This window comes from Halomonas cibimaris, from assembly GCF_039537045.1.
GTDB classification, from domain to species: Bacteria; Pseudomonadota; Gammaproteobacteria; order Pseudomonadales; family Halomonadaceae; genus Vreelandella; species Vreelandella cibimaris.
Window position 1 is genome coordinate 1 of the sequence record NZ_BAAAZT010000009.1, and the last position, 94,634, is coordinate 94,634.

General features: G+C 64.1%; 81 protein-coding genes, 2 tRNA genes and 1 rRNA gene. 28 read left to right on the top strand and 56 right to left on the bottom strand.

All coding sequences use genetic code 11. The features are described 5' to 3' along the window. Positions 1 to 362 (bottom strand): 16S ribosomal RNA (locus tag ABD654_RS00610); the annotation flags it as partial. A gap of 227 nt (positions 363 to 589) precedes the next feature. Next, entirely contained in the window at positions 590 to 1,561 is a 972-nt protein-coding gene (locus tag ABD654_RS00615; RefSeq protein ID WP_344701247.1) for a calcium/sodium antiporter, read from the bottom strand. A gap of 202 nt (positions 1,562 to 1,763) precedes the next feature. Between ABD654_RS00615 and ABD654_RS00620 the strand changes: the two genes are divergently transcribed. The 6 genes from ABD654_RS00620 (at position 1,764) to ABD654_RS00645 (ending at position 8,513) form a co-directional block, all read left to right on the top strand. Beyond that, the gene (locus ABD654_RS00620; protein ID WP_344701403.1) at positions 1,764 to 3,116 is read left to right on the top strand and encodes a PqiA/YebS family transporter subunit; all 1,353 of its coding nucleotides are present in this window, start codon (positions 1,764 to 1,766) and stop codon (positions 3,114 to 3,116) included. After that, positions 3,109 to 4,806 carry an intermembrane transport protein PqiB gene (gene pqiB / locus ABD654_RS00625; RefSeq protein WP_344701249.1) on the top strand — a complete coding sequence of 566 codons (1,698 nt, stop codon included), beginning with the start codon at positions 3,109 to 3,111 and terminating at the stop codon, positions 4,804 to 4,806. Before ABD654_RS00620 ends, pqiB begins: the two co-directional genes overlap by 8 nt. A gap of 45 nt (positions 4,807 to 4,851) precedes the next feature. Beyond that, on the top strand, positions 4,852 to 5,436 hold the full coding sequence (locus tag ABD654_RS00630; protein ID WP_344701251.1) for a PqiC family protein: 585 nt from the start codon (positions 4,852 to 4,854) through the stop codon (positions 5,434 to 5,436). 104 nt (positions 5,437 to 5,540) lie between these two features. Continuing rightward, positions 5,541 to 6,809: a DEAD/DEAH box helicase gene (locus ABD654_RS00635; protein ID WP_344701253.1), complete on the top strand. Its 1,269-nt coding sequence runs from the start codon at positions 5,541 to 5,543 to the stop codon at positions 6,807 to 6,809. A 57-nt stretch (positions 6,810 to 6,866) separates the two neighbouring features. Beyond that, the gene (locus tag ABD654_RS00640; RefSeq protein WP_344701255.1) at positions 6,867 to 7,367 is read left to right on the top strand and encodes a hypothetical protein; all 501 of its coding nucleotides are present in this window, start codon (positions 6,867 to 6,869) and stop codon (positions 7,365 to 7,367) included. Positions 7,368 to 7,406: 39 nt separating this feature from the next. Next, positions 7,407 to 8,513 (top strand): asparaginase, encoded by a 1,107-nt coding sequence (locus ABD654_RS00645; protein ID WP_344701257.1) that lies wholly within the window; start codon positions 7,407 to 7,409, stop codon positions 8,511 to 8,513. Here the strand turns inward: ABD654_RS00645 and ABD654_RS00650 are convergent. Both ABD654_RS00650 and trhP read right to left on the bottom strand, forming a co-directional pair. Further along, a complete protein-coding gene (locus tag ABD654_RS00650; protein ID WP_344701259.1) occupies positions 8,510 to 8,935 on the bottom strand; it encodes an SRPBCC family protein in 426 nt (141 codons plus the stop codon). The genes ABD654_RS00645 and ABD654_RS00650 overlap by 4 nt on opposite strands. A gap of 111 nt (positions 8,936 to 9,046) precedes the next feature. Next, positions 9,047 to 10,447, bottom strand: coding sequence for a prephenate-dependent tRNA uridine(34) hydroxylase TrhP (gene trhP / locus ABD654_RS00655; protein WP_344701261.1), 1,401 nt, complete (start codon positions 10,445 to 10,447; stop codon positions 9,047 to 9,049). 173 nt (positions 10,448 to 10,620) lie between these two features. Here trhP and queC point away from each other — a divergent pair, with 173 nt between their 5' ends. Further along, a complete protein-coding gene (gene queC / locus ABD654_RS00660) occupies positions 10,621 to 11,322 on the top strand; it encodes a 7-cyano-7-deazaguanine synthase QueC (RefSeq protein WP_344701263.1) in 702 nt (233 codons plus the stop codon). Positions 11,323 to 11,331: 9 nt separating this feature from the next. Beyond that, positions 11,332 to 11,658, top strand: a complete 327-nt coding sequence (locus ABD654_RS00665; protein WP_344701265.1) for a YkgJ family cysteine cluster protein — start codon at positions 11,332 to 11,334, stop codon at positions 11,656 to 11,658. A gap of 9 nt (positions 11,659 to 11,667) precedes the next feature. On the opposite strand, the gene ABD654_RS00670 is transcribed toward ABD654_RS00665, so the two are convergent. Continuing rightward, positions 11,668 to 15,552, bottom strand: coding sequence for an ATP-binding protein (locus tag ABD654_RS00670; RefSeq protein ID WP_344701267.1), 3,885 nt, complete (start codon positions 15,550 to 15,552; stop codon positions 11,668 to 11,670). 27 nt (positions 15,553 to 15,579) lie between these two features. Then, on the bottom strand, positions 15,580 to 16,215 hold the full coding sequence (locus tag ABD654_RS00675; RefSeq protein WP_344701269.1) for a MiaE family protein: 636 nt from the start codon (positions 16,213 to 16,215) through the stop codon (positions 15,580 to 15,582). A 511-nt stretch (positions 16,216 to 16,726) separates the two neighbouring features. On the opposite strand from ABD654_RS00675, the gene acnB reads away from it, so the two are divergent. The 3 genes from acnB to ABD654_RS00690 all read left to right on the top strand — a co-directional run bounded on the left by acnB (position 16,727) and on the right by ABD654_RS00690 (position 21,923). After that, positions 16,727 to 19,330: a bifunctional aconitate hydratase 2/2-methylisocitrate dehydratase gene (gene acnB, locus ABD654_RS00680; protein ID WP_344701271.1), complete on the top strand. Its 2,604-nt coding sequence runs from the start codon at positions 16,727 to 16,729 to the stop codon at positions 19,328 to 19,330. Between the two features lie 160 nt (positions 19,331 to 19,490). Beyond that, positions 19,491 to 19,976 carry a ribonuclease E activity regulator RraA gene (gene rraA / locus ABD654_RS00685; RefSeq protein WP_344701273.1) on the top strand — a complete coding sequence of 162 codons (486 nt, stop codon included), beginning with the start codon at positions 19,491 to 19,493 and terminating at the stop codon, positions 19,974 to 19,976. A gap of 39 nt (positions 19,977 to 20,015) precedes the next feature. Next, positions 20,016 to 21,923: a glycerophosphodiester phosphodiesterase family protein gene (locus tag ABD654_RS00690; RefSeq protein ID WP_344701275.1), complete on the top strand. Its 1,908-nt coding sequence runs from the start codon at positions 20,016 to 20,018 to the stop codon at positions 21,921 to 21,923. A gap of 6 nt (positions 21,924 to 21,929) precedes the next feature. Here the strand turns inward: ABD654_RS00690 and ggt are convergent, their stop codons facing one another. Next, positions 21,930 to 23,756, bottom strand: coding sequence for a gamma-glutamyltransferase (gene ggt, locus ABD654_RS00695; protein ID WP_344701277.1), 1,827 nt, complete (start codon positions 23,754 to 23,756; stop codon positions 21,930 to 21,932). Between the two features lie 71 nt (positions 23,757 to 23,827). Beyond that, positions 23,828 to 26,200 (bottom strand): phosphoenolpyruvate synthase, encoded by a 2,373-nt coding sequence (ppsA, locus tag ABD654_RS00700; RefSeq protein ID WP_344701279.1) that lies wholly within the window; start codon positions 26,198 to 26,200, stop codon positions 23,828 to 23,830. Between the two features lie 335 nt (positions 26,201 to 26,535). On the opposite strand from ppsA, the gene ppsR reads away from it, so the two are divergent. Beyond that, positions 26,536 to 27,369, top strand: coding sequence for a posphoenolpyruvate synthetase regulatory kinase/phosphorylase PpsR (gene ppsR / locus ABD654_RS00705; RefSeq protein ID WP_344701281.1), 834 nt, complete (start codon positions 26,536 to 26,538; stop codon positions 27,367 to 27,369). A gap of 39 nt (positions 27,370 to 27,408) precedes the next feature. Here ppsR and ABD654_RS00710 read toward each other — a convergent pair whose 3' ends face one another. From ABD654_RS00710 to ABD654_RS00725, 4 genes are all read right to left on the bottom strand, one after another. Continuing rightward, positions 27,409 to 27,987 carry a hypoxanthine-guanine phosphoribosyltransferase gene (locus ABD654_RS00710; RefSeq protein ID WP_344701405.1) on the bottom strand — a complete coding sequence of 193 codons (579 nt, stop codon included), beginning with the start codon at positions 27,985 to 27,987 and terminating at the stop codon, positions 27,409 to 27,411. Positions 27,988 to 28,030: 43 nt separating this feature from the next. Then, positions 28,031 to 29,059, bottom strand: coding sequence for a beta-N-acetylhexosaminidase (gene nagZ, locus ABD654_RS00715; RefSeq protein ID WP_344701283.1), 1,029 nt, complete (start codon positions 29,057 to 29,059; stop codon positions 28,031 to 28,033). A 90-nt stretch (positions 29,060 to 29,149) separates the two neighbouring features. Next, positions 29,150 to 29,677, bottom strand: a complete 528-nt coding sequence (locus ABD654_RS00720; RefSeq protein ID WP_344701285.1) for a L,D-transpeptidase family protein — start codon at positions 29,675 to 29,677, stop codon at positions 29,150 to 29,152. Between the two features lie 27 nt (positions 29,678 to 29,704). Further along, positions 29,705 to 30,355 (bottom strand): TetR/AcrR family transcriptional regulator, encoded by a 651-nt coding sequence (locus tag ABD654_RS00725; RefSeq protein WP_344701287.1) that lies wholly within the window; start codon positions 30,353 to 30,355, stop codon positions 29,705 to 29,707. A gap of 236 nt (positions 30,356 to 30,591) precedes the next feature. On the opposite strand from ABD654_RS00725, the gene lexA reads away from it, so the two are divergent. Next, positions 30,592 to 31,245 carry a transcriptional repressor LexA gene (gene lexA / locus ABD654_RS00730; RefSeq protein WP_344701289.1) on the top strand — a complete coding sequence of 218 codons (654 nt, stop codon included), beginning with the start codon at positions 30,592 to 30,594 and terminating at the stop codon, positions 31,243 to 31,245. Positions 31,246 to 31,265: 20 nt separating this feature from the next. Here the strand turns inward: lexA and ABD654_RS00735 are convergent, their stop codons facing one another. Further along, entirely contained in the window at positions 31,266 to 31,937 is a 672-nt protein-coding gene (locus tag ABD654_RS00735) for an energy-coupling factor ABC transporter permease (RefSeq protein ID WP_344701291.1), read from the bottom strand. A gap of 270 nt (positions 31,938 to 32,207) precedes the next feature. Here ABD654_RS00735 and ABD654_RS00740 point away from each other — a divergent pair, with 270 nt between their 5' ends. Next, positions 32,208 to 33,794 carry a ribonuclease J gene (locus ABD654_RS00740; RefSeq protein WP_344701407.1) on the top strand — a complete coding sequence of 529 codons (1,587 nt, stop codon included), beginning with the start codon at positions 32,208 to 32,210 and terminating at the stop codon, positions 33,792 to 33,794. Positions 33,795 to 33,797: 3 nt separating this feature from the next. Here ABD654_RS00740 and moaE read toward each other — a convergent pair whose 3' ends face one another. The 10 genes from moaE to ABD654_RS00790 form a co-directional block, all read right to left on the bottom strand. After that, complete coding sequence (gene moaE / locus ABD654_RS00745; protein ID WP_344701293.1) at positions 33,798 to 34,274, bottom strand: molybdopterin synthase catalytic subunit MoaE; 477 nt, start codon at positions 34,272 to 34,274, stop codon at positions 33,798 to 33,800. A 2-nt stretch (positions 34,275 to 34,276) separates the two neighbouring features. Continuing rightward, entirely contained in the window at positions 34,277 to 35,080 is an 804-nt protein-coding gene (gene moaC / locus ABD654_RS00750) for a cyclic pyranopterin monophosphate synthase MoaC (RefSeq protein ID WP_344701295.1), read from the bottom strand. Further along, positions 35,071 to 35,679 (bottom strand): molybdopterin-guanine dinucleotide biosynthesis protein B, encoded by a 609-nt coding sequence (mobB, locus tag ABD654_RS00755; RefSeq protein ID WP_344701297.1) that lies wholly within the window; start codon positions 35,677 to 35,679, stop codon positions 35,071 to 35,073. Before mobB ends, moaC begins: the two co-directional genes overlap by 10 nt. Before the next feature lie 25 nt (positions 35,680 to 35,704). Beyond that, positions 35,705 to 36,934: a uracil-xanthine permease family protein gene (locus ABD654_RS00760; protein WP_344701299.1), complete on the bottom strand. Its 1,230-nt coding sequence runs from the start codon at positions 36,932 to 36,934 to the stop codon at positions 35,705 to 35,707. Positions 36,935 to 37,035: 101 nt separating this feature from the next. After that, positions 37,036 to 37,665, bottom strand: coding sequence for a uracil phosphoribosyltransferase (gene upp, locus ABD654_RS00765; protein WP_344701301.1), 630 nt, complete (start codon positions 37,663 to 37,665; stop codon positions 37,036 to 37,038). A gap of 166 nt (positions 37,666 to 37,831) precedes the next feature. Then, positions 37,832 to 38,515 (bottom strand): uracil-DNA glycosylase, encoded by a 684-nt coding sequence (ung, locus tag ABD654_RS00770; protein WP_344701303.1) that lies wholly within the window; start codon positions 38,513 to 38,515, stop codon positions 37,832 to 37,834. A 42-nt stretch (positions 38,516 to 38,557) separates the two neighbouring features. Beyond that, the gene (gene gpt / locus ABD654_RS00775; RefSeq protein ID WP_344701306.1) at positions 38,558 to 39,037 is read right to left on the bottom strand and encodes a xanthine phosphoribosyltransferase; all 480 of its coding nucleotides are present in this window, start codon (positions 39,035 to 39,037) and stop codon (positions 38,558 to 38,560) included. A 6-nt stretch (positions 39,038 to 39,043) separates the two neighbouring features. Beyond that, positions 39,044 to 39,589, bottom strand: a complete 546-nt coding sequence (locus ABD654_RS00780) for an adenine phosphoribosyltransferase (protein ID WP_344701308.1) — start codon at positions 39,587 to 39,589, stop codon at positions 39,044 to 39,046. 86 nt (positions 39,590 to 39,675) lie between these two features. Further along, positions 39,676 to 40,971 (bottom strand): NCS2 family permease, encoded by a 1,296-nt coding sequence (locus tag ABD654_RS00785; protein ID WP_344701310.1) that lies wholly within the window; start codon positions 40,969 to 40,971, stop codon positions 39,676 to 39,678. Between the two features lie 109 nt (positions 40,972 to 41,080). Then, on the bottom strand, positions 41,081 to 41,713 hold the full coding sequence (locus tag ABD654_RS00790) for a riboflavin synthase subunit alpha (RefSeq protein ID WP_344701312.1): 633 nt from the start codon (positions 41,711 to 41,713) through the stop codon (positions 41,081 to 41,083). Between the two features lie 558 nt (positions 41,714 to 42,271). Here ABD654_RS00790 and ABD654_RS00795 point away from each other — a divergent pair. From ABD654_RS00795 to ABD654_RS00810, 4 genes are all read left to right on the top strand, one after another. Further along, complete coding sequence (locus tag ABD654_RS00795) at positions 42,272 to 43,315, top strand: methionine ABC transporter ATP-binding protein (protein WP_344701314.1); 1,044 nt, start codon at positions 42,272 to 42,274, stop codon at positions 43,313 to 43,315. Next, entirely contained in the window at positions 43,296 to 43,949 is a 654-nt protein-coding gene (locus tag ABD654_RS00800; protein WP_344701317.1) for a methionine ABC transporter permease, read from the top strand. The genes ABD654_RS00795 and ABD654_RS00800 overlap by 20 nt, the downstream gene beginning before the upstream one ends. Positions 43,950 to 44,061: 112 nt before the next feature. Continuing rightward, the gene (locus ABD654_RS00805; protein WP_344701319.1) at positions 44,062 to 44,847 is read left to right on the top strand and encodes a MetQ/NlpA family ABC transporter substrate-binding protein; all 786 of its coding nucleotides are present in this window, start codon (positions 44,062 to 44,064) and stop codon (positions 44,845 to 44,847) included. A gap of 135 nt (positions 44,848 to 44,982) precedes the next feature. Further along, positions 44,983 to 45,474 (top strand): GAF domain-containing protein, encoded by a 492-nt coding sequence (locus ABD654_RS00810; protein ID WP_344701321.1) that lies wholly within the window; start codon positions 44,983 to 44,985, stop codon positions 45,472 to 45,474. Positions 45,475 to 45,588: 114 nt separating this feature from the next. On the opposite strand, the gene ABD654_RS00815 is transcribed toward ABD654_RS00810, so the two are convergent. From ABD654_RS00815 to ABD654_RS00835, 5 genes are all read right to left on the bottom strand, one after another. Continuing rightward, positions 45,589 to 45,665: transfer RNA gene (locus ABD654_RS00815), tRNA-Val, on the bottom strand. Between the two features lie 45 nt (positions 45,666 to 45,710). After that, positions 45,711 to 45,787, bottom strand: a tRNA-Val gene (locus ABD654_RS00820). Between the two features lie 90 nt (positions 45,788 to 45,877). Further along, the gene (locus ABD654_RS00825) at positions 45,878 to 47,269 is read right to left on the bottom strand and encodes a class II fumarate hydratase (protein ID WP_344701323.1); all 1,392 of its coding nucleotides are present in this window, start codon (positions 47,267 to 47,269) and stop codon (positions 45,878 to 45,880) included. Between the two features lie 55 nt (positions 47,270 to 47,324). Further along, positions 47,325 to 48,029: a DnaA regulatory inactivator Hda gene (gene hda / locus ABD654_RS00830; protein WP_344701325.1), complete on the bottom strand. Its 705-nt coding sequence runs from the start codon at positions 48,027 to 48,029 to the stop codon at positions 47,325 to 47,327. Continuing rightward, positions 48,026 to 49,150 carry an AI-2E family transporter gene (locus tag ABD654_RS00835; protein ID WP_344701327.1) on the bottom strand — a complete coding sequence of 375 codons (1,125 nt, stop codon included), beginning with the start codon at positions 49,148 to 49,150 and terminating at the stop codon, positions 48,026 to 48,028. Before ABD654_RS00835 ends, hda begins: the two co-directional genes overlap by 4 nt. Positions 49,151 to 49,338: 188 nt before the next feature. On the opposite strand from ABD654_RS00835, the gene purM reads away from it, so the two are divergent. Continuing rightward, positions 49,339 to 50,430 (top strand): phosphoribosylformylglycinamidine cyclo-ligase, encoded by a 1,092-nt coding sequence (gene purM / locus ABD654_RS00840; RefSeq protein WP_344701329.1) that lies wholly within the window; start codon positions 49,339 to 49,341, stop codon positions 50,428 to 50,430. Next, entirely contained in the window at positions 50,427 to 51,182 is a 756-nt protein-coding gene (gene purN / locus ABD654_RS00845; protein WP_344701331.1) for a phosphoribosylglycinamide formyltransferase, read from the top strand. The genes purM and purN overlap by 4 nt, the downstream gene beginning before the upstream one ends. An 89-nt stretch (positions 51,183 to 51,271) precedes the next feature. On the opposite strand, the gene dcd is transcribed toward purN, so the two are convergent. The 5 genes from dcd to ABD654_RS00870 all read right to left on the bottom strand — a co-directional run bounded on the left by dcd (position 51,272) and on the right by ABD654_RS00870 (position 56,651). Next, positions 51,272 to 51,838, bottom strand: coding sequence for a dCTP deaminase (dcd, locus tag ABD654_RS00850; RefSeq protein WP_344701333.1), 567 nt, complete (start codon positions 51,836 to 51,838; stop codon positions 51,272 to 51,274). A 49-nt stretch (positions 51,839 to 51,887) separates the two neighbouring features. Then, positions 51,888 to 52,688 carry an iron-sulfur cluster carrier protein ApbC gene (apbC, locus tag ABD654_RS00855; protein ID WP_344701335.1) on the bottom strand — a complete coding sequence of 267 codons (801 nt, stop codon included), beginning with the start codon at positions 52,686 to 52,688 and terminating at the stop codon, positions 51,888 to 51,890. A 91-nt stretch (positions 52,689 to 52,779) separates the two neighbouring features. Continuing rightward, positions 52,780 to 53,610, bottom strand: a complete 831-nt coding sequence (locus ABD654_RS00860; protein ID WP_344701337.1) for an enoyl-CoA hydratase-related protein — start codon at positions 53,608 to 53,610, stop codon at positions 52,780 to 52,782. After that, positions 53,607 to 55,781, bottom strand: coding sequence for an acetate--CoA ligase family protein (locus ABD654_RS00865; protein ID WP_344701339.1), 2,175 nt, complete (start codon positions 55,779 to 55,781; stop codon positions 53,607 to 53,609). The genes ABD654_RS00860 and ABD654_RS00865 overlap by 4 nt, the downstream gene beginning before the upstream one ends. Before the next feature lie 54 nt (positions 55,782 to 55,835). Then, positions 55,836 to 56,651 carry an enoyl-CoA hydratase/isomerase family protein gene (locus ABD654_RS00870; RefSeq protein WP_344701341.1) on the bottom strand — a complete coding sequence of 272 codons (816 nt, stop codon included), beginning with the start codon at positions 56,649 to 56,651 and terminating at the stop codon, positions 55,836 to 55,838. Between the two features lie 173 nt (positions 56,652 to 56,824). On the opposite strand from ABD654_RS00870, the gene ABD654_RS00875 reads away from it, so the two are divergent. The 3 genes from ABD654_RS00875 to ABD654_RS00885 all read left to right on the top strand — a co-directional run bounded on the left by ABD654_RS00875 (position 56,825) and on the right by ABD654_RS00885 (position 60,327). Beyond that, positions 56,825 to 57,715, top strand: a complete 891-nt coding sequence (locus ABD654_RS00875) for a MurR/RpiR family transcriptional regulator (protein ID WP_344701343.1) — start codon at positions 56,825 to 56,827, stop codon at positions 57,713 to 57,715. Then, positions 57,712 to 58,464 carry a glycerophosphodiester phosphodiesterase family protein gene (locus ABD654_RS00880; RefSeq protein ID WP_344701345.1) on the top strand — a complete coding sequence of 251 codons (753 nt, stop codon included), beginning with the start codon at positions 57,712 to 57,714 and terminating at the stop codon, positions 58,462 to 58,464. Before ABD654_RS00875 ends, ABD654_RS00880 begins: the two co-directional genes overlap by 4 nt. A 144-nt stretch (positions 58,465 to 58,608) precedes the next feature. Further along, a complete protein-coding gene (locus tag ABD654_RS00885) occupies positions 58,609 to 60,327 on the top strand; it encodes a proline--tRNA ligase (protein ID WP_344701347.1) in 1,719 nt (572 codons plus the stop codon). 306 nt (positions 60,328 to 60,633) lie between these two features. Here the strand turns inward: ABD654_RS00885 and ccoM are convergent, their stop codons facing one another. Both ccoM and ABD654_RS00895 read right to left on the bottom strand, forming a co-directional pair. Continuing rightward, entirely contained in the window at positions 60,634 to 60,750 is a 117-nt protein-coding gene (gene ccoM, locus ABD654_RS00890; RefSeq protein WP_344701349.1) for a cytochrome c oxidase subunit CcoM, read from the bottom strand. A gap of 167 nt (positions 60,751 to 60,917) precedes the next feature. Further along, positions 60,918 to 61,442 carry an FKBP-type peptidyl-prolyl cis-trans isomerase gene (locus ABD654_RS00895; RefSeq protein WP_344701351.1) on the bottom strand — a complete coding sequence of 175 codons (525 nt, stop codon included), beginning with the start codon at positions 61,440 to 61,442 and terminating at the stop codon, positions 60,918 to 60,920. Between the two features lie 107 nt (positions 61,443 to 61,549). Here ABD654_RS00895 and ABD654_RS00900 point away from each other — a divergent pair, with 107 nt between their 5' ends. Continuing rightward, positions 61,550 to 62,914: an AmpG family muropeptide MFS transporter gene (locus ABD654_RS00900; RefSeq protein WP_344701353.1), complete on the top strand. Its 1,365-nt coding sequence runs from the start codon at positions 61,550 to 61,552 to the stop codon at positions 62,912 to 62,914. Here the strand turns inward: ABD654_RS00900 and ABD654_RS00905 are convergent. Continuing rightward, positions 62,898 to 64,715 carry an SEC-C metal-binding domain-containing protein gene (locus tag ABD654_RS00905; RefSeq protein WP_344701355.1) on the bottom strand — a complete coding sequence of 606 codons (1,818 nt, stop codon included), beginning with the start codon at positions 64,713 to 64,715 and terminating at the stop codon, positions 62,898 to 62,900. The two genes, ABD654_RS00900 and ABD654_RS00905, sit on opposite strands and share 17 nt — an antisense overlap. A 130-nt stretch (positions 64,716 to 64,845) precedes the next feature. Beyond that, positions 64,846 to 65,952 carry an ABC1 kinase family protein gene (locus ABD654_RS00910; protein ID WP_344701357.1) on the bottom strand — a complete coding sequence of 369 codons (1,107 nt, stop codon included), beginning with the start codon at positions 65,950 to 65,952 and terminating at the stop codon, positions 64,846 to 64,848. A gap of 147 nt (positions 65,953 to 66,099) precedes the next feature. Here ABD654_RS00910 and ABD654_RS00915 point away from each other — a divergent pair, with 147 nt between their 5' ends. From ABD654_RS00915 to ABD654_RS00925, 3 genes are all read left to right on the top strand, one after another. Beyond that, the gene (locus ABD654_RS00915; protein WP_344701359.1) at positions 66,100 to 68,013 is read left to right on the top strand and encodes a DNA topoisomerase III; all 1,914 of its coding nucleotides are present in this window, start codon (positions 66,100 to 66,102) and stop codon (positions 68,011 to 68,013) included. 153 nt (positions 68,014 to 68,166) lie between these two features. Next, a complete protein-coding gene (locus tag ABD654_RS00920) occupies positions 68,167 to 68,682 on the top strand; it encodes an invasion associated locus B family protein (protein WP_344701361.1) in 516 nt (171 codons plus the stop codon). An 18-nt stretch (positions 68,683 to 68,700) separates the two neighbouring features. Next, positions 68,701 to 69,621 (top strand): ketopantoate reductase family protein, encoded by a 921-nt coding sequence (locus ABD654_RS00925; RefSeq protein WP_344701363.1) that lies wholly within the window; start codon positions 68,701 to 68,703, stop codon positions 69,619 to 69,621. 39 nt (positions 69,622 to 69,660) lie between these two features. Here ABD654_RS00925 and ABD654_RS00930 read toward each other — a convergent pair whose 3' ends face one another. The 17 genes from ABD654_RS00930 to rpoE all read right to left on the bottom strand — a co-directional run bounded on the left by ABD654_RS00930 (position 69,661) and on the right by rpoE (position 89,590). Beyond that, positions 69,661 to 70,812, bottom strand: a complete 1,152-nt coding sequence (locus ABD654_RS00930) for an enoyl-CoA hydratase/isomerase family protein (protein ID WP_344701365.1) — start codon at positions 70,810 to 70,812, stop codon at positions 69,661 to 69,663. Between the two features lie 52 nt (positions 70,813 to 70,864). After that, on the bottom strand, positions 70,865 to 73,513 hold the full coding sequence (gene ppc, locus ABD654_RS00935) for a phosphoenolpyruvate carboxylase (protein WP_344701367.1): 2,649 nt from the start codon (positions 73,511 to 73,513) through the stop codon (positions 70,865 to 70,867). Between the two features lie 52 nt (positions 73,514 to 73,565). Continuing rightward, positions 73,566 to 74,378 carry a nucleoside triphosphate pyrophosphohydrolase gene (mazG, locus tag ABD654_RS00940; protein WP_344701369.1) on the bottom strand — a complete coding sequence of 271 codons (813 nt, stop codon included), beginning with the start codon at positions 74,376 to 74,378 and terminating at the stop codon, positions 73,566 to 73,568. Positions 74,379 to 74,381: 3 nt separating this feature from the next. Beyond that, positions 74,382 to 76,646, bottom strand: a complete 2,265-nt coding sequence (relA, locus tag ABD654_RS00945) for a GTP diphosphokinase (RefSeq protein WP_344701371.1) — start codon at positions 76,644 to 76,646, stop codon at positions 74,382 to 74,384. A 5-nt stretch (positions 76,647 to 76,651) separates the two neighbouring features. Beyond that, entirely contained in the window at positions 76,652 to 78,094 is a 1,443-nt protein-coding gene (locus tag ABD654_RS00950; RefSeq protein WP_344701373.1) for a TRAM domain-containing protein, read from the bottom strand. Further along, complete coding sequence (cysM, locus tag ABD654_RS00955) at positions 78,095 to 78,991, bottom strand: cysteine synthase CysM (RefSeq protein WP_344701375.1); 897 nt, start codon at positions 78,989 to 78,991, stop codon at positions 78,095 to 78,097. It lies immediately after the preceding gene. An 80-nt stretch (positions 78,992 to 79,071) separates the two neighbouring features. Next, positions 79,072 to 79,449, bottom strand: a complete 378-nt coding sequence (gene acpS, locus ABD654_RS00960) for a holo-ACP synthase (protein ID WP_344701377.1) — start codon at positions 79,447 to 79,449, stop codon at positions 79,072 to 79,074. Between the two features lie 3 nt (positions 79,450 to 79,452). After that, positions 79,453 to 80,253 (bottom strand): pyridoxine 5'-phosphate synthase, encoded by an 801-nt coding sequence (gene pdxJ / locus ABD654_RS00965; protein WP_344701379.1) that lies wholly within the window; start codon positions 80,251 to 80,253, stop codon positions 79,453 to 79,455. Between the two features lie 33 nt (positions 80,254 to 80,286). Continuing rightward, positions 80,287 to 80,991: a DNA repair protein RecO gene (gene recO, locus ABD654_RS00970; protein WP_344701409.1), complete on the bottom strand. Its 705-nt coding sequence runs from the start codon at positions 80,989 to 80,991 to the stop codon at positions 80,287 to 80,289. 19 nt (positions 80,992 to 81,010) lie between these two features. Then, positions 81,011 to 81,910: a GTPase Era gene (gene era / locus ABD654_RS00975; protein ID WP_344701381.1), complete on the bottom strand. Its 900-nt coding sequence runs from the start codon at positions 81,908 to 81,910 to the stop codon at positions 81,011 to 81,013. Continuing rightward, entirely contained in the window at positions 81,907 to 82,599 is a 693-nt protein-coding gene (gene rnc, locus ABD654_RS00980; protein WP_344701383.1) for a ribonuclease III, read from the bottom strand. The genes era and rnc overlap by 4 nt, the downstream gene beginning before the upstream one ends. A gap of 93 nt (positions 82,600 to 82,692) precedes the next feature. Beyond that, positions 82,693 to 83,496 (bottom strand): signal peptidase I, encoded by an 804-nt coding sequence (gene lepB, locus ABD654_RS00985; protein WP_344701385.1) that lies wholly within the window; start codon positions 83,494 to 83,496, stop codon positions 82,693 to 82,695. A 10-nt stretch (positions 83,497 to 83,506) separates the two neighbouring features. Then, positions 83,507 to 85,324 (bottom strand): translation elongation factor 4, encoded by a 1,818-nt coding sequence (lepA, locus tag ABD654_RS00990; protein WP_344701387.1) that lies wholly within the window; start codon positions 85,322 to 85,324, stop codon positions 83,507 to 83,509. A 173-nt stretch (positions 85,325 to 85,497) separates the two neighbouring features. After that, positions 85,498 to 86,916: a DegQ family serine endoprotease gene (locus ABD654_RS00995; RefSeq protein ID WP_344701389.1), complete on the bottom strand. Its 1,419-nt coding sequence runs from the start codon at positions 86,914 to 86,916 to the stop codon at positions 85,498 to 85,500. 121 nt (positions 86,917 to 87,037) lie between these two features. Beyond that, positions 87,038 to 88,078: a MucB/RseB C-terminal domain-containing protein gene (locus tag ABD654_RS01000; RefSeq protein ID WP_344701391.1), complete on the bottom strand. Its 1,041-nt coding sequence runs from the start codon at positions 88,076 to 88,078 to the stop codon at positions 87,038 to 87,040. A 6-nt stretch (positions 88,079 to 88,084) separates the two neighbouring features. After that, positions 88,085 to 88,813 carry a sigma-E factor negative regulatory protein gene (locus ABD654_RS01005; RefSeq protein WP_344701393.1) on the bottom strand — a complete coding sequence of 243 codons (729 nt, stop codon included), beginning with the start codon at positions 88,811 to 88,813 and terminating at the stop codon, positions 88,085 to 88,087. A 177-nt stretch (positions 88,814 to 88,990) separates the two neighbouring features. After that, a complete protein-coding gene (gene rpoE, locus ABD654_RS01010) occupies positions 88,991 to 89,590 on the bottom strand; it encodes an RNA polymerase sigma factor RpoE (RefSeq protein WP_344701395.1) in 600 nt (199 codons plus the stop codon). A gap of 511 nt (positions 89,591 to 90,101) precedes the next feature. On the opposite strand from rpoE, the gene ABD654_RS01015 reads away from it, so the two are divergent. Further along, positions 90,102 to 91,178, top strand: a complete 1,077-nt coding sequence (locus ABD654_RS01015; protein ID WP_344701397.1) for a 3-deoxy-7-phosphoheptulonate synthase — start codon at positions 90,102 to 90,104, stop codon at positions 91,176 to 91,178. 63 nt (positions 91,179 to 91,241) lie between these two features. Here the strand turns inward: ABD654_RS01015 and dinG are convergent, their stop codons facing one another. Together dinG and ABD654_RS01025 are read right to left on the bottom strand one after the other, a co-directional pair. Then, positions 91,242 to 93,368: an ATP-dependent DNA helicase DinG gene (dinG, locus tag ABD654_RS01020; protein ID WP_344701399.1), complete on the bottom strand. Its 2,127-nt coding sequence runs from the start codon at positions 93,366 to 93,368 to the stop codon at positions 91,242 to 91,244. 5 nt (positions 93,369 to 93,373) lie between these two features. Next, positions 93,374 to 94,543: a DEAD/DEAH box helicase gene (locus ABD654_RS01025; protein WP_344701401.1), complete on the bottom strand. Its 1,170-nt coding sequence runs from the start codon at positions 94,541 to 94,543 to the stop codon at positions 93,374 to 93,376. Between the last annotated feature and the right edge of the window lie 91 nt (positions 94,544 to 94,634).

A 94,634-nucleotide genomic window follows, 5' to 3' on the forward strand; every position in this document is an offset into this window, starting at 1 on the left:
TGTCCAATATTCCCCACTGCTGCCTCCCGTAGGAGTTCGGGCCGTGTCTCAGTCCCGATGTGGCTGATCATCCTCTCAAACCAGCTACGGATCGTTGCCTTGGTAGGCCGTTACCCCACCAACCAGCTAATCCGACATAGGCTCATCCGATCGCGGGAGCCTGAGCCCCCTTTCTCCCGTAGGACGTATGCGGTATTAGCCTGAGTTTCCCCAGGTTATCCCCCACGACCGGGCAGATTCCTATGCGTTACTCACCCGTCCGCCGCTCGACGCCTGAAGTGCAAGCACTCCATCGTTTCCGCTCGACTTGCATGTGTTANCAAAACCCGAAGGTTTTTGACGAGACACTTGCCTTGATAATAGGTGATTTGTCACCCACTCAGGCAAGCGCCCACATGAATTACCTGATCAACTTGTTAAAGAGCGCCGGAGCGAGGCATTACCTCTCTTCCCGATAGACACGCATCATACCAGCGTTTTGGGCCGCGTCAATTGTTTGGCTTATTTTTTTATGACTACAGCGTGTTTTTCGGATTTACGGGGCCATTGCGCCCGGGGTGCGTCCGGTCGGGTTGAACGTCGCCTCGCATCACGCAATAACGACAGATACCATATAGGCCGTATATGCCATGAAAATAGCAAGCAAGATACCGCCTTCGAGACGATTGATCTTGCGCGGCCGGCCCCGCCAGGAAAACGCAAAGACAATCATCAATACGGTCATCAACGTCATGACCATCCAGTCCCGAGCGAGCACTTCCGGTCCGGCGTCAATCGGCGTAATCACTCCTGCAAGCCCGACCACACCGAGCGTGTTGAACAGGTTGGAACCCACAACATTGCCCAGCACCATATCGTGCTCTTTACGACGAAGCGCGCTCACCGAAGAGGCAAGCTCAGGCAGCGATGTGCCAATCGCCACGACCGTCAGGCCTACAACCAGTTCACTGACGCCAAAAGCCGTCGCAATTTCCACCGCTCCCCATACCAACAGACGCGAGCTGCCGATCAGCACAATCAGGCCGATAAGCGTCCAGCCCAGCGCGACGCCGCCCGACATGGACTGGCTATTGAGTGTGTCGCTGACTTCAGCCACAAGGGCATCGCTTTTCTGCGCTCGCGACTGCAGGATGCTAAGCCCCATAAAGCCGCCAAGAATCAGCAAGGCCAAGATCGCCTCCCAGCGGGCGACAACGCCATCCAGCAGAACAGCGCCGGTAAGCAGCGTCACTGCCAGCAAGACCGGCATTTCCTTGCGAATAACGCTGGAGTGCACGGCAAGCGGCGCCAGCAAACCCACCAGCCCCAACACCAGGCCTATGTTAGCGATATTGGAGCCGTAAGCGTTGCCCACAGCAAGCCCGGGGCTTCCCTGGAGCGCGGCCAGAACCGAGACCATCATTTCCGGTGCCGATGTGCCAAAGCCAATCACCAGCATACCGATCAGCAGCGGCGACAATCCTAGCCAGCGTGAAATGGCCGCCGCCCCGTCAATGAACTTGTCGGCACTCCATATCAGCAGGATCAGACCGGCAATAACGGCCAAGACGGGAAGCAGCATAACGTTTCCTTCGTAAGTTTATCTGGGTAGTATCGCGCTGCATCGTTATGGAAGCGAAGGGGTGGGTCAAGCATTGATCATCATCAACGCCTAGGCATGTCGCAAACGCCCGGCGTATTGCCCCCGGCGCTCAGACAGTGCCTTCCAGCTCAGCTATGGAAGATGACCGTACGCAAAAGGAGAAGAATTGATTCGTCATCGCATGCTCAAGCGACCCGCGATCCCTCATCGCGCTCCGTATGTCGACCGCTCTCCGCCTGAAGTACACACCCGAAGGCGGCGGCTGCGCGCCTGCTACGAATGCGACTGGCTTTGTGCCTTGCCGCCGCTGACGGCCGGCGAGAAGGCCACCTGCCCGAGATGTCACCATACGCTGGCAAGACGGCACCACCATCCGGCGCAGCGCAGCATGGCACTGGCCATGGCAGCGCTTGTCGCGCTGATGGTTGCCGTGTCCTTTCCCTTTATCAGCTTCAGCGTCAGCGGTGTAAGCAACTCCATTGAGCTGCCCCAAACGGCCACAGCACTGATCAGCTTTCATCAGCCGGTCGTGGCGGTCGTGGTTATCCTGACCATCGTAGTGCTGCCCGCCTGCTACCTGCTGGCCGTCATGTGGCTGCAGCTGGGCCTTATGCGCTATCGTCCGCTGCCGTTTAGCCGCGACATTGCGCGTGCGCTTGCCCATCTGACCCCCTGGATGATGGCCGACGTTTTTATCATTGGCGCTCTGGTCAGCCTGATCAAAATTGCCGGACTGGCGCAGGTGTCGCTGGGCTTATCCTTTTGGGCATTTTGCGCTTTTGCCTTTTTGCTGCTGCTGACCAGCCAATCACTGGACGCCGACTGGCTGTGGTTTTCCCTCGACCATGAACCCTTGGCACCACAAGGCGCTCAAACCGGGGCTCCCGCAGCTGCCCAGCAGCTTACCGGCTGCCCCACCTGCGGTCTGGTCAACCGCTTGGCAAAAACGCAAAAGACGCGCTGTCGCCGCTGCGGCGAACATCTGCATGCTCGCCGGCCGCATAGTCTGCAGCGCACCTGGGCGCTTCTCGCAGCGGCGGCGGTCATGTATATTCCGGCCAATTTTTATCCCATCATGAACGTAACCAATCTGGGGGAAACGTCCTCCTCCACCATTATCAGCGGCGTGGTGGAGCTATACCAGTCAGGCTCGTGGCCTGTTGCGCTGGTTATTTTTATCGCCAGTGTTATCGTCCCGGTGGGCAAACTCTTCGCCCTTGGCTGGCTGTGCCTTGTCGCCCGCCGCAGCCACCGGTTAAACGCCCACAGCCGCACCGTGCTGTATCGGGTCACCGAATTTATCGGCCGCTGGTCCATGGTTGACGTCTTTGTCGTGGCGATTCTCGTCGCGCTTATCCGGGCCGGCACGCTGATGTCGATTACCCCCGGACCCGCTGAACTTGCGTTTGGCGCTGTGGTTGTGCTCACCATGCTGGCGGCGATGTCATTTGATCCGCGCCTGATCTGGGACGCGCCCTTGCCCCGGAAAGTGCCCTCACACACCAAAGCCTCTCAGGGAAGCGCCGATGGCTAACGAACCCTCTCACGCCCAGCGTACGCCACACGACTCCGCGCCGGCCTCCGGCCCGGATCGCGCCAAGGCATCGCCGCAGGCCAGGCTGTCGCCGATCTGGATCATCCCGCTAATCGCCGTCGCCATCGGTATGTGGCTGGTATACGATAACTACACCAGCCGCGGCACCCAGATTACCCTCACCATGGACAATGCCGAGGGCATCGAAGCCGGCAAAACGTTGATCCGCACCCGCAACGTTGAAGTCGGTCAGGTGCAAAGCGTGCGCCTTTCTGACGATCTGTCTCATGCCGTTATCGGCGCCCGCATTCATCCCGAAGCCGACGGCATGCTCACCGAAGACAGCCGCTTCTGGGTGGTCAAGCCGCGCATCGGCCGCGAGGGCATCAGCGGGCTCAATACCGTACTGTCCGGCGCCTACATACAGCTCGAACCCGGCAGCTCAGACGATTTTCAGCGCGAATTCAAGGTCAGCGACGTGCCGCCGGTCGCCCCGGCAGGCGTCGCCGGGCTGCAGCTCAAGCTGGAAAGCCAGCTGGGCAACTCGTTAAAAGTCGGGGACCCGGTGTCCTATCAAGGGTATACCGTCGGTCGCGTGGAAGAGGTTAATTTCAATCCCGATAAGCGCCGCGTATCCAACCACATCTTTATTGAAAAGCCTTATACCGGCCTGGTGACCGACAACACCCGCTTTTGGAATACCAGCGGCATCGATTTTCGCCTGAACGCTGACGGCATACGCATCAACCTTGAGTCCCTCGAAGCTCTGCTGGGCGGCGGCGTGAGCTTTGGCGTGCCCGCCGACCTGCCCACGGGAAAACAAGTCAGTGCCGACACCCGCTTTAGCCTCTATGCCGATGAAGAAAGCGCGCGCCAGGGCACCTTTGATCGCTACATCGAATACGTGCTGCTGGTCGACGACACCGTTCGCGGGCTGACGAAAGACGCGCCGGTCGAGTTTCGCGGCGTTCGCGTGGGTACCGTAGCCGCAGTCCCCTGGAACTTCGATGCCCCCCAGCCGGATTCACGCTCCAGTTTTGCCATTCCCGTGCTGATTCGGATTGAACCCCAGCGCCTGGGCATGGCCGAGGGCGGCATTGAGCTTGACGAGTGGCGAACACGCTTTGAACGACTGTTCGACATAGGCCTGCGTGCTACGCTCAAAAACGGCAACCTGCTCACCGGCGCGCTGTTCGTCGACCTGAACTTCCAGGACGCGCCGAGCGATCCCTATAGCGCCGAAACCTTCGCGGACGTGCGCGTCTTTCCTACAACCACCGGCGGGTTTGACCAGATACAGGCCCAGATCACAGCGCTGCTGGAAAAGCTCAACGCCTTGAATATCGAGCCGCTGATCAGCGGTCTGGATCGCAACATGCAGGCGGCCGAAGCCACGCTCAACGAAGTGCAGAACGTTTCCCGGTCGCTGAACAAGCTGCTCGACAGCCCGGAAACCCAAGACATCGGCGGCAACCTCAATGCAACGCTCAAGGAACTTCGCACGACGCTGGAAGGCGTATCTCCGGGGTCGCCGGTCTATCAAGACATACGCTCGACTATGGAGCGTATCGAACGCTCGCTGCGCGACCTGCAGCCGCTGACCAAGACGTTAAATGAAAATCCCCGGGCGCTGCTGTTCGATAACCTGGAAACAAAAGATCCCGTGCCGCGCGCACCGTCCGCTCCTTGACATGAGCCCGGCACGTACCGGCCAATGCCACCAGAAGGAAACGCCATGCTCGCCTTTCCGCGTCCGCTGCTGCTGATCGCGCTGCTGCTAAGCCTCGGGCTTGGCGGCTGCGCCGGCAAAGTGACGCCGTCCGCACGCTATGTGCTCCCGGCCACCACACCCGAGATACCCAACGCCGCTGAGGCCACGCTGGCACTTGGCCGGCTACGCCTGGCGCACTATCTGGACGTTGAAGGTATCGTCATGCAGCTCGACGATATCGAGCTGCGCGAAGCCCGCGACCACCGCTGGGCCGAAGGCCTGGACCAGCAGCTGAGACGCAACCTCCAGGCGCATCTCTCGCAAGACCTGCCCGCCTGGCGGGTCGTTCAGGGCAGCGCCGGCGACACCGACGCCTACACGCTGCGTATCAGCATTGACCAGTTTCAAGGGCGCTACGACGGCTATGCCCTCGCCGGCGGCCAGTGGCAGCTGCGTAGCGCCGGCGGCAAGCTTGTGCACATGGCCAGCTTCACAACCCGCACCGCGCTTGAGCAGGACGGCTACCCCGCACTGGTGCGCGCCCTTGGCCAGAGCCTTGAGCAGGCCGCCGGCGAGATTGCCACCGGCATCCGGCGCGCCGTGTTATAGTGCGCGGCTGCGTTTATCACATAACGCTTTATTACTGTTGACGGCCGGGCAACGCGGCCGGCGTTTTAACACGGCGCTTATGTCCAACGCCGTGCGGAGATACTATGGATTTTTCTGACCTTGGCTTAGCGGCCGAACTGCTTGAGGCGATCAACGCTGAAGGCTACACCACGCCTACGCCCATTCAGGCCCAGGCAATACCTGCCGTACTCAACGGCGACGACCTTTTGGCCAGCGCCCAGACCGGCACCGGCAAAACAGCCGGCTTTGGCCTGCCCATGCTGCAGCGCCTGAACCACGGCAAACCCGCCAAAAGCCGGCAGGTACGCTCGCTGGTACTGGCGCCGACCCGAGAGCTGGCCGCACAGGTCGGCAAAAACATTGCCGCCTACGGCGCCGGGCTGAAGCTGCGCACCCAGGTCATTTTTGGCGGCGTGGGCCAGAACCCTCAGGTAGAAGCGCTCAAGCGCGGCGTGGATATCCTCATCGCCACGCCCGGCCGGCTGCTGGACCTGCACCAGCAAGGGCACGTTGATCTGTCAAGCCTGGAAATTCTTGTGCTTGACGAAGCCGACCGCATGCTCGATATGGGCTTTATCCACGACATCAAGCGGCTTTTGCGGCTGATGCCGCCCAAACGGCAGAACCTATTGTTCTCCGCTACCTTCTCCAACGACATTCAGGCGCTGGCCAAACAGCTGCTGCACAACCCTCAGCAAATCGACGTGGCGCCGCGCAACACCACCGCCGACAAGATCGAGCAGGTGGTTTATCAGGTCGATCGCGAGCAAAAGCGCGAGCTGCTGGCACATTTGATCGACACGCAAAAGTGGTATCAGGTGCTGGTGTTTACCCGCACCAAGCACGGCGCCAACCGCCTGGCGGAGCAGCTGTCCAAGCGCTCAATCCCGGCCATGGCGATCCACGGCAACAAAAGCCAGGGCGCCCGCACCCGGGCACTCGGCGCCTTCAAAAGCGGTGATTTGCAGGTATTGGTTGCCACCGACATTGCCGCACGCGGGCTGGACATTCACCAGCTGCCCTACGTGGTCAATTTTGACCTGCCCAACGTTGCCGAAGACTACGTGCATCGCATCGGGCGTACCGGCCGTGCCGGCCGCCAGGGGGAAGCCGTATCGCTGGTATGCGTCGACGAAGCCCAGCTGCTGAAAAACATCGAGCGGCTGATCAAAAAACCCCTGGAGCGCCGCGTGGAACCAGGGTTTGAACCGGACCCCAACGCCGTGCCCCAGCCGATCGAAAACGGCCGTCGCTCCGGGAAACCGCGCAATGCCAAGCGCACGCCCGGTGCCGACCGCGAACAAAAGCCGCGGCGCTCACGCAATCGCCAGCGCAGCTCCCAAAGCCGCTAGTCTCGTCGCTTGCTCGCACCTTTTATCGCTTTTTGTTGACCCATCGTTGGAGTGACCATGGCCTCGTCCGATCTGATTGCCGATTATCGCCGCTGGCTCACCTTTCAGCATCAGGAACAGCTGAGCCGCGAACACGCCGGCATCGTTCAGCGTCTGGAAGAGGCACGCGCTTCGTCCGGGCCTGTGGTGCAGGCCTATCGCAGCATGGCCGAAAAAGCCGCAGCCGAAGGAGCCTGCTACCGCACGCTGTTTTTACGCACCCGTGAAGGCGGCGAAGCGCTGGTGTGCGAAGGCTGGCTGTTTATTCGCCGCCTGCTCAGCGAAGGCCAGCAGGCGCGGGTGCGCGCCACCCTGGTAGAAACCTTCACCCTGGAAGACGGCATCATGGCGCCCGGGGACAAGCCCGCGCGCAAAATCACGCTGGAAATTTTCGATCAGGTACACATCGACAAAGGCATGCGCACCAGTGTCCGGGTGGACTGCGTGGATAACGGCAACGACGCGCACTTCGTTACGCTGCTGGATGCCGTACGCGGCGACTTGCGCCCGCATCTCTAGTCGTTCATGCCAACACGCCGCCCGGCCAAGGAGATAGACATGCACGCTAGATCAGCCGGCGATACGACCCTGCCGATACGGGTGATCTACACCGGCGGCACCGTCGGTATGCTGCCCGGCAGCGACGGCCTGGCCCCGGGCGGTCATTTCGCCGCCCGGCTACAGCGCGCTCTGGCGACGCTGCCCGCCGAAAAACACCGGGCGCTGCCCGGATGGGAAGTGCACAGCTATTCGCGACTGATCGACTCCAGCGCGGTGACGCCGCTGGACTGGCAGGTGCTGGCCGATGACATTCGCGCCCATCAGGCCGCCTACGCCGGCGTGGTGGTGGTGCACGGCACCGATACACTGAGCTGGACCGCTGCAAGCCTGGCCTTCCAGCTGCGCCGTCCGGGTTTTCCGGTTATCGTAACCGGCGCCATGCAGCCGCTGGAAACGCCGGGCAGCGACGCGCTGGACAACCTCTACGGCGCGCTGCGCTTTGCCGCAAAGCCGGCGCTTGACGGCGTCGCGGTCTATTTTGCCGGGCGCCTGCTCCACGGCGCTCGGGCCACCAAGCAGCACGCCTCGGCCGCAGACGCGTTCGCCAGCCCCAACGCCCCCGCACTGGGCGAATACCGCGACACACCGCGGCTTTTTTCCCATGCCCTGCCCCCGGCCACTGCCGCAGCCGATACCGCTTATAACGCCACGCCGGCCGACTATCAGCGGGTCAATCAAGACTATCAGCGGGTCAATCAAGGCGAAGTCGTTCGTATCGCCCTGTGGCCCGGCATGGCCGCCTGGCAGCTCAGCGCCTGGCTGGAGGATTCGCGGGTTAAAGGAGCGCTGCTGGAGCTGTGGGGCGCCGGCAATATCGCCGACGATCCGGCACTGCTGGAGGTCATACGGCGAAGCAGCGCTCGGGGCACGCTGATGGCCGCGGTCAGCCAGTGCCCCCAAGGCAGCGTGGCCATGGGCGCCTATGCCGCCGGCAGCGGGCTTTACCGGGCCGACGTACTAAGCGGTGGCGACATGACGCCGGAAGCCGCCTACGGCAAACTCGTTCACCTGCTGGCGCTGGGGCTTGGCGACGACGCTCGCCGCCGTGCTTTCCTTACCCCTTGCATCGGGGAGCGCCGCGACGGCAAGCCTTCTGCGCACTAGCGATCGCCGGCGCGAAGCCGGGCTTCTACCCGTTCAAGAATTTGTCGGCTGACCTTACCGACCAGCGGCGTCGCTGCGCGGTTGACGGCCTTTTCCATCAGCCGGCTGCCGATTTCGTAGCTCAGAGTCAGCGTCACTCGAGTGCCTTCGGGCACGCGTTCAAGATAGTAGCGCCCCTGGTTTTTCACCCCGCTCAGCGATTCCCAGGCCAGCGTATGAGGCGAACGTGCCTCTACCACGGCCACATCAAAGGTCCAGTCCATTTTCACAGCATGGACATACCAGCGATAGCGCTGCTCGCCCAGCGGCTCGATACGCTCAATCAGATCGGAATAGTCGGCAAACTCCTCGACCCGGCGCAGCAGGGCAAAAACGCGCTCTGGCGGGGCGTTGACGATTTCGCTGTGTTCGATGGTGGCCATGTCGGATACTCGCAATAAGCAATCGCTAGCTGGGGGATGATCCCGAAAAATAATGGCAGGCCCGCGCAGGGCGCGGTGAGCGCCTAGCCTAACACGGCAAACGCCGACGGCTCACAGATCTCGCATCAGCAGCGCAAACTCGGCGTCGTCCGGCGATATGGCTTCTCCGGGAACGGGAATGCTGACCACATGGCCGGACCCCGGGGCCACGCTGACCGCCTCGCCGCGCTTGTTTTCTATTCGCGAAAGCGTAAAGCGCCGGTTGCCGCCGGGCAGCATCAGCTCCACGCTGTCACCCACGGCAAAGCGGTTTTTGACGTTGACGGTCAGCCGGCCGCGAGCCGCATCCACGTCGATAACATCGCCGACAAACTGCTGGTGGACGCCGATGGAATGGCCGCGCTCATAGTTCTGGTACTCGTCGTGCACGTGGCGACGGTAAAAGCCTTCCGTATAGCCGCGGTTGGCCAGGTTATCCAGCTCGTCCATCAGCGCCTTATCGAACGGGCGGCCCGCCACGGCATCGTCAATGGCCCGTCGATACACCTGGGCAGTGCGGGCTACGTAGTACGGCGATTTGGTACGGCCTTCAATTTTCAGCGAGCTTACGCCCAGCCGCGTAAGCTCCGGCACGTGCTGCACTGCGCGCAGATCCTTGGAGTTCATGATGTAGCTGCCGTGCTCGTCTTCAAAGATCGGCATCAGCTCGCCGGGGCGGCTGCGATCTTCGATAAGCGCGGAGAGCTCATCGGGGCGTTGAGCACCGGCAGCGGGGCCGCCACTTTCGCTGCCGTTACCGCTGGCAATGACCCCCTGCCCCGGCGCCCACTCGCCGCTTGCAGCATGCGCCAGGGCGGAATTGGCCGGCACCAGATCACCGGTGGCATCCTTGGCCGCGGCCACGGTGCGGTACTGCCAGCGGCACGCGTTGGTGCAGGTGCCCTGGTTGGGGTCGCGATGATTGAAATACCCCGACAGCAAACAGCGCCCGGAATAGGCAATGCACAGCGCGCCGTGGACGAAGGTTTCGATTTCAAGCCCCGGGCACTCGGCGCGAATCTGGCCGATTTCGCCAAGCGAGAGCTCCCGGGAAAGAATGATCCGGCTGATGCCCTGGCGCTGCCAGAAGCGTGCCGCGGCGTAGTTGACCACGTTGGCCTGCACCGACAGATGAATCGGCTGCTCCGGCCAGCGCTCGCGGATCATCATGATCAGGCCCGGATCGGACATGATCAGCGCATCCGGGCCGGCCTCGATCACCGGCTCCATATCGCGTAGATAGGTTTTCAGCTTGGCGTTGTGCGGGGCGATGTTCGACGCCACGTAAAACTGCTTGCCGCGCGCGTGGGCGTAGGCAATTCCCTTGTGCAGGTTGGCGACGTTGAAGTCGTTATTGCGCACCCGCAGCGAATAGCGCGGCTGGCCGGCATACACCGCATCGGCGCCGTAGGCAAAGGCGTAGCGCATGTTTTCAAAGGTACCGGCGGGCGAAAGTAGCTCGGGGGCAAACATGAAAGGCTCCGTGGCATAGGGCATGTGGCAGGAAAGCGGCGAGACTAGCAGACCGGCACGGCGCCTCACTTGACCTGCGTCGGGTTGAACGCCTTTTATGGCCGCGCCCGCTGGCGTACACTGCCGGCGCGCCGGACCGCCTCCACACCACGCTTCGCCAAGAGACACGCTCTATGCCTGACACGCCTACCGCGCACGCCTCCCACCGCCCTGCCACCGTGGTGATTTACTCCGGCGGCATGGATTCTTTCACCGTGCTGCACCGCGCCCTGCGCGAAGGCCGCGAGGTGCACGCGCTGTCGTTTGACTACGGCCAGCGCCACGTCCGCGAGCTGGACACCGCCCGCCGGGTGTGCGAAGCGCTGGATATTCCTCATCAGGTGGTGGATATCCGCGCCATTCACGGGCTGATCGACAACTCGGCGCTGACCGACGCCTCCCGCGCCGTGCCCGGCGGCGACTACGCCGAAGACAACCTGGCCGCCACGGCAGTGCCCAATCGCAACATGATGCTTTTATCGCTTGCCATTGCCAAGGCGGTAAATATCGGCGCCGATCGCGTCGATTACGGCGCCCACGGCGGCGACCACGTGCTCTACCCTGACTGTCGTCCCGAATTTGTCGAGGCCATGCGCCACGCCGCGGGCCTTGCCAACCTAGAGCCCGTGGACGTCCACGCGCCCTACCTGCACCGCAGCAAAGCCGAGATTCTGGCAGACGGGCTGGCCATGGGGCTTGACTACGCCGACACCTGGACGTGCTACCAGGGAGAAACGCTTGCCTGCGGCGAATGCGCCAGCTGTCGCGAACGTCTGGATGCGTTTGCCGCCAACGGCGTCAGCGACCCGCTGGCCTATGCCCAGACACCGGCCTGACGCGCGCCCATGCATCGTGATCGACCCCAACGCGAAAACAGCGCCGTCTTTTTCGCCGCACAGGCCGCAGAGACGCCGCCTGCAGACGGCTGCCGCCCGGGCTGCGGGGCCTGCTGTATTGCGCCGTCCATCAGCTCGCCGATTCCCGGCATGCCTGACGGCAAACCCGCCGGCGTGCGCTGCGCCCAGCTGGATGACGCGAACCTTTGCCGGCTGTTCGACGACCCCCGCCGCCCGGCCGTATGCCAGCGGTTCAGCTACGATCGCGCGCTCTGCGGCGAGCATCGTGAACAGGCGCTGGAGACGCTGGCCGCGCTGGAAGTCCTGACCGCGTGAAACGAACGATCACGGCGCCCCGGAAACCGCCAAGCGCCGCTCGGCAAGACGCGTCCAGCGCAGCAGTACCGGCGCATCGCTGTGGCGCACGCGGCCCAGCAGGCGCCGAAAGCTGATCAGCGCGGCAGGATCGTCCGGGGCAATATGGGTCAGCCACAGTTCCAGAGCCGCCAGCTCCTGATGGCGATTGCCCTGCTTGCGCGCCTGGCGCAGCGCCAGCTCCGCCAGCGCCTGCACGTCTTGCCCCCGGCGCGCACGCACGTACGCCAGCTGCATGGCAAGTTCGGGCAAAAACAGCGTATCGCGCTCCAGGGCGATGCTCAGGCACTGGTCGAGATACCCTTCTACCGCACCTAGCTGATCCATCGCCAGGCAGGCATCGGTGTACCAGAGCACCGGGCGTAGATAGCGCTCAAAGCCGGTCAGTTCGGCCATTTGCGCCAGGCACTGCTCAAGTTCAGCAAGCCCACCGGCATCGCCGCCCAAGGCACGCTGCCAGCCCAGCACCCCTCGGGCGGAAAGCTGCCACAGGGCCAGATCCGGCGTATCGGACAGGGCAGCGGCCTGCTCGGCATGGCGGCTGGCCATGTGCACGTGCCCCAGCTGGCGGTACAGCGCCGAGCCAACCAGATGCGCCATGGCCAGCGTACCGGGATGATTGATCTGCTGGGCCAGCCGTATGGCACTTTCCACCTGGCGCTCGGCACGCGCATAGTCACCGTGCAGGCACAGCGCCCAGCTGTGAAAACAGGCAGCGCTGACCTGAGGGTGATCAGAAAACGGCAGCCATTCAATCATCATCGGCGTATTGAGCGGGTCCAGCGCCTCCAGCTGACGATGCGCCTCGCCTACGTTGCCTGACCAATAGGCACAGTGGGCCCGGGCGTAGTCGGCCAGCCGGCGGTAGCGCGGCTCTTTGAGCTGCGCGGCAAGCCCTGCCAGGCCGGCCACCAGGGTACGGGCCTCGTTATGGTCATAGCGCTGGCTGCGTGCCACCCAAAGGCCCCATTTGACCAAAAATACCGCGCCCGAATCCGCGGGCGTATCATCGTCCTGCGGCGTTTGTCGCAGCATTTCACGGGCACGTTCAAAGCTTTCCAGCGCAGCAGGCGAGCCGTGACCTTCAAGCGCAAACGCCGCCTGGCCGCGCACCGTCAGCAGGCTGATGGCGCGCGCCGGCTCATGAGCCACACGTTCCAGACTTTCCAGCCCGGCATCCGCCATACGCAGCGCCGTACGATTGGCGCTGACCTTGAGCGCTTGCTGAGCGGCAAGCTCGAAGTAGCGTGCGCTACGGGCATCGTGGCCGCTGCCGCTCAGGTGCATGGCGAAATCGCCCGGATGGCGACTGATCCAGACCGGAAAGCGCTCTTCAATCAGCGTGACAACCAGCTGATGCAGCCGCTGACGCACGTCCCGCGGGCACGACAGGCAGGCCGCTTCCTGCAAAAGCTGGTGGCTGAACTGGTAGGTTTGAACGCCCCCTTGCGCTTCACCTGCCGGCTCGATGATCTCTCGTCTGCGCATGTGTTCCAGCGCGCGATCAAGCGCCTGGGGCTCCCAGCTACTGCACGCCGCCAGAAAGTCCAGGCGAAAACGGCGGCCCAGCATGGCGGCCACGTGGGCTACGTGACGATCGCCGTCCAGCTGATCAATACGGCTGGCCAGCAGTCCGAAAAGGCCGTTGGGCAGCGTATCCAGCTGCACCTTTCGCCCTTCGCGCCGGTCAATGTCCAGCCGCCGACAGAGCTCCTGCAGATACAGCGGCACCCCGTCACAGCGCTCGATGATCTGCGTGCGCAGCCGGGGACTCAAGTGCAGCCGGTAGCGCCGGGCAAGCAAGGCCAGCAGTCGCGATGACTGCTCGCCATCCAGCGGCCCCAGCGCTACCTGCTGATCCCAGTACAGTTTGCCCGGCAGCGCCTCACGGCCGTGCTGGCTGGCGACCAGCATGAACGCTGTATGGATGGGCAGACGCGCCTGAAGAGCCGCAAGCACCTTGAACGAAGGCTCGTCGGCCCACTGCAGGTCATCAATCATCAGCACCACGGGGCGATTGCCGGCCAGATGCTCAATCAGCCGCTGCACCAGCGCCACGACCAGCTCAGTGGCTTCTGCAGTGCACGTCAGCCGCGCTATATCGGCCTGCTCGCACGCCCCCAGCGCTTCTTCCAGCAGCCGCTGGCGGCCGGCCTCAAGCTCAGGCATCTTTAGCCGGCGTTGCAGCGCGCGCAGGTCCGACGCCCCGGGGTGCGCCCGGCCGTGCCAGGCCACCAGGCGGCGGGCAACGGCGTACGGCTCCAGCACCGACAGCCGCGTCATTGGCTGCCAGCAAATCGCCGCGCCGCGGCTTAGCTCAAGCTGGCGAAACCTCACCATCAGAGCCGATTTACCCATGCCGGCCGTCCCGCTCACCATCACGCTCTGGCGCAGCCCGATACCGGCCCGGGCCAGCCCGTCGTGCAGCTGACGAAGCGCGGTTTCCCGCCCGATCAAACTTGGCGGCACGGCATCCCCGCCGCTGTCATGGCGGCCCAGCGCCAGCGCTTTCAGGCGCACTTGGCCATCGCTTGCGACAAGCCGCGAAGTCAGCCGCGGCTGCAAATCCAGCGCCGGCGGCATGTGCTGGCTTGCCTGGCGGGAGATCACCAGCTCGCTGTCTTCCGCTGCGTTCATCAATTCAAGGGAGGTCTGGGTGACCTGGCCCAGCGGATCGGCCAGCTGCCGCTCGGGCAGATAGACCGCCCGGCCGCTGTGCAGCCCGGCCGCCAGAGTGAAGTGCGGCGGCGCGCCGTCTCCTTGCCAGCAGCGCGCGGCTTGCTGGGGCAGCGCATGGCGGCAGTGTTCGTACAGCGCGACCAGCTCGGCCAGCTGATGCGCCGGCCCGTGGGTGCCAAAACAGGCAAGCCCCAGCCCGCCGGTGGCGCCGGGCAGCCAGAAGCCGCCCAGATGGTGACACTGCTGCTCCAGCCAGCGCAGCAGCGCTAGCTGCAGCGTCAAACAGTGCTGCAGCGCACCACGCTCCTGCCACTCGCCCTCAAGCCTCAGGCGAATCGCCATCACTGACAGCTGGCGCAGCTCGATTTCGTCTTCACGCAGCGCCGCGCTGTCAGCGGCCAGCGCGCGCGAATAGGCGCCCTGGGGCGACATGCCCCGCGGCGGCGTCTCGCCGTCCGACCAGTAGCGCGCCAGCCGCAAAAATGCCGGCTCCGGCTGCTGGCCGGACAGCGCCAGCAGCTGCAGATAGGCGCTGTATGCTTCGTGGGCTGCGGCTCGCTGCCCCTGCTCGGCCAGCTGTTTGACCCGGCGCTGATGAAACGGCCCGTAACCGGAAAAGCGATGGGTCAACGTCGCCAGCACGCTGTCCGGCACCGAATCATGCGCCTCAAGCACTTGCTCGATAAAACGTATAACGCGCTGCCGCCATTCGCTGCGCACCTGAACCAGCCAGCGCTGGAAGGCCGCGCAGCTGGCCAGCTCGAGCTCTTCGACCAGGTCTCCTTGATAGCACGCCAGCACCGCCTCAAGGCCCGCCAGGTCTCGCGGGCCGTCGAGCAGCGTTTCCAGTTGTTTAAGATCGACCTGCCAGTCGTCCGGCAGGGTCAGAGCCATCGCCTGGCGCGATACGCTCAGCAGGTCATCCCCGCGCGACCCCAGCGACTGGCGCAGGCAGTGCAGCGCGTGGCGCAGATTGGTGCGCCCGGTTGACACGGCTTGATCCGGCCATAAAAGCTCGGCAAGCGTCGTGCGGCTCACCGGCTGACGATGGAGCAGCAGATAAACCAGCAGTGCCTTGACCTTGTCGTAGCTAAAGCGGGTCAGCACGTCCCGATCCCGCGTGAGCGAAAAATGCCCCAGAAGGACAAGCTGGTCAGACTCGCAAGCATCGCGCATGGGCAAAGTTCCTGGCTCAGCGGCTGGCTAGGCAGGCACGCCGCTATGAAAACGAAAATCCGTATCGGGTGCGCTGATCAACTCGGCTTCGCAGGCAACGAAAAACGCAATGCGCTCGTCCAGCGGCGCCTGGGTCTGCCGGCCGGCCAGCAGCAGGTAGTCTTCGTAGTGGCGGCCTTCCGATTTCACCAGCGTGCGATAAAACTGCGCCAGCTCTTCATCCAGATAGGGAATCAGCCGCGCGAAGCGCTCGCAGCTGCGCGCTTCGATCAGCGCACCGATGATCAAAATATCGATCAAACGCTCAGGGTCGTTGGGCCGCACATGGCGGCGCAGCCCTTCGGCGTAGCGTGAAGCGCTCAGATGATGATAGGCCACGCCCCGCTTTTCCATCAGCTTGATCACCTGCTCAAAGTGCAAAAGCTCCTCGCGCGCCAGCTGAGACATTTTGCTCAGCAATAGCGGCTGATCCACATAGCGGTAAAGCAGGTTCATGGCCGTGGAGGCGGCCTTTTTTTCGCACTGGGCATGATCGATCAAAAGCGTCTGCGGATGCGCCATGGCCCATTCCAGCCAGGCGTGCGGCGTGGCGCAGGCGAGAAAATCCAGCAGGCTCGCGGGCAGCAGATGCTCAGCGCTGATGCCGTGACCGGCAGGCGGCAAGACGCGGTTCGCCGCGGTAGCGCGGGAAGAAGCGTCCGCATCGGCACCGGAAGAAAGGGAGCGGTGAGGGGAAGATATAGAAGACGATTCAAAATGAGTCATGGCAAAGTACCCAAGCAGCCGATGTCCGACGCGCGCTGCTGTCGGGCATGAACAGTATCGAGCTTAAAAATATCCGACATGAAAGTGTCGAGCGTAGAAATATCGGGCATAAAACAGCGAAGGCGTATGGTAACGCGGCGACGCGGCAATCACACCTGCCCGGGTAGCTGCACTACCGTAATGCGCCGCCGAGCGCGCCGCAGGCGTCATTTTACGCCATCGGCTGCGGCCAAAGTGTCATGTGGCCGCCACGCCATTCGCTTAACATTGTCAACGGTTTAACGTACTATTGCGCCATTCCGCTGCGCCGCCCTATCGCGTATGCCGGCCTTCCGGCTGCGCCCGAACTGTGCTGTGTCTGTCGACACAGCCGGCAGCCGCGCCTTCCCAGCCAACCCGAGGGTCCACCGTGCTCGAAGCCTACCGCCAACATGTTACCCAACGCGCCGAGGCAGGCGTTCCGCCCAAACCGCTTAACGCCGAGCAGGCCGCCGCCCTGGTGGAGCTTTTGAAAAACCCGCCGGCGGGCGAAGAAGAGTTCCTTCTGGAGCTGATTACCCAGCGCATTCCGCCGGGCGTGGACGAGGCCGCCTACGTCAAGGCCGGCTTTCTCACCGCCATTGCCAAAGGCGAAGCCGAGTCTCCGCTGATCGACAAGGTCCACGCGGTAAAGCTTTTGGGCACCATGCAGGGCGGCTACAACATTGCCTCGCTGACCGAGCTGCTCGACGATGACGCGCTGGCCAAAGAGGCCGGCGAGCAGCTCAAGCACACCCTTTTGATGTTTGACGCCTTCCACGACGTGGAAGAGCGCGCCCGCGCGGGCAACGCCGTCGCCCAGGACGTACTGACATCCTGGGCCGAGGCCGAGTGGTTTCTGTCCCAGCCGGCGCTTGCCGAAAAGATCACCCTGACCGTGTTCAAGGTGCCCGGCGAAACCAACACCGACGACCTGTCCCCCGCGCCGGACGCCTGGTCGCGCCCGGACATTCCGCTGCACGCCAACGCCATGCTGAAAAACCCGCGTGACGGCATCGAGCCGGAAGAGCCGGGCGTCAAGGGCCCGCTCAAGCAGATCGAGGCGGTCAAGGCCAAGGGCCACCCGGTGGTGTACGTGGGTGACGTGGTGGGCACCGGTTCATCGCGCAAGTCCGCGACCAACTCGGTACTCTGGTTCTTCGGCGACAACATTCCCTACGCGCCCAACAAACGCGCCGGCGGCTTCTGCTTCGGCGGCAATATCGCCCCGATATTTTTCAACACCATGGAAGATTCCGGTGCGCTGCCCATCGAGATGGACGTCGACAACCTCAACATGGGCGATGTGATCGACGTCTACCCCTACGCCGGCAAAGTCTGCCGCCACGGTACCAACGAGGTGATCACCACCTTTGCGCTGAAAACCGAGCTGCTGCTCGACGAAGTGCGCGCCGGCGGCCGCATTCCGCTGATCATCGGCCGCGGCCTGACCGCCAAGGCGCGGGCATCGCTGAACCTGCCCGCCTCCGATATTTTCCGCCTGCCCGAGCAGCCGGCGGACACCGGCCGCGGCTTCACCCTGGCCCAGAAGATGGTCGGCCGCGCCTGCGGTATGGACGGCGTGCGCCCGGGCATGTACTGCGAGCCGAAAATGACCACCGTGGGCTCGCAAGACACCACCGGCCCCATGACCCGGGACGAGCTGAAAGACCTCGCCTGCCTGGGCTTCCAGGCGGACCTGGTGATGCAGTCGTTCTGCCACACCAGCGCCTACCCCAAGCCGGTGGACGTGGATACCCACCACACCCTGCCGGACTTCATCATGAACCGCGGCGGCGTGTCCCTACGCCCGGGCGACGGCATCATCCACTCCTGGCTCAACCGCATGCTGCTGCCCGACACCGTGGGCACCGGCGGCGACTCCCACACCCGCTTCCCCATGGGCATTTCCTTCCCCGCGGGCTCGGGGCTGGTGGCCTTTGCCGCCGCCACCGGGGTGATGCCGCTGGACATGCCGGAGTCCGTGCTGGTGCGCTTCAAGGGCAAGCGCCAGCCCGGCGTGACCCTGCGCGACCTGGTCCACGCCATCCCCTACTACGCCATTCAGCAGGGGCTGTTGACCGTCGAAAAGTCGGGCAAGAAAAACGCCTTCTCCGGCCGGGTTCTGGAGATCGAGGGCCTGGAAGACCTGACCGCCGAGCAGGCCTTCGAGCTGTCCGACGCCTCCGCCGAGCGCTCCGCGGCGGGCTGCACCATTACGCTTTCCGAAGACAGCGTGACCGAGTACCTGACCTCCAACATCACCCTGCTCAAGTGGATGCTGGCCCAGGGCTACGGCGATGCCCGCACCATCGAGCGGCGCATCAAGGGCATGCAGGCCTGGCTTGACGATCCCAGCCTGCTGCGCGCCGACGCCGACGCCGAGTACGCCGAAGTCATCGAAATCGATCTGGACCAACTCACCGAGCCGGTGCTGTGCGCGCCCAACGACCCCGACGACGCCCGCCTGCTGTCCGAGGTCGCCGGCGAGACCATCGACGAGGTCTTCATCGGCTCGTGCATGACCAACATCGGCCACTTCCGCGCCGCGGGTAAACTGCTGGAAAAACAGCCCGCCGGCAGCCTGAAAACCCGCCTGTGGCTCGCCCCGCCGACCAAGATGGACCAGCACCAGCTCACCGAAGAGGGCTACTACGGCATCTTCGGCCGCGCCGGCGCGCGCATGGAAATGCCTGGCTGCTCGCTGTGCATGGGCAACCAGGCCCGGGTCGCGGCCAAAAGCACCGTGGTCTCCACCTCCACGCGCAACTTCCCCAACCGCCTGGGCGACGGCGCGGATGTGTACCTGGCCTCGGCCGAGCTTGCCGCCGTGGCCGCGGTGGAAGGCCGCCTGCCCACGGTGAGCGAGTACCGCCGCTACATGAGCGAGTTTGACGCCATGGCCGGCGAGATCTACCGCTACATGAACTTCCACGAGATCGAGGAATACCAGAACGTAGCGTCCGACTACATTCCCCTCGCCGAAGAAGCCTAAGCCGTAGCTGCATCCGCTTGTCTGCCGGCCTGAGCCTTCTCAGGCCGGCTTTTTCATGGTGAATCAGCCGGCTATTCAAGGCTGTTTTTTAAACCAAGACTGTTTTCAAGACCATCTTTTCAAGACCGTTTTCAAGACCGTTTCAAGGGAGACACCCGCCATGAGCGATAACATCGTGACCCCGGATATCTGCGACGCCCACCCGGAAGTGGAAGCCATCGTCGCGCCGTTCACAAACTTCGGCGGCGTCAGCGCCTTTTACGGCCCGGTGCGCACCGTCAGCTGCTTTGAAGACAACTCCCGGGTGCGCGAAGCGGTGAGCGAGCCCGGCAACGGCGCGGTGCTGGTGGTGGACGGCGGCGGCTCGCACCGCTGCGCGATGCTTGGCGACATGCTCGCCGAAAAGGCCCACGCCAACGGCTGGGCGGGGATTATCATGTTTGGCTGCGTGCGCGACGTCGACGTGCTGGCCACCACGCCCATCGGCATTCAGGCGCTGGGCAGCCACCCGCGCAAAAGCCACAAGCGCGGCGAAGGCACCCGGGACATTGCAGTGGACATCGCCGGCACCCGAGTCGCCCCCGGCCAGTGGCTGTACGCCGACAACAACGGTATTTTGATTGCCGAGCAGGCGCTGCCCCTCTAGACCGCACACCTTTTTCCGCGAGCTGAAGGTTGCCTATCCATGTCGCTTTCTGCCTCCCGCGCTGCACCGCTACGCCGGCTGGCCGCATCGCTGTGGCGCGTATTTCGCAGCCGGCTGCGCGCGCTCGTCGCGTTTCATCTGCTGTTTACCTTACTGGCCTCGTTTCTCGCGCTGCCGGCTATTGCCTGGGTCAGCCGTGCGCTGTATGCCCGGCTCGGGGCCGACATCGTCACCCTTGACCGGCTGATCGCCCTGCTGTTCACCCCGGCCGGTATCAGCGGCGCCCTGGCGATTCAGGGGCTGGCCTTCGGGCTTTTGTACTGGCAGCAGGCGGGCATGCTGTATATCGCCACCAGCCGGCACGGTACAAGCCACTCCCGGCTGGCGCTGGAAGCGCTGTGGCACGGCACTCGCCGACTGCCGGCGCTGATGGGGCTGGTGGTCGTGCAGGTCGGCAGCCACCTTTTACTGGTGGCGCCTTTTATGGTGGCCATGACCTGGCTTTACGACGCCTGGCTTGGCGGGATGGAACTTTACTATCTGCAAAAAATTCGGCCGCCGGCGCTGTGGTATTTCGTTGCCTGCGCGCTGCCCGTGCTGGGCCTGTGGGCCTGGCTTGCCGGGCGGCTGTACCTGCGCTGGCTGCTGGCGCTGCCGCTGGTGGCGCTGGACAACGCCGCCCCCGTTACCGCCCTCAAGCGCAGCGTCGCGCTGACCCAGGGGTGGCGCCGCTCGATTGCGGCGGCGGTAATGCTGGTGCTGATCGGCGTAGTGGCGCTGCCGATACTTGCCACCCTTGCCTTTGACACCCTGTTCACCCCGCTTCTGGACGGGCTGCCCGAGCATCACGCCGTGCTGCTGCCGGCCATGCTTGTCTATCTCACCGCCTACGTGCTGCTGACCCTGGCGCTGACGTTTGCCGGTATCGCGCTCAACGCGCTTCTTTCTGCCTGCCTGTATCTTCAGCTCGCGCTTGGCAGGCGGCATCAAAAACGCGCTGCTACCCCGCACGCCGGGCGGTTTGCCTGGGCGATAGAGCTTGGGGTGATCGTGCTGGCGGCTCTGCAGGCCTGGTGGATCGTAGGCAGCTTTGCGCTCGACGACGACGTCGAGATCATCGCCCACCGGGGCAGCTCCATGCGCGCCCCGGAAAACACCCTGCCGGCCTTTCGTCAGGCGGCCAAGGAAGGCGCAGACGCGGTGGAGCTGGACGTTCAGCTAAGCGCCGATGGCGCGGTGATGGTCTACCACGACCGCACGCTTGCACGGCTTGCCGGCGACGCCCGGGCGCTGGGCACATTGAGCCGGGAAGAACTTGCCAACGTGGACGTCGGCAGCTGGTTCGGCCACGACTTTCGCGGCGAGCGCATTCCTACGCTTGAACAGGTGCTTGAGACCCTGCGCGGCCGGGCCGGCATCATGATCGAGCTCAAGCCCTCGCCGGGCCGCGGGCGCGACCTGGCGCTCGGAGTGCTCGCCGAGCTGAATCAGGAGACGGACACCCGCTACGCCTGCTGGGCAAAGGCCGAATCGGCTATCGCCGCCTACGGCCGCTGCGGCTATCCGGATGCCCGGCGCGAAATGCGCCTGGCGTCCATGTCCCCCGCGCTTGTGGCCACGCTTGCCGAGCTGGCCCCCGAAATGCGCCTGACGCTGCTTGCCCAGCTGGTGATTCCCGGCACGCTGGACCGCCGCGGCTTCGATGCGCTGGGCCTGCGCCACAACCGCATTACCGCAGACGAAATGCGCCTGGCCGCCACCTACGACTACGACGTTCACGCCTGGACGGTCAACAACGCCGAGCGTATGGCGACGCTGATCGACATGGGCGTGGATGCCATTATTACCGACTACCCAGATCGCCTGGCCGCTCTGCTCGGCGAACGCCGCCGGCTAAGCGATGCCGGTTTGCTGCTGCTCAAGCTTCACAGCTGGCTGAAGCGATAACGACGCTTACTCAGCCTCATCTCCCATGACCACGCCTTCTCGACGCGGATCGGCACCGCCGAATAAAGAACCGTCTTCACGGCGCACGATGACCCCCAGCCCGCTGGTCAGCTCGCGGTCGCTGAGCGTATGGCCCAGCTCGTCGAGCGCGGCTCGGGTGTCCGCTGGCAGCCGATCTTTTTCTACGTAAACGCTGTCGCCCAGGGTCAGCACGTGCGGCAGCGACAGCGCCTGCTGGGCATCAAGGCCCCAGTCGCGCAGTGCCACCAGCGTCTGGGCCACGTAGGGGATAATCGCGGCCCCGCCGGGGCTGCCAAGGGTTGCCACCAGCGGGCCTATAGCGGCTGCCTGCGCATCGTCATCAGCGCGCTTGAACACCAGCGTAGGGCTCATGCTGGAGCGCGGGCGCTTGCCCGGCTGCACGCGGTTGGCAACGGGCTTGCCGTCCACCTCCGGGGTGAAGGAAAAATCCGTCAGCTGATTGTTCAACAGGTAGCCGCCGGCAAGCCCGGTGGCGCCGTCGGCGAGAATACGCGAGCCGAACGCTTGCTCAATGGAGGTGGTCATGGCCACCGCATGGCCGTCGGCATCGATCACGCTCACATGGCTGGTGCCGTATTCCGGCTGACGCGGTGGCGTCGCCCAGCTGATCTCAAGTGCGCCGGGCCGGCCGGGTGCCACGTCTTCTCCCAGGCTCTGCTCAGCGCCGATCAGCCCGGCCCGACGCTTCAGGTAGGCCGGCGCCAGCAGGGTGCGCCAGTCACCGCCGGGCGCATCGACAAACGCCGGATCGGCGATGTAGCGGTTGCGATCGGCAAAGGCCAGCCGCGACGCCTCAAGAAAACGATGCAGCCAGTCATCGCTCGGCGCGCCGCCGTCCAGCGGCGCCTTGGCCATGGGTTCGTTATCCAATATGCCAAGAATCTGCATAACGGTCAGATGCCCCGATGACGGCGGCGGAAATCCGCATACCGTCCACTGCTGCCAGGGAGTGCAGATGGCGTCGCGCTCCTGGACCTCGTAGTTTTCAAGGTCGTCAACGTCAAGGCTGCCGGGCATCTTTTGTGCCTGCACCCGTGCGGCCAGATCTTTTGCCACCTTGCCCTGATAGAACGCCTTGCTGCCGCGCTCGGCAATCTTTTCAAAAATGGCGGCAAGTGCCGGGTTTTGGAGCGTCTCGCCCACGGCCAGCGCAGCGCCGTCATCGTGATAGTACAAGGCGCGAGCGGCCGGATTTTGCCGCAGGGCGTCGTCGTTTGCCAGGCTCTGATGCAGCCTTTCACTGACGGCAAAGCCGTTTTTGGCCAGCGTTATCGCTGGGGCAAACAGCGATGCCCAGTCAAGCTTGCCGTGTTTTTTGTGGGCTTTTTCCAGCATCTTGACGATACCCGGCACGCCTACGGACCGCCCGCTGGTAACGGCGTCCATAAACGCCAGCGGCTCGCCCTGGGCGTTGAGAAAAAGCGTCTCATCAACGCCTGCCGGCGCGGTTTCCCGGCCGTCAAAGGCACGCACTTCGCTGCCGTCAAAGTGCAGCAAAAACCCGCCGCCGCCGATGCCGCTTGACTGCGGCTCCACCAGCGCCAGCACCATCTGCACGGCAATCGTTGCATCAATCGCACTGCCGCCGGCCTGTAGAATCTGCCGGCCGGCATCTGCCGCCAGCGGATTGGCCGCTACCACGGCAAACGACTGCGTAGCCCAGCCCGGCTTTTGGGTAAAGCCCGAAGCGGTCTCGGGGCTCAGCGCCGGCGTCTGATAGTCAAACCCCGACGCCGCCAGCGGCATCAGCAGCAGCCCCAAGGGAATAAGGCAGTGTTTCCAACCCAGCATGATGGTTCTCCTCCACAACAGCAAAACGCCCGGCACATGGCCGGGCGTATGTTCCGCCTTACAGACGTTGGCTAGCGCTGCGTCTGCCCGGCCAGCATCAGCCAGGTGTCCAGCACCGCATCCGGGTTGAGCGACACCGAGTCGATGCCTTGCTCCATGAGCCACTTGGCAAAGTCCGGATAGTCCGACGGCCCCTGGCCGCAAATGCCTACGTACTTGCCCTGATCTTTACAGGCTTTAATCGCCATCGCCAGCAGTTTCTTCACCGCGGCGTTACGCTCATCAAACAGGTGCGCGACGATGCCGGAATCGCGATCCAGCCCCAGCGTCAGCTGGGTCAGGTCGTTGGAGCCGATGGAGAAGCCGTCAAAGTGCTCAAGAAATTCATCGGCCAGCAGCGCGTTGGCCGGCAGCTCACACATCATGATGATCTTGAGGCCGCGAGCGCCGCGCTTGAGCCCGTTGGCGTCAAGCAGGTCCACCACTTCCTTGGCTTCGTCAGGGGTGCGCACAAACGGCACCATGACTTCAACGTTATCCAGGCCCATTTCGTCGCGTACCCGCGCAAGCGCCCGGCACTCCAGCTCAAAACAGGGACGGAAAGCGTCAGATACGTAGCGCGAGGCCCCGCGAAAGCCGAGCATGGGGTTTTCTTCGCCGGGCTCGTAGAGCTTGCCGCCGATGAGGTTTTCATACTCGTTGGACTTGAAATCCGACAGCCGCACGATCACGCGTTTGGGATAAAACGCCGCCGCCAGCGTCGAGATGCCTTCGGTGAGCTTGTCAACGTAAAAGCTCACCGGGTCGTCGTAGCCGGCGGTGCGCAAATCAATAATCTGCTGCAGATCGGCAGGCAGCGTGGCGTAGTCCAGCAGCGCTTTGGGATGCACGCCGATCATGCGGTTGATGATGAACTCCAGCCGCGCCAGGCCCACGCCGGCACCGGGCAGCCCGGCAAAGTTGAAGGCGCGATCGGGGTTGCCCACGTTCATCATGATGTTAAACGGCAGCGCAGGCATGGCATCAATGCTTGACACCTTGCGATCAAAGGCAAGAAGGCCCTCGTAGACCTGGCCGGTATCGCCCTCGGCGCAGGAGACGGTGACGTCCATGCCTTCGCGCAGCTGCTCGGTGGCATCGGTGCAGCCCACCACGGCCGGAATGCCCAGCTCCCGGGCGATGATCGCAGCATGGCAGGTACGCCCGCCGCGGTTGGTGACAATGGCCGAGGCGCGCTTCATCACCGGCTCCCAGTCCGGATCGGTCATGTCGGTCACCAGCACATCGCCGGTGTGCACCTTGTCCATGTCGTCCGGGCTTGCCATCACCTTGACGGTGCCGCTGCCGATGCGCTGGCCGATGGCCCGGCCTGTGATGACCGTGCGGCCCTTTTCTTTCAGGGTGAAACGCTCAAGGCGGCCGCCTTCCTGCTGGGAAACAACGGTTTCCGGACGCGCCTGAACGATATACAGCGCGTTATCGTCGCCGTCCAGCGCCCACTCGATGTCCATGGGCCGCTGATAGTGCTCCTCGATGGTCACCGCCTGGCGGGCCAGCGCCATGACCTGCTCATCGTCCAAACAAAAGCGATTGCGATCGGCGTGGGAGACGTCCACCGTTTCCACTGACTTCCCGGCGCTGACCTCTTCGCCGTACACCATCTTGATACGCTTGGAGCCCAGATTACGGCGCAGCACCGCCGGCTTGCCGGCGGCCAGGGTAGGCTTGTGCACGTAGAATTCATCAGGGTTGACCGCGCCCTGAACAACGGTTTCCCCAAGCCCCCAGGAGGCCGTAACAAACACTGCATCGCGATAGCCGGATTCGGTATCCAGCGTGAACATCACGCCCGAAGCGCCGGTTTCCGAGCGCACCATTTTCTGAATGCCGGCCGAAAGCGCCACGTTTTCATGCGCGTAGCCGCGGTGTACGCGGTAGGAAATCGCCCGGTCGTTGAACAGCGAGGCGAAAACCTCGTGCACCGCCCGCTTGATGTTGGCAAGGCCTTCGATGTTGAGGAAGGTTTCCTGCTGGCCGGCAAAAGAAGCGTCCGGCAGGTCTTCGGCCGTAGCGGAGCTGCGCACGGCGGCCTTGAGATTGGGGTGGCGCTTGAGCAGCGCGTCGTAGGCCTGTTCCAGCGCGCTTTCAAAGGCCGGCGGCAGCGGCGTGTCAATGATCCACTGGCGGATATCACGCCCGGCTTGGGTCAGCGCCTTGACGTCGTCGACATCCAGCCGCCTGAGCCGTTCGTTGATACGCTCGTTTAGCCCCTTGTGAGAGAGAAACTCACGGTAGGCATGGGCGGTCGTGGCAAACCCGCCAGGTACGGTGACCCCCACTTCCGACAGGTTCGAAATCATTTCGCCGAGCGAGGCGTTTTTGCCGCCTACGCGTTCGACATCGGCCATGCCCAGTTCATCGAACCACAGAATGTAGTTTTCCACGCAATCCCCTCGCTTGTCATTGCAGCTGTATGTGCCACCGCTTTTGCCACGGCGCCTGCCGGCAGCGCTGCCGCCGACGACATCTGGCAGTTTACGCTGCCACCCTAGCAGCTGCATCATATCTTAACCATTGGTCGAATCGCTAACGCGATGGAGAAGATTTACAACAACAGCGCCGCCAGGCCGTTTCTTGTAGTCAGCGCCCCGCCGGGGCCGTGCTACGCCGGTTTTTCACGTCCCCCTTCCCCCTATGATCGCGCCCTTTTACCGGCACCCTTTATCGTTATCCTTTATCATCACCTTGTTCTTTTTTCTTTCATCTTCAGGATTTTGATATGACTCGTACCGCCTTTTTCATTTCCGACGGCACCGGCATCACCGCCGAAAGCCTGGGACGCAGCCTGCTGGCCCAGTTCAGCGGTGTCGCCATCACCATGCTGACTAAGCCCTACATTGATACCGTGGAAAAGGCCCGCGAGCTTGCCGGCGTCATCGACGCAACCGCCGGACGCGACGGTGTCCAACCGATCGTGATCGACACCATCGTCAACGAGGATATTCGCGAGGTGATCCGCACCGCGACCTGCTTTAAGATCGACGTGTTTTCCACCTTTCTGGCGCCGCTGGAAGAAGAACTTGCCACGCATTCGTCGTACAGCGTGGGGCGCACCCACGCCATTGGCAGCGACGACGTCTATATGGACCGCATCCACTCGGTACACTTTGCCCTGGACAACGATGACGGCGCGCGCACCTACCAATATGATGAAGCCGATATCATTCTGATCGGCGTATCGCGCTGCGGCAAAACGCCGACGTCTTTGTATCTGGCGCTGCAGTTCGGTATCCGCGCGGCGAACTATCCGCTAACAGAAGATGACCAGGACGAAGACGGCGTGCTTCGTCTGCCGCAGTTTCTCGCCAAGCACCACCACAAGCTGTTTGGCTTGACCATCGATGCCCGCCGGCTGGCCGCCATCCGCCACGAGCGGCGGCCCAACAGCCGCTACAGCTCCATGGATCAGTGCCTGCAGGAGGTCGAGCAGGTGGAGGCGCTGTACCGTTCGCTGCACATTCCAAGCATCGACACTACCCGCTTTTCGGTCGAAGAGATTTCCACTCGCATGATTGCCGAAACCGGGCTGGTGCGGCGCTTCTCACCACGTTAGCCACCGCACAGAGCACGGCATGCGCCGCGGAAAGGAGACTCAAAGCCCCTTGGGAGCAAAAATCCCCGGCGCGTTGCGCCAGTAGCCCTTGTAGTCCATGCCGTAGCCGAAGACGTAGCGATCGGCTACGGCAAGCCCGCAGTAGTCCGCTTTAAGGCCGGGTGCGGCCTTGCGGTCGTGCTGTTTGTCCACCAGCACAGCGGTGGTCACGCTGGCCGCCCCGGCCTCCCGGCAGTAGGCGAGAATGGCCGCAAGCGTTGACCCTTCATCGAGAATATCGTCGACGATGACCACGTGGCGGCCGGCCATGGGAATCTCCGGCGATACCCGCCAGAACAGCTCACCGCCGGAAAGCCGGTTGCGATAGCGCGTCGCGTGGAGATAGTCCACTTCCAGAGGAAAGCCCAGCCGAGTCAGCAGGTGGCCGGTGGTAATCAGCCCGCCGTTCATTACGCAGTAAAACACCGGCAGCTTATCGCCCAGGTGGTCGGTGATGGCCTCGGCCATACGGTCCAGGGCCTGCTCCACCTGCACCTGGGTGATCAGACAGTCGGCATCATCCATCAGCGCGCGCATTGAGTCGCGAGATTCGAGCGCTTGTTTATCCAGCTTGGGCATGTAGGGGTCCTGCATGTGGGTTCCGGGGATGTAAAAAAAGGCGTCATACCGCCTTGGGGCGCGGATCACTCAGCGCCTCAAGGCGCGCATGGGTGCGACGCCAGCGGTTAAGCGCCGGTAGCGCGTCAAGTTCAGGGCGTGCCCGGCCGTAGCGCAGCTTGCCCGGGCGGCGCGTTTGGCGCCCGCTGCAGGCGGCAGCCACTTCGCTGGCGGCCTCGGGGTCGTTGCATACCAGCAGCATATCGCAGCCGGCGCTGAGTGCCGCTTCGCTACGCGCCGCCGGGCCGCCGGCTTCGCTTGCGCCGGCCATGCTCAGGTCATCGGAGAAAATGCAGCCTTTAAACCCCAGCGATTCGCGCAGCATGCCAAGCCAGCCGGGAGAAAACCCCGCCGGGCGCCGGTCAAAGGTGCTGTATACCACATGGGCCGGCATAACGCCGTCCAGCGTTCCGGCCAGCCGAGTAAAGGGCACCAGGTCCCGGGCTTTCAACTCGGCCAGAGAGCGCGTATCGACCGGCAGCTCTCGGTGTGAGTCGGCAACGACGCCGCCATGGCCGGGAAAATGCTTGCCCACCGCGGCCATGCCCGCCTCGTGCAGCCCGATAATAAACGCCTCGCCCAGCGCGGCGACAGCGTGCGGATCGCTGGCAAAGCTGCGATCGCCAATGACGCTGGAAAGGCCGATATCGACATCCAGCACCGGGGCAAAGGTCATATCCAGCCCGCAGGCGGCCATTTCCATGCCCAAAAGCCAGCCGACATCGCGGGTCAGCGCCAGCCCTTCCGGCGGGGCCGCTGCAAAATACTCGCCCAGCTTTGCCATGGGCGGCAGGCGCGTCACGCCTTGGCGAATGCGCTGCACCCGACCGCCCTCTTGGTCGACAGCGATCAAAAGCTCAGGGCGCTGGCGGCGGATAGCGCTGCACAGCCGACTCACCTGGTCGGCGCTTTCCACGTTACGGGCAAATAAAATCACCCCGCCTACGGCCGGATCGCGCAGCCGGCGGACTTCGCCGGCGCCAAGGGAGGGGCCTTCAAGGTCAAGCATGACCGGGCCGAGAGGTTGCGTCATGGTAAGCGTCCTGCAAAAGGGTGCGTAATTCTAGCCGATCACTACCGGCTGTCAAAAACGCAGCGCCGGCGCGCGGAAAGCCACGGCGTCTCAGTCGCTGCCGCTATGCAGCCACACCGGCGTACCCGCCGGCGCCTGGGCAAACACCGCCAGCAAATCGTCAAGGTGAAGGCGCACGCAGCCGTGGGATTTAGCCACGCCCACAGGCTCGCTCGGCGGGGTGCCATGCAGGTAAATATAGCGACGCTGAGTGTCGACATCGCCGCCGCGATTGCGCCCCGGTTCCAGCCCGCAAAGCCACAAGATGCGCCCGAGAATCCAGTCGCGCTCCGGGTGCTGCTGCGCAAGCGCTGCCGTATAGCGCTCTCCGGTCCGGCGACGGCCGCGAAATACCGCCGTATCAGGCGCATGGTGGCCTATCGCTGCGCGAACGTAGTGCCAGCCCAGCGGCGTTTGTCCGCTGCCATTGCGCTGGCCGGCGCCGGCTGCACCGGTAGAAACCCCAACGGTTTTGCCCGGCGTATCGCCGTGCCAGATAACAAGCTGCTGACAGGCCAGATCGATCTCAAGCCAGACCGCATCGGCCGGCGGAAGCGAGCTGAGTATCGGTGTATGCATACAACTCCTGTGGTACGTCTTTGACGATCAAGTCCTGGCCGCATCGGGCAGCGGCGCGTTCATCGCCGCGACCACCACCGGGCGCAGGCGCCTGACCAGATCACGCACGCTGACCTGCTGGGCATAGTCCTGCTCGGCGATATCCTTGAGGGCATCAAGCCCTGACAGGGTAAAAATCGCCGTACCCAGCACAAAGTGCAGCCTCCAGAAACGCTCGGCGTCGGGCAGATCCGGCGTTGCCCGGCGCACCAGCCCGGTAAAGCGGGTGAAAACGTCGCCGTAGTGCTGCTGAATATGGCGACGCAGATGGCCCTGTGCCTGGCTATACGCCAGCCCCAGCAAACGCATGAATACCTTGAGGCTATTGCGCTCGGCAGGTACTGCCAGCGCCGTTTCCGCCACGCTTTCCAAAAGCGCCTCAAGAGGCACGGTGCGCCCGTGGTAGCGGGCTTCCAGAGCATCCAGCGCTTCGTGAAAGCGCGCTGTGAAAGGGTCCAGATAGCGTGAAAACACGGCCTGGATCAGCGCTTTTTTGGAGCCGAAATGATAGTTCACCGCGGCCAGGTTAACCCCGGCCTTGCCGGTAATGGTGCGCAGCGACGTTTCGGCAAAGCCTCGCTCGGCAAACAGCACCTCGGCGGTGTCCAGAATGCGCGTGGTTGTATCCACTTCAGCCATGCAACACTCCCTAAACGGCTGTTTAAAACGTGCCACAATATTACGTCAACAGCTCGCAGCTCAATTCATGGCCCGGCGCTGAAAAAATACTGGACGTAGAATCAGTCTGTATACTTGACCACATGATAGGCACATGTTTTATCCTGTCAGCCAAGCAGCGTCTGCCATACTCTGTTATCGCCCTCAGACAAGTTATGGCCTTTATACAAGCCACCGCCTTTACACAGGAGTTTTCCATGACCCAGCGTTTGACCGCTCGCCAGCAAAACGTCTATGCGTTTATCGTCAAGACCATCAACGACCACGGCTACCCGCCGACCCGTGCCGAAATCGCCCAGGCGCTGGGCTTTCGCTCCCCTAACGCGGCGGAGGAGCACCTGCGCGCGCTGGAACGCAAGGGCGCTATTCGCATTGTCCGTAATACCTCTCGCGGTATCCGGCTGCCGCTAAAAGCGTCGCGCGATGATGCCCAGACACCCCACAATCCCGTCCAGGGGCTGCCGATTATCGGCGAAGTCGCCGCCGGCAGCCCGATGCTTGCCGCCGAACACATTGATCGCTACTGCCCGCTGCCCCCTGAATACTTTACGCCCAGGGCAGACTATCTGCTGCGCGTACACGGCGTATCGATGAAAGACGCCGGCATTCTTGAAGGAGACCTGCTTGCGGTACACCGTACCGAGCACGTCCGCGACGGGCAGATCATCGTCGCCCGGCTGGACGACGACGTCACCGTCAAGCGCTTCTCCCGCCAGGGCAATCGGGTACAGCTGCTGGCAGAAAACAGTGATTTTGCCCCCATCGATATCGACCTGCGCACGCAGACGCTGGATATCGAAGGCGTCGGCGTCGGCGTGATTCGCGGCGGCAACGGCCAGGCGCTGGGCTAGCCGGCGCCCGGCGGCGGCAGCTACTGCATGTCGATGTAGCGATGATCGTTGAAGGTGGCGACCCAGTCCGGGTGATACACCATCAAAATAATCAGCAGCATGCCGGTGATAAACGCCTCAGACGGCATCAGCAGCGGCAAAAACATCGCGTATTCCTTGGCCAGCAGCACCGCCTGGGCATCCTGACTGCCGATGAGAATCAAACCCACCGCCGCCAGCCCGCCGGCAAGGGTGGCCATCGCCGCGCCAAAAAAGCCGCAGATAAACATGAAAAGCGCAACGTTATCCGGCAGCTTACGGTCTACAAAGCGCCATACAAGCCCTACCACAATAGCCGGCACAATCCCGGTTACCAGCACATTGACGCCCAGCAGCGCCCACTCATTGCGTCCGATGGCGACCATCGCCACGTTGATCATGACGTTGCTTACAAGCGCCAGCGGCGCCTTGAAAAGCAGCAGCAGCAGCGTGGTAAACACCAGATGCAGCGTCAGCCAGTCCACCGCCTGAGCCCGCAGCTGCCACAGCAGCATTACACCAAGCGTAGCGGCCAGCCAGCGATGCTGCAGTGCGGGATTGTCCACTAGCGCCTGCCAAGGTCTGAGCGTGACCATCCAGGCCAGCACGCCGCTGCTGACCACGGCACACAGCACCAGCAGCCAGGGGGTCAGCACACTTTGGGCAAACGACATGGCAACCTCTTATGCGTGATTGAACTTTTATGCCTTATGGAAAAGGAGCGTGCAGGCCCGGCACCGCGCATGGCGCCGGCGCGCAGTGTAACGGATCACAACGTACCGCGCAGCGGACCGGGCGATTGAGCCGGCCCCCCACCATCCCGTATAGTAAAGCCCCACTTTCAAGGCATTTTATACCTGATGGATCCCATACGCGTTACCGTTCGTCCTCGATATCGCTCTCCCGTGCGCCTGCTGCCGCTTGGCGGCTGCGGCGAGATCGGTATGAACCTGACGCTATACGGCTACGCCGATGAATGGATCGCCGTAGATTGCGGCATGATGATTCGTCAGGACCTGCCGGGCACGCCGCTTCAGGTACCCAACCTGGAAACGCCCAAAGCCCTTGGCATCATCCCGCGGGCGCTGCTGATCACCCACGGGCACGAAGACCACATCGGCGCGGCGGCCTGGCTGTGGCCGCACTGGCAGTGTCCGATTTACGCCACGCCTCTGGCCGCCGGCCTTTTACGCTTGAAATTCGCCGAACACGGTCTGAGCACCGAGGTCATTCAGATAGTAGAGCCCGGAGAAGCCCTACAAACCGGGCCCTTTTCTCTGCGCTACTTGGCCTTGCCGCATTCTATTCCCGAAAGCTGCGCGCTGCTCATCACCGCCGGGCGCTATCGTCTGTTGCACACCGGTGACTGGAAGCTGGACCCGGAGCCGCTGGTGGGCCCCGCGCTTGATCCCGAACGCTTCCGCGCGCTGGCGCCGATAGATCTTCTCGTCGGCGACTCCACCAACGCCCCCGTCCCCGGGCATTCGGCAAGCGAAGGCGATGTGGCCCGCGCGCTTGCCACAACGCTTGCTGAGTGCCCCGGCCGAGTGGTCGTGTCATGTTTTGCCAGCAACGTCGCGCGCATCGTGGCCGTTGCCCGGGCGGCACGCCAAACCGGCCGGCGCATCAGCCTGATGGGCCGGTCCATGGAGCGCATGGTCGGCGTAGCCCGAGGGCTTGGCTATCTGGAAGAGCTGCCGCCGCTGGTGCCTATTCACGATCTGGGCTATCTGCCCCCGGAAGAAGTCGTGGTCATCGCCACCGGTAGCCAGGGCGAGCCACGCGCGGCGCTGACGCGGCTGGCCCAGGGGCGCCACCCCCACATGGAGCTTGCCGAGGGCGACAGCGTCATTTTTTCAGCCAAGGCCATTCCCGGCAACGAGCGGCCAATCAAGCGGCTGAAGACGCGGCTGCGCCAGCTTGGCGTTGCGCTGTACGACGAATTCAACCGGCCGTCGCTGCACGCCACCGGCCACCCTGCTCAAGAAGAGCTGGCAACGCTTTATCGCTGGCTCAAGCCGCGTCATCTGCTGCCCGTTCACGGCGAAACGCTGCACCAGCAGGCGCACCGCGAGCTTGCCGAAGCGCTGGACATCCGCGCGCCGCTGGCGCCGCTTAACGGTGATATGCTGCGCTTTGATGCCCGGGGGCTAACGCGCGAGGCGCGCCACCCGCAGCCGCCCTGCATCGTCAGCCAGAACGCCGTAGTCGCCCACCCCGGGCTGGATGACGCCGCCGACCCGCGCGCTCGTCGGGGCCGTCTTTACCTGGCGCTGCCGGTTACCGCCACCGACACCGGCTGGACGCGCATCGGCCGGCTGATGCTGGAAAACACCGGCGCCAGCGCGCTGGACGAGGACAGCTTCAGCGACTGGCTGGACGAAACGCTTGATACCATTGCCGCCGACACCCTGGCTGAGCTGCGCCAGCGGCTCAAACCTCGCCTGCTGGCCTGGCTGGGTGAACGCCTGCAGCACCTGCCCGAGGTACACCTGCAGATCATGGCAGCCGAGATGCCGACGTATGGCTGAACGCTAGCGGTCGCGGCCCCAGCGGTCGGCATCGGCATAGTCGGAGTCCCGCTCACGCACCCAGTAATCCCCGCTGCGGGCGTGCTCTTTTTTCCAAAACGGCGCCTGCGTCTTGAGAAAATCCATGATGAAATCGCAGGCCTCAAAGGCATCCCGACGGTGGGCACTGGCCACGCTGACTCGCACAATGCCGTCGCCCGGGGCCATATAGCCGACTCGGTGGACGATGCGTATCGCCTGCAGCGACCAGCGCTCCCAGGCCTGCCGGCCAATATCTTCCAGGGTGCGCTCGGTCATGCCCGGATAGTGCTCAAGGGTCAGGCCGGTCACATCCGGCGACTCGTTGAAATCCCGCACCAGGCCGGTAAAGCTCACCACCGCGCCGATATCCTTGCGCCCCCGGCAGATTTCGCGGCTGTCGTCTGTCATGCCAAAAGGCTCGCGCTGAACGCGCACGCGAATGTTTTCACCAACGCCCATGCCTAGCCTCCGGTGACCGGCGGAAAAAACGCCACTTCGTCTTCGTCGGTGATGCGCGCGCTGTCGTTGGCCATGACCTGATTGATAGCGCACAGCACCCGACGCTCGGCCAGCGCCTTGAACGCCGGATCCCGGTCGGCAAGCGCGGCCTTGAGGCCGGCCACGTCGCAGTTTTCCAGCTGTTCCAGCTCGACCAGGGCTTCGCTTTCGCCCACGCGCTCGCGCAGCTCGGCGAGAAACTTGACCCGCACGCTCTGAGCGCTGCTACGCGCGCCCAGCGATATTTCGCGAGCCGCGCTGTCGCCGGTGACGATGGGCGTTTCCATGTCGCTGCCCGGACGCTGGTAGTCGCCGCTGTCTCCGCCGCTTTTCTGCTCCAGCTGCACCGCCTCGATACGCATGTCTTTATCCACGGCCTTGCACATGTCGTAAAGCGTCAGGCAGGCCACCGATACCGCCGTCAAAGCCTCCATTTCCACGCCGGTGCGGCCGGTCAGCCGGCAGCGCGCCTCCACGTTGACGCAGCTCAAGGCGGTATCCAGCTCAAACGATAGCTCCACCTTGGTCAGCGCCAGGGCATGGCACAGCGGGATCAGCTCGTGGGTACGCTTGGCCGCCTGAATGCCGGCAATGCGCGCCGTGGCAATCACATCTCCCTTGGGCAGCGCGCCGTCGGCGAGCAGCGCCAGGGTTTCAGGCGCCATCACGATCCGCCCGGAGGCAATGGCCTGCCGGCGGCTTTCCTCCTTGTTGCCCACGTCTACCATGCTGGCTTCGCCGCGGGCGTTAAGATGCGTCAACTGCATGTTCTGTCACCTTCACTGTTGCTGTGCTCCACTGTCGGCTCGACGGCCGGCTGCTCGGCCACCCACTGTGCTATCCAGCGGGCCACTGCGGCCACGTCGTCCAAATCCAGCCGGGTCGCGCTGCGTTTCGGGCTGTGCCGCTCAAGGGCGTCGCGCTCGTCGCGTTTGCAGGCCACGGCGCATACCCAGGCGTCCTGAAAAATGGCCGGATCGCCCACGCCGTCGCGATACAGCACCAGCTTGGGCAGCGGCCAGGCCTTGAACCCTTCAGCAATCACCAGATCCGGCCTGTGGGGCACCATCAGTTCAACCAGCCGCTCAAGGTCCGGCTCTTGCTGGCCGGGGGTGTCCTGCATCAGTGCAAAGCGCTCTCGCGATGCCACCAGCATGGGGGCGGCACCGGCGCTGCGCAGCCGATAGCTGTCCTTGCCCGGCTTATCCACGTCAAAAGCGTGGTGGGCGTGCTTGATGACCCCCACATTCAAGCCGTAGCCACGCAGCATCGGCAATAGCTGCTCGAGCAGCGTGGTTTTACCCGTGCCGCTCCATGCGGCCACGGCAAGCACCGGAAACGGCGCCTCAAGGTTGGATGCCGACATGCTGTCTCCTGATCAAAACCTGCGGCTATTCATCATCATCGGCGCGGGGAAGCACCCAGTTAAGCACAATCCCCACCACGGCGGCCAGGCTCACCCCCTGCAAGGTAAACTGGCCGTTGCCGAATTGCATACCGCCGATGCCAAATACCAGTATCAGCGACGCTACCACCAGGTTGCGCGGTGCGGTAAGCGCCTGGCCGGCGCGCACCAGCGTGTTCATGCCCACCACCGCGATGGAGCCAAACAAAAGCGTCATGATCCCGCCCATGACCGGGCCGGGAATGGTTTGCAAAAACGCTCCGAGCTTGGCGACAAAGGCCAGAACAATAGCGGTCACGGCCGCTACGAGCATGTATTTGGGATTGAACGCCCGGGTCAGCGTCACCGCGCCGGTAACCTCGGAATAGGTGGTGTTGGGCGGGCCGCCAAACAGTGCTGCAGCCATGGTCGCCAGGCCGTCACCCAGCAAAGTGCGATGCAGACCGGGCTTTTCCAGGTAGTTTTGTCGCGTCACCGAGCCGATGGCTACCATGTCACCAATGTGCTCCACCGCCGGGGCTATGGCAACCGGCACCATAAACAGCATCGCCGCCCAATGAAAGGTCGGCAGGGTGAAATCCGGCACGGCAATCCAGGCGCTTTCGCGCATGGGCGCAAAATCCACCGCGCCCATCGCCAGCGCCAGCGCATAGCCGGTGGCAATGCCGCCCATGATCGGTACCAGGCGCAAAAGCCCCCGGCCGAACACCGCCAGCACCAGGGTGACCGTCAGGCTTGCCATGGACAGCGTAATCGCCCGGCCGTAGCCGATGTGGTCACTGGTTTCGCCGGTGGCCATGTCCACCGCCACCGGCGCCAGCGCCAGGCCGATCACCATGATAATGGGCCCCACCACAATCGGCGGCAGCAGCCGGTGCAGCCAGGCGGTGCCCTTGATGCGCACGGCCTGGGACACGGCCACGTAGGCCAGCCCCGCCGCCATCAGCCCGCCGAGGGTAGCGGGCACGCCGAAACTGGCCACCGAGCCTTGAATGGGCGCGATAAAGGCAAACGACGAGGCGAGAAAAACCGGCACGCTTGAACGCGTCACCGCATGAAATATCAGCGTGCCTGCGCCGGCTGTAAACAGTGCCACGCTGGGCGACAGGCCGGTTAAAAGCGGCACCAGCACCAGCGAGCCGAAAGCAACGAACAGCATCTGCACGCCGGTAAGCAACAGCCGGAGCCAGGACTCGGCCGGGGCGGGGGAACTCACTGCAGGGCACTCCTTGGATAATCGGCACGGGTCAGTGCCGTGCAAGTGACGAAAAAATGCCCCGGGCCGATGCGCAAGGGGCAGAGCGCGGCAGATACGGCCTAGCGCGTTCCGAAAATCTTGTCGCCGGCGTCGCCCAGACCGGGCACGATATAGCCGTTCTCGTCGAGCCGCTCATCCACAGAGGCGGTGTAGATCTCCACGTCGGGATGCGCTTTTTCCACCCGGGCAATGCCTTCCGGCGCTGCGACCAGCACGATCACCTTCATGCGCCGGCAGCCACGCTCACGCAGCATGTCAAGCGTGGCGATCATGGAGCCGCCGGTGGCAAGCATCGGGTCGATGACAATCGCCAGGCGCTCTTGAATGTCGTTGGCGAACTTGTCGAAATACGGCACCGGCTCAAGGGTTTCTTCGTTGCGATAAAGCCCCACCACGCTGATGCGCGCGCTGGGCAACAGATCGGTCACCCCTTCCAGCATGCCAAGCCCGGCGCGCAGGATCGGCACCACGGTGACCTTTTTGCCCTTGAGCCGCCGGGTGGCGATGGGCTCGCCGTTCCAGCCGCGAATCTCGTGATCCTCAAGCATCAGCCCCTGGGTGGCTTCGTAGGTTAAAAGCTTGGCCACTTCGCCGGCCAGTTCGCGAAAACTTTTGGTACTCAGGTGGGCATCGCGCAACAGTCCGAGCTTGTGCTGCACCAGCGGGTGGTTAATGGCGTGAACGCTCATGGGGGTTCCTCGTTCAGGGGACGGCGTCGACCTGCACCGCCCGGTTCCGACACTATGTTCGCCGGCGCCCGGCCCCGGGCCATATGTGCCGGGGTCCAGACGCTTTGAGCATAGATACGGGCGATCGCAAAATTGCGGCGCATTTTACGCTTGTTTTCCCTGCAGGTTAAACCCTTTCCGGCAGCTGCCAGTCAACGGGGGTGCGCCCCTGCTCGACAAGAAAGGCGTTGGCCCGGGAAAAATGCCGGGTGCCGAAAAACCCGCGGTGTGCGGAAAGCGGCGACGGGTGCGGCGCCTCAAGCACTAGATGGCGCGCACGATCAATCAATGCCTTTTTCTGCCGGGCATGGCTGCCCCACAGCAGAAACACGCAGGGCGGCGCGTGCTTGCTAACGGTTTCGATGGCGCGATCGGTAAACGTTTCCCAGCCCTTGCCGCGGTGTGCGGCCGCCCGGCCCTGCTCTACCGTGAGTGCTGTATTAAGCAAAAGCACGCCCTGGCGCGCCCAGGGCTCCAGAAAACCGTGCTGAACCGGAGTCGTCCCTACATCGCTTTCCAGCTCTTTGTAGACGTTGGCAAGCGACGGCGGCACTTTCACGCCCGGCTGCACCGAAAAACACAGCCCGTGGGCCTGGCCGGGGCCGTGGTAGGGGTCCTGGCCGAGAATCACCACCTTGACCTCAGACAGCGGCGTGAGCTCAAAGGCGCGAAACCACTGGCTGGAATGCGGATAAATGACCTTTTTCGCCGCTTTTTCCGCGGCGAGAAAGCGCTTCAGCGCCTGCATGTAGTCGGCTTGGAACTCATCTCCCAGCCAGCGATGCCATTGTTCGGGTAGCGGGTTTGCCATGCTCACTCCGAAACGTCTTGATAGGTGGCTTTTGCGCGGCGCTTATTTCTTGATCTGGTCGGCCAGCGGTTCAACGTACGCAACGCCCATGTCCCAGGGAAACTGAATCCAGCAGTTCTGGCCCACTTCGGTGAGATATTGATCCACCAGCGGGCGGCCTTCGGGCTTGGCATACACCGTGACAAAATGCGCCCTGGGCAGCATATCGCGCACCGCGCGGGCCGTTTTTCCGGTATCCACCAGATCATCCACCAAAAGCCAGCCGGCACCGTTGTGATCGACGCCCTTGAGCACTTCCAGGCCGCCCTGCTCTTGGTGGTCGTAGCTTTTGACACACACGGTATCAATCAGGCGCACGTTCAGCTCCCGGGCAATCAGCGCTGCCGGTATCAGCCCGCCCCGAGTGATGGCAATGATGCCCTGGAAATCCCGCTCGACCAGCTCACGGCTGAGCTGGCGTACGTCGCGGTGCAGCTGATCCCAGGATACGGTGAAGTGCTGATGGTAGCGTTCGCTGCTCATGGGGCGTTACTCGTCTTCGGTGAAGGAACAAACCGCGAATACGCTGTAGCCGGCATCGCGAATTTTCTGTGACCCGCCAAGCTCGGGCAGATCAATAATGGTGGACGTATCCACCACGTGCCCGCCGCAGCGCTGGATCAGATTGGCCGCGGCCAGCATGGTGCCGCCGGTAGCGATCAGATCATCAACCAGCAGGATGCGATCGCCTTGCTGAAAGGCATCGGCGTGCAGCTCGACTTCGGAATGGCCGTATTCCAGCTTGTAGGTTTCACTGACGGTCTTGAACGGCAGCTTGCCTTTCTTTCGCACCGGCACAAAGCTGGCACCGAGCTCATAGGCCAGCGGTGCGCCGATAATGAAGCCGCGCGCATCAATGGAGGCAATGGCATCCAGCTCCATTTCGCGGTAGCGGTGGACAAAACTTTCGATCAGTTTGCGAAACGCCGTGCTGTTTTGCAAAAGCGGTGTGATATCGCGGAAGTTGACGCCCGGCTCTGGCCAGCCCGGCACTGTGCGAATCACCGACTTGATATAGTCGCCGTAGATACTCATCGCGTCTCTCATGAACGGTTGAATGAAGGGTTAATGAACCCCGCACCGCAGCGATGCTGATCGGCGGTGCGAAGAGAGGATATGGCTTACAAAAAGACCAGCTTGCCGATAAACAAAAGCGCCAGCAGCACCACGGCAACGTTGAGCTCGCGAAAACGCCCGGACAGCAGTTTAATCGCCACGTAGCTGATAAAACCCAGGGCAATCCCTTCCGCTACGGAATAGGTAAGCGGCATGCCGACGGCGGCCAGCAGCACCGGCGCCGCCTCGGTGGGGTCATCCCAATCGGCGTAGGACAGGCTGCCCGCCATCAGTACCGCGACATACAGCAGTGCGCCCGCCGTTGCATATACCGGAATGGAGCCCGCCAGCGGGGCAAAAAACAGGCTGATCAGGAACATGATGGCGACCACTACGGCCGTCAGGCCGGTACGCCCGCCCGAGGCAATGCCTGCGGTCGACTCGATATAGCTGGTCGTGGTGGAGGTACCCAGCATGGCCCCCGCCATGGTCGCCGTACTGTCCGATACCATGGCGCGGCCCAGCCGCGGCAGGTTGCCGTGCTCGTCCAGCAGATTACCTCGCTGGGCGACCCCCACCAGCGTGCCCGAGGTGTCAAACAGATCCACGAACAGAAAGGAAAAAATGACGCTTAGCATGGCCACGTCAAACGCACCGACAAGATCCATCTTCATCAAAGTAGGCGCCACCGAAGGCGGCATGGATACCAGCCCGCCATACGTATTGTGGCCCAAAAGCGTCGCCACCAGCGTCACGCCCAGAATGCCGATCAGCACCGCCCCGGTCACGCGCCGATAGGCAAGCGCTGTAATCACGAAAAAGCCGATGAGCGTATAAAGCGCAGAGGGCTGGCCAAGATCCCCCAGCGCGATAAAGGTGGCCGAGTCGGCGACCACAATGCCGGCATTTTGCAGCGCAATCATCGCCAGAAACAGGCCGATGCCGGCGGCAATGCCCAGGCGCAATGCGATGGGAATGGCGTTGATAATCCCTTCCCGCACGCGCAAAACGCCGAGAACGAAAAAGCACACCCCTGAGAAAAACACCGCGCCCAGCGCAGATTCCCAGGAATAGCCCATGCCCAGCACGACCGTGTAGGTAAAAAAAGCGTTGAGCCCCATGCCCGGCGCCTGGGCGATGGGATAGTTGGCCCAGATCCCCATGATCAGACAGCCAACGGCGGCGGCCAGGCAGGTGGCGACAAACACCGCCCCGGCATCCATCCCCGCCTGTGCCAGAATGCTCGGGTTGACAAAGATGATGTAGGCCATGGTGAGGAAGGTCGTAATCCCCGCGATAACCTCGGTTTTGATATTGGTGCCGTGCTCGGTAAGCTTGAAGTGGCTATCGAGAAATTTCATGAGCCTTGTCTCATCCTTTTGCCAGCGCATTCGCGATAGCGGGGCAGGAAAAGCCGCTTATATTACCCAAAGGTGTGCCGCGATGCGAGCGTTGCGCCCTGATGTGGCGTTACCCGCCCGCTCTTTGGCTTTGTAGAAAACGCTCGGCAGTTTCCACAATCGCCTGCGTCTGCGGGTCAATTTCGATATTGACCACATCGCCCGGCACGCGCGCCCCAAGCGTGGTACGCGCCAGGGTTTCCGGAATCAGGTTCACACAAAACAACGCCGGCGCCTTGTCCCGGTGGCGCACCTCGCCAACGGTCAAGCTGATGCCGTCAATGCCTACGTATCCCTTGTCGAAAACAAAGCGGGCGCAGTCATCGGGCAGCGAAAACCACAGCCGGCGATTGTTCGGTGCCTCCTCAATGGACACCACCTCGACTGCGTTCATCACATGACCGGACATAGCGTGCCCGCCAATCTCGTCACCAAAACGCGCGGCCCGTTCGATGTTGACGCGATCCCCCACGGCAATCTGCCCCAGATTGGTCACTCGCAGCGTTTCACGCATCAGGTCAAAATGCACGTTATCACCGTCCACCGCGGTCACCGTCAGGCATACGCCGTTGTGCGCTACCGAAGCGCCGATTTCAAGCCCTTTTCGCATCCCCTCAGGCATCGCCACTATGTGCGTTCGAAACGCCTCGCGTTCGCGCACTTCCACCACTTTTGCCGTGCCCTGAACAATACCGGTAAACATGCGCTATCTCCTTTTGTACCTGGTCAACTTTTGTACCTGATCAACGTTTGTGTCCGATCAGCTTTTGTACCTGCCAAAACCGGCTCAACAGCCGGGCAAGGCACTGCGCCACTGCCAAATACCAGTGCCACTGCCGAATACTTACTGCCGAATACTTATGCCACTGCCGGATGACGGTGCTACCGCCGCATCATTGTGCCACTGCTCACAACATGCGGGTAGCGCATGCGTGACGGCCCGCCCGGGCTTTCGCACCGACGCTTGATGTTCATCACCTGCGTATGTTTGACATTGCCTTGGCGCACTCCTTATGATGAATGCTTGTTATACAGCCATGATATTCAGACGCCGATTTGTTCCCGGATTGCGGGCGTCCACCGGTTTTTTCCGGTGAAGTGCAGCTAAAAGGGTGTGTCCAGCGTTGATGGCCACCCTTCGGGGTGGCCTTTTTTCGTTTCCCGCCCTACGCTTGCGTCCGCGCCGTCCGTCCTCTTTTCGGCTTTATACGACTTTACCGGTGCCTGCTATAAAAGCATCGGTCCAGACCAAGCAGACGTCATGATAGAACTTGAAAACGTCAGTAAAATCTACGGCAGCGGTGACGCCGCCGTACATGCCCTGAGCGGTGTTGATTTGCACATCCCGCAGGGCCGCATTCACGGCGTCATCGGCCTTTCCGGGGCGGGAAAATCCACGCTCATTCGCTGCGTCAATCTTCTTGAGCGCCCCTCATCCGGCCGCGTTACGGTCAACGGACAGGAAATGACCCGTCTTTCCGGGCCTGCCCTCAATCGCGCGCGCCACCGCATCGGTATGATTTTTCAGCACTTCAACCTGCTGACCACGCGCACAGTGTTTGCCAACGTTGCCCTGCCGCTGGAGCTGATGGGGTACAAGCGCGGTGTCATCAAAGAGCGAGTCGCACCGCTATTAAAGCTGGTGGGTTTGGACGACAAGGCCGGGCAGTTTCCCGCCCAGCTTTCCGGCGGGCAGAAACAGCGCGTCGCCATTGCCCGAGCGCTGGCAAGCGAGCCTGCCGTGCTGCTGTGCGACGAGGCCACCTCGGCGCTGGATCCGCAAACCACCGGGTCGATTCTCGAACTCCTGCGCAAGATCAACCGCGATCTGGGCATCACCATCCTGCTGATTACCCACGAAATGGAGGTCGTCAAGTCCATCTGCCATCGCGTCAGCCTGATTTCCGACGGGCAGCTGGTAGAAGACGCCGAAGTCGGGGATTTCTTCACCTCACCCAACACCCGGCTGGGCCGTGACTTTCTCAACGACTTTCTCCAGCTGGAACCGCCTCGGGAACTGGTGACCCGGCTGGAAGAAGCCCCCGGCGAGCAGCGCCATCCCGTGGTGCGGCTGACGTTTTCCGGCGACGCTGTGTCCACACCGCTGATTTCACGGCTGGCCCGGGAGTGCGGTGTCGACGTCAGCATCCTGCAGGCCAAGGTGGAATCCATCCAGCAGCGCACGCTGGGGCTGATGATCGCCGAGCTGATGGGCACACCGGCGCAAACCGAACAGGCCATGCGCTATCTGGAATCTCACGAACTGAAAGTGGAGGTGCTCGGGCATGTCCGGCGCGATGATTAATCTGATTTGGCAGGCGACCCTGGATACCCTCTACATGGTGGGCATCTCCGGCGTTATTGCCACGCTGCTTGGCGTACCGCTGGGCGTTTTGCTTTACGTGACCCGGCCGCGGCAGATTCTCGCCATGCCGGTGGCGCACCAGGCGCTGAGCATGGTGACCAACATCGGGCGTTCCATCCCGTTTATTATCCTGATGGTTGCCATTATTCCGTTCACCCGGATGCTGGTCGGCACGTCCATCGGCATCAACGCCGCTTCGGTACCGCTAACAATCGCCGCTGTACCGTTTGTTGCCCGGCTGGTGGAAGGCTCGCTAAACGAGCTTTCTCCGGGGCTGATCGAGTCGGCCCAGGCCATGGGCGCCACCCCCTGGCAGATTATCTGCAAAGTGCTGATTCCCGAGGCCCGAGGCGGCATCATCACCGCGCTTACCGTAACGGTGGTTACGCTGGTCAGCTATTCGGCCATGGCCGGCGCGGTGGGCGGCGGCGGCCTGGGAGATCTGGGCATCCGCTACGGCTACAACCGCTTTAACCCCACCATCATGCTGATCACCGTGGTGATACTGGTGATCATGGTGCAGGGCTTTCAAAGTCTTGGCGACTACCTGGTACGCAAAAGCGACCGCAAGTAGCTTCATATATAACGTTAACGCATTAGACATTTTATTTTTATCGCTGCACTATCGAATACCCGCTTGATCCCCGTGTCCGCTGGACGCCTTCTTTATTGACCGGAGCCTGAACATGCAAAAACTCGTGATTGGCAGCCTTACCGCACTGGCATTTGGCATCAACGTTGCCAGCGCCGACGCCCTGAAAGTCGGCACCGTGGCCGGCCCGGAAACCGACATCATGCAGGTCGCGGTGGAAATCGCCGAAGAAAAGCACGGCCTTGACGTCGAGATTATCGAGTTTACCGACTACGTAACCCCCAACGCCGCGCTCGCCGACGGCAGCCTGGACGCCAACGCCTTCCAGCACGAGCCCTACATGCAGGCTATGGTGAACGACCGCGGCTACGACTTCGCCGTGGCCGGCTACACCTTCGTGTACCCCATCGGCGCGTACTCGGAAAAGTATGACAGCATCGAAGCGCTGCCCGACGGCGCCCGGATCGCGCTCCCCAACGACCCGTCCAACGAAGGCCGGTCGCTGATTTTAATGCACAACAAAGGGCTGATTGAGCTCAACGACCCGACCCATCTGGAAGCCACGCCGATCGATATTGCCAAAAATCCGCACGATTTCGACTTCCTTGAAATTGAAGCGGCCCAGCTGCCCCGGGTGCTGCGCGACGTCGACATGGCCTTCATCAACAACACCTTTGCCCAGCCTGCCGGCCTTAGCCTGGACGACGCGCTGATCAAGGAAGGCCCGGAGTCGCCCTACGTCAACCTGATTGTGGTGCGTGACGGCGACGAAGACCGCGAGGCGATCCGCCACCTTGTCGATGCCTACCACAGCGAGGCCGTCATGGAAAAAGCCGACAAACTGTTTGACGGCGCCGCCGTTCCCGGCTGGATCAAATAAGCCTCGGGCGGCACGGGTACGCCCGCGCTTTCTCAGTACCCGCCGCTTTACTGCCGCTGACCCCGCCTATTCCTACTGTCACTACGCAACAAAGGCCGGCCTGATGCCGGCCTGCAGCATGCTAAAAGGCTGACCATGACCGCACTTTCCGAAACGCCCGCCCCGAACTATGCCCTGCTCAACCGCCAGCTTGAAGCGCTGCTGGATACCCGCGACTGGCTGACCAACGGCGCCCAGCTGTGTGCGTTTATCTTTCAGCAGGTGCCAAAGCTGAACTGGGCCGGGCTTTATCTGCAGCGCGAGCCTGCCGTGCTCGGCCTTGGGCCGTTTCAGGGCAAACCCGCCTGCCATCCCATCCCGTTCGGCAAAGGCGTATGCGGCGCAGCGGCTACGACTCGCAAGACCCAGCGGGTAGACGACGTCAACGCCCTTGCCAGCCATATTGCCTGCGACGCCGACTCGCACTCGGAGCTGGTGGTACCTATCGTGGTGCGCGACACGCTCTGGGGCGTGCTGGATTTGGACAGCCCCGCACAGGGACGCTTTGACGCCGAGGATCAGGCGGGCATTGAAGCGCTGGTGGCCACGTTTATCGCCGCCACCGACCTGCCGGACTTTACGGGCTAAACCTTCCCCGATTCGGGCCGGGCGTGCCTGCTGCCCGGCCCGCTTTCCTGAACGCCACGCACACAAAAACGCCCCGTCAGCCTGTGAGCTGACGGGGCGTTTTCTGTACGAATCTGGTAGGACCAGGCGGATTTGAACCGCCGACCTCCACGATGTCAACGTGGCGCTCTAACCAACTGAGCTATGGTCCTGTAAATCGTGGCTTTTTTTGAAAGGCTTGCCGTGCCTGAAGCGCTTGGTAGGACCAGGCGGATTTGAACCGCCGACCTCCACGATGTCAACGTGGCGCTCTAACCAACTGAGCTATGGTCCTTCCATGCATCCGCTGTCAGACGCAGTGTTCGGCAACGGATGCGTATACTACCGACTCAGCGCTGAAATGCAAGCGTTTTACGCCGCAGCGCTACTTCGGAATGCCGCCTTCGGTGAGTTTTTTCGGATCAAGCAGCCGCGCAAGCGTTTCGCGATCCATATCGGTCTCTTCTTCCGCCACGTCAATAATCGGCCGCCCGGCCTGGTAGGCCTGTTTGGCAATCTGCGCGGCGGCGTTGTAGCCGATCACGCTGTTGAGGGCGGTGACCAGAATCGGGTTGCGCTCAAGCGGCGCTTTCAGGTTCTCTTCGCGCACCTTGAACGCAGGGATGACCTTTTCGCCCAAAAGGCTGGCCGTGTTGGCCATCAGCGTAATCGAGGCCAGCAGATTGGTGGCCACCAGCGGCAGCATCACGTTGAGCTGGAAGTTGCCGCTCTGGCCGGCCACGGTAATCGCGGTATCCAGCCCGATGACCTGAGCGGCGGCCTGCACGGCGGATTCCGGCAGCACCGGGTTGACCTTGCCCGGCATGATGGAGCTGCCCGGCTGCAGCGCCTCAAGCTCGATTTCGCCAAGGCCGGCCAGCGGCCCGGAGTTCATCCAGCGCAGGTCGTTGCCGATTTTCATGATCACGCAGGCAAGCCCCTTGAGCTGGCCGGACAGCTCTACCGCTGCGTCCTGAGAGGCTATGCTGGCAAAAAGGCTGTCGTTGGGCCGAAACGAAAGCCCCGTCTGCTCACTTAAGTGAATCGCTACGCGCTCGGCAAAGCCTTCCGGCGCGTTGATGCCGGTGCCGATGGCAGTGCCGCCCTGGGCCAGGCGCTGCACGCGATTCATGGCGCTGTCGATGCGCTCGATGGCCTGATCCAGCTGGTTGACCCAGCCGCCCAGCTCCTGGCCCATGGTCAGCGGCATGGCATCCATCAGGTGGGTGCGCCCGGTCTTGACCACGTGCTCAAGCTCCTCGGCGCGCCGGGCTACGCTCTGGCGCAGGGCAATCAGCGCCGGGCGCAGCGAGCGCTCCACGGCAATCGCCGCGGAGACGTGAATCGCCGTGGGCACCACGTCGTTGCTCGACTGGCCCATGTTGACGTGGTCGTTGGGCCTCACCTCGACGCCCTCGCGGCTGGCCAAGTGCGCAATCACCTCGTTGACGTTCATGTTGCTTGATGTGCCGGAGCCTGTCTGAAACACATCGATGGGAAACTGGTCGTCGTAGCGGCCTTCGATTACCGCTTCGGCCGCTTGCTGAATGGCCCGTGCGCGGTCGCCGTCCAGCAGGCCCAGCGCCTGATTGGCATGCGCAGCGGCAAGTTTGATGCGTGCAACGGCGTGGATGAACGCCGCCGGCATGGCCTGCCCGGAAACGGGAAAATTGTTGACCGCACGCTGGGTCTGGGCGCCGTACAGCGCCGTTTCCGGCACTTCAAGCTCGCCCATGCTGTCGCGCTCGGTACGGGTCGATACAGAATCAAAAGACATACGGCTCTCCTCAGAAAGGTTCATGATGGCTCACAGCAGGCAGCAAAACGACGTGCTACCAGCCAAGGGCCTGTTTGACGAACGGAATAGTCAGCTTGCGCTTGGCCGAAAGCGAGGCTCGGTCGAGGGTTTCCAGCGCGCGGCAAAGCGCGCTGAGCTGGCGCGGGCCACGGTGCAGAATGTAGCGTGCCACGTCGTCTGGCAGCGCCATGCCGCGCACCTCAGCGCGCAGTTTGAGCGCGGCCAGCCGGCCGTCGTCGTCCAGCGGCTGCACGTGATGGGTCACGCCCCAGGTCAGCCTTGATGCCAGATCCGGCAGCAGCACCGGCAGCTGACGCGGCGCGACGCTGGCGGCGATCACCAGGCGCTTACCGGCGTCGCGCAGGCGGTTGAAGGCATGAAACAGCCCCTCTTCCCAGCGCTTGCGACCGATCACGCACTCCAGATCGTCAATGGCGACCAGATCCAGCCGTTCGATATCCTCAAGCATCAGCGGCGGGAAGTGCCCCAGATCTTCAAGCGGCAGATACAGCGCCCGCGCATCCTGATCCGAGGCCTGATGGCAGGCTGCCTGCAGCAGATGGCTGCGCCCGGTGCCCGGCGCGCCCCACAGGTAGAGATAGGGTTCGCCTTCGGGTTCCGGCTGGTGAATAAGCTGCTCTACCAAAAGCGCATTACGCGGGCCTGCGTAGTAATTGCCAAAGGTGGCATCGTCGCGCAGCCCTACGCCCAGCGGCAGCTGTGCCGGTGGTCGGTTCATGGTCTCTCCCCTTCGTCCCTTTCAGCGTCGCGCGTTGCCTTGGATAAGCGCTGGCCGCCGTCGCCGGCCGGCCGCGTGCAAATGTCATATAAGGGACTGTTTTTATATCGTTCCAGCCCTTCGCGCAAGAGCACCATCACCACCGCGGCCGCCGGCAGCGCCAGCAGCACGCCAAGAAAGCCAAACAGTTCGCCGCCCGCCAGCACGGAAAAAATCACCGCAACCGGGTGCAGGCCAATCTTGTCACCCAGCAGTTTGGGCTGGAGCACCACGCTTTCCACTACCTGACCGAGGGCAAACACCGCCACCACGCCGGCAATCGACCACAGCGTACCGATCTGAAAAAGCGCCACAATCAGCGCAATACTCAGGCCGACGATAAACCCCAGAAACGGCACGATACTGGCAAGGCCGGCAATAAAGCCGATCAGCAGTCCCACGTTCAGCCCCAGCAGGCTCAGCCCCAGCGCGTAGATCGCCCCCAAACACAGCATCACCAGCAGCTGGCCGCGCAAAAACGCCGCCAGTACGGCGTTGCAGCGCCGGCCCAGGCGCGTCACCTCGTTCACCCAGGGGCGCGGAACCAGCCCGCTGGCGTTGTCGATCAGCCGCTGCCAGTCCAGCAGCAGATAAAACGTGACCACCGGCACCAGCGCAGCGTAGGTCACCCAGGATACCAGCGCCATGCCCGAACGCCCCAGCTGGCCCAGCGCGCTTGCCAGGTAGCCGCCGGCATCGCGCCAGTTGTCGGCAAATATCTGCTTGATGCCGGCCAGATCGGCGCGCAGGTCGTAGCCAAACCATTCCTTGAGCCGCGGGGCCAGGGCGTCTTCCATCCAGCCAACCATCGCCGGCACCGCATGGCCCAGCTGCTTGGCCTGCTGCACCGCTGCGGGCACCAGAACCAATAGACTCAGCGCCAGTACGATCAGCATTACCAAAAACACGCTGGTGACCGCAAAGGGCCGGCTCATGCCCAGCCGCTCGAAGCGGTGCGTCAAGGGGTTGGCCACGTAGGCCAGCATCAAACCGGCAATAAACGGCATCAGCACCGCGTTAAGCAGATAGACCAGCAGCACGGCTACACCGGCCAGCAAAAGCCACCACCATGAATATCGCACTCGCGACTTCTCCCTGACTGCCTGTGTATGAGCGGCGCAATGCCTTACGCCGTAGCGGGTGTTACACTTTGCCGCCTGGAAACGTTGCCACCCGTAAACTTGTTCGCCGGCGCGCCCGGGCCGCGTATCGCCCCGGCGTGGGCAGGCGCAACCTCCGGCCTTGCCGAATCAGCCCTACAGGACTTGCCATGACCGAGACACCCTCTACCCCACCGGCCCACGCTTCGCTGAGCTACAAAGACGCCGGCGTGGATATTGACGCCGGCAACGCGCTGGTCGAGCGCATCAAACACGTCGCCAAAAGCACCGCACGCCCGGAAGTCATGGGCGGGCTTGGCGGCTTTGGCGCACTGTGCGAGCTGCCCGCCGGCTACCGCCATCCGGTGCTGGTGTCCGGCACCGACGGCGTGGGCACCAAACTACGGCTTGCCATGACGCTTGGCAAACACGACACCATCGGCATTGACCTGGTCGCCATGTGCGTCAACGACCTGATCGTGATCGGCGCCGAGCCGCTGCAGTTTCTTGACTACTATGCCACGGGAAAGCTCGATGTGGATATCGCCGCCGATGTCGTCAGCGGCATCGGTGAAGGCTGCCGCCAGGCCGGCTGCGCGCTGGTGGGCGGCGAAACCGCAGAAATGCCCGGCATGTACGCCGGCAGCGACTACGATCTGGCCGGCTTTTGCGTAGGCGTGGCGGAAAAATCCGCCCTGATTGACGCCTCTCAGGTCAGCGAAGGCGACGCCATTCTAGGGCTCGCCTCGTCCGGCCCGCACTCCAACGGCTACTCGCTGATCCGCAAGATCCTTGACGTCAGCGGCGCCGAGCTGGACACCGCCCTGGGCGACACTACGCTGGGCGAGGCGCTGATGGCCCCCACCCGCATTTACGTCAAACCGCTGCTGTCGCTGGTTCACGCAAGCGACGTTGAGGTTCACGCCCTGTCGCACATTACCGGCGGCGGCCTGACCGAAAACCTGCCGCGCGTGCTGCCCGAGCATCTGGCCGCGCACATTGACACCCAAAGCTGGCCGCGCCCGGCGGTGTTTGACTGGCTCCAGCGCCAGGGCAACGTCGCCGAAGACGAAATGTACCGCGTGCTCAACTGCGGCATCGGCATGGCGCTGGTGGTGCCGGCCGCCCAGGCCGAACAGGCCCGCGCCCACCTGGAAGCCCGGGGCGAAACGGTCTATCGCATCGGTACGGTGGTGCATCGCCAAAACGACGCGCCCGGCGTCGTCCTGGAAAACCTGGCAGACGGGAGCACGCCGGCATGAGCGAACACGAGAGCGATACGCTAAACGACTTCGCCGCCGATGCGGTGACGCCGCCGCGCATCGTGGTGCTGATCTCGGGCAGCGGCAGCAACCTGCAAGCACTGATTGACGCCCAGGAACACGACCGGCTGGGCGGCGGCGAGATTGCCGCCGTGATCGCCAACGTGGCCGACGCCTACGGCCTCAAGCGCGCCCGGGATGCCGGCATCGACGCTGTGGCACTGCCCCACCGGGAGTACGAAAGCCGCGAGGCCTACGACGGCGCGCTGATCAAGGTCATCGAGCGCCACGAGCCCGACTTGATCGTGCTCGCCGGCTTTATGCGCATCCTTACGCCGCGCTTTGTCCAGCGCTTTATCGGCCGGGTGCTCAACATCCACCCGTCGCTGCTGCCAGCCTACCAAGGCCTGAATACCCACGCCCGGGTGCTCGCCGACGGCGTTGCCGAGCACGGCTGCAGCGTGCACTTCGTCACCGAAGAGCTCGACGGCGGGCCGGTAGCCCTGCAGGCCGCGCTCAACGTCACCGCCGATGACTCACCCGCCACGCTAAAGGACAAGGTTCACGCCCGAGAGCATTTGATTCTGCCCATTGCGGTGAGCTGGTTCTTGCAAGGCCGGCTGCGCTTTGACGGCAGCCACGCCACCATGGACGGCGTAGCCCTGCCCGCGCGCGGCATGCGCTTAAGCCACGAAGACGCCGCCGAAGAGCTGGACGAGGACCTGTCCGACGAGGCCGGCGCCGAAGAGTAGCGCCCTCCCGCACAGACGGCGGCGCACGGTGATTGGCCGTGCGCCGCTGCGTGCCTGCCCTGTTACGCTTTCCCGCCTTTTGAAACGGCTCAGGTGCGTGGCAGGGTCACGCCGCGCTGGCCCATGTACTTGCCGCCACGATCCTTGTAGGAGGTCTCGCAGATTTCGTCGGATTCAAGAAACAGCATCTGCGCCACGCCTTCGTTGGCGTAGATGCGCGCCGGCAGGTTGGTGGTGTTGGAAAATTCCAGCGTCACATGGCCTTCCCACTCCGGCTCCAGCGGGGTGACGTTGACGATGATGCCGCAGCGCGCGTAGGTCGACTTGCCCAGACATATCGTCAGCACGCTGCGCGGAATGCGGAAATACTCCACCGTGCGCGCCAGCGCAAAGGAGTTGGGCGGAATCACGCAGACCTCGCCTTTCACATCCACAAAGCTTTTTTCGTCAAAACCCTTGGGGTCCACCACCGCCGAATGGATGTTGGTAAACACCTTGAACTCGTCGGCGCAGCGCACGTCATAGCCGTAGCTTGAAGTGCCGTAGGAAATCACCCGCCGGCCGTTCACGTAGCGCACCTGCTCGGCCTCAAACGGCTCGATCATCGCCTCGCGCTGGGCCATGCGGCGGATCCATCGATCTGATTTTATACTCATAAAGGGGTCTCAACAGGCCCGGACTTTCCCGCCCGGAAGGTGGGCGGGATTACTCGCTGAACGAAATGCTCGGACCCTCGCCCGGCGCCTGATCCATGGAGGCGGCGACCTGGCGCGCCATCTCGGCAAACGTGCGGCTGACGCTGCTGTCCGGCTCGGCCACGACCGACGGCCGGCCGGAATCGGCAAACTCGCGGATCGAAAGACTCAGCGGCAAACGTCCCAGCACCTGGGTGTCGTACTCCTGGGCAATGCTGTCGCCGCCGCCCTCGCCGAAGATAGGCGCTTCGTGGCCGCAGTTTTCGCAGTGGTAAAGGCTCATGTTTTCCACCACGCCAAGCACCGGCACGTTGACCTTGCGAAACATCTCGATGCCCTTGCGCGCGTCCAAAAGCGCGATGTCCTGGGGCGTGGTGACGATCACTGCGCCGGAGACCGGCACCTTCTGAGAAAGCGTCAGCTGAATGTCACCGGTGCCCGGCGGCATGTCGATGAGCAGAAAATCGAGGTTGTCCCAAAGCGTCTGGTTGAGCAGCTGCTGAAAAGCGCCCACGACCATGGGCCCGCGCCATACCATGGGCTCTTTGTTGTCAATCAAAAACGCGATGGACATGGCCTGGATGCCGTGGGCCATCATGGGGTAGAACGCCTGGTCATCTTTGGTAGCAGGCCGCTCGCCCTCTTTTACGCCGAGCATCTGCGCTTGGCTGGGGCCGTAAATGTCGGCGTCGAGCACGCCGACCCGGTAGCCCTGGGCAGAAAGCGCCAGCGCCAGATTGGCCGTAACCGTGGATTTACCCACGCCGCCCTTGCCCGAGGCAACGGCAATCATGTGCTTTACCCCTTCCATTGTGCGCTCCTTGATCAGGTCAGTGCCGGCGTTCGCGCCGGCGGGATATCGCCGCCGATGATACCCCTAAGCCGGCCGGGTATAAACCGGCCTAGCGCTTGGCCATCTTTTCCAGCATGGCGTTGACCGCCTCCAGATGTTCAGGCTCGTTGTGGCACATGCCCTGAAACACCGCGCACTTCTCCAGAAACGGCTTGAGCTCGGCGTCGCCGCCCTCTTTCATCAGCCGCTTGGTCAGCCGGGTGGCTCGGGGCGGCTGCGCGGCAATGCGCCGGGCGTGGGCCATGACGGTATCCATGAGCGCCTCGGGCTCGGTCACCTCCAGCACGATGCCGTATTCTTTGGCCTCGTCAGCGGTGATTATCCGGCCGGAAAGCGTCAGCTCAAAGGCCCGCTGGTAGCCGATCAGGCGCTGCATGAAAAAGGCGCCGCCGTCGCCGGGGATAATCCCCAGGTTCAAAAACGTCTCGCCGAATTTGGCCCGGCTGGAGGCAATGCGCATGTCGGCCATGTTGGCCAGATCGAAGCCGGCGCCGATGGCCGCGCCGTTGACTGCGGCAATCATCGGCACTTCCACCTCGGCCAGCGCCAGCGGAATGCGCTGGATGCCCCGGCGGTAGCGCTCGGCCACCTCGGCGACGTCGCCGGCAAAATCGCCCCGGCGCTCGGCCATGTCCTTGACGTTGCCGCCGGCAGAAAACGTTGAGCCGGCGCCGGTTATCACTAGCACCGAGACATCCTCGCAGCGGTTGACCCACTCGGCCACGGCGACAATATCGTCGATCAGCGCGGTGCCGGTCAGGGCGTTGCGCACGTCGTGGCGGTCAAGGGTCAGGATGGCGATGCGCCCTTCTTGTTCAAGCGTCGCATCGGTCAGTTTGGGTAACGGTATATTTTGCGTTTCAGCGTGTGCGTTGGTCATGGTGCAGACTCCTCATCGGTGGCCAAGAGAATACGCGCATCCACCACGGCATAGCCGTCGGGGTAGGCGATCACCGGATTCAAATCCAGCTCGGTAATATCGGGGTAGGCCTCCATCAGCCGGGAGACGCTCACCAGCAGGTCGATCAGCGCATCCTTGTCGACTCCGGGCGCGCCGCGCACGCCGTCCAGCACGCGCCGGGCCTTGAGCTGCTCCAGCATGCCCGCGGCGTCCTCGCGGCTGAGCGGCGCGGCGCGAAACGCCACGTCTTCCAGCACTTCGACAAGCACCCCGCCCAGGCCAAACATGACCACCGGGCCGAAGGTGTCATCGCGCATCAGCCCCACGATTACCTCCACGCCCTTGGGCGCCATGGGGGTGACGAGCACGCCGTCGATCCGCGCGTGAGAATCATATTCCCGGGCCGAGCGCAGAATGCCGGCGTAGGCCTCGGCCAGTGCCGCCTCGCCTTCCAGGTTCAGCGCCACGCCGCCGGCGTCGGATTTATGAATGATATCCGGGCTGACCACCTTCATCGCCACCGGCGTGCCGGCAAAGACTCGGGCCGCATCCGCCAGCTCGTCGGCGTCACGCACCAGGCGCTCGTCAAGCACGCCAATGCCGTGTTCGGCCAGCAGCGCCTTGGCTTCCGGTTCCAGCAGGCTGCGCCCCTTTGCCCGGGCGCCGGCCACCAGCGCCTGCCCCCGGCTGCCGGGCACGGCGGGCGGCAGCGCCGGGGGAACGGGGCGGTCCAGATACGCGCCGCGCTCGCTCAGCGCAGCCAGCACGCTCACCGCTTTTTCGATGGAGGCATACACCGGCACGCCGGCCGTACGCAGCCGCGTTAGCGCCGGCGGTTTGACCGGGGCATAAAGGCTGTAGACCACCACGGGCTTAACCGCAGTTCCGGCCAGTTCGACCATGGTCTCAGCGCCGCGCATTTCATCATCGGCAAGGGATTCATCGAAACGCCGGGCGTAGCCGCCGAACATGCCCACCAGCAGTACGGCGTCCACGCCGGGATCCGCCGCGACGATCGCCATACAGGTGGCCAGCAGCGCCGGATGCGCATCGGTGGCGCCGGCCACGTCCACCGGGTTGACGGTGGAGGCCTGAGCGGAGAGCGCAGCGCTCAGCCGCGCTTGGCAGTCAGCGGTCAGCGTGGCCAGCTCAAGGCCGGCCTCGGCCAGGCGATCAGCGGCGATGGTGGCCTGGCCGCCGCCGTCGGCGATCACCGCCACGCGCCGCCCCGGCGACCGCTGCAGCTGCCCCAGCCCTTCGGCCACGGGCAGGATATCGTCGGAGTACGGCACCACGTTGACGCCTGCCTGGCGCAGCAGATCCACGGTCATCGGATAGCTGCCGGCCAGTGCGCCGGTGTGCGAGCTGGCCGACTGCTGCCCCTGAGCTGTGGCGCCGGATTTGTACACCACCACCGGTTTGGCCGCGCTGACCTTGCGCGCGGCGTCAAGAAACGCCCGGCCGTCGCGAAACCCTTCAACGTAGAGCGTTGCCACCCGAGTGTGCGGGTCTTCCCCCAGATAGCGCAGGTAGTCATCAAAGCCCAAATCGCTCTGGTTGCCCGGGCCGACGTAGGTGCTAAAGCCCACCTGACCGTGGTGCTCGGCCTCAAGCGCAAGCGACAGCAGCATGTTGCCGGACTGGGAAACCACGCCGATATCTCCGGCGCGCAGATGATCCAGCGCCAGCAAGTTAAACCGATAATGCAGGTTAAACACCCCTGAAGTGTTAGGGCCGATCAGCCGTACGCCGCCGGCCCGGGCGCGGCTGAGCATATCGCGCTCCAGGCGCGCACCTGCCGCACCGGTTTCGCCAAAGCCGCTGGCCAGAATAATTGCGCCTTTGACCCCGCGCCGGCCGCACGCCTCGATAAGCGCCGGCACCGTGGCCGCCGGCGTGCAGATCAGCGCCAGCGCCGGCGCCTTGGGTACGGCCTTGATGTCCGGCCAGGCGCGAACGCCAAGAATCGTATCGGCCTTGGGGTTGACCGGATAGACAGCGCCCGAATAGCCGCCCTGTATCAGTCCCAGCATGGCTTTGTAGCCGCGCTTGGTCGGGTCATTCGACGCGCCAATCACGGCGATACTGGCAGGGGCCAGCAGCGCGTGCAGCGGGCTTTCTTCGAGGCAGGCATCGTCAAAGGGTTTCATGCGGTAGTGGTCCTGTCGGGTACGTTCGTAGGCAAAGTGAAGGGCATGTCGCGCTCAGCGCCCCTGAAAACGCGGGGCGCGCTTGTGGGCGAAGGCGTCCACGCCCTCCTGCCAGTCGGCGGTGGTCGAGCAGGTAAACACCGCGTCCAGCTCCTGCTGCAGATGGCCGTCCAGCGTCTCGGCCGCGCCGAGGTTGACCAGCCGCTTGAGCATGGCCATGGAAACCGGCGCCTGAGCGGCCAGCCGCTCGCCCAGCGCCGCCGCCTGCTCGCCCAGCTCATCGCCGGGATACGCCGCCAGCGCCAGCTGCAGCCGGGCCGCTTCGATGCCGTCGATTTTCTCGCCGGTGTACAAAAGCCGCCGCGCCTGGGCCAGCCCCACCAGCTGCGGCAAAATCTTGGAGACCCCGCCGCCGACACAGGTGCCGATACTGGTTTCGGGAAAGCCGATGCGGGCGTCTTCGGCCATGAGGATGAAGTCGCAGGCCACGGCCATTTCCGCCCCGGCCCCCAGAGCGTAGCCGTTGACCGCGGCGATCACCGGCTTGGGCAGGCGGTAAAGCGCCTCGCACACGTCGTTGCCGCGCTGCAGATAGGCACGCCGCTGGTACAGTGTACGCTCGGCGCCGCCGTGTTCTTTCATGTCCGCCCCGACGCAAAACGCCCGCCCTTCGCCGGTCAGCACCAGCGCGCGGACCCGGCTCTCCCGCCGGGCAAAGGCCAGGGCATCAAGCAGCTCGTCGTAGAGGGTTTCCACCACGGCGTTCAGCCGGTGGGGGCGGTTCAGGCGGATTTCCAGCACGCGGCTGTCGGCCTCGGCCGTTAGCCAGGCAAGGCGCAGGGTGTCGTAGGCGGGCAGCGAATCAGTCATGGTCGGTTTCCGGTTGCAAAAAGGTACGATCGTTTCTCTTTATTCTAAAAAGAAACAATCGTTTCACAACAGCGAGCATAGCCGCGCACCCTCAACGCGTCAATACGGCTGTGTCACGGCGCATTTTTCAGGTACATTCGTGCCAGACCCTTACCCACTAGCCGATAACGCCCATGCCCGATACCGCAACCTCTGCCGAACAGCGCCTCACCGACGTATCGCGCCGCCTAGCGGACATAAGCCCGACGCTGAGCCCCCAGCTGCGCCAGGCAGCCGGCTACGTGCTTGACCATCCGGGCGATGTGGCTTTCCAGTCGGTGCGCGGCTCGGCCGCGGCGGCCAGCGTTACCCCATCAACGCTGGTGCGCCTGGCACGAAAGCTCGGCTTTGACGGCTATGAACCCTTCCGCCACGTCTTTCAGGCTGCGCTTCAGGCCGGCGCCGGCGAGCTGGGCGGCCGCGCCAGCCGGCTCAACCACCACACCCAGACGCGCCCCAACAGCGTCTTCGGTGATATCGGCGAAACGGCGCTGACCAACATCGGCGCGCTGCTCACCGACGATAACCGCGCCCGCATCGAAGCGGCGGCCGCGCAGCTGCTCAGCGCCCGGCGCATTGCCGCTATCGGCTTTCGCGATACCTTTGCCTGCGCCTATCACTTTGCCTACGTCGGGCGCATTGCCATGCCCAACGTCGAGCTGGTGCGCGGTCAGGAAGGCGGCCTGCTGACCGAGCTTGCAACGTTCGCCGAGCAGGATATCGCCGTGGTTTTCGGCTTTGCGCCCTACTGCGCCGAGACCCTGCGCGCGCTGGATGTGCTGCACCGGGCGGGCTGCCGGCTTATCGTGGTGACCGATACGCTGGCGTCGCCGCTGGTGCCCCCAGCCAACCTGGCGTTCAATCTGGCCACCGAAACGCCGCATTTTTTCCCCTCGATTGTGGCGGCGATTACGCTGATCGAAGCCGTGCTGGCCGAGTGCGTAGCCCAGGGGCCGGAAAACATGGTGGACAACGTCAGCCGTTTCGAGCAGCGCATGCGCACCCTTGGGGCCTACGTCGAATGAACCCGGCGCACCCGGCCGTTGCCCTGCCGCCGGTGATTGGCCACCGGGGCTACAGCGCCCGGGCGCCGGAGAACACGCTGTCTGCGGTGATTGAGACCCGCCGCGCCGGGGTGCGCTGGGTAGAGCTTGACGCGCAGCTGCTGGGCGACGCCACGCCGGTGATCTGGCACGACCGCGACGTCGGCCGCTGCTCAAACGGCCGCAGGCGACTCATCGACTTGACCCGGGAAGACGCCGCCCGGCTGGACGCCGGGCGCTGGTTTGGCAACGCGTTTGCCGGCGAACCCATGGCCACCCTCGACGAAATGCTGGCCCTGCTGGATGAGCTTGACATGGGGCTGAACCTGGAGCTCAAGGTCAATCGCGGCCACGACCCGGCAGTGCTGGCGCACCGGGCGGTACCCGAGGCCATGCGCCGCCTGCCGCCGGAGCGTTTGATCGTGTCATCGTTCAGCGCCCGCGCGCTGGCCGCCGCCCGGAACATCGCCCCGCCCCGCCGGCTGGCGCTGGGCACGCTGTATAAGCGGCTTCCCGTTGACTGGCGCCGCCGCTGTGAGGCCATCGACGCCTTCAGCGTGCATCTGGACTGGCGCTACGCCACGCGCGCTCAGCTCGTAGCGATTCGTCGGGCGGGCTACGCCGCTGTCTGCTATACCGTCAACGAGCCGGCGGCGTTTGCCCGATACCGGGCGTGGGGCGCGGCCAGCGTCATCAGCGATGACCCGGCAGCGTTTCTGCCGGCCGGGTAACAGCGCGGCACGCCGTTACCGCCCGGCGCTTCACCGTCTTGGTTTTCCACCGTACAATGGCCTGCATTCCATGCCGCCCTGCCGGTCGCGGCGTTTTCGTGCTCTACGCTTACTGTCTGCCAGTCTTAAGGATTCCCTGTTCCCATGCGCGCCAGCCAACTGTTGATTGCCACCCTCAAAGAAACCCCGGCGGATGCCGAAGTCACCAGCCACCAGCTGATGCTGCGCGCGGGCATGATCCGCCGGCTGACCTCGGGCCTTTACACCTGGCTGCCGCTGGGGCTGAAAACCCTGCGCAAGGTTGAAGCCGTGGTGCATGAAGAAATGGATCGCGCCGGCGCCCAGGAAGTGCTGATGCCCGCGGTGCAGCCTGCCGAGCTGTGGGAAGAGTCCGGCCGCTGGGACGAATACGGCCCTGAGCTTCTGCGGCTGAAAGACCGCCACGCGCGCGACTACTGCGTCGGCCCCACCCACGAAGAAGTCATTACCGATCTGGTGCGCAAGGAAATCGCCAGCTATAAGCAGCTGCCGATGAACTTCTACCAGATTCAGACCAAGTTCCGCGATGAGATCCGCCCGCGCTTCGGGGTCATGCGCTCACGCGAGTTTGTCATGAAGGACGCCTACTCTTTCCACGTGGACGAAGCGTCGCTCAAAGACACCTATCAGGCCATGTACGACGCCTACACGCGCATTTTCACCCGGCTGGGGTTGGCGTTTCGCCCGGTAATTGCCGACAACGGCTCCATCGGCGGCACCGGCTCCCACGAGTTTCACGTGCTGGCGGATTCCGGCGAGGACGCCATCGTCTTTTCTACCGGCTCCGACTACGCCGCCAACATGGAAAAGGCCGAAGCGCTGCCCGCGCCCAGGGGCAGCGACGCCGAGCGCGCGGCACCTGCCGAAGAACTGCGCCTGGTGGATACCCCGGACGCCAAAACCATCGCCGCGCTGGTCGAGCAGTTTGACCTGCCCATCGAAAAAACCGTCAAGACCCTGATGGTACACGCAGCCGAAGGCGGCCTGGTGGCGCTGATTATCCGCGGCGACCACACGCTCAACGACGTCAAGGCAGAAAACCTGCCCCAGGTGGCCGCGCCGCTTGTCATGGCAAGCGAAGAGGAAATCCGCGCGGCGGTGGGCGCAGGGCCGGGCTCGCTTGGCCCGGTTGAGCTTGCCATGCCGATCGTTATCGACCGCAGCGTCGCACTGATGAGCGACTTTGCCGCCGGTGCCAACGTCGAAGGCAAGCACTACTTCGGCATCAACTGGGAGCGCGACGCCGCCCTGCCCGAGACGGCCGACCTGCGCAACGTGGTGGAAGGCGACCCCTCGCCGGACGGCCACGGCACCCTTGCCATCAAACGCGGCATCGAGGTGGGCCACGTTTTCCAGCTGGGGCAGAAATACTCCGAGGCCATGAACGCCACGGTGCTCGGCGACAGCGGCAAAACCCTGCATCCGTGGATGGGCTGCTACGGCATCGGCGTGACCCGGGTGGTGGCCGCCGCCATCGAGCAGAATCACGACGCCGCGGGCATCATCTGGCCCGACGCCATCGCGCCGTTTCAGGTCGCACTGGTGCCGATGAACGCGCACAAGTCCCAGCGCGTGCGCGAAGAGGCCGAGAAGCTCTATGAGTCGCTGAAAAGTGCCGGCTTCGATGTGCTGCTCGACGACCGCGACACCCGCCCCGGAGTCAAGTTTGCCGACCTGGAGCTGATGGGTATTCCCCACCGCATCGTCATCGGCGATCGCGGGCTGGACAGCGGCGAGCTTGAATACAAGGGCCGCCGGGACAGCGACGTCACCATGACCCCGGCAGAGCACATCGTCGATTTTCTCAAACAAAAAACGGCGTAAGGGCGTACAAAGAATAGAAAGTACCGGCTTCGCCCGCGCTCGGCTGATCGTCACCGAGCGCGGGCAGGCCTGCCTCAAGCGCGCATTACACGGTTTTTCAGCACAAAAAAGCCGGCTCCGAAGAGCCGGCGACTGAAAGCCTCGGCATGTCCCTTGGCTTTCTCCCTGACGACTGGTGATTACCAGTAACGCTTTTTTTTACCCCCTACTGCTCCTGGCCTGCCGTGCTACCCCGCACGGCAGGCTTGCCTGTGCCTGTGCCTGTTTACCTGTGCCTGTTTACCTGTGCCGGCACGGCGCGCTTGCTCAGCGCTTACCTTTACGGCGATGATCGCGCACGATAAAGGCAATCCATCCGCCCATGAACGTAATCATCATACCGACAGTGACCAAACCGAAAATAACGGCATCATCCCAATACATAGCCTTCTCCTGCCGCGATGTGTTGACGCCATGGTAGGCAGGAGGCAGCCACCAAAACCTGACGTGGATCAACTCTTGCCTTTGCCCGGGCGCACGCCGCACGGCGGCTTGATCCACATCAACTTTGCGCTTAGCGGGCTACGTTAATCGCGCCGGGGGCAACCTCGCTAGAGCACTTTGCGATCCTCAACGCTTGACGCTTCGATTTCCGGGGCGAGCGGGTGGCCTTTGGCCAGCTCCGCCCGGGTAGCATCGCGCACCTCCAGGATGCGCACGTCGTAGCGCAGCGTCTGCCCGGCCAGCGGATGGTTGGTATCCACCGTGATCTGATCGCCGTCGACGGCCAAAACGGTCACAACCTGGGGGCCGGCCTCGCCTTCGGTCTGAAAGCGGCGGCCCGGCACCGGCTCAGCGGTGCCAAACGCCTCGCGCCCGACCTGACGAACCAGCGCCTCGTCACGCTCGCCGTAGGCGTCGGCGGGAGCCAGCGTTATACGCGCCTCATCCCCCGGCCGGTAGCCGGCAAGGGCGTGCTCAAGGCCCGGCAGGATGTTGTCGTGGCCGTGCAAATAGTATAGCGGCTGCCCTCGCGCAGCGGAGTCGTCAAGCACCCGGGCGGGGTCGGCCTCCGGGGTCGCTAACTGTTCGAGTATGTAGTGCAGGCTGACGACGCGGTGGGCGGCAATCGACATGAAAAACTCCTCTCCGGTAAGCTGTCGGCGGTTTCAGCCGTGGCAGTGTAACACTGACGCGACCTGCGCTCGTTTTGTTGTTTTCCCGTCGAGGAGCTTCTATTTCCATGCCCGTTCTTCAGGCCCGGCGCAGCTGGCGCGAATCCCTAGCCGTTTACGCCCGCGCGCCGGTGATCACCATGCTGTTTCTGGGCTTTTCCGCCGGCCTGCCGTTTTTGCTGGTGTTCTCCACGCTTTCCGCCTGGCTGAGAAGTGCCGGGGTGGAAGTCGCGGCCATCGGTTTTTTTGCCTGGGTCGGCATGCTCTATTCCATCAAGTTCTTCTGGGCGCCGGTGGTGGATCGCGTCAAACTGCCGCTGCTGACGCGGCTACTGGGCCAGCGGCGCAGCTGGATGCTGCTCGCCCAGGCCATCATCGCCGCCGGCCTTGTCGGCCTTGCCGCCACGCCGCCGCTGGGCAACCTTGGCTGGGTAGCGGGCTTTGCCCTGCTGGTGGCGTTCGGCTCAGCCACCCAGGACATCGCCATCGACGCCTTTCGCATCGAATCCGCCGCCGACGATAATCAAGCGGCCATGGCCTCGACCTACATCATCGGCTATCGCGGCGGGCTTTTGGCCGCCGGCGCCGGCGCGCTGTACGTGGCCTCGGCGCTCTCCTGGCACGCCGCCTACCTGACCATGGCGGCACTGGTGGGCGTGGGCATGGTGGCGGTGCTGGTACGCCCCGAGCCCCGGCGCCTGGCCGCCGGCGACAGGCCCGTGCTGGAGCCTCGGGTACGCGCGTTTCTGCGTAAAACCCGCCATCGGCCCCGGCTTTGGCGTCACCTCGGCGCCTGGGTGATCGGCGCGCTGGTGTGCCCGTTCACCGACTTTTTCGTGCGCCACGGCGTCAAAGCGCTGGCGCTGCTGGCGTTTGTCGCGGTGTTTCGCGTAAGCGATCTGGCCATGGCGTCCATGGCCAACCCGCTGTATATCGATCTGGGCTTTTCTTTGGCAACCATTGCCAACGTTACCAACGTTTTCGGCATTGTGATGAGCATCGGCGGCGGCGTGCTCGGCGGGCTTTTGGTGGTGCGCTACGGCATCGGGCGAATGCTGGTAGTGGGGGCCTTGCTCACCATGCTGACCAACCTTTTGTTCGTCGCCCTGGCGCTTGCCGGCGACCGACTGCCGATGCTGGTGATGACGATTATCGGCGACAACCTGGCCAACGGGCTGGCAAGCGCGGTGTTTATCGCTTTTTTATCGAGCCTGACGTCCCGGGCCTACACCGCCACCCAGTACGCGCTTTTCTCCTCGCTGATGACGCTGCCGGGCAAGTTTTTGAGCGGCTTCGGCGGGCTGGTGGTAGGCGCCCAGGGCTACGCCGGCTTTTTTACCCTGGCCTCGCTGCTGGGCATCCCTGCCGTGCTGCTGGCGATCTGGGTCAGCCGCGATCTGTTCGCCGCGTCACCGGCTAGCGGCGCGCGCTAAGCCAGGCAAGCGCGCCGGGGGTGGTGCGCCACTGATCGCGCATCAGCGTGCGGTACTGCCAGGCCTCGGCCTTGGTCCCGGGGTCGATGCGCCCGGCCTTGTCCGGCAGCACCGGGCGCGGGCTTTCAGCACACAGCATCGAAAGCGCGTAGCGGCTGTAGCGCTTGACCTCGGCCAGCGCGGCCTCGGCCTGCTCCCAGCGCTCCAGGCGATACAGCGCCAGGGTGCGCCCCATGAGAATCGTAAGCCACAGCGAGCCGTCGTCTTCGGCGCTGTCGGCCAGCGCCAGCGCCTCCCGGTTGCGCGCGTCGCGCAGCAGCTGGTCGAGCACCAGCTCGCGCAGCCCCAGGCGGTCTTCGCGGTTGATGGCCAGCAGCTGCTCGGCGAGCCTTCGCGAGTGCTCGCGGGCGCCGCGCTCCATCCCCACCACCAGCGCCAGCCCGGTGCGCAGCAAAAAGGCATTGTCGCCGTCGTCCCAGCACAGGCTGCCCGCGCCCTCGGCACGGGCCTGTTCCAGCCAGCGCGAAAGCCTTCGCGCCAGCGGCTCCAAAAGGCTTGGCGCCATCCACGGCAGGCTGCCAAAGCGGCTGGTCAGCGCAAGCGTTACGTCCTGCACCACCTGGGGCGAGTCCAGCCATTCGGGGTTGGCGCAAAGCGCCGACATCCATTCCACGGCGTTGCCCCAGGGGTCATCGCGAAATCCCAGCGCCATGTCTTCGTCAACCATCACCTGAAAAACCTCGTGCCAGGCAGCAAACAGCGTGCCTTCACGGGCGCTTTCGCGGTATTCGATACGCTGACGGTCGACGTCAGCGCGCAGATCAAGCTTGGGCGCGACGGGCAGCGCCGCCAGCAGCGACTGCAGGCTGATCAGCGGCGTGGCGAGATCTTCCTCGGCGCTGAGCAGCTGATCGGCCAGAGTGGCGCCGGGGTTGTCGGCCAGCGCGGCAAGAAAGTCGAGCTGGTCTTCGTCCAGCTCGCCCTGACGCAAAAGCCGGCGATACCAGAAATCCGCCCGCTCCCGGGCTTCTTCTTCGTGGCCTTCGTGGAGCAGCAGCATCGCTTCGATGTAGGCAAGCGTAGGCGAGTCCGGCAGCGCCTGCTGGGCACGCACAAAGGCCGTCCGGGCGCTGTCGAGGTCGTCGTTGTCCAGATGCGCCAGGCACAACCGTTCCAGGGCCACGCCGCGCAAGAACAGCGGCCCGCGCTTGAGCACTTCGTCCAAAAGCTCGCGGCGCTTGCGGGTAAAACCGCGTTCCTGGAACAGATCGAGCAAAATCTCGAACGCCGGCTCGGCCTGCTCCGGCAGGCGCGACCAGTCGCGGCGGTCGAAAAGCGATTCCAGTATCTGCATGGCACGGCCGGTCTGGCCGCTTTCCGCGGCGACCAGCCCGGCTTCCAGCAGCGCCTGAGCCGGGGCCTCGCCGCTGTCGAGGGCGGCCTTGAGCGTGGCCCCCTTCCACTCGCGCAGCGACAGCATCCACATCATCTGCGCGGGAATTTCCGTGGGAAAATCCACCCGGTAGCAGCAGTGCTTGTATGGGCGTCCGGAATCGCACCAGCACGGCTCGTGGCGGCCGGGCTCAGCCAGCGGCTCGCTGGCAAAACCCAGCCGCACCAGCGGCGTCTGCGACCAGAGCACCGGCGCCAGCGCCTGCGGCGTGGCGGCGTCGCCGTTGAAATAGTCTCCCCCTTCGGCGCGCACCCAGATCATGAAATCCGGGTAGTGCTCCTTTTGCCTGATGGCCGCAAGCGCCGCCGAGGCAAAATTCAGCAGCTGATCGACCCATACCGCCAGCATTGCCGTCTCCATCGTCTTTGACCGGCGCAAAAGGCCGCGTATAAAGCGCCGTAGTCTAGCATGACCGCGCGCCGCTACGCAGGGGTGAGAAGCGGATCGTGAAGGGGGATCAAGGGCCGTGAACCAGGCATCAAGAATAGGCGCGCGCCCAGCGCAGCAGCGGCTGGCAGCGCCTTTGCATGTCGAGCCTGGCGCCCAGGCGCACCATGTTCCAGTAGTGGCCGTTAAGCGCCCGGGACAGCAGCAGCGTATCCGCCGGCGGCTGCAGGCGGTCCATGGCCGCCCATACCCGGGGCGAGAGCGCGCGCAGGCGGCGGTGCACGCGCACGTCGGCAAAGTCCTGCTCGCCCGGCGCAAACAGCGGGGCTACCGCCTCGGGCACCGGGATTACGGCGCCAAAATCGTAGATAATCAGCCGCGAGTCGTCGTCCACGGCGAAGTTGCCGGCATGGGGGTCGGCGTGGAGCTCGCCGTAGGTGAAAAGCTCCTCGGTCAGCCAGTCGGCCAGGGTCGTGGCCGCCTGCTGGCGCGCCTTATCGCCGGCGACTTCATCCAGAGGCGTGCCGGGCAGGTAGCGCATGGCCAGCACGCGTTCGCCGCAAAGCGCCTCGACCGGCTCGGGAATGCAAAGCCGCGGCTCGTGACGGTAGCGTTCGCGGTAGCGGGCAAGGGTTTGCGCCTCGGCGCGGTAGTCCAGCTCGTCGCGCAACCCCGCGGCCAGCTCCTCGAACAGCGCGTCCAGCCGCGACGCCGATACCTTGAGCCAGCGGCCCAGCCGCATTATCCGCTTGACCTGGCGCAGATCCCCTTCCAGAGCGTCGGCCAGGCCCGGGTACTGCACCTTGAGCACCAGAGTTTCGCCGTTTCGGGTCACGGCCTTGTGCACCTGCCCCATGGAGGCGCTGGCGAAAGGCTGCGGTTCGATATGACGAAAGCAGGCGTCGAGATCACCGTACTCGGCGACCAGCGTCTCGCGGATGCGCGGCCAGGGCATGGGCTCGGCCTGGCGCTGCAGGCGCGCCAGCTGCTCGGCCAGCTCCGGCGGCAGCACGTCGTCCCACTGGGCCACGATCTGTGCGAGCTTCATGGCCGGGCCGCGCAGTTCGGAAAGCCCGTCAAACAGCGCCTCGCCCAGCGCGTTCCAGTCGGCGCTGCCGGCCATGCGGTTTTTCAACACCGCGCCGCCGGTGCGCGCGCCGAGCCCGAATAGCCGCCGCGTTCTGCCGCGTTCACGCATGGTTTCTTCCTCAATGGAGCATATCGTACAAAAGCTATACGATAAGCGCGCAAAAGCAAAGCCCCGTCGACCGCTGTCTGCACGGCCGGAGCCGCCCGACTCTGCTATGATGCCGCGCTGTCCTCTTTTTCTGCCCGAGTGCGTGCGATGCGTTTGATCATTGCCGAAAAACCCAGCCTTGCCCGCGCCATTGCCGATGCGCTGCCCGACCGCGCACGGAAGGAAGACGGCGCGCTGTACGCCGGCGACACCGCGGTGACCTGGTGTCTGGGCCATCTGCTGGAACAGGCCCCGCCCGAAACCTACCACAGCGCCGACAAGCAGTGGCGCCTCGATCGCTTGCCCATTGTGCCGGCGGCGTTCCAGCACGTGCCCAGGCCCAAGGCCCGTGGCCAGCTCGCGGTGATCCGCAGGCTGCTGAAAAAGGCCGATACGGTGGTTCACGCCGGCGACCCGGACCGCGAAGGCCAGCTGCTGGTGCAGGAAGTGATCGAATACCTGGGCTATCGCGGGCCGGTCAAGCGCCTTTTGGTCAACGACTTGAACCGCCCGGCGGTCAAAAAAGCGCTGGGACAGCTGCACGATAACGCCGAGTTTGCCCCGCTGTACCGCGCTGCCCGCACGCGCTCCCAGGCAGACTGGCTGTACGGCATCAACCTGACCCGGGCCTGGACGCTCACCGGCCGCCAGGCCGGCCACAGCGGCGTGCTTTCCGTAGGCCGGGTGCAAACCCCGGTGCTGGGGCTGATCGTGCGCCGGGACGCCGCCATTCGCGCGTTTGTGCCCTACCCGTTCTATCCGCTGTGGGTCGATGCGCGCGTTGCCGGCGGCGAGCTGCGCGCCTGGTGGGTGCCCCAAAATACCCACCGGCTGGACGACAGGGGCCGGCTGCTGGAGCGCGCCCCGGCGGATGCCCTGGCCGACGCGCTGCCCGGCCGCGAAGGCCGGGTGGCGGCGCTCAGCCAGCAGAAAAAGCGCCAGGCGCCGCCGCTGCCCTACTCGCTGTCGGCGCTGCAGGTGGACGCTGCCCGGCGCTACGGCCTTTCCGCCAAGGCGGTGCTGGACACCTGCCAAGCGCTTTACGAGCGTCACCGGCTGATCACCTACCCGCGCTCGGACTGCCGCTACCTGCCCCGGGCGCATCTGGCTGAGGCCCGGCAAACGCTTGCCGGCGCCTGCCGGACGGACGCCACGCTCAAGGAATGGTTCGACGGCGCCGACTTCAGCCTGCGCTCGAAAGCCTGGAACGATAGCAAGGTTGGCGCTCACCACGCCCTGGCGCCCAGCGGCAAGGCGCCGAACTTTGATCAGCTGTCCGCCGCTGAGAGTAAGGTGTTTCGGCTGATTGCGCGCAACCTGCTGGCCCAGTTCTACCCGCCGCTTGTCACCTTCGAGACCAGGGCCGAGCTGTCCATCGCCGATGAAACCTTCCGCGCCGGCGGCCAGCAGGTGCTGACCCCGGGCTGGAAGCCGCTGTTTACCACCCGGGAAGAAGCCCCGCCGCTGCCGCCGCTCAAGGAGGGAGAAACGTGCCGGGCCACCGCCGCCGGCGTTGAAACGCGCGAGACCCGCCCGCCGGAGCCGTTTACCGACGCCAGCCTGATCAAAGCGATGATGAACATTGGCCGCTACGTCGACGACTCGGCGGTCAAGCGCACCCTGCGCGACACCGACGGCCTGGGCACCGAGGCCACCCGGGCGGGCATTATCGAAACCCTGGTGACCCGCGGATACCTGGTACGCCGGCAAAAAGCCCTGCGCGCCACCCGCCTGGGCGCAGCGCTGATCGGCGCGCTGCCCGAGGCCGTGGCCGCTCCTGCACGCACCGCGCTTTGGGAGCAGCGCCTGGGCGCTATTGCCGAGGGCCGAGAAGACGCCGGCACCTTTCAGCAGGCGCTGATCGACGATCTGCGCGGCCTGCTGGCCCAAAGCGACGCCGGACGGCTGCGCGAAAGCCTGCAAACCGCGCAGGGAGAGGCCGTAACGGCACGCCCCGGCGCCGGCGCTCGGGGCACAACGCCGGGCAAAAAAACGGCGCGACGCGCTGCACGCCGGCGCTAGCCAGGAGCAACGCTTGCATTGTGCAGCGCCGCTCGGGCATTCTGGCGGCCACTCTGCGCCTATCGCTCACGCCTGCTCGCCAGCGCTGTCAAACCGGCGGCCTGCGCACATAGCGGCACGGCGTTTCTCTTGATAACAAGGAGTTCTCGCTTGATGATAAAACAGATCGCGCTCCCGCTTCTCACCGCCGGACTGTCAGGCCTGATGGCCCTATCGCCGACGGCGCACGCCCAGCGTTCAGCCCCGGCCATGGACACCGAAACCTTTCAGGCCTGGGAGGTCAGCTGCCCGGCCGGCGCACCCCAAGGCGGCTGCACCATGTCCCAGACCGTCGAAGACGCCAGCGGCGAGCCGGTCGTGCAGGTCGTTGTGGGTAATCCGCCGCAGCTGGACAGCGCCGCCATGACCGTACTGACGCCGCTGGGCGTGCGCCTGGCCCCCGGCCTGCAGCTGCAGGTCGGCCGCCAGGAGCCGGTGGGCGTGCCCTACCAGGTATGTCTGCCCCAGGGCTGCCGAGCCGATCTGCCGCTGCGCCCGGATCTGCTGTCTCAGCTCAAGGGCGGCAGCACCGCCACGGTCAGCCTGATCGATCCCAACGGCGAGCGCCTGGATCTGGACGTATCGCTGATGGGCTTCACCGCTGCCAAGCAGCGCGTTGACGCGCAGTAAGCCGTCCACCACCGGCACATGAAGCTCGACGCGCGCGCCTCTCATATCGTAGTTGGCCCCGGCGCACTGGGGCGCACGCTGGCGCACGCGCTGGCCGATCGATGCGCGGTCACGCTGCTCGCCCGCCGCCCTTTTCCCACCCGGCAAACGCTGATCACCCCTGAAGGCGAAAGCATCACGCGCGTGCTGCCTGTTCTCCGGCCTGAAGAGCTGGCCGGGCGTGACGCCCCGGCGTTTTGTCATCTGACCACGAAAGCCTTTGTCGCCGAGCGCGCAGCGGCGGCCCTGCTCGGCACCGTCCCCGGCACGCCGCTGGTGCTTTGGCAAAACGGCTTTGGCGTACAGCCGCGTCTGACCGCGCGCTGGCCCGGGCCTGTGCTTTGCGCCTCGACAACCGAGGGCGCCTACGTCATCGACGATGCCACCGCGGTGCACGCCGGGCGCGGCGAGAGTGTGATCGGCCATTTGCACGGCCGCTATACCGGCCTTGCCCGCACGCTGGCCGCTACGTTGCAAAACGCCGGGCTGAAGGCAGCGGCGGTGGACGATATCGCCACCCGGCTGTGGCACAAGCTGGCGGTAAACGCCGCGATCAACCCGCTGGCAGCGCTTTACGAAGTGCCCAACGGCGCGCTTGCCGAGCCGCGCTTTGACGCCGAACTGGCCGCTGTCGTCGAAGAAATCGCGCCGATTCTAGCCGCCAACGGCATCGCCCCGCCGAGCGGGCAGGGGGCGAGCGGGTGGCGACAGCGCGTGATGCAGGTCATTCAGGCCACCGCCAACAATCGCGCCTCAATGCTGCAGGACATCGACGCCGGGCGGCCCACCGAACGCAAGGCCATTCTGGCCCCGCTGATCGAGCGCGCCGAGCACCACCACCTGCCCTGCGCTACGCTTTGCAGCCTCCATGCTCGGCTGGCGGCAAAAGAGGCCCGCTAGCCAAGCGTCAACGCCGAGCCGCGCTATATCAAAACGCGGCTATACCAGATCAGCCAGCGGATTCTCGGCGAACGGATCCACCAGCATGCCTTCCACAAACGCAGGCTCCACCTCACTTAGGCGGGCATAGCGAAACTGCGGATTGCGGTCTTTATCCACCAGCAGCGCGCGCACCCCTTCGGCGAGATCACCCTGACGGCAGCACTGCACGGAAAGCGCCAGCTCCGCGCGCAGCACCTGAGCCAGCGACATATAGCGCGTGCGCTCAAGCTGGGCGGCGATCAGCTTGATCGACAGCGGACTGCCTTCGGCCAGGGTCTGGCGGGCCCGAACAAGCCAGGCGTCATCGCTGGTGTCGTCAACAATCGCGGCGACCTGCTGCTCTACGGTGTCGTGGTCCATCAGCGTGCGGACATGCCCTGCCTGCGCTACCGCCGGCATCGGCATGGCGTCGAAAAGACCGGCGCGGCCGGCCTCGCGCTCCAGCCCGCGCAGCACGCCGTTAACCACGCCGTGGGCGTCCAGCGCCCGGGTCGCCGTGCGCCATTCGGCCTCCATCAGCCGCTGAATCATGGTATCGCGCGTATCGCTTGCCAGCATCCGGTCGGCAAATCCCAGCCGGCAGGCGTCACAGGCATTGAGCCGGCTGCCGGTCAAGGCCAGAAAGCGGCCCATGCTGCGCGGCAGGTGGTTGAGAAACCAGCTGGCGGCAACGTCGGGGTAAAGGCCGATGGTGACCTCGGGCATGGCAAGCGTTGATGTCTCGGTCACCACGCGGTGGCTGCCGCCGCTCAAAAGCCCCATGCCGCCGCCCATGACGATGCCGCTGCCCCAGACGATCACCGGCTTGGCATAGGTGTGCAGGGCGTAGTCAAGACGGTACTCCCGGGCGAAATAGCGCTCGGCAAAGTCCGGGGCCTGATGCAGCGCCGCGGCCGATAGTTCTTCCGGCGCGGTAATCGCCCGGTACAGTGCGACCACGTCGGCGCCTGCGCAAAAGGCCTTTTCGCCGGCGCCGCAGAGCACCACGGCCACCAGGTCCGGATCGTCTTGCCAGGCCGCAAGGCGGGCCAGCATCGCCTCGATCATGTCAAGCGTCAACGCGTTGAGCGTGCGCTCGGCGTCCAGCCGAATCTCGCCGACGCTGTGGCCGTCCAGGGTGGGATGCTCAATAAACAAAACGTCGTTCATGGTGCTTTTGCCTCCTTGAAACCGATGACTCATGGTGTCGGCTCAGCCGCGCCTAGCCGGTATTACGCAAGCCGGCGGAAATGCCCGCCATGGTCACCATCAGCGCCCGGGAGAGATCGGCGCTGATCGCCCCGTCAGCGTCGCGGTTGCGCTGCAAAAGTTCGGCCTGAAGCCCGTGCAGCGGGTCGATATAAGGGTTGCGCACGGAGATGGCCTGGCAGATCAGCGGCGTTTTTTCCAGCAGCTGGTCCTGCTCTAAAAGCGTCAATACGCTTTTTTCCAGGCGTTCGAAGCGCTCGCGCAGCCTGTGCCCCAGCGCCTTGAGCGCCGGCTCGTCCACCAGGCGGTGCTCGTAATAGGCGGCAATGCCCACGTCGGCCTTGGCCAGCAGCATTTCCAGCATATCGAGATAGGTGCCGAAAAACGGCCAGCGATCGCGCATTTCCTTGAGCACCGCAAGCCCGCCGGGCTCTTCCAGACGTCCGCTGAAGGCCTGCTCGCTGCCCAGCCAAGCAGGCAGCATCAGCCGCGTCTGGGTCCAGGCAAAGATCCACGGAATGGCCCGCAGGGTTTCCACGCCGCCGTCCTGGCGGCGCTTGGTGGGCCGCGAGCCCAGCGGCAGCCGGCCAAGCACGCTCTCCGGCGTTACCGCGCGGAAATACGGCACAAAATCCGGGTCGTCGCGCACCACGTCAACGTAGATCTGGTGAGACACCTCAGCCAGCCGATCCATTTCTTCGCGCCAATGCGCCTTGGGCGCCGGCGGCGGCAGCAGGGTCGCTTCCAGCACCGCACAGGCGTAGATTTCCATGGAGCGCAGGGCGATATCCGGCTGGCCGAACTTAAAGCGGATCATTTCGCCCTGCTCGGTGACGCGTAAACTGCCGTCTACCGAGCCCGGCGGCTGGGAGAGAATCGCGGCGTGAGCCGGGCCGCCGCCGCGGCCCACCGCACCGCCGCGGCCGTGAAACAGCGTCAGCGCCACCTCGTGGCGATGGCACACATCCACCAGCGCTTCCTGGGCGCGATACTGCGCCCAGGCGGCGGCCAGCTGGCCGGCATCCTTGGCCGAATCCGAATAGCCGATCATCACTTCCTGATGGCCGGGCATCCGCGCGCGATACTCCGGCAGCGCCAGCAACCGGTCCATGACGTCGCCGGCACGGTCCAGGTCGTTGAGCGTTTCAAACAGCGGCGCGATGGGCATTGTCGTTTGGCCGCCCACTTCCTGTAGCAAAAGTGCGACGGTCAGCACATCCGACGGGGCCGAGGCCATGGAAATCACATAGCTGCCCAGCGCCTCGGGATGCTCGCCGGCCACCACGCGAAAGGTTTCCAGCACTTCTCGGGTTTCCGCCGAGCACTGCCAGCGCAGCGGAATCAGCGGCCGGCTGGACTTGAGCTCGTCGAGCAAAAAGGCCTGGCGCTCGTCTTCGCTCCAGTCCTGATAGCGGCCAAGGCCCAGCTCGTCGGTGATTTCTTCCAGCACCTGGGCATGGCGGCTGGCGTCCTGGCGCAGGTCAAGCTTGGTCAGCGTGACGCCGAACACCGCCACCCGGCGCAGGGTGTCCAGCAAGGCACCGTTGGCGATGGCGTCCAGCCCGGAATCGCACAGCGAGCGGTAGCACGACAGCAGCGGCGCGTAGAGCTGGTCCCGGGTGCTGATAATCGGCCCGCCGTCGAAGCTGCGGCCGGACAGTCCGGCCTCGGCCCAGTCTCGGGTGGCCTGCATGCGCGTAATAATGCGTTTGAGCAGCTCACGGTACGGCTCGGCCACCTCGCCCACTTCGGCTTTCAGGGCGCTGTTGGCCTTCCACATGGACAGCTCGTTTTTCAACTGCTCCAGGTCGCGCAGGTACAGATCAGCGGCCATCCAGCGGCCCAGCAGCAGCACCTCCCGGGTGACGCTGGCGGTGACGTTGGGATTGCCGTCGCGGTCGCCGCCCATCCAGGAGGCGTAGCGAATGGGCGCGGCGTCCAGCGGCAGGCGCTCGCCGGCGGTATGCAGCAGCAGGTTGTCCAGATCGCGGTGAAAATCCGGCACGGCCTGCCACAAAGAATTCTCGATGACCGCAAAGCCCCACTTGGCCTCGTCGACCGGGGTTGGGCGCTCGTGGCGAATCTCGTCGGTGTGCCAGGCCTGGCTGATCAGCTCATCGAGCCGGCCGCGGGCTCGGGTGGCGCGCTCTGCGCTGTCGTCTGCGCCCTCGATGGCGGCCAGGCAGTCGTCAACGGCGTCGTATTTCTGGATCAGGGTGCGGCGAATGATCTCTGTGGGGTGGGCGGTAAGCACCAGCTCCACGCGCATGTCGGCCAGGGTCTTGACCAGCTCTCGGGGCGAGCGGCCCGATGCCTGAGCGCGCGCCAGCAGCTCATCCAGGGAAGGCTGTGTGCCGGGCTTGTAATCTTCCACGTAGCGAAACCGCGCGCGGTAGTGCTGCTCGGCAATGTTGGAAAGGTTGAGAAACTGGTTGAACGCCCGGGTAACGGGCAGCAGGTCCTCATCGGGTAGATTGCGCAGATAGTCGATCAGCTCGCGCTGTTCGAGGGTATCCTGGCGGCGGCCCTGCTTGGCCAGAGAACGAATGGTTTCGATTTTGTCAACAAAGCCCTGCCCCAGATCGTCGGCAATGGTGTGCCCAAGGCTATCCCCCAGAATACGGACGTTGTCGCGCAGGGATTCGTGCAGGTCGTGACTCATGGTATGGCCTCCTGACAGGGGCGCGACCGGCGAAGCGGTGCGCGAATAAAGGTCATCGGCGCGGCGGCGCTTGCGTATCGGCCGACGCCTGCGGCATGTGCTGTCCGCGGTCTTTCAGGCGCGGCTCAACGTGGCGAAAGCGGCTTTCAAACCGGGTATTGGCGGCGCGCAGGGCCTGTTCCGGGTCAACCTTGAGCCGGCGGGCAAGGCCGGTGGCGGCAAACAGCAGCTCGCCTATTGCTTCTCCGGCTCGTTCCCCGGCCCGGTCGCTATCGGCGGCCAGCGCGTTTTCCACGTCGTCCAGCGCCGCGCGCAGGCCGGCCAGCACCTCGCGAGTATCGGCACAGTCCCATCCGGCGTTGGCCGCTCGCTTGCCCAGCTTGGCGGCGCGGGAAAGCGCCGGCAGGGCGCGCGGTACGTCGTCCAGCGCTGACACCGGCGCCTGGGCGCGCAGCTCGCGTTCGCTGGCTTTCAGCGCCTCCCAGCTCTGCTTGACGTCGCGCTGCTCCAGCGCTTTTGGGGCTACACCCGGCGGGCGGCGTGACGCCAGCGTGCCGTCGGGAAACACGTGCGGATGGCGGTTGAGCATCTTGGCCGTCAGCGTGTGTACTACGTCGGCGAAGTCAAAGCGGCCTTCTTCTTCACCAAAGCGGGCGTAATACACCACCTGAAACAGCAGATCGCCGAGCTCGGCGGGCAGCTCGTCGAAGGCGCGCCGCTCGATGGCGTCGGCGACTTCATAGGCCTCTTCCAGCGTGTGCGGCACTATGCTGTCCCAGTGCTGGCGGAGATCCCACGGGCAGCCCTGTTGCGGGTCGCGCAGTACCGCCATCAGCGTTAGCAGGTCATCAACAGTGTAGCGCATCCGCTAAGCTCTCCTGGCGGTGGCGTTTGGCGTGGCGTTGCGCAGCCGGCGCACTTCAATGACGTTTTGCAGCTGCTGGATGCGCGAAAAGAGCCGTCCAAGGGTTTCCAGCCCGTCCACTTCCAGGGTGATGCGCAGCCGAGCGGTGCTGTCGTCGGTATCGGTGTTGACCGCCAGCACGTTGACCTTTTCCTGGCCCAGCAAATGGGTCACATCGCGCAGCAGCCCGGAACGGTCCCAGGCCTGGATCTCGACGGTAACCGGGTAGCGGGTCTGTTCACGCTCGCCCCATTCGGCCTCGATAATGCGCTGGGGCTCTTCGGCGCGCAGCTGCAAAAGATTGCGACAGTCCTGGCGGTGAACGGTCACCCCGCGCCCCTGGGTGATAAAGCCGGCAATGGGCTCGCCGGGCACCGGGCGGCAGCAGTTGGCCATGGCGGTTTTCAGATTGCCTACGCCCAGCACGGTAATATCGCTTTTGGCGCTGCGGCTGGACTGGCGCCGAGGTTTGGCCAACAGCCGGTTGAGCTTTTCCTCATCGTCGTTTTCCCCGAACAGCTGCTGGGCCTGGTTGAGCACCTGGCCGATGCGCAGATCGCCGGCGCCCAGCGCGGCATACATATCCTCGGGGCTTACATAGTTAACGGCTGCGGCAAGCCGGGGCAGGTCCAGCCCTTCCACGGCCAGGCGCTGCATTTCGCGCTCGAACAGCGCGCGACCGTCTTCCAGGTTCTTGTCCCGCGCCTGATGTTTAAACCAGGCCTGAATCTTGGCCCGGGCTCTGGAGGTGCGCACGTAGCCCAGGCTGGGGTTGAGCCAGTCGCGGCTGGGCCCGCCCTTGCTTGCGGTAAGAATTTCCACCTGCTGGCCGGTCTTGAGCGTATAGGTCAGCGGCACGATACGCCCGTCCACCTTGGCACCCCGGCAGCGGTGGCCGACCTCGGTGTGCACGCGGTAGGCAAAATCAATGGGCGTGGAGACACAAGGCAGATCAATGACGTGCCCTTCCGGGGTAAAAACGTAGATGCGGTCAGGCGCAATATCGCTTGCCAAACCTTCGCGCAGATCGCCAAAACTGCCCACTTCGTCCTGCCATTCAAGCACGTGGCGCAGCCAGGCAATCTTTTCTTCGTAGCCGCGGCTTTTTCCCTGGGTATCGTGGCCCTTGTAGCGCCAGTGGGCACAAACGCCAAGCTCGGCTTCATCGTGCATGGCAAAGGTGCGGATCTGGATTTCCAGCACCTTGTTTTCAGGTCCCAGCACCGCGGTATGCAGCGACTGGTAGCCGTTTTGCTTGGGGTTGGCGATATAGTCGTCAAACTCGTCGGGAACGTGGTGCCAGCGCGAATGGACAATGCCCAGCACGGTATAGCAATCGGCCACCTCGGGCACCAGAATGCGCACCGCGCGAACGTCGTTGACCTGGGAAAAATCGATGCCCTTGCGCTTCATTTTGCGCCAGATGGAATAGATATGCTTGGCCCGGCCGCTGACGTCGTAGTCGCCGATGCCCTGAGCTTCCATCAGGCGTTTCAGCGTTTCCACCACGTCGCGGATATAGCGCGTACGATCCAGGCGCTTTTCCGCCAGCTGGCAGGCAATGGCCTTGTACTCGCTTTCATGCTGGTAGCGAAACGCCAGGTCCTCAAGCTCCCATTTGATCTGACCGATGCCCAGCCGGTGGGCGAGCGGGGCGTAAATATCCGCCACCTCGTTGGCGACTTCCAGCGACTTTTCCCGCGGCGCATCGCGCACCTGGCGCAGCGCGCAGGTGCGCTCGGCGATCTTGATCAGCGCCACGCGCACGTCGTCGACCATGTTGACCAGCATTCTGCGCAGATTTTCCTGCTGATTGTGCTGGCTTGGCCCCTGGTGGAGGGCAAGCGGGTCGCTGATGGCCGCCATTTGCAGTACGCCGTCAATCAGCCGCGCTACTTCGGCGCCGAAGCGCTTGACCACGGCCTGCGACGTCAGCTGCTTCTCCCGCACGGCGCGGTACAGCACCGCCGCTTCCAGCGCCGGCTGGTCAAGTTTCAGCTCGCCGAGAATGTCTGCCATTTCCAGCCCCATGCGAAAGCTTGAGCCCGGCGGCAGCCAGCCGGGGCGCACATCGGGCGCTTGCTGGTCGCAGCGCCGGGCAAGCTCGCAGGCTTCGCGCAGGCGCTCGGGGTCGGCCAGGCAAACGTCATCCTGCACACGCGTAAGCCATCGGGCGATATCTACCTGACCGTCTGGCGTCAGCGGCTGATCTTCACGCACTTTGACCATGGGGTTCACTCATCCTGAAGCAGTAGCAGCGTTTCCATGTGAGCAGTGTGCACAAACATGTCGGCGACGGCCACTCGTTGCAGGCGATAGCCGCCGGCCACGAGCTGCGCGGCGTCGCGGGCAAGCGTTGCCGGATCACAGGAAACATAGGCAATCCGTGCCGGGCGCCGGGGCGCGGCGGCCAGCGCCCGGCAGGCGGTCTCGGCACCAGCCCGGGGCGGGTCGAGAATCAGTGCCTCGGGGGCGGCCGTTTCCAGCAGCGCCTCCACGGCGCCGGCCGCGTTAAGGTCGGCCTGAACGGCGTGCACGTCAAGGCCGTTGCGGCGTGCGTTGTCGGCCAGGCGCTCAACCATGGCCGGGTGGCCTTCGACCGCGGTAACGTCGGCGCCGGCGGCCGCTGCGGGCAGCGTAAAGTTGCCGATGCCGGCAAACAGATCCAGCAGCCGCTCGCCGTTCGCCGGGGTCAGCCAGGCCATTACGCGGGCCACCATCTGCGCGTTGACGGCAGCGTTGGCCTGGAGAAAATCCCCCGGCGCCACGCCCAGCGTCAGCGGTGCGCTGCCGGGCAATGCCAGCGTTTCCGCCAGCGCCGGCGGCGCGCTCAGCCAGTCAAGCCGCGGCGTATCCCGACCTTGCAGCAGGCCCAGCGCCACGCCGCCCGAGGGCTCTGCCGCCAGCCGCTCGGCGAAGGCCTGCCAGCGCGCGGTATCACCGGCGTGGGGCTTGAGCTGGCGCACCGTGACCGCGCAGCCGCCGTCGGTGGCCACCAGCTCGACGTGGCCAACGTGGCGCGGTGCGTCGAGCGTGTGTATCACCTCGCGCAGCGGGGCCAGCAGCGCGGCAAGTTCGGGCACCAGCACGTGGCAGCGTTCGATATCCACCAGCCGCTGGCTGCCCGCGGCGCGAAAGCCCACCAAAACGCGCCCCTGGCCGTCGACGTTGACGCCCAGCCGCGCCCGGCGGCGGTAGTCCTCTGCCGGCGTGGCAAGCAGGGCGATGTCGTCGGGAAGTTCAAGGCCCTGGCGGGCCAGCAGTTCACGCACTGCCGCTATTTTATGCATGCGCTGGGCGGCAAGCGTCATATGCTGCAAATCGCAGCCGCCGCAGCGGCCAAAATACGCGCAGGGCGGGGTTTGGCGCAGCGGCGAGTCGCTCAGACGCTGCCTGACGTGCGCCTCGTCAAAGCGCTTGCGAGTGCGGTGCACCGCGATTTCAACCGGCTCGCCGGGCAGCGCGCGCTCAACAAACACGGTCTTGCCCGAAGGCAAGCGCGCCACCCCGCGCCCGTCGTGGGCCAGCCGTTCCACGGTGATCCGCTGCGCCGCCGCGTCGTCCTGCGCGTTCGGCGTTTGCCGGTCGCGCGAGTGCGTCGCGTCGTGCGGCGCCCGCGAAAGCCCCGAAACGCCGGATGCCCGGCGCGGCGGGCGCTTTTTGCCCAGCATGGCCATCTATACCTCCGGGGCGTAAAGGCCGGTGGACAGGTAGCGATCGCCGCGGTCGCAGACGATAAACACAATCACCGCGTTTTCCACCTGCTCGGCGATGCGCAGCGCCCCGGCAAGGCTTCCGCCGGACGATACCCCGGCCAGAATGCCCTCTTCCCGGGCCAGCCGGCGCATGTGCTCTTCGGCTTCGGCCTGGCCGATATCCAGCGTGGTATCCACCCGTGAAGCGTCGAAAATCGACGGCAGATAGGCCTCGGGCCAGCGGCGAATACCGGCAATGCTGGCGCCGTCTTCAGGCTGCAGGCCGATAATTTCCACGTCCGGATTTTGCTCTTTGAGGTAGCGCGACACGCCCATGATGGTGCCGGTGGTGCCCATGGAACTGACAAAGTGCGTCACCGTCCCGCCGGTTTGTTGCCAGACTTCCGCACCGGTGGTCCGATAGTGGGAAAGCGCGTTATCCGGGTTGGCGAACTGATCGAGCGGCTTGCCCTCGCCTCGGGCGATCATCGCATTGGCGATGTCTCGGGCCTGTTCCATGCCGCCCTCTTTGCTGGCCTCGATCAGCGTCGCGCCGTAGGCCGCCATGGCGTGCTTGCGCTCCTGGGAGGCGTTTTCCGGCATGATCAGCACCATGCGATAGCCCATGATCGCCGCCGCCATGGCCAGCGCAATGCCGGTGTTGCCCGAAGTGGCTTCGATCAGGGTATCGCCGGGGGCAATATCGCCGCGCCGCTGGGCTTCGGCCAGCATCATCATGGCCGGACGATCCTTGACCGAGCCTGCCGGATTGTTCCCTTCAAGCTTGGCCAGCAGGGTGTTATTGCGCCCGGCGTTGATGCGCGTCAGACGCACCAGCGGGGTGTTGCCAACGGTATCTTCCAGGGTGGGGTAGTCCATGGTGCGCTCCTTGTTGTCGCCGTTGTGCGGCTGCGTTTTACGATAGTGTATCGCGGCGGATACAGACGAAACAGGCGCGGCTAGCGCTCCAGCACAACGAAGGCCAGGGCGTAGTCGGCCTCGTCGCTTAGCGTAATGTGGCTATGCTGCACGCCGGCCGCTTGCGCCAGCGCCGCGGCCCGGCCGCCCAGGGCCAGCGTCGGCTTGCCCTGGGCATCGTTGAGCACCTGAATATCGCGCCATTCCATGCCGTGGCGAAAACCGGTGCCCAGCGCTTTGACAAAAGCTTCCTTGCCGGCAAAACGCTTGGCCAGAAACGCCGCCGGGTGGGCGTGACGCTGAAACAAGGCCTGCTCGTCGGTGCCCAGCAGACGGTGCGCGAAGCGCTCGCCGTGGCGCACCCGCGCCGCCTCGAAGCGCGCCACCCGGGCAATATCCGAGCCGATGCCGATGATCACGGCTCAGTGCCCGCCGCTGTGCTCATGGTGGTGGTCGTGCGCGTCCAGCGCGGCCATAAGCCCGGCTTCCTGGCCGGCAATGATCAAATGCTTCATCTCGCGGACCGCTTCGGAAAGCCCGACAAACAGCGCCCGGGCGATAATCGCATGGCCGATATTGAGCTCGTTGAGGCCGGGCAGCGCCGCTGCGGCCTCGGCGTTATGATAGTGCAAACCGTGGCCGGCGTTGACGATAAGCCCCTGCTCGCTTGCGTGCACGGCGGCGGCAGTGAGGCGCTGGTATTCGGCGTTGGCGGCAACGCTGCCCGGTGCGGCCTCGGCAAAGCCGCCGGTGTGCAGCTCAACGGTGGCGGCACCGGCGGCCACGGCGGCGTCAATCTGGGCGATATCCGGGTCGATGAACAAGGAAACGTCGCACCCGGCCCGGGCCAGGCGCGCGCAGGCCGCCGCACAGGCGTCAAAGCCGCCGGCCACGTCAAGCCCGCCTTCGGTGGTCAGCTCTTCGCGCTTTTCCGGCACCAGGCAGACGTTCGCCGGTTTGACCTCTTCGGCCAGCGCCAGCATTTCTTCGGTCATCGCCATTTCCAGGTTCATCCGCGTGTTGAGCACCTGGGCTATCAAGCGCACGTCCCGGGGCTGAATATGGCGGCGGTCTTCGCGCGGGTGGACGGTAATGCCGTCGGCGCCGGCCTGCTCGGCGAGCAGCGCGGCCTGTACCGGATCGGGATAGCGCGTGCCGCGCGCCTGGCGCAGAGTCGCGATGTGGTCAATGTTGACCCCTAACAGAATACGCGGGGGATGCATAAAACCTCCAATAAACGGGCGAGACGCCGCACCCTAGCCGGTAGCGCGGGCACGGCGGCGGTGAATCAGATCCTGCATCAGACGGCGCGAACGCAGCTCAGCGTGGCCCAGATGCGGGGCCAGCGCCTGGCGCATCAGCGCTTTTAGCGCGCCGGCAACCCCCGGCTGGTGCCACCCGCCCTGCGCCAGATAGCGCAGCACGCGCCCTTCGATGCCTTCAGTTGCGGGCATGAAACCGCCGCTTGCCGGGTCAAAGCGATAGCGCGTCTGCCCGTCCAGCGCCGCGCCGTTCGAGGTGGCGAAACGCGGCGTGGCACCCAGCGCTTCGAGCAGCGACCATTCATAGCGGCGCAGCGCCAGCATGCGCTCGGCCGGGCGCGGCAGCGCCTTTAGCAGTGCGGTGTAAAACGCAAAGACATCGGCGGCCGGCATCTCCGGGGCCAGCAGCCGGGTGGCCAGCTCGTTGGCGTAAAGCCCGCATAGAAGCCCTTCGCCGGCCAAAAGCGCCACCGGCCCGCGGGTTTCCATGAGCTTCAAGCGTTTGAGCTCACGCTCGCCTTGCCAGGTCACAAACAGCGGCGCAAACGGCTGCAGGCGCTGGCGTGATTTGGCCCCGGGGCGCTGCACGCCCCGAGCCACGGCGCGTATGCGGCCGCGATTGAGGGTTAAAAGCTCGACCAGCGCGCTGGTTTCGCGGTAGGCACGGCGGTGCAGCAGAAAGGCGGGCTCGGGGGACATCGGCCGGGGCACGGACGCCTCAGTCCAGGTGGTAGCCAAGGCTTTTGAGCGCGCGGCTGTCGTCGGACCAGCCGCGTTTGACCTTGACCCAGAGATTGAGCATTACCTTGCCGTCCAGCACGCGCTCGATATCCAGCCGGGCTTCGCGGCCGATGCTTTTGATCCGCTCGCCGCGATCGCCGATCAGGATGACTTTCTGCCCCTGGCGCTCCACCAGAATCAGCGCGCTGATGTGGGTAACATGGCCTGCCTCGCGGAACTCTTCGATCTCCACGGTTATCTGGTACGGCAGCTCATCGCCGAGCTGGCGCATGATTTTTTCCCGCACCAGCTCGGCGGCCATAAAGCGCAGGCTCTTGTCGGTGATCTGATCGTCAGGGAAATAGTGCACGCTTTCGGGCAGGTGCGACATGACTTCGTTTTCCAGCGCGTCTACCTGGGTGCCGTGCTTGGCGGAAATCGGTATCACCGCGGCAAACTCGCGCCTTGCCCCCACGGATTCCAGCCAGGGCAACAGCTCGCGCTTGTCCTTGAGGCGGTCGACCTTGTTGACCGCTACAATCACCGGCGCGGTGACGTTTTCCAGACGCTTGAGCACGGTCTGGTCTTCTTCGCTCCAGCGGGTGCGATCAATGATGAACACCACGCAGTCAACGTCGCGCAGGGCCTGGCTTGCCGCCTGGTTCATAAAGCGGTTGATGGCCTTGTTGCGATCCTTGGCCATGATGTGCATGCCGGGCGTGTCAACGTACACGCACTGCGCCTCGCCCTGGGTTTTGATGCCCATGACCTGATGGCGCGTTGTCTGGGGCCGGCGCGAGGTAATCGACACCTTTTGCCCCAGAATACGGTTCATCAGCGTCGATTTGCCGACGTTGGGGCGCCCAACGATCGCCACGAATCCACAGGTTTGGCTCATGCGTTGTCTCCCGGCCGTTTTTCCAGATAGCCAAGGGCGTGGCTCGCCGCCTGCTGCTCGGCGTGCCGGCGGCTGGCGCCCTTGCCCACGGTATGCTGCTCAAGCAGCTCAACGTGACATTCAACGGTAAAGGTCTGGGCGTGGGCCTCGCCGTTGACCGACACTACATCGTAGTACGGCAGCGCGGCCTGGCGCGACTGCAGAAATTCCTGCAGCCGGGTTTTCGGGTCTTTCTGGGTATCCTGCAGCGAAATCTTTTCCAGCCGCTCGCTGAACCAGGCGCGAATACGCTCGCTGACCGCGGCCATGCCGGCATCCAGATAGATCGCACCGATCACCGCTTCCACAGCGTCGGCAAGGATCGAGTCGCGCCGGTGGCCGCCGCTTTTCATTTCTCCCGAACCCAGGCGCAAACATTCGCCAAAGCGCATCTCCCGGGCCAGTTCGGCCAGGGTCTGCCCCTTTACCAGTCGCGCCCGCAGCCGGGAAAGCTGGCCTTCTCGGGCCTGGGGGAAGCGCTCAAAAAGCGCCTGGGCGATCACGAAGTTGACGATCGAGTCGCCCAGAAACTCCAGGCGCTCGTTGTTGCGGCCGCCGTAACTGCGATGCGTCATGGCAAGCTCCAGCAGCGTCGTATCGTTGAAATCATAGCCGATACGTTGGCTAAAAGCGTTCAGGGACTGACTCACAAGACTCCCACGTCATAGACGTTTCTACGTAAATGTTTATCGGCAGTGTTGTTCACCGCACTACCCGCAGTGCCTACGCCACGTTCGGCGCGGTCACTCAATAGACCTGACGCTGGTAAAGCTTGGCAGACCGCCGTCCCAGTGCATCCACACGGCAAAGGCGCGGCCGACGATATTGCCCTCCGGCACAAAGCCCCAGTAGCGGCTGTCGTTGGAGTGGTCGCGGTTGTCACCCATGACGAAATAGTGGCCCTCGGGCACCGTGACGCGGCGCATCTGCGGGCCCGGATCCAGCGGATTGTTATAGATGGCATGCGGGTCGTCCCTTAGCGTTTCGCTTAGCAAAAGCTGGCGCGGCGAGGCCTCGGGGCCTTTTTCCACCAGCGTTTTGGTCACCGCTTCGCCGTTGACGTAGAGCTGCTTGCCCTGATAGCGAACCTGATCGCCGGGCAGGCCTACCACGCGCTTGATGAAGTTGACCGACGGCTCCTGGGGGTAGCGAAACACCATGACGTCGCCGCGCTCGGGGTCGGCCACGTCGAGAAACTTGGTGTTGATCACCGGCAGACGCAGGCCATAGGCGTATTTGTTGACCAGGATAAAGTCTCCCACCTTGAGCGTGGGACGCATGGAGCCCGACGGAATCTGAAACGGCTCGATGATAAAGCTGCGCACCACCAGCACCACCAGCAGCACGGGAAAAAACGACCGCGCGTAGTCGATCGGCCAGGGCTCTTTTACGAGCTTTTCGCGCTCGGCGCTCCCCAGCTCGCCCCCGCTTGCCGCCTCGGCGCCGGCCAGCCGGGCACGGCGGCGCGGCCGCCAAACAAGCATATCCAACAGGCAGAGCAAACCGGACAGCGCCACGGCAATAACCAGCAGAAGTGAAAAGTTCATGGCGGATGTCCTAGTCGTCGTTGACCTTGAGCACGGCGAGGAAGGCATCCTGGGGAATTTCCACGCGCCCTACCTGTTTCATGCGCTTTTTGCCGGCTTTCTGCTTTTCCAGCAGCTTCTTTTTACGCGACATGTCGCCGCCGTAGCACTTGGCGGTGACGTTTTTGCGCAGCGCCTTGACCGTGGAGCGCGCCACCACCTGGCCGCCGATGGCCGCCTGAATCGCCACGTCAAACATCTGCCGGGGGATCAGCTCTTTCATCTTTTCCACCAGCGCACGGCCGCGCGGATGCGCATGGTCCCGGTGGATAATGATTGCCAGGGCGTCCACCTTGTCACCGTTGATCAGCACATCCAGGCGCACAAGCTTCGCTGCCTGGAAGCGCTCAAAGTTGTACTCCAGCGACGCATACCCCTTGGACAGCGACTTGAGCCGGTCGAAGAAGTCCATGACGACCTCGGACATGGGCAGCTCGTAGGTCAGCTGAATCTGGTTGCCCAAAAACAGCATGTCCAGCTGGGTGCCCCGGCGCTGCTCGCACTCGGCGATGACGTTACCCACGTATTCCTGAGGCACCAGAATACTGGCGCGCACGATGGGCTCGCGCATTTCCGCAATGTCGGCCATGTCGGGCAGCTTCGACGGATTGGACACATAGTGCACGTCGCCGTTTTCCATCATCAGCTCGTAGACCACCGTAGGTGCCGTGGTCAGCAGATCAAGGTCATACTCGCGCTCCAGGCGCTCCTGGACGATCTCCATGTGCAGCGTGCCGAGAAAGCCTACGCGAAAGCCAAAGCCCATGGCGTCCGAGTTTTCCGGCTCATAGGCCAGCGAGGCATCGTTGAGCGAGAGTTTTTCCAGCGCGTCGCGAAACCCCTCGTAGTCCTCGGCGCTGACCGGGAACATACCGGCATAGACCTGCGGCTTGACCTGCTGAAAACCCGGCAGCCGGGGCACATCGGGCGTTTTGCTGTGGGTGACGGTGTCCCCCACCGGCGCGCCCTGGATATCCTTGATACCGGCCACCAGAAAGCCCACTTCACCGGCGCGCAGCACGTCGGTTTGCTTGCGCAGCGGCGTAAAGATGCCCACTTCGGTGGACACCCAGTCGCCGCCGGTGGACGAAATACGCACCTTGTCGCCCTTGCGCAGCGTGCCGTCAAACAGGCGTACCAGCGAAACCACGCCCAGGTAGTTATCAAACCAGGAATCAATGATCAGCGCCTGCAGCGGCGCGTTGGGATCGCCCCGGGGCGGCGGCACGTCGCGTACCAAACGCTCAAGCAGCGCCTCGATACCCAGCCCGCTCTTGGCGGATACCTGGCAGGCATCGGTGGCGTCAATGCCGATAATTTCTTCGATTTCCTGGGATACGCTGTCCGGATCGGCCTGGGGCAGATCAATTTTGTTGAGCACTGCCAGCACTTCCAGGTTCTGCTCTACCGCCGTGTAGCAGTTGGCAACCGACTGCGCCTCGACCCCCTGGGCGGCATCCACTACCAGCAGCGCGCCTTCACAGGCATACAGCGAGCGCGATACCTCGTAGGAAAAATCCACGTGCCCCGGGGTATCGATAAAGTTGAGCTGGTAGATTTCGCCGTCGGCGGCGTGATAGTCCAGCGTGACCGACTGCGCCTTGATGGTGATACCGCGCTCGCGCTCGATATCCATGGAGTCCAGCACCTGTTCTTTCAGCTCGCGGTCGGTGAGCCCGCCGCACACCTGGATCAGCCGATCCGACAGCGTAGATTTGCCGTGGTCGATGTGCGCAATAATGGAAAAGTTGCGTATATTATTGATAATGCTTCGATTTTTATCTGTCATCAGGTGCCACAATCCGATTTATGTACACGCCCTCGGCGATTTTCAGCGCAGCGTGCGTAAATAATAGCGGCCATTGTACCGTTCCCGGGTGCGCCGTGCTATGGCAGGCCGGGACCGGCAAGCGCAATAAAAAGCCCGGCGCGACGGCCGGGCAAACAAGAGTGCAAGAGCGCTTATTCCAGGCGCAGCGCCACAAACAGCGAGCGCCCCTCACGGTAGAGCCGCACGGGGATGGCGCGATCGTCGGGCAGCGCGGCCACCTGCTCGCCAAGCGCGGCAGGCGACGACACGCTTTGATGATCAATGCTGACCAGCACGTCTCCCGGACGAATCCCCGCGCGGGCGGCGACGCTGCCCGGCTTGACGTCGCGCACCTTGACGCCGCCGTCGATGTTGAGACGCTCGCGCAGCTCGGCGTCCAGCGCGCTGACCTCAACGCCCAGACGCGTCTGGCCGGCGGTTTCGCCTGCCTGAGAGCGCACGCCCCGGCGGGCGTTTTCAGGCCAGCTGCCAAGCGTAATACGCTCGGTCAGAGTACGACCGTCGCGCAAAAGCGACAGCTCCACCGTCTCGTCCGGTGCCAGCCGGCCGATCAGCCGCGGCAGCGCACTGGAGCGATCCACGTCTTTGCCGTTCACTTCCAAAATGATATCGCCGGCCTCAAGGCCGCCGCGGGCCGCCGGACCGTCGGGGGGCAAATCGGCCACCAGCGCACCGGCGGGCTTGTCCATGCCGAAGGACTCGGCCAGATCCCGGGACACCGGCTGAATCATCACGCCAAGCCAGCCGCGGTCAACGCGGCCGGCGTCACGCAGCTGCTCGGCCACGTCCATGGCCACATTGATGGGAATGGCAAACGAAAGCCCCATAAAGCCGCCGCTGCGGGTAAAAATCTGCGAGTTGATGCCAATCACCTCGCCGTCCAGATTGAACAGCGGCCCGCCCGAGTTCCCCGGGTTAATCGCCACGTCCGTCTGGATAAACGGCACGTAGGCGTCCCGCGGCAGGGTCCGGTTTGTCGCGCTGATGATGCCCGACGTTACCGAATGGTCAAAGCCGAAAGGCGAGCCGATAGCCGCCACCCAGGCCCCGACTTGCACTTCGTCAGAGTCGCCCAGTTCCAGGGTAGGCAGGTCATCGGCGTCGACGCGCAGCAGCGCGATGTCGGTCTTGGGGTCGCTCCCCACCACTTCTGCCTGCATTTCACGGCGGTCGTTGAAGCGCACCAGGATTTCATCGGCCTCCTTGACCACGTGGGCATTGGTCAGGATGTAGCCGTCCTCATCGATCACAAACCCGGAGCCCAGCGACTGGCGCTCCCGGCTGCGCCCGCCGTGCCCCGGCGGGGCCGGCAGCCGATCACCGAAAAAATGGCGGAATATATCCGGAATGTCCTGACCGCTAAACCCGCGCAGCGGCGAGCCATCCCGCGGCGCTACGGTGCGGCTGGTGGCAATGTTGACCACGCCCGGGGCGGCGTCCTTGACCAGCCGAGTGAAGTCCGGCAGCTCGCGCGCCTGGGCGGCGCTGCCAGCGGTTAACAGCAACAATAAGCAAAGCCACAGCGTGGCCGGAAGAGTCAAGCGCTTCATGCAAGAGCTCCTTGGGTGACGTATCAAAACGGGGCTGTCGGCCGCAGCCAACGGGTAATGGACAGGCAAAAACGGCCGGGGTTCCGAGCTGGCAGCGCCGGGAGGCTGCCAGTCACCCGGTTCAGGGGTTGCCGGCCGCATCGGGCGATGGGGCATCGCTACGCGTCACCGAGCGCGCTATGCGCCCCAGCAGCTCAGGCGGCACTTCGCCGATGGCGATCACCTGCCAGGGATGATCGCCGGCATGGCGTTCAACGGCGATGGCCGACGCGCCCAGCCGGTGTACGCCGGTTGCAAGCGTCGCAGCCGCCGGCGATTCAACGAACACGCTAACGGTGGCCAGCCCGTCGCTGTAGAGCCGGCTGGTGCGATTCGCCCGCGCATTCCGGAGGGTATTGGGCTGTTCGACCATCCCGCCGGGCAGCCAGCCGACCTGCCAGTTCGGCCCGGCCTTTTGCTCAGGCGGGGTGACGCTCACGTCGCGGGCATAGCGCGTGGGCGTTTGCAGCCGCGTGATCTGGAAGGTTTCCAGAATGACGTCGCTGTCGTCGCGCAGCACGTGCTTGAGCAGCAGTCCGGTTTGCTGGTCAAGCCACCACTGATGGCGATAGCGATTGCCGCTTTGCGGGGTAAACGTCAGCCGTACCGCCTCGCGGCCGGCGACGCGCTCGTCTCTGGCCAGGGCAATGTCGTACACCGAGGCTACGTGTTCGGCCCAGCGCCGGGGCATGGGCGCGGCGCTTTCGCTTTGCCCGGGCTGGGCACTTGGCCAGCCCCAGAGCCCGGCTCGGGCGTGGCGCTCAACGTTGACGGAAGGCCCGTCAAGGTGCTGGATCACCTGCTGGCGAACGCCGTCCTGAATGCGGTGGGACAGCGCCAGGGTGCGCACGTTGAGCGCATCGATCGCCACGGCTCGGGCCTGAAAGCGATAGCAGTGGCTTGCCTTGAGGCTTTCCGTCAGCCAGCCCACCGGCGTTTGTGGCGCCTCGCCGCCGAGCGTGCTGCACGCAAGCGTCGTTGCACCCGGGCCATTGCGATCGCTTGGCGAGGCGGCCGGCCCCTCGGGTGCGGCAAAAACGGACGCGGCCAGCAGCGCCAAGGCGCCGCCCCCCGCGGCGGAGAACAGTGCCGGTGCGAGTCGTTTGCAGGCAGTGCGACGCATCGGCGGTTAGCGCCCCAGCGCGTCGGTCATGGCAGAAGAGCGCGAAAGCGGCAGCCAGCTGTCGCTATTGCTGTAGGCCGCGCCGTGGGCGTGCTCTTGCAGATAGGACTGCAGCAGCTGAATCTGGGCGTCGCCTACCGGGGCGGCCGAACGGGATAGCGCCTGCCCTGCCGGCACGTTCATGCCGCCGTCGTTGACCGTCATCAAGCCCTGGCGGCGGCTTTCCTGTCTTAGCTGAAACGGCGTGGGTTCAAACATGGGAACGTTGTTGGCCGGCGCGGAGCTTGCCAAACTCGCCGGCTGCGGGCCGGCCGCAGCGCCGCCGGCCGGCGCATCCAGCGCAAGCTCCGGCACCTCAACACGCTCGCCGCCGCTGTTGGCGCTGAAGTACTGCACGCCGCTGATCACCATCAGCGACACCGCCGCGGCCACGCCGGCCCCGCGCATCAGCGAAAGTCCGGACGAGGCGCGGCCAGCCCGCTCGCCGGTGGCCGGGGCGGCACCGGCCGTCGGCGCCGGCTCAGCGGCCAGCCGGGCCATGATGCCGGCGGAGAGATCGGCGCTGACGTCAAGCCCGCGTTCGCGCTGCATCATGCTGCGCGCCAGATGATAGCGATGCCAGGTGTCGGCCGCGTCGGCTTCGTCAGGCAGCGTTTTCAATACCCGACGCAGTTCCAGTTCGTCGCTTTCGCCGTCCATTAATGCCGAAAGGGACTCTCGTGTGTTTTGACTCATGCTTCACACCCTCACACTGATTGGAAAAAGCCGACGCCAGTCCGGCCTTTACTGTGGCGTTACCGGCGCTTTTGGCGGCACTGGCCTGCCTGTATGACGCGGGCGAGCGAAAACAGTTCAGAAATCGGGGAAAAACGGTAACGCATTGTTGATCAGCGCCCTCCCCCGCTGGCGCCACTAGCCGTCGCGGCTGTTGCGTGCCGTGGCAATCAGCGGCCGGATGTGTTCGTCCACGGCTTCGCGGGCGCGAAAGATGCGCGAGCGCACGGTGCCCACCGGACACTGCATGATCTGGGCGATATCTTCATAGGCCAGGCCATCAAACTCGCGCAGGGTGATCGCCGTGCGCAGGTCTTCCGGCAGTTTTTCAATAGCGGCAAACACTGCCGCTTCCAGCTGGTCACGGGCGGTGGCCGCTTCGGGGGATTCATCGTCGGCCAGACGGCCGCTGTGGTCGACCACCTCGGCATCGACGATATCGACATCGCTTCCCGGCGGGCGGCGGCCCCGAGATACCAGATGGTTTTTGGCCGTGTTGATCGCAATGCGATACATCCAGGTATAAAAAGCGCTTTCGGCGCGAAAGCTGCCAAGCGCCCGATAGGCCTTGATAAAGGCCTCTTGGGCCACATCGTGCACTTCAGCGTGGTCGTGCACGTAGCGGCTGATCAAACCAATGATCTTGTGCTGATATTTTTTTACCAGCAGGTCAAACGCGCGGGTATCGCCGTTACGGGCACGCTCTACCAGCTGCTGATCTGTTTCCCGAGTGCCCATTCACACGCTCCTCACGCCCGCACAACCGGCGTGGCGACCTAGTGTTTCAAGCCCCCTGATATGGGTAGCCTTTACGGCAAAACGCATAGTGTCCCTTGGGCAATGGTCATTTCAATGTTCCCTTGTAGGCCTTAAATGTTCCCTTGTACGCCTTGATAGTATCGCTTGTACGCCTCGACAACAGCGCGGCCGGCTATCCAACGGCGACGTATACGCCCTTTGCAGCCGCCGGCACCGGCAAAGGCGGGCCAGTGTTGCGCGTTACACCGCGCGCATCAAGCACTTGCCGTACCGGCAAGCGCCGGCGCGCGCCGATCACCGCGAAACAATTGATTTTTACTGTCCCGGCAAGCGATAGTAGACGCATATCCCAAAACGCCGCGGCGTTTTTCACCGTTTTACTCACGGCTGTGTTCGCCGCTTTTTCACGGCTGTCTTCACTGCTTTTTCACCACGCTTTTGCCTCACGTCGTTAACCCCGTTTTTATACAGCGCATTCACAGGTAGCAACATGCCCGAACAACAGGTCAACAACCTCAACGTCCTCGCTCAGGATGTTCTCATCAACCCGGACGACCTCAAGCAAGCGGTTCCGCTGACCGACGAGGCCGAACGCACGGTCATCAGCGGTCGTCAAACCATTCAAAACATTCTGGACGGCCGCGATCCGCGCCTGCTGGTCGTGGTCGGCCCGTGTTCCATTCACGACGTTGACGCCGCCATCGATTACGCCAAACGCCTGCGCAAGCTGGCCGACCAGGTCAGCGACAGCCTGTATCTGGTCATGCGCGTCTACTTTGAAAAGCCGCGCACCACCGTGGGCTGGAAAGGCCTGATCAACGACCCGCACTTGAACGGCTCGTTTGAAATCGAAGAAGGCCTGCACAAAGCCCGCCGGCTGCTGGTGGAGCTTTCCGAAATCGGCCTGCCGCTGGCAACCGAGGCGCTGGACCCGATTTCGCCCCAGTACATCCAGGACTGCATCAGCTGGTCCGCCGTGGGCGCGCGCACCACCGAGTCCCAGACCCATCGCGAAATGGCCTCGGGCCTATCCGGGCCGGTAGGCTTTAAAAACGGCACCGACGGCAGCCTGGACGTGGCGATCAACGCGCTGAAGTCCGTCGCCAGCCCGCATAACTTTCTGGGCATCAACCACGAAGGCCGGGTGGCCATTATTCGCACCCGCGGCAACGCCTACGGCCATGTGGTGCTGCGCGGCGGCAACGGCAAGCCCAACTACGACAGCGTAAGCGTCGCCTTGGCCGAGCAGGAACTCGCCGGGGCGGGCTTGTCGGCCAACATCATGATCGACTGCTCGCATGCCAACTCCAACAAGGACGCGGGGCTGCAGCCGCTGGTGCTGGAAAACGTCACCAACCAGATTCTCGACGGCAACACTTCAATCATCGGGCTGATGGTGGAATCCAACATCGGCTGGGGCAATCAAAAGGTGCCCGAGGATATCAGCCGGCTGGAATACGGCGTGTCGATCACCGACGCCTGCATCGACTGGGACACCACCGTCGAATCCTTTGTCCGCATGAACGAGCAGCTGGCCGCTGCCCTGGCCAAACGCAGCGCCGCCTGATCGGCCCGGCGACCTCGCTTACGCCCCGGCACCTGCCGGGGCGTTTTGTTTCCGAGCGCCCGCTCAGGCCATCTCTCGGGTGAACGGCGGCAGCGAATCCAGCAGCGCACGGCCGTAGCGCCGCGTAAGCACCCGGCGGTCCAGCAGCGTAATGCGCCCGGTATCGCTTTCCTTGCGAATCAGCCGCCCGCAGGCCTGCACCAGCTTGATCGAGGCGTCCGGCACGCTGATGCGCATAAAAGGGTTGCCGCCCTGGCTTTCGATCCATTCGGCAAGCGTCGCCTCTACCGGGTCATCGGGCACGGCAAACGGCAGCCGGGTGATCACCACATGGGTGAGATAGTCGCCGGGCAGATCAATGCCTTCGGCAAAGCTTGCCAAACCGAAAATCATGCTGCCTTCGCCGCTGTCTACCGCGGCGCGGTGGCGCTTTAACAGCTCGGCCTTGGGCATGGCGTCCTGGGCCAAAAGGCGCTTTTCCACATCGCTCGGCAGCGCCTTGCGCACGGCGCGCAGCTGCGCGCGCGATGAAAACAGCACCAGCGTGGCCTCGTGCGCATCCAGCCGGCGAAGAAACGCGATGATCGCCTGCTCGTGGCCCTCACGATCGCCGGGATCGGCCGCCTCGGCGGGTACGCTGAGCACGGCGCTGGCGTAGTCAAAAGGGCTTGGCAGTGCCTGATAGCGATAGCGCTCGGCAAGACCCGCCCGCTCCTGGATGCGCTCAAAACGCCCCAGCGCGGTCAGCGTCGCCGATGTGATGACCGCGCCGTGGCAGCGCCCCCAGAGATTTTTCGCCAGCGTATGTGCCGCTGACACAGGGCTTGCGGAAAACTCGATTTCCGCCTCGCCGCCCGCGCGTGAAAGCGTCAGCCACCGCGCCTGGGGCGGTTTCCCCGCCGGGTCCTCGGCGGCAAACGCCTGCCACAGCCCGCAGGCTTCAAGCACTCGGCCGTGCAGCAGCGCCAAAAGCGGCCGCCAGGTTTCGGCCTGCTCACGCTCAAGGCCGGTCTGCTTGTCCGGGTCAAGGCTTTCCCGCAGGATCTCGCAGAGACGCTCCAGGGTGCGCGCAAGCTCGGCAAACATCGCCAGCAGCTGCTCGGCCTGCTCGCGCAGCGGCCCAGGCACAGCACCGTTGGCAAAGCGCTGCTGATGGCCGGTTTCACTATCACCCAGCCCACGGGGCCGCTCGGCCAGCTGATGGCCCAGGGTAAAGACGTCCTTTAACGCCGGCTCCACGGCCTGCAGGGTTTGCGGAAGCCCGGCCAAAAGCCGCGCGACGGCAGGCTCGGCACCCAGCGCCTGGTGGAGTTCAGTCAGGCTTGTGCGCAGGGTATTCAGCCAGCGCAGACAGCCGTGCACGGCAAAGCGATGGGCAAAGTGCGACAGCGCCTTGTCCGGCAGGTGATGGCCTTCGTCAAAGACGAAAATGCACTCTTCCGGGTCGGGCAGAATCGTCCCGCCGCCCAGCGCCAGATCGGCCAGCACCAGGTCATGGTTGGCAACGATCACGTCGGCGCTGTCCAGCTCCCGGCGGGAACGGAAAAACGCGCAGGCAGCAAAGTGCCCGCAGCGCCGGCCGGTACACTGGCGATGATCCACCGTCAGCCGCCGCCAGGCCGCATCGCTTACGGTCTCCGGCCAGCTGTCGCGATCGCCTTCCCAGTCGCCGCGGCCGTAGGCCTCGGCCATGTCGCCGGCCAGGCGAGTAACGTCGTCGCTTTTGGCGATCACATCCTGGTCGAACAGCGACTCGGTGGGGTTGGGCGCACTGTCGCCCATGGCCTCGTCCAGACGGGCCACGCAGACATAGCGCCCGCGCCCCTTGGCCAGCGCGTAGCGAAACCCCAGGCCGCTATGCGCGGCAAGGGACGGCAGGTCGTGCTGCAGCACCTGCTCCTGCAGCGCCACGGTCGCGGTCGACACCACCAGCCGCTTGCCCCGGGCCTTGGCCACCGGCAGCGCAGCCACCAGGTACGCCAGCGTCTTGCCGGTGCCGGTGCCGGCTTCAAGCACGCAGACGTGGGTGTCACTCTGGCGCTTGCCGGCCTCGTCAACGTCAATGCCGCCAAGCGTGCGGGCAATTTCGGCAATCATCAGCCGCTGGCCGTAGCGCGGCGTCAGCGAGAGCGCTTCCACCATACGCCGGTAGGCGGCCTGGATGTCTCCTTTGAGCGCGTCGTCGAGCATGGCGGCTAGCGCAGGCCTTCCGGCGGCGGCTCACACATCAGCGCATCGCCGGTGTAGCGTTCGATTTCCGGCAGCGCGAAGGCGTCTTCTTCGCCGACAAAGCTGATCGATACCCCCGGGGTACCGGCGCGTCCGGCACGCCCGATGCGGTGAACGTAGTCGGCGGGATCTTCCGGCAGGGTGTAGTTGATCACGTGGCTGACGTCGTCGATGTGAATGCCGCGCCCGGCCACGTCGGTTGCCACCAGCACCTGAAGCTTGCCTTCGCGAAACTGCTCAAGCGTCGCTCCCCGCTCGGCCTGGGGCACATCCCCTGAAAGCATTGCCGCGCTGATGCCGGCACGCGCAAGTTCGCCTTCCAGCTCGCGCACAAGATCCCGGCGGTTGACAAAGACAAGAACCCGCTCGCCGTTTTCCTGCTGTAAAAGCGTGATCAGCAAACGCGGTTTGTCGGCGTCTGCAACCCGATAGACGCGCTGGTCAACATCCGCCTGGCGGTCGGCGTTTGCGGTGATTTCTACCTTCGCCGGCGACCGGGCCCACTGCTCGGCAAACGCCGTAACGTCATCGCTTAGCGTCGCCGAAAACAGCCAGGTCTGGCGCTTATCGCGCGCCGGCGTCTGCGCCACGATGCGCTTGATATCGGGGCTAAAGCCCATGGAGAGCATGCGATCGACCTCATCGAGCACCAGCACCTCGGTCTGGGCCAGATCCAGCTCGCCTTTCTGCTGAAAATCCAGCAGGCGCCCGGGCGTGGCAACCAGCAAATCGACCTTTTTATCCAGCTGTTCGCACTGCTGCTGGTAGTCGATACCGCCCACCGCGCTGGCCACGTTTAGCTGGGTGTAGCGGGCAAGTCCCTGGGCATCCTTGGCGATCTGCAGGGCAAGCTCCCGGGTGGGCGCGACCACCAGCGCCCGAGGCGCGCGATGCTGCTGCCCGTCGGGGGCTTTTTCTTCCAGAAAATAGGCCAGAATCGAAATCAAAAAAGCCGTCGTCTTGCCCGTGCTGGTGGGGGCTTTGCCCAGCATATCGCCGCCCAGCAGCGTGTGGCGCAGCGTCTCCGCCTGGATCGGCGTGCAGTATTCAAAGCCGTGTGCCTGAATGGCACGCATCAAAGGCAGCGGCAGGTCAAAATCATGAAAGCGCCACTTGCCGGCATGAACTGACCCCATAAAGTTGGACGGTTCATTTAGCTGGCATCCAAGGCCTGAGTCCTGTACTGCACAGGGCTCAGGCCTTTTAGCGTCAACTTAATGCGTTCGT

Excerpts from the sequence above, each read along its gene's own strand:
- ABD654_RS00925 (WP_344701363.1), top strand. The coding sequence starts at position 68,701 with ATGAAGCTCGACGCGCGCGCCTCTCATATCGTAGTTGGCCCCGGCGCA.
- ABD654_RS00635 (WP_344701253.1), top strand. The coding sequence starts at position 5,541 with ATGGATTTTTCTGACCTTGGCTTAGCGGCCGAACTGCTTGAGGCGATC.
- moaE (WP_344701293.1), bottom strand. The coding sequence starts at position 34,274 with ATGGGCGTTGGTGAAAACATTCGCGTGCGCGTTCAGCGCGAGCCTTTT.
- purM (WP_344701329.1), top strand. The coding sequence starts at position 49,339 with ATGACCGAGACACCCTCTACCCCACCGGCCCACGCTTCGCTGAGCTAC.
- ABD654_RS00710 (WP_344701405.1), bottom strand. The coding sequence starts at position 27,987 with ATGCCCAAGCTGGATAAACAAGCGCTCGAATCTCGCGACTCAATGCGC.
- ABD654_RS00645 (WP_344701257.1), top strand. The coding sequence starts at position 7,407 with ATGCACGCTAGATCAGCCGGCGATACGACCCTGCCGATACGGGTGATC.
- ABD654_RS00860 (WP_344701337.1), bottom strand. The coding sequence starts at position 53,610 with ATGACCAACGCACACGCTGAAACGCAAAATATACCGTTACCCAAACTG.
- ABD654_RS00900 (WP_344701353.1), top strand. The coding sequence starts at position 61,550 with ATGCCCGTTCTTCAGGCCCGGCGCAGCTGGCGCGAATCCCTAGCCGTT.
- nagZ (WP_344701283.1), bottom strand. The coding sequence starts at position 29,059 with ATGACGCAACCTCTCGGCCCGGTCATGCTTGACCTTGAAGGCCCCTCC.
- ABD654_RS00805 (WP_344701319.1), top strand. The coding sequence starts at position 44,062 with ATGCAAAAACTCGTGATTGGCAGCCTTACCGCACTGGCATTTGGCATC.
- ABD654_RS00880 (WP_344701345.1), top strand. The coding sequence starts at position 57,712 with ATGAACCCGGCGCACCCGGCCGTTGCCCTGCCGCCGGTGATTGGCCAC.
- ABD654_RS01005 (WP_344701393.1), bottom strand. The coding sequence starts at position 88,813 with ATGAGTCAAAACACACGAGAGTCCCTTTCGGCATTAATGGACGGCGAA.
- purN (WP_344701331.1), top strand. The coding sequence starts at position 50,427 with ATGAGCGAACACGAGAGCGATACGCTAAACGACTTCGCCGCCGATGCG.
- upp (WP_344701301.1), bottom strand. The coding sequence starts at position 37,665 with ATGAGCGTTCACGCCATTAACCACCCGCTGGTGCAGCACAAGCTCGGA.
- dinG (WP_344701399.1), bottom strand. The coding sequence starts at position 93,368 with ATGCTCGACGACGCGCTCAAAGGAGACATCCAGGCCGCCTACCGGCGT.
- ABD654_RS00870 (WP_344701341.1), bottom strand. The coding sequence starts at position 56,651 with ATGACTGATTCGCTGCCCGCCTACGACACCCTGCGCCTTGCCTGGCTA.
- pqiB (WP_344701249.1), top strand. The coding sequence starts at position 3,109 with ATGGCTAACGAACCCTCTCACGCCCAGCGTACGCCACACGACTCCGCG.
- apbC (WP_344701335.1), bottom strand. The coding sequence starts at position 52,688 with ATGGAAGGGGTAAAGCACATGATTGCCGTTGCCTCGGGCAAGGGCGGC.
- ABD654_RS00810 (WP_344701321.1), top strand. The coding sequence starts at position 44,983 with ATGACCGCACTTTCCGAAACGCCCGCCCCGAACTATGCCCTGCTCAAC.
- rpoE (WP_344701395.1), bottom strand. The coding sequence starts at position 89,590 with ATGGGCACTCGGGAAACAGATCAGCAGCTGGTAGAGCGTGCCCGTAAC.
- ABD654_RS00790 (WP_344701312.1), bottom strand. The coding sequence starts at position 41,713 with ATGTTTACCGGTATTGTTCAGGGCACGGCAAAAGTGGTGGAAGTGCGC.
- cysM (WP_344701375.1), bottom strand. The coding sequence starts at position 78,991 with ATGGACTACCCCACCCTGGAAGATACCGTTGGCAACACCCCGCTGGTG.
- lepB (WP_344701385.1), bottom strand. The coding sequence starts at position 83,496 with ATGAACTTTTCACTTCTGCTGGTTATTGCCGTGGCGCTGTCCGGTTTG.
- ABD654_RS00795 (WP_344701314.1), top strand. The coding sequence starts at position 42,272 with ATGATAGAACTTGAAAACGTCAGTAAAATCTACGGCAGCGGTGACGCC.
- ABD654_RS00950 (WP_344701373.1), bottom strand. The coding sequence starts at position 78,094 with ATGGCCATGCTGGGCAAAAAGCGCCCGCCGCGCCGGGCATCCGGCGTT.
- rraA (WP_344701273.1), top strand. The coding sequence starts at position 19,491 with ATGAGCGATAACATCGTGACCCCGGATATCTGCGACGCCCACCCGGAA.
- ABD654_RS00800 (WP_344701317.1), top strand. The coding sequence starts at position 43,296 with ATGTCCGGCGCGATGATTAATCTGATTTGGCAGGCGACCCTGGATACC.
- ABD654_RS00825 (WP_344701323.1), bottom strand. The coding sequence starts at position 47,269 with ATGTCTTTTGATTCTGTATCGACCCGTACCGAGCGCGACAGCATGGGC.
- ABD654_RS00620 (WP_344701403.1), top strand. The coding sequence starts at position 1,764 with ATGCTCAAGCGACCCGCGATCCCTCATCGCGCTCCGTATGTCGACCGC.
- lexA (WP_344701289.1), top strand. The coding sequence starts at position 30,592 with ATGACCCAGCGTTTGACCGCTCGCCAGCAAAACGTCTATGCGTTTATC.
- mazG (WP_344701369.1), bottom strand. The coding sequence starts at position 74,378 with ATGCGCTACACTGTTGATGACCTGCTAACGCTGATGGCGGTACTGCGC.
- ABD654_RS00735 (WP_344701291.1), bottom strand. The coding sequence starts at position 31,937 with ATGTCGTTTGCCCAAAGTGTGCTGACCCCCTGGCTGCTGGTGCTGTGT.
- ABD654_RS00650 (WP_344701259.1), bottom strand. The coding sequence starts at position 8,935 with ATGGCCACCATCGAACACAGCGAAATCGTCAACGCCCCGCCAGAGCGC.
- ABD654_RS00670 (WP_344701267.1), bottom strand. The coding sequence starts at position 15,552 with ATGCGCGATGCTTGCGAGTCTGACCAGCTTGTCCTTCTGGGGCATTTT.
- ABD654_RS00905 (WP_344701355.1), bottom strand. The coding sequence starts at position 64,715 with ATGCTGGCGGTATGGGTCGATCAGCTGCTGAATTTTGCCTCGGCGGCG.
- ABD654_RS00930 (WP_344701365.1), bottom strand. The coding sequence starts at position 70,812 with ATGAACGACGTTTTGTTTATTGAGCATCCCACCCTGGACGGCCACAGC.
- ppc (WP_344701367.1), bottom strand. The coding sequence starts at position 73,513 with ATGAGTCACGACCTGCACGAATCCCTGCGCGACAACGTCCGTATTCTG.
- ABD654_RS00910 (WP_344701357.1), bottom strand. The coding sequence starts at position 65,952 with ATGCGTGAACGCGGCAGAACGCGGCGGCTATTCGGGCTCGGCGCGCGC.
- ABD654_RS00640 (WP_344701255.1), top strand. The coding sequence starts at position 6,867 with ATGGCCTCGTCCGATCTGATTGCCGATTATCGCCGCTGGCTCACCTTT.
- ABD654_RS00720 (WP_344701285.1), bottom strand. The coding sequence starts at position 29,677 with ATGCATACACCGATACTCAGCTCGCTTCCGCCGGCCGATGCGGTCTGG.
- trhP (WP_344701261.1), bottom strand. The coding sequence starts at position 10,447 with ATGTTTGCCCCCGAGCTACTTTCGCCCGCCGGTACCTTTGAAAACATG.
- ABD654_RS00615 (WP_344701247.1), bottom strand. The coding sequence starts at position 1,561 with ATGCTGCTTCCCGTCTTGGCCGTTATTGCCGGTCTGATCCTGCTGATA.
- era (WP_344701381.1), bottom strand. The coding sequence starts at position 81,910 with ATGAGCCAAACCTGTGGATTCGTGGCGATCGTTGGGCGCCCCAACGTC.
- ABD654_RS00920 (WP_344701361.1), top strand. The coding sequence starts at position 68,167 with ATGATAAAACAGATCGCGCTCCCGCTTCTCACCGCCGGACTGTCAGGC.
- relA (WP_344701371.1), bottom strand. The coding sequence starts at position 76,646 with ATGGTCAAAGTGCGTGAAGATCAGCCGCTGACGCCAGACGGTCAGGTA.
- hda (WP_344701325.1), bottom strand. The coding sequence starts at position 48,029 with ATGAACCGACCACCGGCACAGCTGCCGCTGGGCGTAGGGCTGCGCGAC.
- ABD654_RS00895 (WP_344701351.1), bottom strand. The coding sequence starts at position 61,442 with ATGTCGATTGCCGCCCACCGCGTCGTCAGCCTGCACTACATACTCGAA.
- ABD654_RS00995 (WP_344701389.1), bottom strand. The coding sequence starts at position 86,916 with ATGAAGCGCTTGACTCTTCCGGCCACGCTGTGGCTTTGCTTATTGTTG.
- pdxJ (WP_344701379.1), bottom strand. The coding sequence starts at position 80,253 with ATGCATCCCCCGCGTATTCTGTTAGGGGTCAACATTGACCACATCGCG.
- ABD654_RS00875 (WP_344701343.1), top strand. The coding sequence starts at position 56,825 with ATGCCCGATACCGCAACCTCTGCCGAACAGCGCCTCACCGACGTATCG.
- lepA (WP_344701387.1), bottom strand. The coding sequence starts at position 85,324 with ATGACAGATAAAAATCGAAGCATTATCAATAATATACGCAACTTTTCC.
- ABD654_RS00780 (WP_344701308.1), bottom strand. The coding sequence starts at position 39,589 with ATGAGTATCTACGGCGACTATATCAAGTCGGTGATTCGCACAGTGCCG.
- gpt (WP_344701306.1), bottom strand. The coding sequence starts at position 39,037 with ATGAGCAGCGAACGCTACCATCAGCACTTCACCGTATCCTGGGATCAG.
- ABD654_RS01000 (WP_344701391.1), bottom strand. The coding sequence starts at position 88,078 with ATGCGTCGCACTGCCTGCAAACGACTCGCACCGGCACTGTTCTCCGCC.
- ccoM (WP_344701349.1), bottom strand. The coding sequence starts at position 60,750 with ATGTATTGGGATGATGCCGTTATTTTCGGTTTGGTCACTGTCGGTATG.
- ABD654_RS00865 (WP_344701339.1), bottom strand. The coding sequence starts at position 55,781 with ATGAAACCCTTTGACGATGCCTGCCTCGAAGAAAGCCCGCTGCACGCG.
- recO (WP_344701409.1), bottom strand. The coding sequence starts at position 80,991 with ATGTCCCCCGAGCCCGCCTTTCTGCTGCACCGCCGTGCCTACCGCGAA.
- ggt (WP_344701277.1), bottom strand. The coding sequence starts at position 23,756 with ATGCTGGGTTGGAAACACTGCCTTATTCCCTTGGGGCTGCTGCTGATG.
- mobB (WP_344701297.1), bottom strand. The coding sequence starts at position 35,679 with ATGTCGGCATCCAACCTTGAGGCGCCGTTTCCGGTGCTTGCCGTGGCC.
- ABD654_RS00725 (WP_344701287.1), bottom strand. The coding sequence starts at position 30,355 with ATGGCTGAAGTGGATACAACCACGCGCATTCTGGACACCGCCGAGGTG.
- ung (WP_344701303.1), bottom strand. The coding sequence starts at position 38,515 with ATGGCAAACCCGCTACCCGAACAATGGCATCGCTGGCTGGGAGATGAG.
- ppsR (WP_344701281.1), top strand. The coding sequence starts at position 26,536 with ATGACTCGTACCGCCTTTTTCATTTCCGACGGCACCGGCATCACCGCC.
- queC (WP_344701263.1), top strand. The coding sequence starts at position 10,621 with ATGCCTGACACGCCTACCGCGCACGCCTCCCACCGCCCTGCCACCGTG.
- ABD654_RS00630 (WP_344701251.1), top strand. The coding sequence starts at position 4,852 with ATGCTCGCCTTTCCGCGTCCGCTGCTGCTGATCGCGCTGCTGCTAAGC.
- ABD654_RS00740 (WP_344701407.1), top strand. The coding sequence starts at position 32,208 with ATGAACCTGACGCTATACGGCTACGCCGATGAATGGATCGCCGTAGAT.
- dcd (WP_344701333.1), bottom strand. The coding sequence starts at position 51,838 with ATGAGTATAAAATCAGATCGATGGATCCGCCGCATGGCCCAGCGCGAG.
- ABD654_RS01015 (WP_344701397.1), top strand. The coding sequence starts at position 90,102 with ATGCCCGAACAACAGGTCAACAACCTCAACGTCCTCGCTCAGGATGTT.
- ABD654_RS00785 (WP_344701310.1), bottom strand. The coding sequence starts at position 40,971 with ATGAAATTTCTCGATAGCCACTTCAAGCTTACCGAGCACGGCACCAAT.
- moaC (WP_344701295.1), bottom strand. The coding sequence starts at position 35,080 with ATGCAGTTGACGCATCTTAACGCCCGCGGCGAAGCCAGCATGGTAGAC.
- ABD654_RS00915 (WP_344701359.1), top strand. The coding sequence starts at position 66,100 with ATGCGTTTGATCATTGCCGAAAAACCCAGCCTTGCCCGCGCCATTGCC.
- ABD654_RS00690 (WP_344701275.1), top strand. The coding sequence starts at position 20,016 with ATGTCGCTTTCTGCCTCCCGCGCTGCACCGCTACGCCGGCTGGCCGCA.
- ABD654_RS00885 (WP_344701347.1), top strand. The coding sequence starts at position 58,609 with ATGCGCGCCAGCCAACTGTTGATTGCCACCCTCAAAGAAACCCCGGCG.
- ABD654_RS00665 (WP_344701265.1), top strand. The coding sequence starts at position 11,332 with ATGCATCGTGATCGACCCCAACGCGAAAACAGCGCCGTCTTTTTCGCC.
- ABD654_RS01025 (WP_344701401.1), bottom strand. The coding sequence starts at position 94,543 with ATGGGGTCAGTTCATGCCGGCAAGTGGCGCTTTCATGATTTTGACCTG.